The sequence below is a fragment of the Paenibacillus jamilae genome (assembly GCF_050482105.1).
Lineage (GTDB): Bacteria > Bacillota > Bacilli > Paenibacillales > Paenibacillaceae > Paenibacillus > Paenibacillus jamilae_B.
Map to the genome: position 1 here is coordinate 1 of NZ_JBCNHI010000013.1, position 115,343 is coordinate 115,343.

At 44.6% G+C, this 115,343-nt stretch carries 102 protein-coding genes and 1 pseudogene (1 of these 103 running past the window's edge); 83 read left to right on the forward strand and 20 right to left on the reverse strand.

What is annotated here, in order from left to right:
- The 3 genes from ABEW32_RS10235 to ABEW32_RS10245 all read right to left on the reverse strand — a co-directional run.
- Positions 1 to 1,829 (reverse strand): contractile injection system protein, VgrG/Pvc8 family (locus ABEW32_RS10235; protein ID WP_430187224.1); only part of this gene is annotated, 1,829 nt, incomplete at its 3' end.
- Positions 1,830 to 2,545: 716 nt separating this feature from the next.
- Positions 2,546 to 3,397, reverse strand: coding sequence for a copper amine oxidase N-terminal domain-containing protein (locus ABEW32_RS10240; protein ID WP_430187227.1), 852 nt, complete (start codon positions 3,395 to 3,397; stop codon positions 2,546 to 2,548).
- 134 nt (positions 3,398 to 3,531) lie between these two features.
- Positions 3,532 to 4,674 (reverse strand): hypothetical protein, encoded by a 1,143-nt coding sequence (locus ABEW32_RS10245; RefSeq protein WP_430187230.1) that lies wholly within the window; start codon positions 4,672 to 4,674, stop codon positions 3,532 to 3,534.
- An 857-nt stretch (positions 4,675 to 5,531) separates the two neighbouring features.
- On the opposite strand from ABEW32_RS10245, the gene ABEW32_RS10250 reads away from it, so the two are divergent.
- From ABEW32_RS10250 to ABEW32_RS10315, 14 genes are all read left to right on the forward strand, one after another.
- Positions 5,532 to 6,275 (forward strand): ankyrin repeat domain-containing protein, encoded by a 744-nt coding sequence (locus ABEW32_RS10250; protein ID WP_430187233.1) that lies wholly within the window; start codon positions 5,532 to 5,534, stop codon positions 6,273 to 6,275.
- A 2-nt stretch (positions 6,276 to 6,277) separates the two neighbouring features.
- Positions 6,278 to 6,571, forward strand: coding sequence for an ankyrin repeat domain-containing protein (locus ABEW32_RS10255; RefSeq protein ID WP_430187236.1), 294 nt, complete (start codon positions 6,278 to 6,280; stop codon positions 6,569 to 6,571).
- Between the two features lie 523 nt (positions 6,572 to 7,094).
- Positions 7,095 to 7,781 (forward strand): restriction endonuclease, encoded by a 687-nt coding sequence (locus ABEW32_RS10260; RefSeq protein ID WP_430187239.1) that lies wholly within the window; start codon positions 7,095 to 7,097, stop codon positions 7,779 to 7,781.
- Positions 7,782 to 8,095: 314 nt separating this feature from the next.
- Entirely contained in the window at positions 8,096 to 8,764 is a 669-nt protein-coding gene (locus ABEW32_RS10265) for a hypothetical protein (RefSeq protein ID WP_167438674.1), read from the forward strand.
- Between the two features lie 2 nt (positions 8,765 to 8,766).
- Positions 8,767 to 9,735, forward strand: a complete 969-nt coding sequence (locus ABEW32_RS10270; RefSeq protein WP_430187242.1) for a PD-(D/E)XK nuclease domain-containing protein — start codon at positions 8,767 to 8,769, stop codon at positions 9,733 to 9,735.
- A 19-nt stretch (positions 9,736 to 9,754) separates the two neighbouring features.
- Positions 9,755 to 10,882: a hypothetical protein gene (locus tag ABEW32_RS10275; RefSeq protein WP_430187245.1), complete on the forward strand. Its 1,128-nt coding sequence runs from the start codon at positions 9,755 to 9,757 to the stop codon at positions 10,880 to 10,882.
- A 716-nt stretch (positions 10,883 to 11,598) separates the two neighbouring features.
- Positions 11,599 to 11,823: a hypothetical protein gene (locus tag ABEW32_RS10280; RefSeq protein ID WP_430187247.1), complete on the forward strand. Its 225-nt coding sequence runs from the start codon at positions 11,599 to 11,601 to the stop codon at positions 11,821 to 11,823.
- A 225-nt stretch (positions 11,824 to 12,048) separates the two neighbouring features.
- Positions 12,049 to 12,309, forward strand: a complete 261-nt coding sequence (locus ABEW32_RS10285) for a hypothetical protein (protein ID WP_430187249.1) — start codon at positions 12,049 to 12,051, stop codon at positions 12,307 to 12,309.
- Between the two features lie 448 nt (positions 12,310 to 12,757).
- Positions 12,758 to 14,152 (forward strand): TldD/PmbA family protein, encoded by a 1,395-nt coding sequence (locus ABEW32_RS10290; protein ID WP_430187252.1) that lies wholly within the window; start codon positions 12,758 to 12,760, stop codon positions 14,150 to 14,152.
- 3 nt (positions 14,153 to 14,155) lie between these two features.
- Positions 14,156 to 15,499, forward strand: coding sequence for a TldD/PmbA family protein (locus tag ABEW32_RS10295; protein WP_430187255.1), 1,344 nt, complete (start codon positions 14,156 to 14,158; stop codon positions 15,497 to 15,499).
- A gap of 215 nt (positions 15,500 to 15,714) precedes the next feature.
- Positions 15,715 to 17,106 carry a threonine synthase gene (gene thrC, locus ABEW32_RS10300; protein WP_430187258.1) on the forward strand — a complete coding sequence of 464 codons (1,392 nt, stop codon included), beginning with the start codon at positions 15,715 to 15,717 and terminating at the stop codon, positions 17,104 to 17,106.
- Positions 17,107 to 17,521: 415 nt separating this feature from the next.
- Positions 17,522 to 18,898 carry an NADP-specific glutamate dehydrogenase gene (gene gdhA, locus ABEW32_RS10305; RefSeq protein WP_430187260.1) on the forward strand — a complete coding sequence of 459 codons (1,377 nt, stop codon included), beginning with the start codon at positions 17,522 to 17,524 and terminating at the stop codon, positions 18,896 to 18,898.
- Between the two features lie 283 nt (positions 18,899 to 19,181).
- Positions 19,182 to 19,574: a MarR family winged helix-turn-helix transcriptional regulator gene (locus ABEW32_RS10310; protein ID WP_430187613.1), complete on the forward strand. Its 393-nt coding sequence runs from the start codon at positions 19,182 to 19,184 to the stop codon at positions 19,572 to 19,574.
- Positions 19,575 to 19,624: 50 nt separating this feature from the next.
- Positions 19,625 to 20,278 (forward strand): nitroreductase family protein, encoded by a 654-nt coding sequence (locus tag ABEW32_RS10315; protein WP_016821829.1) that lies wholly within the window; start codon positions 19,625 to 19,627, stop codon positions 20,276 to 20,278.
- 129 nt (positions 20,279 to 20,407) lie between these two features.
- Here ABEW32_RS10315 and ABEW32_RS10320 read toward each other — a convergent pair whose 3' ends face one another.
- Together ABEW32_RS10320 and ABEW32_RS10325 are read right to left on the reverse strand one after the other, a co-directional pair.
- Positions 20,408 to 21,577, reverse strand: coding sequence for a VanZ family protein (locus ABEW32_RS10320; protein WP_430187263.1), 1,170 nt, complete (start codon positions 21,575 to 21,577; stop codon positions 20,408 to 20,410).
- 7 nt (positions 21,578 to 21,584) lie between these two features.
- Positions 21,585 to 22,928, reverse strand: a complete 1,344-nt coding sequence (locus ABEW32_RS10325) for an amino acid permease (RefSeq protein ID WP_430187266.1) — start codon at positions 22,926 to 22,928, stop codon at positions 21,585 to 21,587.
- Positions 22,929 to 23,261: 333 nt separating this feature from the next.
- Here ABEW32_RS10325 and ABEW32_RS10330 point away from each other — a divergent pair, with 333 nt between their 5' ends.
- On the forward strand, positions 23,262 to 25,256 hold the full coding sequence (locus ABEW32_RS10330) for an ABC transporter substrate-binding protein (protein WP_430187269.1): 1,995 nt from the start codon (positions 23,262 to 23,264) through the stop codon (positions 25,254 to 25,256).
- A gap of 170 nt (positions 25,257 to 25,426) precedes the next feature.
- On the opposite strand, the gene ABEW32_RS10335 is transcribed toward ABEW32_RS10330, so the two are convergent.
- Positions 25,427 to 26,479: a 2,3-butanediol dehydrogenase gene (locus tag ABEW32_RS10335; RefSeq protein ID WP_430187272.1), complete on the reverse strand. Its 1,053-nt coding sequence runs from the start codon at positions 26,477 to 26,479 to the stop codon at positions 25,427 to 25,429.
- A gap of 341 nt (positions 26,480 to 26,820) precedes the next feature.
- On the opposite strand from ABEW32_RS10335, the gene ABEW32_RS10340 reads away from it, so the two are divergent.
- A complete protein-coding gene (locus ABEW32_RS10340; protein ID WP_430187275.1) occupies positions 26,821 to 27,858 on the forward strand; it encodes a LacI family DNA-binding transcriptional regulator in 1,038 nt (345 codons plus the stop codon).
- Between the two features lie 85 nt (positions 27,859 to 27,943).
- The gene (locus ABEW32_RS10345) at positions 27,944 to 28,579 is read left to right on the forward strand and encodes a hypothetical protein (protein ID WP_430187277.1); all 636 of its coding nucleotides are present in this window, start codon (positions 27,944 to 27,946) and stop codon (positions 28,577 to 28,579) included.
- A 97-nt stretch (positions 28,580 to 28,676) separates the two neighbouring features.
- Here ABEW32_RS10345 and ABEW32_RS10350 read toward each other — a convergent pair whose 3' ends face one another.
- On the reverse strand, positions 28,677 to 29,609 hold the full coding sequence (locus tag ABEW32_RS10350) for an AraC family transcriptional regulator (protein ID WP_430187279.1): 933 nt from the start codon (positions 29,607 to 29,609) through the stop codon (positions 28,677 to 28,679).
- A 278-nt stretch (positions 29,610 to 29,887) separates the two neighbouring features.
- Here ABEW32_RS10350 and ABEW32_RS10355 point away from each other — a divergent pair, with 278 nt between their 5' ends.
- The 3 genes from ABEW32_RS10355 (at position 29,888) to ABEW32_RS10365 (ending at position 32,376) form a co-directional block, all read left to right on the forward strand.
- Positions 29,888 to 30,625 (forward strand): SDR family oxidoreductase, encoded by a 738-nt coding sequence (locus ABEW32_RS10355; RefSeq protein WP_430187282.1) that lies wholly within the window; start codon positions 29,888 to 29,890, stop codon positions 30,623 to 30,625.
- A 229-nt stretch (positions 30,626 to 30,854) separates the two neighbouring features.
- Positions 30,855 to 31,133 (forward strand): ArsR/SmtB family transcription factor, encoded by a 279-nt coding sequence (locus ABEW32_RS10360; protein WP_257126170.1) that lies wholly within the window; start codon positions 30,855 to 30,857, stop codon positions 31,131 to 31,133.
- Positions 31,134 to 31,203: 70 nt separating this feature from the next.
- Positions 31,204 to 32,376 carry an MFS transporter gene (locus ABEW32_RS10365; RefSeq protein ID WP_430187285.1) on the forward strand — a complete coding sequence of 391 codons (1,173 nt, stop codon included), beginning with the start codon at positions 31,204 to 31,206 and terminating at the stop codon, positions 32,374 to 32,376.
- A gap of 101 nt (positions 32,377 to 32,477) precedes the next feature.
- On the opposite strand, the gene ABEW32_RS10370 is transcribed toward ABEW32_RS10365, so the two are convergent.
- Entirely contained in the window at positions 32,478 to 33,287 is an 810-nt protein-coding gene (locus tag ABEW32_RS10370) for a GNAT family N-acetyltransferase (RefSeq protein WP_430187288.1), read from the reverse strand.
- Positions 33,288 to 33,377: 90 nt separating this feature from the next.
- A complete protein-coding gene (locus ABEW32_RS10375; RefSeq protein ID WP_013311365.1) occupies positions 33,378 to 33,557 on the reverse strand; it encodes a hypothetical protein in 180 nt (59 codons plus the stop codon).
- 183 nt (positions 33,558 to 33,740) lie between these two features.
- Between ABEW32_RS10375 and ABEW32_RS10380 the strand changes: the two genes are divergently transcribed.
- Entirely contained in the window at positions 33,741 to 34,112 is a 372-nt protein-coding gene (locus ABEW32_RS10380; protein WP_430187290.1) for a hypothetical protein, read from the forward strand.
- Between the two features lie 209 nt (positions 34,113 to 34,321).
- On the opposite strand, the gene ABEW32_RS10385 is transcribed toward ABEW32_RS10380, so the two are convergent.
- Positions 34,322 to 34,495: a hypothetical protein gene (locus tag ABEW32_RS10385; RefSeq protein WP_430187293.1), complete on the reverse strand. Its 174-nt coding sequence runs from the start codon at positions 34,493 to 34,495 to the stop codon at positions 34,322 to 34,324.
- Positions 34,496 to 35,461: 966 nt separating this feature from the next.
- Here ABEW32_RS10385 and ABEW32_RS10390 point away from each other — a divergent pair.
- The 3 genes and pseudogenes from ABEW32_RS10390 to ABEW32_RS10400 form a co-directional block, all read left to right on the forward strand.
- Positions 35,462 to 36,466: pseudogene (locus ABEW32_RS10390) on the forward strand (glycosyl hydrolase); the annotation flags it as partial.
- Between the two features lie 599 nt (positions 36,467 to 37,065).
- On the forward strand, positions 37,066 to 37,551 hold the full coding sequence (locus ABEW32_RS10395; protein WP_430187615.1) for a methylated-DNA--[protein]-cysteine S-methyltransferase: 486 nt from the start codon (positions 37,066 to 37,068) through the stop codon (positions 37,549 to 37,551).
- Between the two features lie 14 nt (positions 37,552 to 37,565).
- Positions 37,566 to 37,853: a hypothetical protein gene (locus ABEW32_RS10400; RefSeq protein WP_430187296.1), complete on the forward strand. Its 288-nt coding sequence runs from the start codon at positions 37,566 to 37,568 to the stop codon at positions 37,851 to 37,853.
- A 155-nt stretch (positions 37,854 to 38,008) separates the two neighbouring features.
- On the opposite strand, the gene ABEW32_RS10405 is transcribed toward ABEW32_RS10400, so the two are convergent.
- The 5 genes from ABEW32_RS10405 to ABEW32_RS10425 all read right to left on the reverse strand — a co-directional run bounded on the left by ABEW32_RS10405 (position 38,009) and on the right by ABEW32_RS10425 (position 42,372).
- A complete protein-coding gene (locus ABEW32_RS10405) occupies positions 38,009 to 38,566 on the reverse strand; it encodes a YdhK family protein (RefSeq protein ID WP_430187299.1) in 558 nt (185 codons plus the stop codon).
- Positions 38,567 to 38,916: 350 nt separating this feature from the next.
- Entirely contained in the window at positions 38,917 to 39,402 is a 486-nt protein-coding gene (locus ABEW32_RS10410) for a DUF5381 family protein (RefSeq protein ID WP_430187301.1), read from the reverse strand.
- Positions 39,395 to 40,231, reverse strand: a complete 837-nt coding sequence (locus ABEW32_RS10415) for a hypothetical protein (RefSeq protein ID WP_430187303.1) — start codon at positions 40,229 to 40,231, stop codon at positions 39,395 to 39,397. The genes ABEW32_RS10410 and ABEW32_RS10415 overlap by 8 nt, the downstream gene beginning before the upstream one ends.
- 33 nt (positions 40,232 to 40,264) lie before the next feature.
- Positions 40,265 to 41,350: a WXG100 family type VII secretion target gene (locus tag ABEW32_RS10420; protein WP_430187306.1), complete on the reverse strand. Its 1,086-nt coding sequence runs from the start codon at positions 41,348 to 41,350 to the stop codon at positions 40,265 to 40,267.
- Positions 41,351 to 41,625: 275 nt separating this feature from the next.
- Positions 41,626 to 42,372 carry an MORN repeat-containing protein gene (locus ABEW32_RS10425; RefSeq protein WP_430187617.1) on the reverse strand — a complete coding sequence of 249 codons (747 nt, stop codon included), beginning with the start codon at positions 42,370 to 42,372 and terminating at the stop codon, positions 41,626 to 41,628.
- 159 nt (positions 42,373 to 42,531) lie between these two features.
- Between ABEW32_RS10425 and ABEW32_RS10430 the strand changes: the two genes are divergently transcribed.
- Positions 42,532 to 43,458: a cell division protein ZipA C-terminal FtsZ-binding domain-containing protein gene (locus ABEW32_RS10430; protein WP_430187308.1), complete on the forward strand. Its 927-nt coding sequence runs from the start codon at positions 42,532 to 42,534 to the stop codon at positions 43,456 to 43,458.
- A gap of 11 nt (positions 43,459 to 43,469) precedes the next feature.
- Positions 43,470 to 44,180 carry a DUF1963 domain-containing protein gene (locus ABEW32_RS10435; RefSeq protein ID WP_430187311.1) on the forward strand — a complete coding sequence of 237 codons (711 nt, stop codon included), beginning with the start codon at positions 43,470 to 43,472 and terminating at the stop codon, positions 44,178 to 44,180.
- A 5-nt stretch (positions 44,181 to 44,185) separates the two neighbouring features.
- Here ABEW32_RS10435 and ABEW32_RS10440 read toward each other — a convergent pair whose 3' ends face one another.
- Both ABEW32_RS10440 and ABEW32_RS10445 read right to left on the reverse strand, forming a co-directional pair.
- Complete coding sequence (locus ABEW32_RS10440) at positions 44,186 to 44,419, reverse strand: hypothetical protein (RefSeq protein ID WP_430187314.1); 234 nt, start codon at positions 44,417 to 44,419, stop codon at positions 44,186 to 44,188.
- Positions 44,420 to 44,438: 19 nt separating this feature from the next.
- Positions 44,439 to 44,753, reverse strand: a complete 315-nt coding sequence (locus ABEW32_RS10445; RefSeq protein ID WP_430187317.1) for a hypothetical protein — start codon at positions 44,751 to 44,753, stop codon at positions 44,439 to 44,441.
- A gap of 68 nt (positions 44,754 to 44,821) precedes the next feature.
- Here ABEW32_RS10445 and ABEW32_RS10450 point away from each other — a divergent pair, with 68 nt between their 5' ends.
- The 30 genes from ABEW32_RS10450 (at position 44,822) to ABEW32_RS10595 (ending at position 75,110) form a co-directional block, all read left to right on the forward strand.
- Positions 44,822 to 45,298 (forward strand): DUF6097 family protein, encoded by a 477-nt coding sequence (locus ABEW32_RS10450; protein WP_430187319.1) that lies wholly within the window; start codon positions 44,822 to 44,824, stop codon positions 45,296 to 45,298.
- 46 nt (positions 45,299 to 45,344) lie between these two features.
- Positions 45,345 to 45,815 (forward strand): hypothetical protein, encoded by a 471-nt coding sequence (locus ABEW32_RS10455; protein ID WP_430187321.1) that lies wholly within the window; start codon positions 45,345 to 45,347, stop codon positions 45,813 to 45,815.
- A gap of 34 nt (positions 45,816 to 45,849) precedes the next feature.
- Positions 45,850 to 46,647, forward strand: a complete 798-nt coding sequence (locus ABEW32_RS10460; protein WP_430187324.1) for a hypothetical protein — start codon at positions 45,850 to 45,852, stop codon at positions 46,645 to 46,647.
- 124 nt (positions 46,648 to 46,771) lie between these two features.
- Entirely contained in the window at positions 46,772 to 47,560 is a 789-nt protein-coding gene (locus ABEW32_RS10465; RefSeq protein ID WP_430187326.1) for a YwiC-like family protein, read from the forward strand.
- A 15-nt stretch (positions 47,561 to 47,575) separates the two neighbouring features.
- Positions 47,576 to 48,682: a TIGR04053 family radical SAM/SPASM domain-containing protein gene (locus tag ABEW32_RS10470; RefSeq protein ID WP_430187328.1), complete on the forward strand. Its 1,107-nt coding sequence runs from the start codon at positions 47,576 to 47,578 to the stop codon at positions 48,680 to 48,682.
- The gene (gene hemY / locus ABEW32_RS10475; protein ID WP_430187330.1) at positions 48,675 to 50,096 is read left to right on the forward strand and encodes a protoporphyrinogen oxidase; all 1,422 of its coding nucleotides are present in this window, start codon (positions 48,675 to 48,677) and stop codon (positions 50,094 to 50,096) included. Before ABEW32_RS10470 ends, hemY begins: the two co-directional genes overlap by 8 nt.
- 112 nt (positions 50,097 to 50,208) lie before the next feature.
- Positions 50,209 to 50,916, forward strand: coding sequence for a DUF542 domain-containing protein (locus ABEW32_RS10480; RefSeq protein ID WP_430187332.1), 708 nt, complete (start codon positions 50,209 to 50,211; stop codon positions 50,914 to 50,916).
- 46 nt (positions 50,917 to 50,962) lie between these two features.
- A complete protein-coding gene (modA, locus tag ABEW32_RS10485; RefSeq protein ID WP_430187335.1) occupies positions 50,963 to 51,811 on the forward strand; it encodes a molybdate ABC transporter substrate-binding protein in 849 nt (282 codons plus the stop codon).
- On the forward strand, positions 51,808 to 52,485 hold the full coding sequence (modB, locus tag ABEW32_RS10490) for a molybdate ABC transporter permease subunit (RefSeq protein WP_430187338.1): 678 nt from the start codon (positions 51,808 to 51,810) through the stop codon (positions 52,483 to 52,485). The genes modA and modB overlap by 4 nt, the downstream gene beginning before the upstream one ends.
- A gap of 197 nt (positions 52,486 to 52,682) precedes the next feature.
- Positions 52,683 to 56,357: a nitrate reductase subunit alpha gene (locus tag ABEW32_RS10495; protein ID WP_430187340.1), complete on the forward strand. Its 3,675-nt coding sequence runs from the start codon at positions 52,683 to 52,685 to the stop codon at positions 56,355 to 56,357.
- Positions 56,347 to 57,936 (forward strand): nitrate reductase subunit beta, encoded by a 1,590-nt coding sequence (narH, locus tag ABEW32_RS10500; protein ID WP_430187343.1) that lies wholly within the window; start codon positions 56,347 to 56,349, stop codon positions 57,934 to 57,936. Before ABEW32_RS10495 ends, narH begins: the two co-directional genes overlap by 11 nt.
- The gene (gene narJ / locus ABEW32_RS10505) at positions 57,929 to 58,495 is read left to right on the forward strand and encodes a nitrate reductase molybdenum cofactor assembly chaperone (protein ID WP_430187619.1); all 567 of its coding nucleotides are present in this window, start codon (positions 57,929 to 57,931) and stop codon (positions 58,493 to 58,495) included. Before narH ends, narJ begins: the two co-directional genes overlap by 8 nt.
- The gene (gene narI / locus ABEW32_RS10510; protein WP_430187346.1) at positions 58,492 to 59,175 is read left to right on the forward strand and encodes a respiratory nitrate reductase subunit gamma; all 684 of its coding nucleotides are present in this window, start codon (positions 58,492 to 58,494) and stop codon (positions 59,173 to 59,175) included. Before narJ ends, narI begins: the two co-directional genes overlap by 4 nt.
- 44 nt (positions 59,176 to 59,219) lie before the next feature.
- Positions 59,220 to 59,672, forward strand: coding sequence for a GAF domain-containing protein (locus ABEW32_RS10515; RefSeq protein WP_430187349.1), 453 nt, complete (start codon positions 59,220 to 59,222; stop codon positions 59,670 to 59,672).
- Position 59,673: 1 nt separating this feature from the next.
- On the forward strand, positions 59,674 to 60,738 hold the full coding sequence (locus tag ABEW32_RS10520) for a sensor histidine kinase (protein WP_430187352.1): 1,065 nt from the start codon (positions 59,674 to 59,676) through the stop codon (positions 60,736 to 60,738).
- A 7-nt stretch (positions 60,739 to 60,745) separates the two neighbouring features.
- Complete coding sequence (locus ABEW32_RS10525) at positions 60,746 to 61,393, forward strand: response regulator transcription factor (protein ID WP_040103856.1); 648 nt, start codon at positions 60,746 to 60,748, stop codon at positions 61,391 to 61,393.
- A gap of 208 nt (positions 61,394 to 61,601) precedes the next feature.
- A complete protein-coding gene (locus ABEW32_RS10530) occupies positions 61,602 to 62,816 on the forward strand; it encodes a nitrate/nitrite transporter (protein WP_430187355.1) in 1,215 nt (404 codons plus the stop codon).
- 100 nt (positions 62,817 to 62,916) lie between these two features.
- Positions 62,917 to 63,936 (forward strand): ThiF family adenylyltransferase, encoded by a 1,020-nt coding sequence (locus ABEW32_RS10535; RefSeq protein WP_430187358.1) that lies wholly within the window; start codon positions 62,917 to 62,919, stop codon positions 63,934 to 63,936.
- 86 nt (positions 63,937 to 64,022) lie between these two features.
- Positions 64,023 to 64,466: a molybdenum cofactor biosynthesis protein MoaE gene (locus ABEW32_RS10540; protein WP_430187360.1), complete on the forward strand. Its 444-nt coding sequence runs from the start codon at positions 64,023 to 64,025 to the stop codon at positions 64,464 to 64,466.
- The gene (locus ABEW32_RS10545; RefSeq protein ID WP_430187362.1) at positions 64,459 to 64,692 is read left to right on the forward strand and encodes a MoaD/ThiS family protein; all 234 of its coding nucleotides are present in this window, start codon (positions 64,459 to 64,461) and stop codon (positions 64,690 to 64,692) included. Before ABEW32_RS10540 ends, ABEW32_RS10545 begins: the two co-directional genes overlap by 8 nt.
- Before the next feature lie 70 nt (positions 64,693 to 64,762).
- Positions 64,763 to 65,779 carry a GTP 3',8-cyclase MoaA gene (moaA, locus tag ABEW32_RS10550; RefSeq protein WP_430187622.1) on the forward strand — a complete coding sequence of 339 codons (1,017 nt, stop codon included), beginning with the start codon at positions 64,763 to 64,765 and terminating at the stop codon, positions 65,777 to 65,779.
- 376 nt (positions 65,780 to 66,155) lie between these two features.
- Positions 66,156 to 66,281, forward strand: a complete 126-nt coding sequence (locus ABEW32_RS10555) for a hypothetical protein (protein WP_430187365.1) — start codon at positions 66,156 to 66,158, stop codon at positions 66,279 to 66,281.
- Complete coding sequence (gene licT / locus ABEW32_RS10560; RefSeq protein WP_430187368.1) at positions 66,259 to 67,083, forward strand: BglG family transcription antiterminator LicT; 825 nt, start codon at positions 66,259 to 66,261, stop codon at positions 67,081 to 67,083. Before ABEW32_RS10555 ends, licT begins: the two co-directional genes overlap by 23 nt.
- Before the next feature lie 115 nt (positions 67,084 to 67,198).
- Positions 67,199 to 69,115 (forward strand): beta-glucoside-specific PTS transporter subunit IIABC, encoded by a 1,917-nt coding sequence (locus ABEW32_RS10565; RefSeq protein WP_430187625.1) that lies wholly within the window; start codon positions 67,199 to 67,201, stop codon positions 69,113 to 69,115.
- A gap of 28 nt (positions 69,116 to 69,143) precedes the next feature.
- The gene (locus tag ABEW32_RS10570) at positions 69,144 to 70,601 is read left to right on the forward strand and encodes a glycoside hydrolase family 1 protein (protein WP_430187371.1); all 1,458 of its coding nucleotides are present in this window, start codon (positions 69,144 to 69,146) and stop codon (positions 70,599 to 70,601) included.
- A 226-nt stretch (positions 70,602 to 70,827) separates the two neighbouring features.
- Entirely contained in the window at positions 70,828 to 71,664 is an 837-nt protein-coding gene (locus ABEW32_RS10575; RefSeq protein ID WP_430187373.1) for a methyl-accepting chemotaxis protein, read from the forward strand.
- 107 nt (positions 71,665 to 71,771) lie between these two features.
- Positions 71,772 to 72,122 carry a hypothetical protein gene (locus tag ABEW32_RS10580; RefSeq protein WP_430187376.1) on the forward strand — a complete coding sequence of 117 codons (351 nt, stop codon included), beginning with the start codon at positions 71,772 to 71,774 and terminating at the stop codon, positions 72,120 to 72,122.
- An 86-nt stretch (positions 72,123 to 72,208) separates the two neighbouring features.
- Positions 72,209 to 73,015, forward strand: coding sequence for an alpha/beta fold hydrolase (locus ABEW32_RS10585; RefSeq protein WP_430187379.1), 807 nt, complete (start codon positions 72,209 to 72,211; stop codon positions 73,013 to 73,015).
- Between the two features lie 24 nt (positions 73,016 to 73,039).
- Positions 73,040 to 74,023 carry a sensor domain-containing diguanylate cyclase gene (locus ABEW32_RS10590; protein ID WP_430187382.1) on the forward strand — a complete coding sequence of 328 codons (984 nt, stop codon included), beginning with the start codon at positions 73,040 to 73,042 and terminating at the stop codon, positions 74,021 to 74,023.
- Between the two features lie 124 nt (positions 74,024 to 74,147).
- Complete coding sequence (locus tag ABEW32_RS10595; RefSeq protein ID WP_430187385.1) at positions 74,148 to 75,110, forward strand: helix-turn-helix domain-containing protein; 963 nt, start codon at positions 74,148 to 74,150, stop codon at positions 75,108 to 75,110.
- Between the two features lie 90 nt (positions 75,111 to 75,200).
- Here ABEW32_RS10595 and ABEW32_RS10600 read toward each other — a convergent pair whose 3' ends face one another.
- On the reverse strand, positions 75,201 to 76,796 hold the full coding sequence (locus ABEW32_RS10600) for an S-layer homology domain-containing protein (protein ID WP_430187388.1): 1,596 nt from the start codon (positions 76,794 to 76,796) through the stop codon (positions 75,201 to 75,203).
- 295 nt (positions 76,797 to 77,091) lie between these two features.
- Positions 77,092 to 78,852: a methyl-accepting chemotaxis protein gene (locus tag ABEW32_RS10605; protein ID WP_430187391.1), complete on the reverse strand. Its 1,761-nt coding sequence runs from the start codon at positions 78,850 to 78,852 to the stop codon at positions 77,092 to 77,094.
- A 250-nt stretch (positions 78,853 to 79,102) separates the two neighbouring features.
- Here ABEW32_RS10605 and ABEW32_RS10610 point away from each other — a divergent pair, with 250 nt between their 5' ends.
- From ABEW32_RS10610 to ABEW32_RS10705, 20 genes are all read left to right on the forward strand, one after another.
- Positions 79,103 to 80,305 (forward strand): MFS transporter, encoded by a 1,203-nt coding sequence (locus ABEW32_RS10610; RefSeq protein WP_430187394.1) that lies wholly within the window; start codon positions 79,103 to 79,105, stop codon positions 80,303 to 80,305.
- A 114-nt stretch (positions 80,306 to 80,419) separates the two neighbouring features.
- Positions 80,420 to 81,274, forward strand: coding sequence for a CbrC family protein (locus tag ABEW32_RS10615; RefSeq protein ID WP_430187397.1), 855 nt, complete (start codon positions 80,420 to 80,422; stop codon positions 81,272 to 81,274).
- A 94-nt stretch (positions 81,275 to 81,368) separates the two neighbouring features.
- Complete coding sequence (locus ABEW32_RS10620; RefSeq protein WP_430187400.1) at positions 81,369 to 81,695, forward strand: hypothetical protein; 327 nt, start codon at positions 81,369 to 81,371, stop codon at positions 81,693 to 81,695.
- A gap of 22 nt (positions 81,696 to 81,717) precedes the next feature.
- Positions 81,718 to 82,119, forward strand: a complete 402-nt coding sequence (locus ABEW32_RS10625) for a hypothetical protein (RefSeq protein WP_430187403.1) — start codon at positions 81,718 to 81,720, stop codon at positions 82,117 to 82,119.
- 665 nt (positions 82,120 to 82,784) lie between these two features.
- On the forward strand, positions 82,785 to 83,795 hold the full coding sequence (locus ABEW32_RS10630; protein WP_430187406.1) for an ABC transporter permease: 1,011 nt from the start codon (positions 82,785 to 82,787) through the stop codon (positions 83,793 to 83,795).
- Between the two features lie 31 nt (positions 83,796 to 83,826).
- Positions 83,827 to 84,735, forward strand: coding sequence for an ABC transporter permease (locus tag ABEW32_RS10635; RefSeq protein WP_430187409.1), 909 nt, complete (start codon positions 83,827 to 83,829; stop codon positions 84,733 to 84,735).
- Positions 84,736 to 84,767: 32 nt separating this feature from the next.
- Positions 84,768 to 86,360, forward strand: coding sequence for an ABC transporter substrate-binding protein (locus ABEW32_RS10640; RefSeq protein WP_430187411.1), 1,593 nt, complete (start codon positions 84,768 to 84,770; stop codon positions 86,358 to 86,360).
- 73 nt (positions 86,361 to 86,433) lie between these two features.
- A complete protein-coding gene (locus tag ABEW32_RS10645; RefSeq protein ID WP_430187413.1) occupies positions 86,434 to 87,738 on the forward strand; it encodes a M20 family metallopeptidase in 1,305 nt (434 codons plus the stop codon).
- Positions 87,719 to 88,654, forward strand: a complete 936-nt coding sequence (locus ABEW32_RS10650) for a DUF1177 domain-containing protein (protein WP_430187415.1) — start codon at positions 87,719 to 87,721, stop codon at positions 88,652 to 88,654. Before ABEW32_RS10645 ends, ABEW32_RS10650 begins: the two co-directional genes overlap by 20 nt.
- A 59-nt stretch (positions 88,655 to 88,713) precedes the next feature.
- Positions 88,714 to 89,703: an ABC transporter ATP-binding protein gene (locus ABEW32_RS10655; protein ID WP_430187417.1), complete on the forward strand. Its 990-nt coding sequence runs from the start codon at positions 88,714 to 88,716 to the stop codon at positions 89,701 to 89,703.
- Positions 89,687 to 90,697: an ABC transporter ATP-binding protein gene (locus ABEW32_RS10660; RefSeq protein ID WP_430187420.1), complete on the forward strand. Its 1,011-nt coding sequence runs from the start codon at positions 89,687 to 89,689 to the stop codon at positions 90,695 to 90,697. The genes ABEW32_RS10655 and ABEW32_RS10660 overlap by 17 nt, the downstream gene beginning before the upstream one ends.
- A gap of 263 nt (positions 90,698 to 90,960) precedes the next feature.
- Entirely contained in the window at positions 90,961 to 93,723 is a 2,763-nt protein-coding gene (locus tag ABEW32_RS10665; protein ID WP_430187423.1) for a family 78 glycoside hydrolase catalytic domain, read from the forward strand.
- Positions 93,724 to 93,737: 14 nt separating this feature from the next.
- Entirely contained in the window at positions 93,738 to 94,931 is a 1,194-nt protein-coding gene (locus ABEW32_RS10670) for an MFS transporter (RefSeq protein ID WP_430187426.1), read from the forward strand.
- A 27-nt stretch (positions 94,932 to 94,958) separates the two neighbouring features.
- Positions 94,959 to 95,957, forward strand: a complete 999-nt coding sequence (locus tag ABEW32_RS10675) for an AraC family transcriptional regulator (protein ID WP_430187429.1) — start codon at positions 94,959 to 94,961, stop codon at positions 95,955 to 95,957.
- A gap of 91 nt (positions 95,958 to 96,048) precedes the next feature.
- On the forward strand, positions 96,049 to 97,056 hold the full coding sequence (locus ABEW32_RS10680; protein ID WP_430187432.1) for a phosphotransferase: 1,008 nt from the start codon (positions 96,049 to 96,051) through the stop codon (positions 97,054 to 97,056).
- Between the two features lie 84 nt (positions 97,057 to 97,140).
- The gene (locus tag ABEW32_RS10685) at positions 97,141 to 98,301 is read left to right on the forward strand and encodes an immunity 26/phosphotriesterase HocA family protein (protein WP_430187435.1); all 1,161 of its coding nucleotides are present in this window, start codon (positions 97,141 to 97,143) and stop codon (positions 98,299 to 98,301) included.
- 30 nt (positions 98,302 to 98,331) lie between these two features.
- Positions 98,332 to 98,850, forward strand: a complete 519-nt coding sequence (locus tag ABEW32_RS10690) for a hypothetical protein (RefSeq protein WP_430187438.1) — start codon at positions 98,332 to 98,334, stop codon at positions 98,848 to 98,850.
- Positions 98,851 to 98,885: 35 nt separating this feature from the next.
- Entirely contained in the window at positions 98,886 to 99,545 is a 660-nt protein-coding gene (locus ABEW32_RS10695; protein ID WP_430187441.1) for a DUF2625 domain-containing protein, read from the forward strand.
- A 28-nt stretch (positions 99,546 to 99,573) separates the two neighbouring features.
- Positions 99,574 to 100,008 carry a hypothetical protein gene (locus ABEW32_RS10700; protein ID WP_430187444.1) on the forward strand — a complete coding sequence of 145 codons (435 nt, stop codon included), beginning with the start codon at positions 99,574 to 99,576 and terminating at the stop codon, positions 100,006 to 100,008.
- A gap of 53 nt (positions 100,009 to 100,061) precedes the next feature.
- A complete protein-coding gene (locus ABEW32_RS10705; RefSeq protein ID WP_430187446.1) occupies positions 100,062 to 100,598 on the forward strand; it encodes an SMI1/KNR4 family protein in 537 nt (178 codons plus the stop codon).
- 153 nt (positions 100,599 to 100,751) lie between these two features.
- Here the strand turns inward: ABEW32_RS10705 and ABEW32_RS10710 are convergent, their stop codons facing one another.
- On the reverse strand, positions 100,752 to 103,499 hold the full coding sequence (locus ABEW32_RS10710) for an endo-beta-N-acetylglucosaminidase (RefSeq protein ID WP_430187449.1): 2,748 nt from the start codon (positions 103,497 to 103,499) through the stop codon (positions 100,752 to 100,754).
- A 189-nt stretch (positions 103,500 to 103,688) separates the two neighbouring features.
- On the opposite strand from ABEW32_RS10710, the gene ABEW32_RS10715 reads away from it, so the two are divergent.
- The 7 genes from ABEW32_RS10715 to ABEW32_RS10745 all read left to right on the forward strand — a co-directional run.
- Positions 103,689 to 105,533 carry a sensor histidine kinase gene (locus ABEW32_RS10715; protein ID WP_430187452.1) on the forward strand — a complete coding sequence of 615 codons (1,845 nt, stop codon included), beginning with the start codon at positions 103,689 to 103,691 and terminating at the stop codon, positions 105,531 to 105,533.
- A complete protein-coding gene (locus ABEW32_RS10720; RefSeq protein ID WP_430187455.1) occupies positions 105,526 to 107,049 on the forward strand; it encodes a response regulator in 1,524 nt (507 codons plus the stop codon). Before ABEW32_RS10715 ends, ABEW32_RS10720 begins: the two co-directional genes overlap by 8 nt.
- Positions 107,050 to 107,233: 184 nt before the next feature.
- A complete protein-coding gene (locus tag ABEW32_RS10725; RefSeq protein ID WP_430187457.1) occupies positions 107,234 to 108,712 on the forward strand; it encodes an ABC transporter substrate-binding protein in 1,479 nt (492 codons plus the stop codon).
- Positions 108,713 to 108,824: 112 nt separating this feature from the next.
- The gene (locus ABEW32_RS10730) at positions 108,825 to 109,754 is read left to right on the forward strand and encodes an ABC transporter permease (RefSeq protein WP_430187460.1); all 930 of its coding nucleotides are present in this window, start codon (positions 108,825 to 108,827) and stop codon (positions 109,752 to 109,754) included.
- Positions 109,755 to 109,777: 23 nt separating this feature from the next.
- Positions 109,778 to 110,698 (forward strand): carbohydrate ABC transporter permease, encoded by a 921-nt coding sequence (locus tag ABEW32_RS10735; protein WP_430187462.1) that lies wholly within the window; start codon positions 109,778 to 109,780, stop codon positions 110,696 to 110,698.
- 21 nt (positions 110,699 to 110,719) lie between these two features.
- Positions 110,720 to 113,023, forward strand: coding sequence for a glycoside hydrolase family 3 N-terminal domain-containing protein (locus ABEW32_RS10740; protein WP_430187465.1), 2,304 nt, complete (start codon positions 110,720 to 110,722; stop codon positions 113,021 to 113,023).
- On the forward strand, positions 113,023 to 115,343 hold the 5' portion of the coding sequence (locus ABEW32_RS10745) for an alpha-mannosidase (protein ID WP_430187468.1). 793 nt of this gene lie beyond the right edge of the window; the window shows 2,321 of its 3,114 coding nt (coding positions 1–2,321); it begins with the start codon at positions 113,023 to 113,025; the stop codon falls past the right edge of the window. The genes ABEW32_RS10740 and ABEW32_RS10745 overlap by 1 nt, the downstream gene beginning before the upstream one ends.

Sequence of the window (115,343 nt, forward strand, 5' to 3'; positions counted from 1 at the left end):
TGTTCATACTGAGTAATTAAACCTTGTAATGCTAGACCAGCCAAGTGTTTCAACGGATGAATGCCGTTCCCCTTACTGCCTCCAACGGTAGGGGTTCCTTTGCTCCGAACAGGGATCGCTGCGGTTGCTCTCAGAATCACACCTCCTGCAGGTCCACTTAGCGCTCCTGCAACAACGCCAGCCACTTTTCCCATCACTGGAATGGAACCTAATAGCTTGGACACCGTACCCATCAAGGCATTTGCCTGTTTAAGCTCTGCTGGGCTGGTGATTTTTGCTTTAGGGGTAGAGGCTTGGCTGCTAGATGAATCCCTAGCTGCTGATGCAGCTTGTGCGGCCTCATAGGCTTTGATGCTCATCAGTGGCGGCTCAGGCACAGGAGGGAGGTCAGCAACGAAAACAGGTGCTTTTACCGTTCCTTCCTGATAAATCACTGGAGCTTTGGTATCCGTCTCACCATCCAGTACCATGCTGCTGGCTCCACCTTTTAAGTATAGCGCCGTTCCAGCTTCGAGTGATAGTTCCTCGCCTGCACCGAGCTCCACATGACCACCCTGAATCTGTACATTCCCCGGACTGTCGATGGTAATGCCGTTACCTTCATGAAGTGTAATGGAAAATTCACCGGAGGTGGAAAGAGTCAGCTCATGCTCAGACATTTCTACGCCGCTACCTTGCACATGTTGCCATACCTTCACATTCGGCTGTCCATTGGTGTGGCGTTGTTGTCGCAGCGAATCCGTTACATAGGCATCCTGTTCGCGGTGTGTTGGCAGATACAATTCCACCAGTTCTCCTACTTCAGGCATATCGTACCAGCCGCTATGTTCTTCGGCAACATAACGGGTGGCTACCGGAAACCAGCACGCTTTGGCAGGATCTTGCTTCGGATCAATTTCCAGTTGAAGCTGTACAAAATCCTGGTGTACCTTCAGTACCGTTCCTGTCAGCGAAATTCCAGTAGCCTGATCGTTTTCATACCGGGCATAGCGAATATTCTGTTCGGCTTGAAGATCGTAACGGGTACGCAGCAATCCATCCGTTAATGTGGTCACTGCTCGAACCACGACCAACTCTTTACCTTGTCCAATGGGTAACGTAATGAGGTCGCCAAGCGCATAGTATTGCAGACTTTCAATCATATAGGTGACATACGAGCCAGCACGTTCTCCCGGCTTTTCCGCATCCAATTCATGAAACGTTTTCCGTACTCGATAAAATACATCCCGCTCGACCTTATATTGCTTGCCTTCAGGCATTCCGAAGAAAACCTTGGGTGAGGCTGCGGTTACCTCTGGCACAAGTACAGAACCAAAGCGAGAAGCGAGACGTTTTAAAAACGCCCAATCCGTCTCCTCATATTGTAAAACAAATGTCTCCAGTTTAGCATGGTTGCTTATCGTATCAATGGCATCTCCGTACTGATATTTTCGAACCAGCGCAGTGACCAGATCATCATAGGTACGGTGAATATCTTGATAGGAGCGTCTTTTACGCTTAATATCCATCTGGTATGAATGGGAAGCAGCCTCCAGTTCAAACGTATACACGCCTCGCACACAGTGTACGGACATATGTGTAACAATCCCATGGAACAGCCTTCTTAGCGATTGTCCCTGATCATTCAACTGACGAATCACAATCGGCTCTTGCTCCATATTTTGACCGATACAAGCTGCTCCCTGTTCTTCGGAGAGCATGCCACTGATATGTAAATAGGCATGATCATTAATGGTGCGTGTTATTTGAAGTTGTTCGATGTGTAGTGGCTGAAAGGGACCATAAAAGCGTAGGCTTTCATATCCGATCCCATCTGATAATACGCTCAAGTGAGTTCATAACTCCTTTCCAGATGTGATGGGTATTTCCAAGTAAAGCACGTCATCTTGAAATTGCTTCTGTTTAAAGAAGACGCAGATGAGTAGAACTGTCAGTCAAGATAGATATGTATTACAAGGTTTGTGAGCTATAAAAGTTTAGAGGTGATATTTAATAAACAACCCAGCATATGTATTTATCGGTTAAAAGAGAGATTTAGTTTACAGAATGACCCATTCATTGGGGGATTTACTATGTTTATTTTTAGAAGGGAGAGGTAAATATAGGAGGGGATTGAGCGTTTATTCTTTCCATCATCTCGACTTAATGGAAAGGGTGATGCAGCATATCTATACAATGGTGCTGATAGGGTCGCAGAGGTTGGTTTTGAAAGTGTTGTTTCATAGCAAACTCCAGCAGGGTGGTACCCTGGGTATTCCTACTAAGGTCAACAATATTGAAGTTACATTGGATGCTAATCCTTATATTAAACGAGCGACCATTATAACTTATGTTCCCATTAGATTTGTAAGGAAATAGCTTACAAATACTTTGAAAAATAAACAAATAGCGCCCAATAAAGTATGGGCGCTTTTGCTTAGATAAAGTCCTTTGTATAGATTTAAAATCGTTTATTTTAACGTATTAGCATGCCTTGTTTGGGGAGTTTTGTAAATTGATGTTCCTGTAGTTCTAAACATATCTAGGGTCTTCTAGATACCCTAATTTAATCTTTAGTATTCCCGACAGCTACAATATATTTAAGAGGGTTGGATTGAAAATTGTTTGAAGAACTTGTAGACGAAAGATCTATTTTGTTCCATGTACGCGTAAAAGTTGCTCCTGCTTGTACTGCAGGCCGATCTCTATCCTGTTTATCATATTGGTAGCTTATATCTGTAATGAAAGTGGGCCGAAGGTCTTCGCTACCTAATTTCAAATCCTTACCAGATATATTCCTAGCGGTTATAGATAATGCTGCCATTTTCGAACTGCTATCAGCTCCCGGTAAGGTTAGCTCATAAGATAGCGGGCGAATTTTATTGGTATCTATGTCCGTGCTTAAGGGGATTGTATTTGGATCGTAGCCGCCCTCTAAATAGGAAATTACTTTACTTTTTTTGAATTTATTATCTTTAATCGTTAACAATTGATCCTCCCAGCTGCCCTTAATGTTTAAGCCGTCAAGTAGTACCTTGGCAGGAATAAAAACTTGTTTTTGTTTAAGAACAGGTACAGTATCAATTTTCGTGTTTTTTCCATTATACGTTACATTGTTAGAGTTAATTGTAACTTCTATATTCTTGTGATCCCAAGAAATTGTGGCTGTTTTTTTAGGCACATCGTAATTTACTGTCGCTCCAAGCAACTCGCTTACTGCACGTAATGGAATCATAAAGCGCTGTTGTTTGTCGATGTATGGCGCGTCAGGTGATGTGTATAAGATGTAATATTGGTTGATTTTAAGAATCACTGGTGCCTTAATGACAGTCGCTTTCGCATCTACGTGCCCCATGCTTAACGAAAACAATAATAAGGCCGCCAAAGAAAATAAAACAATACTTTTACACAACTTCATATAATATTGCCCTCCATTCATTTATACTGCACTAGATATTTTACTCCAATAATTACAATTAGTTGCGAAAAAAAGGAAAAAAGAACGCATCAAAGGAAACTCTCCTTAATACGTTCTCTTTTAGAGATTAACTTTTAAATATCTATATTATCAGTTTCTTCACCTGCATTTATATAATTTACTCTTACAACATCAGTTGTAAATGAACATGTGCCACTGGCATTGGTATCGGCTGCAGACCAAGTATGGTAATTCATTGAGCTATTTCCAATTAGACTGTTATACCAGTGGGCATTATGAAGATAAGAACCACTGTGAAAATTTTGCGGCTTTTGGCCAATTGTAGTTAATCGTTTTAATATATTCCCACCTCCAGGAATGAAACCTGGTGCTTGGCGTCCTATGGTAATTGTTGTGTTCTGGTTGGTAGTATAATCAATTCCGCTAACGGTAAGAGCTATATTGTTAGATGAAGGTATAGAAAACTTCATATTTACATTTTGTTTGCTCTTAAACCGATGTGAGTAACCTATAGGGTCATTATCTACACTGATCAGCATTCCCCAATTATCATACAATGTACTATGAATGAGTCCAGCATCTACACCGCCACCATTAGCACCCTGTCCTCCGACATATACATAGCCTGCATCACCATTAAAGCTCGAAGATGCTTTATTGTTGTTATCTCGGATCTCTGATCCTCCAGGTAAGTAGACATAATGAGATTGCCATGAATAATTAGCATTAGAAGTTACCCTTCTATAGGGACCTGTACTCCCTGTGCATGGATGTTGTGTAGCCTGTGTACCAATTTCTCCTTGTGATTTTGAAGTGGCCGCACAAGAAGAATCTTTATAAACACTATTACTAACAGAAGTTTTGTTGTCATCCTGTTTAGATTGTTCGTTATGAAGAACAATTTGGGTTGGTAAATTATCAACTGGTAGAGCATATCCCTCTTTGCCATCAGGGGTTTCGATTATATTGTCAGAAGCTTTTTTGTATTTAAATACTTTTTCGAGTAACTCAGGTTTGTTCGCATACAGCTTTCCATTAGCATCTTCATAGACTACATTTTCACGTGCGTTTGGCTCCAAATCTACCATAAAGTTTAGGAGAACATTTCGATCCTTCCCTTGAACAGATGAATCGATAAAAATGTCCGCATGGGATGCGGTAGAATTAACCTCTGGTTGGGCAAATACACTAGAAAAAGAGCTCAAGATTAAAGCAGATGCCAATGAGCCTACCATCAAAACTTTATTCATTTTCATGACTTTCCTCCTATGGAACCTGAATGTGTTCAATAGCATGACGTGTAGAAAATTGATTAGGCTGATTAAGAGGAATCTAGAAGCTGTTTTCTATGTAACCATGTCCTTTGATCGAACTAAATCAGTTTTCTCTCTTCCCTAGTGGCCAATAGAGAAATCATGCACAAATGGGATTCGAATCCTATTAGATACATATTATAGCTATATTTATCTTTTGTGTAAGTGACTCAACTTTTGCAACTCAATTTCTGAAATAGATCCTTGACATAGCTAGATAAACCGGAAATTACCACTAAATCTCGGAAGAATAGAGCACTAGTTAAGATATGGGTGCGGTTGACGAGTTCAAGAGCGATCCTAAACCTGCCATTAATTGAGTGTGAGGGTGTCCAAGAGAGGGTTCCTTTATTGAAATTTCAGAGGTAAGAGGAAGAATATGCTTTCCATCGTCTCGACACACGTGGAGTGCGTGGTAGTAATATATCGAGATAAGAAGCATCGATGTACGAGGAATGGAAGGCAATTTGAATATGTTCCTGCATTCAAAAAAACGCTTTAGGGTTGAGTGCTGGAACATATTGTATTTATTCGAAAGGCACACGGAGTGGTGTGTGTTTCTGTGAAGTATTAATAAATTAAGTAACATATTTATCTTTGTGGATTACATAAAACGCAGACTCAACCTTCACAGGATGGAAGCACGGCATTAAATGGCTTCAATTTCAAGAAGGCTAAAACTCCAGATTCACACAATTTAATTGAATGGGCTCAAAATCAGTTTGATTTTTTTACTGGCGCAGGAATTTCATGCTAATATAACTGAAACAGAGAAGGTATAATCTTGGAGGCATGAATGTATGAAAAGTGTAGAAAATTTAGTTAACAGCATTGTCGATGAATCTGTGGTTAAAGGGAAAACATATATTTATTTAATATCAGGCACAGAGAATTCGTTTACCAGTGGGTATTATAGGATTGTTGAAAATGAAGTCTCATATGTTAGTGATGTAACTATTTTTCTTTTTAAAAAATATACAAATGAGATTGAGAGGATAATGATCGGAAAGGGAATCCTTTGTATCAAAGTGGAAGCTGGGAAATTAATAGAATATAGTATTGTCAACGATATGAATCCAGAACTTTTTGATAGTGATGTCTTTGAATTGATTATCTACCAGAGATATGATTTGGAACCGGAGGGAGAGGAAAGTAAAGTAATCTTACGGAAATCATTAAAGGCCGAAAAAATTAAAAAAAACCTAGTGTTTGCATGCTATATGAATGATATGGAAGGAATCAAGGAACTCGTTGCGAACGCAAGTAAATCCAATTTAGATAAGGTTCTGGAATATCACGGCACAGCTTTGCAGTTTTGCTGTAAACACAATAATTTAGAGGCATTTAGACTTTTAGCAGAAAAAGGAGCAAATGTAGGAAAACGTGCGTTGGCTGAAACATCGCTTGAAATTGCATTTAGATATTCAAGTGATATTGTGAATTATATACATATGGAATATGCGGATATCTATCAAAAAGAGGTAGAAAAGAAGGGATTCGGGATCGCTCTTCATTGTAAAGATGCAGTTCTGTTAAATGGTTAGAGATGGGCTGTGATCTGAATTGCGAAAAGAAACCGTTTCCCCCTTTACATAATTTTGCGGATTGTAATAACGTTTTGGGTATTCAATTCCTGTTGGATCATGGAGCTAATATTGAATGTAGGAACCATTATAAGCAATCGGCCTTGCATAGAGCTGTCAGCAAGGGAAATGCAGCAGCAGTTGAAATCCTATTAAGATATGGGGCCGACATTCAGGCTAAAGATGATAATGGAAAAACACCTTTGGAATTGGCTCGGGCACGTGAAGACAAAACAATATTTAATATGATGGAATGATGTAATTGTAAATATGATTTAAGGAATTTCTCTGATAGCCGATCTAGTATGAGTAAATGGTGGGATTTACCGGAGATATTAGGGGGATATAGAGAATTTCTTTGAGGTTGTAAGAAGATCAATTCAAAAAATAGTGTTGCACGAGAATAATAATCGAGTGGTTGAGAAAAATCCTTCATCATGGTCGGAATGGTTTGAGGGATATGCGATGATGTTGTGGGAAACTGTATGGTTTGAAAAAATAGAGAAGCATATTAGATAAATAAGGTTACAGAAGGCTCTGTCAAGCCTCATTAGTCGGGATTAAAATGGAATTTAGCAAAAATTATATATACTCTAAATTAGGTCCTTAGTATTAACTAAGGGCTTTTTTTGTTCCATATATCCCCATGTATATGCTATAGTGTAAAAAATAAAGAAGATTTATGCAGATTTTAGTAGGGATTTGGATTTTTTTATTTCCTTGGTCGTGGGTATATAGTCTTTTGGTATAAGTTGAGATATTCCAATGAGGTGAAAGTGAGTGGCAAGAACTTATTATGCAGAAGGCAGGCAAGTTGCTTATGTATTGAGAGGGTTATTTGTTATAGTCGGACTTACTATTTATTTTAAAATACCTGGTCTACACTGGGGGTATCTTTTTGGCATCTTACTTGGCTCTGTGATTCTTGGAGAAATATTTGGATCGATGTGGACTCGAAAGCAACGACAGAAAAAGAAAAGTAAGGCCACTGGTACGAAAAAAACTGGTAGGAGCAGAACTGCTAGCACGAACAATGGGGTAAGCAAGGCAAAAGGGAAAATAACGAGTAAAAAACTAACTGATGCACAGATTCTCCAAGCTAATGTAGATACACTATCAGGAACAGATTTTGAACGATTAATGGAGCTTTATTATACAGATCAAGGTTATTCAGTACAGCGAGTTGGTGGATCAGGTGATCATGAAGTCGATTTGATTCTCAAAGGTAAAGAGGGTTATAAAATCGCAGTTCAGTGCAAACGCTGGAAACGTGATGTCGGGAATGATATAGTACTCCGGCTCAAGGCTGGTAAGCAGGTACACGGTTGTTATGATGCTTGGATTGTGACGACGAGTAATTTTACAAGGGCTGCTAAAGAGGCGGCGGAGAGGTTGAACATTAAGTTGATTAATGGGGTTGCGCTTGCTGATAGGCTAAAAAGGTGGAAAAAGAATCGTGTAATATAGGAGGGCGAACCTTTGTTATCCGAAAATATCAATAAACAAGATATTGATGGTGTTTTTTGGGAGAATGTTATTTCTGATGTTGAGAGAAAAGAATGCCCTTTTAGTATCCTTTATTTTATAAAAAAGCGCTGAAGCTAAAGAAGTGGAAAATAAATAGGAATATCAGATATATGTACTAATTATTTTTAATCTTTATTGGGAATATAATCCTTGTTATAATAATAACGAACATTTGTTCTCTTTCTGTTTGTTCATTTTGGAAGACGGCAGGTTGATGAAATAAAATGCTTGTATTATTAAAAGGAGTGTAGTCTATGTTTACTGCTTTGTATAGGAGATTTAATAACTTTCGGGTAAATGCCTTATATGATCTGCTTGAAACCTCTCCATTAGAATACTCAAGTGAATGGATTACTGATCTACTAGTTACTGATGAAAATATAACAATGGATTATTATCGTACAATACGTTCCATAGAACTATTCTACGATAATAGCTCAGAAGAAGAAACTCCTGAGGTATTAAGTAAAGCATATAAAGCTAGTTGTATGTTTTCGAAAAGTGGAAATTATGCTGTGATATATGGAAGTAAAGCTGCATGTAGTAATTTAGAGAGGTACTTAGAAAAAGAAGCACATATAAGTTTTTACTCGTACAGAGTAGAGTTGAAGGGGATTTTAAATAAAATCTCAAGTAAACAGTATCAAATAAAAAAAATAGAATATTATAATGTGGAATTTTTTAACGTAGTTCTTAGTGCACTCACTTTGGAATTCAAAACAAATTTGGATGCACAACAAACACTTAAAAAGATACCAACCTCTCCCTCTAAAACTAGTATAGAGATTTATTACAATGGAGGATGGTACACACTCAATTTTGATCTGATCAATAATTCGGTAAAGTTAATCTATGATTCATTAAAAAGTACTAATATAGATAATGTAAGGGAATTAATTTTCAGTTTTTTTGAGGGGGAATAATTTTGTCAGAAGAACAGCAATATCAAGGTGATAGATGGACTACACAATCTAAAAATATCCTACAGAATTTGGGATGGACTCAAGTTGGTGATTCGAACTTTGACATTGATTGTGTGAATAAACCTGCACATAAAACAAAGACACGAGATAGAGTCAATCCTCATGGAATTGATTCAGTCTTTTCATTTTACGATCCATATAGTAAAAAAGATGTTGGACTAATAGTAGAATCTAAACACAGAAAATGGGATGGCATAAATAAAGCTGAAATTGAGGACTTTGTAAAGCAATTACAAATGACCATTGAATGTGCAGGTACTAATGAAACTTTGCAACAACTGGGTTGCCCAATTGTAAGAGTAGGGCTTCTAATGATATGGTGCAATGAACCTGAACGCTTCGAAGAGGATAAATACAGAGAATACTTAAAACAATTGAAGCTTACTTCTAAAAGGAACAACCCAGTCACCATCTATGTAGCTTCAAATAATGAAATTTTAAGATGGTGCTCGTTGATTCAAAAAGTTATTTATATAAGAAAAGATTCCAACGTTTCGGAGTTTAAGTTTTTTTATCCTAGCGATACATATAGCGGGGGAAAAAGCTCACCTTCAAGAAGAGATCATGTTAATATAGTTCATTTGTTTTCAAGTTATATTTTTGCTAAAAGTAAGGAAAAGCAAATATTTAGAGGAAACACATTAACCAGTGAAATTAGTCACGTCTTCTTCTTTGCTGAGCCTACCTTAGAAGAATTAAATTTTATGTACTCTTGTATACAACCTTTTCAACTTGAGGACGCTCAAGAACTAAGGATTTATTTGTATAATGATGATACAACTTTTAGAGTACAAATCGAACAATTTATTAGATCCAAAAGAAAAGATTTAATTGCACAAGGATCGGATTTAGAAATCACTATTGACTACATGATAAGGCTTGCTAATGTTCCTGAGGAATACAATAAATAGTTAAGTGAGGAAAAATATAATGCAGCTAAAAAAATACCCCAATAGATTACATGTGAGAAAGGTAATTGAGCAATTTATGAATAGTAAGGACTCAAGAAGCTTTTTTCAAGAGCAAGGAATACTTGTACAAGCAGTAAAAAGAAAAGATGTAGCTAAGCTTGGAGCAGATCATTATTTTTCAAGGAAGAGATTTCTAGAACTTAAAGAAAAAATTGATACGGAACATAATTACAAAAAAACCGGAAGAATAGAATTGCCAAAAGAGCAAGCAGACGATCTTAAAAGTGCACTATTGGAAATTAACGGTGTTCGTCTAGATAATGATGAAGAAAATACAATGGTGACTGTATCAGAAGCTAAAAATGGAGATTGGAAATTTATTATAAATTATACAGAATATAAACCGAGTATGATTGATTTGTTAGATAGAACTGACAGAAGAGTAGAAGTAACTGTGAACCAACAAAAAGATACTTGTAGTTTGGATTTTGATACTTTAGCTAGCAATGATTATAGCAAAGTTACACAAGTAATTAACTATATCCATCAAAAGAATAATGACATAAAGTTTGATTTTTCTGAAATAAGTTTGAGAATGTTGTCTTGTGAGAAAAGGATTCAGTTATTTAATGAATTTTTTCAACATGACCACTCACCATGGAAATTTGAAGAAATAATAAAACTGAAAGTTAAACGTGATGATGATGGGGCTAACTCGGAGGAAAGTTCAATATCAGCAAATCAGCTTAGAGGTATAAACTCAGCAATTATAGATGGGAAGAATCTTATTGAAAATAGTTTTGTAAAGGGTACGTTAGACAACGGATTCTACTTTTCCATGGCGACTATGAGATTTGAAAATATTGAAAATTCCCAATTTATAGATGTTGCTATTGAATTTAAAAGCAGACCTGAAAAATGCGAAACTAAGCTGGTTAATTCAGGATTCTTTATTGAGGAATTTGGTGGTGAGATATTAGAAGAGAATCTTATATTTGAATCAAAAATTCAAGATGCTATTTTGTTTGAGTTTAAAAATGTGCTTTACCAAATTTACCGGAAATTATTAAGGGGACGCAGGGTTTCTTTTTCTGTTGGCAAAGTAGAAGTTAAATTTATTGAGGAGAATACAGAGCCTGTAAATTAAATTGTGAAAACTCTTGAACTAAGTAAAATGGAAGTAATACAAAGGTTTTGGGGAGCACATTGGACTTTGGATAAAAGGCAATTGCAAGCATTTATTACAGAGGACAAGTTGGGTCTTTTTGTCATGCCGTTCATGTTATTATAGCGGCACGGAAGTATATTGATGATTGGTGGTTTCAGAAAACATTATGGAATGTTCTTACTCCTATTGCCTTTGAAAGTTTCACCTCATTATGTTGAGATTCGAGCGTGTAATCTATTATAACAAATACGAATATTTGTTTCTGTTTATCGCAGAGATGCATGCGCTATCCATGTTCACAACCATATTATCCAAACCACCAAATAGGAGGCTAAAATTTGTCCACTAATCCAACACGAAATCAATACATCAATCTGTTCCACTTTAAGGAGATCGCTCATGTAGGCGACTAACTTTGTGCGTCGCAATCTAGCACTCGTACCATCACTATGTTGGACAGCATATATCTTGATCAACTCAAGCGAGTCATAGCTGAACGTTGATCCTTCCACCGATGTTACCGAAGTCATCTTTATGCTCAGTGCTGATCAAATTGACGAAGATGATCCATTCTAACTTGCCGTGCTTGAACGTATGTTACGAGATGGCATCTACTACAATGAAAGAAAATATGCCCGTTCGATCAAGTCACCTGCGATGGGACGTACACAGCGAACAGAATTTATCCAAGAAAATTGCCACCACTCACCAATATCCATAAGTGGGAAGCTGCACTTGATGTGGGTCGTTCCGCAGCACAATCAGTTCCATATAGTCCACGTATTGACGTCATTCCAGATTATGAAAAGGATACGATCATCGAAGATATATGGAAAGTGGAAAAGTGTGCTGAAGATTTGCAACAGCAGAAGTTGATATTCAATGAGAAGACGCAGCAACGTGAATATTTCAAAGCGTAGAAAGTATTGAAACCATCAAAGGAACATCTACATAAATTAGAACGTATACCGAATAAATCGATCCTGTGGAATGGCGGTACAAAGTCTGTTCCTGATCAAAATTAATCTAGAAACAAAATCTTCGTGTGAAGCTAGAATAGCATTTAATTCTTCCAATATTACGTATACACGTACCACATCCGTTATCATCCTTTGTTACACTTTGAATAAAAAGGAGATGATAACTTGGATACCCAGCCTAAGATACTAAAGAGCGTGGAACATACAAACTCATCTGAAAATACGGCTAAAGAATACGAGGGCTTGGTACAGCAAGAAGACGAGCACATAGAAAGACTTAAAACATGCACAAAGCTCATTTGGGATGCGCTGGCTATTATTTCTCAAAAGGCAAGTGTACTGCACATGGAAACCGTCAAAGAAGCAGCAGACCATCTTCATATCATGGAACTAGTTTACGAAGAGAACTGTTTAAGGTTCGTTTGAAAAAAAGTATTTTGGCGAACAAGATGAAGCAAACCCAAGCATAGCAGCGGAGGGGACGGAATCGTTCTGAAGAAGCGGAGCGTTCGCCTTTGAACCCGGATTTTACCGTTAGAAATATAATCACAAAAATCTGGGGGCAACAGCGATCGGAAGAATGACCCGTCCACGTAGCGTCCTTAGTTGCACGTACTGGCTCAATTCACCCAGTAATCAAGCAACTCAAGCTAACCCGACATGACCCTTCACGGTCTAATCGGGTTTTTACATTTCAATCCCTCCATCCCTGCACATAAATCTGCACACTCCCCAAACACATCGCCACCCAGATAGTTACACCCACTCCCAACATCATGTATAGTAAAGTTATGGGAAATAAACATGAACCCGCATATGATCTTGATCGCTTAAACGTACAATATGAAACATGGCAAAAACGAGGAGGAACGTGATGATACATCCAACACAGATTGAGGATATGCTGCAAGCCGCGCTGGAGACGGGCGGAGATTTTGCAGAGGTGTTCGTCGAGGACCGCACGAATGGACAACTGGGCATGACCGGGGGCGTCGTGGATACGGCGCTGTCAGGCCGGGATTTTGGGATTGGCATTCGGATTATGAAGGAGCATTTCTCGGTGTATGCCTACACCAGTGATATGAGCGAACAAAGCCTGATCCGACTAGCCAAATCGGCTGCTAAGGCTATTCGTGGCGGTGGAGCGCCAGGTACACACACCATTACACTTCATCCCCATGCGATCCCTAACCAACATCCGATTGCGATCATACCTGACGGTTCGCAGAAACGTGCCAAGATTGACATGATGAGACGGGCGCATGAGGCGGCAAGTCAATATGATCCTTCCATCACGCAAACCTCTATTGGGATTAGCAACTCGGTCCAGAACGTCTTGATTGCCAATAGCAACGGGCTGCTGGTGGAGGATACCCGCACGTATACACGCATGAGAATAAGCGCCATTGCGACGGATGGGGAGCATAGACAATCCGGGTTCCGTGGGCCGGGAGCGTATGCAGGGACTGAATTCCTGGAGAACCTGAATATCGAAGAAAATGCGAGACACGCCGCGCGGATTGCGTCCACGATGGTCAAAGCGGGATATGCGCCTAGTGGCAGACTGCCTGTCGTAATTGAGAACGGCTTTGGCGGTGTTCTTTTCCACGAGGCGTGTGGACACGGGCTGGAATCTACGGCGGTGGCGCATGGAACTTCCGTGTTTGCGAATAAGATCGGGCAGCAGGTGGCTTCACCGCTGGTCACAGCTATAGATGATGGAACGATTCCGAATGCGTGGGGCTCGCTCAATATCGATGATGAAGGAGCGCCAACACAGCGCAACGTTCTGATCGAGAATGGTATTTTAAAAGGATATCTGATCGACCGCATGGGCTCGCGCCAGATGGGTGTACCTGCGACAGGGTCAGGACGTAGACAGTCCTATAAATTCGCTCCTGCATCCCGTATGAACAATACGTTCATTGCGAATGGTGAGTCTACTCGTGAAGAGATCATTGCCAATACGGAGTACGGGATCTATGCCAAATCGCTGGGCGGTGGTTCGGTGAATACTTCGACGAGTGAGTTTAATTTTGCAGTGGAAGAGGCGTACATGATTCGCAACGGTAAAATTGCCGAGCCGGTCAAAGGCGCGACATTGATCGGCAAAGGGATTGAAACCCTGCAAAATATTGATATGGTGGGCAACAATCTGGATCATGGTCAGGGGATGTGCGGCTCGGTCAGTGGAAGTCTTCCGGTGAACTGCGGACAACCGACGATTCGAGTATCCGAAATGACCGTCGGCGGACGGAAGGGGGAATAGGCGATGAATATTCAGCAATTTCAGGAAGCGTTGTTCGCGAAAGGCCGGAAAATGGGCTATGCGGATATGGAAATCTACTATGTCAATGGACGTTCTACCTCGGTAAAGGTACTGAAGGGAGAGATTGACCAATATACCATCGTTGAGAATGGCGGACTTTCCTTCCGTGGTGTTATTAACGGGAAAATGGGCTATGCCTCTACGGAGAAGCTGGAACCGGATGTGATCGACTTTTTATTGGAAGAAGCACGCAGTAACGCGGATATATTGGAGAGCGAGGAGCAGGATGAGCTGTTTGCAGGCTCTGAGAGCTATCCTAAGCAGCCTGCTTATGCCTCAACGCTTGCCGACACAGCTCCTGAGATTCTGATCGAAGCGGCGCTGGAAATGGAACGTACAGCGCTTGCCGCAGACCCACGAATTGTGATGGCTCGACATTGCTCGGCCAGCGTTCGTGAGAATGAGGTCCTGATTGTGAATACCAAAGGACTGCATTGCCATCGTCGCAAAAGTCTGGCGACCGCTTATGTGTATGTGATTGCAGCAGACCATGGCGAGACCGTTACCGGGGGCTGGCATGATTATTCGCTGCGGAGCGTGGAAGAGATCGATATTGCGGATGTGGCGCATAAAGCTGTGAAAGAGGCTGTTTCCAAGCTGGGTGCGCACACGATCCAATCGGATAACTATCCAGTCATTTTCCGTCATGATGCAGCCGCGCAATTGCTGGCTGCCTATACGTCGGTATTTTCTGCGGAGTCGGTGGATAAAGGCTTTTCACGCTTGGCTGGGAAACTGGGGCAAAAGGTGGCAAGCGAGCGTATTACGCTGATTGACGATCCGCTAATGGAGAACGTTCCGGCAGGCAGTACGTTTGATGCGGAAGGCAGTGCGACACGCCGCAATGAGATTATCAAGGATGGAGAACTGCGGACGTATTTCCATAACCGCAAGACGGCCCGCAAGGCCGGGGTACAGAGTACCTCTCATGCTTCCAAAGGCAGCTATAACGGTAAAATTGGGGTGTCGTATCATAATCTGTACGTGTCTCCAGGCACGTGTACGTTGGAGGACATGATTCGCAAGACGGATCGTGGGCTGATGATCGTTGAACTGCAAGGGCTGCATGCAGGTACAAATACGGCATCCGGTAATTTTTCGCTGGCTTGTCTGGGCTACTGGATTGAGCAAGGGCAAGTGGTTAGAGCTGTCAATCAGATTACCGTATCAGGCAACTTCTTTGATGTACTACAGCAGGTAGAGGAAGTTGGCAACGATTTGCGTTTTACAGGAAGCTGCACATCTCCTTCGCTCAAGCTGGCTGCACTTTCGATTTCAGGCTCCTAATGGCTGGAGCAGCCTTCTTTTTTCAGACTTACGACCTGTTCCTGACGTTCTGATTGTCTAGCAATGACAGATGCCTGATGCATCGGGGTATGGTAAAGTAGGAGAAAGTCTTTAAAATATGAAAAAAAGGCTTGGTTACAGCACCGCGACAGGGTATTATAGACAATAATATATTCGAAAAAAGGTTCGAATTGAATTTTTATTGGGGGATGTATATGAGATATATAAGCACTAGAGGTCGAGTAGAAGCCAAGGGATTTATTGATACCGTGCTCATGGGGTTAGCTGACGATGGAGGTCTAATGGTGCCAGAGCAGATTCCGACCGTGTCGGCAGCTACGCTGGAGCAGTGGGCTACATTGAGCTACAGAGAGCTGCTGCTGGAAGTTTTTGCGCTGTATATCAATGATGAGATTCCTCGTGAGGATTTGGAGCAGCTGGTGGAGCGCAGCTATGCGAGCTTCCGTCATCCGGAAGTTACGCCAGTGAAGAAGATCAACGATTCCCTGTCTATTTTGGAGCTGTTCCATGGGCCTACGTTTGCGTTCAAGGATGTGGCGCTGCAATTTATGGGTGAATTTTATTCCTACGTGTCCAAAAAGCAGAATGAGATTATTCATATTTTGGGTGCAACCTCGGGCGATACGGGAGCAGCAGCGATTCAAGGCGTGCGTGGCAAGGAAGGTATCAAAATCTGTATTTTGCATCCGCACCAAAAGGTAAGCAAGGTACAAGAGCTGCAAATGACGACAGTAGACGATGAGAACGTGCTGAATCTCTCTGTAAAAGGGAACTTTGACGATTGTCAAAAAGTAATTAAGGACCTGTTTGCAGATCTGGACTTCAAAGCCAAACATCATCTGCGGGCGATTAATTCGATTAACTTTGTGCGTATTTTGGCGCAGACAGTATATTACTTCTATGCTTATTTCCGGGCGCAGGAGTCTGCGGGTACGAAGAAGATCAATGTCAGCGTGCCATCCGGCAACTTTGGCAATATCTTTTCCGGCTTTCTTGCGAAGAAAATGGGTCTGCCCATCCACAAGCTGATCATTGCCACGAACGAAAATAATATTTTGGAGCGCTTCGTGAAGACAGGCGAATACCAGCCGGGCGACTTCAAGAGCACATATAGTCCTTCCATGGACATTCAGGTGGCAAGCAATTTCGAAAGATATCTGTACTACTTCCTCGGAGAGGACGCAGCCAAGGTATCTGAATACATGAATAACCTCAAAACTGAGGGACGGATTGTGATCGGTGCAGAGGATTTGCAGCGCGTCCAGCAGGATTTTGAGGCGCTTGGTGCTTCGAATGAGCAGTGTCTGGAGCTGATTAAAAAATACAAAGCTGAATACGATTATTTGCTCGATCCGCATACGGCTTGCGGTATTGCCGCGTATGAGGCGTATAATGGCGCAGACGAAGTCTGTGTGACCTTTGCGACAGCACATCCGGCCAAATTCGATGAGGCGATCCGTCTGGTGGACATTAAGCAGGAATTCCCGACTCAAATTGAACAATTGTTCTCCAAGCCGCAACACCAGCAGGTGGTAGAGCATGACGAGGCCGAAATTGTGCGTCAGCTGGAAGCCTTTTATAGGTAACAGAATATTTCTGTAATGGTGAGTGGTTACACCCTTACAGAATCGGAGAAGAGGCTGCATTCTGTGTGCTAGCCTCTTTTTCCATATCTTTTACAGAGATGCTGCATGTTTTAGTTTCAATTTGTTCACATTATAATGCCATATAGAGTAAGGTATTAGATCTTTAAAAAACATGAAAAAAGCCCGTAGATCAAGGGATTTGGCTTTAGTAATATAACAGGCAATGGTAGGTTCATAGAGTTATTTAATGAAGGATACAAAAATCTTTTATAGGCGAATTTGATGTATTATTATAAAAAATCATGTATAGTTAACTAAATTTTATGAATACATAAAGTTCCACTCTCGAAGGTGCAGAATAAAGCTATTCCGTCATTTAACAGAGGGGCTAATTATAAAAGGGGTGTATTAAATAATGACCATGATCCGTCCAGAGCAGAGTCAACAAGCAGCAGCCGAATATGTGCAGTCCGTTTTTGAGAAGGTTATCGCGCGCAATCCTCATGAGAATGAATTCCATCAGGCCGTCAAAGAAATTTTGGATTCGCTAATTCCGGTATTGGCTAAGCATCCTAAGTATATGCAGCAGGGGCTTTTGGAACGGCTGGTGGAGCCAGAACGTGTCATTACCTTCCGTGTACCTTGGGTAGACGATGCAGGCAATGTACAGGTCAACCGTGGCTTCCGCGTACAGTTTAACAGTGCGATTGGTCCTTATAAAGGTGGACTTCGCTTCCATCCATCTGTGTACCTGGGTATCGTCAAATTTTTGGGATTTGAGCAAATTTTCAAAAATGCGTTGACGGGTCTTCCTATCGGTGGCGGTAAAGGCGGTTCGGATTTTGATCCCAAAGGTAAATCAGATAACGAAGTGATGCGTTTTACACAAAGCTTTATGACGGAGCTGTATAAATATATCGGCCCAGATGCCGACGTTCCGGCAGGGGATATTGGTGTAGGTGGCCGTGAGATCGGATACATGTTCGGGCAATACAAGCGGATTCGCGGAGGACATGAAGGCGGCGTCCTGACAGGTAAAGGGATTCATTACGGAGGCAGTCTCACACGTACGGAAGCAACTGGCTACGGTTGTGTGTATTTTGTAAACGAGATGCTGCAAGCTCAAGGTTTGTCCTTTGAAGGACAACGTGTTGTTGTGTCGGGCTCTGGCAACGTATCCATTTATGCGATTGAAAAAGCACAGCAGCTCGGTGCTACAGTCGTGGCATGTAGTGACTCGAATGGCTATGTCTATGATCCAGACGGTATCGATCTAGAGCTGGTGAAGCAGCTTAAAGAAGTGAATCGTCTGCGGATTAGCGAGTATACGAAAGAGCGTCCAGGCGCAATCTATACAGAAGGCTGCTCGGGAATCTGGTCAATCCCATGCGACATCGCACTGCCATGTGCGACACAGAATGAAATTGACGAGCAGGCAGCACAGTTGCTGGTAAGTAATGGCGTAAAAGCAATCGGTGAAGGTGCCAATATGCCGTCTTCGCTACAGGCGATTGAAGTATTTTTGGAGAACGGAGTTCTGTTTGGACCAGCCAAAGCTGCCAATGCAGGCGGAGTAGCAGTCTCGGCGCTCGAAATGTCACAGAACAGCATGCGCCTGTCATGGACCTTTGAGGAAGTGGATGTCAAGCTGCATGATATTATGAAAAATATCTATGCTAACAGCGTGAAGGCGGCTGAGGAATACGGGGTGCCAGGCAATCTGGTGGTCGGAGCGAACATCGCCGGATTTGTGCGTGTGGCTGATGCTATGCTGTCTCACGGAATTATCTAACTCAACGTCACAATTCCTTATCTCCATTGTACAATGATTGAATAACCTAACTAATAAAAGCAAACTTGAAGCTGAGCGGCTCCGTGTGAGTCGCTCAGCTTTTATTTGGCATGAGGCACTTTATTTTTCTCAGGGACTTGATTTATTGCTAAAGAGGATGTATATTACTTGATAGATCAATAATTGATGGATCAAAGGTTGGATCACGAGGCCCAGCGATATGCTAAAGGGAGGAGAGATTGATATCACCCAGACACCATCCGAGGCTGAATATATTTTTGATATGCTGCTGCTGCTGAACAAGCAGATTAGTTCTAAGTTTGAGCGGTGTGCAGGGATTAGCGCCTCCAGATTACAGTTACTGTGCAAGCTGTATCAGGTGGAGGAGATTAGCCAAACGCTGCTGCAAAAAGAGGTTGGGATCGACGGTGCGGCCGTAACGCGCCATTTGAAACAACTGGAGGCGACAGGGATGGTCACACGGCGCACGAAGCCAGAGGACAACAGGGTTACTTTGGTAAGCCTAACCGAGTATGGACGTGCACGTATTGTCATCTTTAAGCAGGAACGCTCACAGTTTGTAGCTCAGCTGCTACAGAGCTTCGACGAGACTCAGCGGCATCAGCTAGCCGATATGCTGCAAGTGATGAATAGTCATATATCCAGTATGGACTGACAACATTGTCATATTACAATTACCCACAGAGGTACAAAGGAGAAATTGGAATGAGTAATACGAATACATCTAATATTGTAAAAACAAATGATTTTAAAGAAATCGCATTGGGACGCCGTTCGGTAAAAGTATACGATCCGTCCGTGAAGATCAGCCGCGAGGAAATGACAGAGATTTTGACAGAAGCTACACGCGCACCATCTTCCATTAATCTGCAACCTTGGCGTTTCCTTGTGATTGACAGCCCAGAAGGTAAAGCAACTCTGGCACCATTGGCTCGTTTCAACCAACGTCAAGTGGAGACATCTTCTGCTGTAATCGCTGTGTTTGGGGATCTGAACAACTTTGATAATTTCGAACAAATCTTTGGAGAAGCTGTAGAACTGGGCTATATGCCACAAGACATTAAAGAAATGCAACAGGAAAAAGTAACGGCCCATTTTGCTGCCCTTGATCCCGTTGTGAACAGAGAAACAGTTCTGATCGACGGTGGCTTGGTATCTATGCAGCTTATGCTGGTGGCACGCGCTCATGGATACGACACCAACGCTATTGGCGGTTATGAAAAGGATCAAATTGCCGAGGCCTTTGGTATGGATAAAGATCGTTATGTCCCTGTTATGCTCATTTCGATGGGTAAAGGCATCAACGAGGGTCATCCGTCCACACGTTTGCCGATTGATCAAATTGCACAGTGGAAATAAGTTAAGTTAACATCTATACGCAACATAAAAATATGCGCAACATAAAAAACAGGCGGGCAAAGGACATCCTTTGCTCCGCCTGTTTTTATTTGCTCGATGTAACGCTGATTCGGGAATTGATGATGTCCTTTAGTCTTCGGGTAATCCTCGCCCTATATTCGCTCCTGGCGTCTGTCCAGAGTCAGCAGTGTCATTCTGAGCAGGATGATCGCGCTTGGGCCATATAATCTGATGCGAAGTATGGCTAAGCTCCTCATAAAATAACGGTGCTTTCTTGAACAGGCGTATGACCAGATGGAAAAAGAACCATCCGTTGATCACCAACAGCACAAGGCTAATTAGAACAATTACCCAAGGAGACACATGAGATCCCAGCACAGATCCACCTAATACGTAATTCAGTCCAAAATACAACCAGTACAAGAGACTGTAGCGCTTGATAAGCTCCCACAGGGAAACTCGTTTTCCTCTCCCTGTAAGATGTATACGCACCAGCCATTTCCCTGGAGTTCGTCCATTCGTCAGGTAAGGAACCACCATAAAGTAAATCCCACTGGAAACCCAGAAAGCAGCGGGTACATGCAGGGACTCCATCATGCCGAGTAACCCTACCCAAAGGATAGAATCCATTAACAAGGCTACTCCTCGTCTCGTATAGGACACCCGTTTGGTCGTAATGTCCAGCTGCTTATCCAGATGCTCCAAGCGGGGAAGGAAGCGTGAAAACCATTCACCTAACAGAAAGCCCAGCATACCGCCCAAAGTATTAGCCATCAGATCGTCCACATCGAACACACGATACGCATGATCAAAAAATCCATACAGGCCTGTGAGTTGCGTCACCTCAAAGAAGAGGGACAGGGTAAAAGACAGAATCAGACACCATCCCCATCGTGCACGGAAATAATAACGTAAGAACATACCGAAAGGCATGGTCATCATCACGTTAAAAACCACTTGCAGAAAAGCACGCTCCTTCAGCAAATGCACATAACTGGAGGGTTGAGCGGGTGAGACGGAAGTTTCTCTTATGATGTCTTGCACGAACTGCAAGGGCATCAACTGCAACGCTCCCCCGGCCAAGACTGCATTATGACGTGATGCCGGAAGCGGGAGTATGACCAAAAAGAAGGCGTTCATCAAGTATAACAGCATCAAGTAAAGCAACCACGCTCTAGCCTTGTGAATATATCCATGTCTGCGATATTGCACGATAAGGAACGGAAGTGTAAACAATAACGCAGCAACTGGGAAGGCTAGAAAAGCATATGAAACTGGAAACAGATACGATTGAATCATGAGCTGTTTAAGCCTGCTTTCTCCGGAACTTCACCAAAGACCAGATGACCAAAAATGCCATGAAAGCTACACACACACTGATGCTGATCCGATTTTGCAGGTCAATCAAGAACAGGAAGGCAATGATCCACAGGCATCCCACCGTAATCGCCGTCACATAAGGGAATCCCCATATCTTGAAGGTAGGCTCTACTGGATAAGATTTGCGCAATTTCAATTGGGACAGGCAGATGCAGCTCCAGACGAGCAGCACGACAAAGCCAGGTACAGCCATCAAAATCCGGAACAGCCCGTCCTGAGCGACGTATGCGACCATGGAACCGATAATCAGGATGACCGCGCACAGTTTGAGACTGTTCACCGGAACTCCATTTGAAGACAGACGCGCGAGTGACTTGGGACCTTCCCCATTAACAGCCAGTGAATGGAGCATACGTGTTGCCCCGTAGATCCCCGAATTGGCAGCAGACAGCACAGCAGTGATCAGAATAAAGTTCATGACATGAGCTGAGCCTTGAAGCCCTACAGAAGACAATACCTGTACAAACGGGCTGGTATTCGCGTCCAGTTGGTTCCAGGGAATCAAGCCACAAATGATGAGAATTGGCAGCGTATAGAACAAAACAACGCGAAAAATAAAGCTTTTAACCACTTTAGGCAGTACCTTTTCTGGATTTTCAGTCTCCGTCAACGTCAATCCGATCAGCTCAGACCCTCCATAAGAAAAGGTAACGACCAGCAGCGCCGAAAAGATAGCCAGCCAGCCATTGGGGAGAAACCCGCCGTGCTGTACATAGTTGCTCAGATAAGGTGGGGTTTCAGTGGGGATAATCCCAAACAGTATACAGCCCCCCAAGGCGATAAAGACAATAATCATGGCAATTTTAATGCCTGCCAGCCAAAATTCCAGCTCCCCGAAGCCGCCGACACTCAGCATGTTGACGACAATAATGAAAGCCGCACTTGCTAAACTGAGTACCCACAGAGGGACATCTGGCAACCAGTATTGCAGGAAGCTTCCCGCAGCAATGACCTCAATGACACAGACAGCCAGCCACATGAAGCAATACAACCAGCCGATAATAAAGGAAAGTCGTTCTCCAAAAGCCTTGCGAATAAAATCCTTCATATTCATGTTGGGGTAGACGGTAGCCATCTCGGCAATTGCGCCCATAACGACCAAGAGCAGCAGTCCTGCGAAGACATAGGACAAAATAACTCCAGGTCCTGCCAAGCTAATCGTTTCGGTACTTCCTTTAAAAATACCCGTCCCGATGACTCCACCCATAGCCATAAAGGTAATATGCCGTGGTCGAAGCTTTTTGTGTAAAGTTGCTTCATTTGATTTCAATATGAAATCCTCCTTCATTAAAGTATACAGCGTCAGCATAGCCCAAACAGGGTTAGTTCAATTAGACTTATACTACATTAAAATATCCAATTAGGAAATGAAAGAAATAGGATCTGGTAGGGAGGTTGTGTATAGATAGGGGGCAAATTGGTGAACAAAGGCAGATTGATATTGTTGACAATTGTTGTATTATCGATATCATCCTGCCTTTATGTTATATTCACCTTGTTTCGCGCCGGAATATTTGTTTCATGGTAGCTAAAGTAAGGGATGATATATAATGAGGTTGGTTTGAAAAAAAGTATGGTATTTATGAAGCGGAGGCTTTGATACGTGAAGCAGGATCGGCAAAAGCAGACAGGTTCTCATTCCGGGATGAGCAAGGGGTATGAAGCTGATGAGCTGAACAAGCTACTGTCCGTATGGCTCCATTCGTCGATCCGTGTCATGGATGTCCGGCACATTCGACTGGAAGCGGAAGAGCTGGTTCAATTGTATCGTCTTCCAGCGCATGCTTTTGTGTTCATGCTACAGGGGAGCGTGCACTTGGCTGGTGATTGGAAGGATGCGTCCCATTCAGGCTACGTGCTGCATGGCAGCAAGGGCTTTGAACTGAATATAAAGCCTTCATCATGCGGGATCGAATATATTCTTGTACTATATAAAGCAACTTCTTTATCAGGACGCACAGTTTATCATCAACCTTCGGCAGCTTATGGTTTCATACCGCCCTATCCGGCTATACTATATCAAAAGCTGCAGCTACTGGCGAACACATGGCAAGATCAAGAGGCGTTATCCAAAGTTCAGGCGCAGGGTCGTTTCTATGATTTTGCATATGAGTGTATGCGCCAATTGCAGGAACCGCAGACTCGGACTTCTACGCGAGATGTGGTGGCACAGGCGATTCGGTTTATGCAGGCTCATTATGCGGAGTCCATCACGCTGGAACGTCTGGCCGGATTATTGGAATGTAGTCCGCGACACCTGACCCGGTTATTTAAAAAACAAACAGATTGTAGCCCGATTACATACTTGATTCAATTACGGATGGACAAGGCGAAGGAGCTTTTACGGAAGACAAATGCCACTTTGCAGGATATTGCTGTGAGTGTGGGGTATTCAGATGTCTATTTCTTTAGCCGGGCATTCAAAAAATATACTGGCGTATCCCCGGTTCATTATCGGGACAGCTTATATTCATCTGCTTTTGTTAGTGATATGCGTCTGGATAATCCATCAAGTCTGCCTGAATGTTCCATTGATTCGATAAGTGACGCCCTGCATACTGTTATTGAGGATAATAATCATTATCAAAATCATGATGAAGGGATTTTACGAATGAATAGAAACGCAAAGCATTCCATGGCATTTATTGTATTGCTTAGTTTTACCCTGCTGCTGAGCGCGTGCTCAGGCGCATCCAGTCCTGCGGCAACCGATGGCGCTGCACAAGGGAACAATAATACATCAGCAGAACCAGCATCACAGGAAAGGGTGCTGAAGGATGCACTTGGGCATGAGGTGAAGGTTCCGGCTCAGCCTCAGCGTGTGCTCGCTTCTTATCTGGAGGATCATCTGGTGGCATTGGGTGTTAAACCGGTAGCCCAATGGTCGGTGGGAAAAAATTCAGTTCAGGCTTACCTGCAAAAAGAACTGAAGGATGTTCCTGCCATCGCTTCAGATCTTCCATTCGAGGCGGTTCTGAACTTCAAGCCTGATCTAATCATTATGGACAGTGCGAGCATGGTCGAAGGCGACAAATATGATCAATACTCCAAAATTGCTCCAACCTACGTTGTGGGCAGTAATATGAATAATGATTGGCGCCAAGAGCTGCTGACCGTGGGTGAGGTGCTGAATAAGAGCAGTGAAGCGAAGCAGGCATTAAGCAACTACGACAAAAAAGCAGCAGAGGCGAAAGCCAAACTCAGTCAGACGGTAGGACAAAAAACCGCTGCGGCATTGTGGGTAACGGATAAAAACGTATATGTGGTGAACCAGAATTTATCCAGCGGTGATGTATTGTACAAGGATTTGGGATTCAAGATTCCACAGGTTGTACAGGAAATTTCCAAAACGGCCAAGGCGAACTGGAGCAACTTATCGCTGGAAAAACTGGCTGAGCTGGATGCTGATTATATCTTTATCGTGAACAGCAAAAATGTGAGCAAGGATGAGATTATTAAAGATCCAGTCTGGGCAGGGATTCCGGCAGTCAAAGAAGGCCACGTATACGATTTTGGCAAGGATTCCAGCTGGCTGTATACAGGTACAATTGCAAACAGTCAAATGATTGATGATGTTCTGAAAAATGTAATGAAATAATGTAACTCAATCATCTAGATTATAATAAAACAGCGCTATTCTTACTTCACGGCAGAGACCATAGTAGGAGAGCGCTGTTTTGTCTTTTCATTTTACATGGACGCTTGCCGTGCAACGTGGTTTTATAATAAAAGATGCCTGCACAGGGCAGACATCTGTTTTTTTCGATATTAGGCTTTCGGAGATACCAGGATTTTAACCTGATTTTTTTCTTTCAGGAGACCTTCAAAACCTTGCTCGATTACTTCTTCGAGCTTAATACGTTTGGTCACAAGCTTGTCAGCAGGGAAATATCCTTTTTCCATCAAGCTGATGACAGCCGGGAATACATCACGGTAGCCGATAATACCAGTCAGATTGCGTTCCTTCATAACGATATTGTTCGGCTTAATTGGAGCTTCTTTTTCAAAAATGCTGACGATCATGATTTGTCCGCTGATTTTAGTGGATTCAATAGCTTGAGTCAGCACAGGAGGTACTCCAGTGACTTCATAGGCTACATCTACGCCACCGTTGGTCCGTTTGTGCAGCTCTTCCACAACATCATAAGTTTTAGGATCAAGCACGATAGCACCCAGCTCTTCAGCTTTAGCTTTACGCTCCTCGGAAAGCTCTACTGCATAAATCTCAGATGCGCCCGAAGCTTTCAACGCTTCAATAACCAGCAATCCGATAGGACCAGCGCCAAACACGACAGCTTTGTCGCCGACTTTCAGTTGGCTTTGACGTACAGCATACAAAGCAACGGCCGAAGGCTCTACCAAAGCGCCTTGCTCGAAGGATACGCTTTCTGGAATTTTGTGAACCATGTGCTCGTCAGCTGCGACATATTCAGAAAATCCACCGCCGCCGCCTGCCAAACCGAGGAAGCCCATTTTATCGCAAAGGTTATATTTGCCTTGTCTACATGCATCACATTCTCCACATGCAAAAACCGGTTCTACGACTACACGGTCGCCAACCTGAATCTTGGTTACGCCTTCACCGATTTCAACGACTTGTCCAGAAAATTCATGTCCCATCACAATCGGAGCTTTTTCGCCAGTCAGTGGATGCTCAGCGTTTTCAGGAATGAAGATCGGTCCTGCTACATATTCGTGAAGATCACTTCCGCAAATGCCACACCATTCCACTTTGATCTTTACTTTTCCTGGAAGAGCAGCGGGTTGCTCAATGTTTTCCAAACGTAAATCTTTTACTCCATGCCATCTCAATGCTTGCATGTCTTGTCATCTCCTTGATGAATATATGATCATTGCCGCTATAAAAGTAAATGAATAAGGAAACGTTTCCGAAAAATAATATGTCACAATTTTTACACATTGTCAAACCAATTTCATACAAAAAGCACTTGATTTTTTTGTGAATATAATCACTTGTGACTATGGCGCTATATTTGACTCGTTGCTTAGTACAAAAGAATTTTAACTACTTTTGCAGGTGAAGCAGAGGCTAGAAGAAAACGAATTCAATTTTTAGAGGTGCATTCTGTGGTATAATATCTATATTAGAGAGTTTATGTATATAGAGAGAAAACGATTCCGAGCGTGAAAGGATTTTGGGTGTGTCAGAGCAAAAGAAAGTAACTATAGAGGATGTAGCCAAGCGGGCAGGGGTCGGTATTGCGACTGTCTCCAGGGCTATTAATGATAGCGAGGGCATCAGCCCCAAAACAAAGGCATTTATTTTGCAAGTAATTGAAGAAATGGGCTTTACGCCCAATACCTCAGCTCAGAGTCTAAAGGTACGGCAGACACGTCAAATTGCGTTGGCTGTACCGGATATTCGGAACGCCATCATTCCAGAGATTGCTTGGTCCGTAGAACAGGCTGCCAAGCAGCATGGTTATCGTGTCGTGCAAATTAATACGGCTGGAAATGCCAGAATGGAGCTTGAAACAGTACGTGAGGTTAAGAAGCTGCATGTAGACGGGCTTATCATTATGCCACTGGCGTATCCCAAAATGTTGGTTGATCTGATTAACAAGGCTAGCGTTCCGGTATCCATTATTAACTATGGCAAGAAGCTGGGTGAAGACGTTAAAGCGGATATCGTCAGTTTGGCCCGGCAAGAGGGAAGACTTGTGATGGAGCATTTGCTTAAAATCGGGAGAACGAGAATTGCTTATGCAGGTGCAGCGAAGGATAAAATCGAAGAGAGATACTTTGCTTATGAGCAGTCTCTCCAGCATGTGGACCCTTCACTGGTGTATTTTGGCGATGACTTTTCCTTTGAGACCGGGCTACGGGCAGCCGATTATTTTTACAGCTTGAAAAATATGCCGGATGCGATTTATGCAGTTAATGATATGGTGGCCATAGGAATCGTAAACCGCTTTAAGGATTTGGGTGTAAAAGTACCGCAAGAGGTTGCAGTGGTTGGTATTGACAACAATTTATGGGCTACGGTAACGACCCCACAGATCAGCTCAGTTTCTATCATGGGGGAAGAGGTGGCACGCTTGGCTGCGGAGCTGCTGCTTAAGCGAATTCAGGAACAGACCGTGGGCGATTATGAGCGTATACAGTTTGAGCCTCGTTTGATTGTCAGGGAATCCAGCGTCTCCGTGATCCGTAAGCCTACGGTTGGGCATGACGAGTAAAGTAAGTCTAGCTCTGAACCCTATTCCGTTATAACCATGGATGAATGGCTGCAGGCGTAATAGATATGGATAGGAGAGTGGATTCATGTCAAAAGGTAGCGTGTTCGTTTCTGGAGCTTGTACTACATTATTGCTGGCTGTAATCATAGGGTGTACTCCCCATGCTGATCCTGCGTCGTCGTCTGGAGCAAGCAATAAGGAGCCCCTGCAAAGTGCGGTCAGTAAGCAGCATGCCCAGCAAAGCAAAGAGGAGCTTGTGTTGTCCTTCTATAAGGATTCATCCCTCAATGATGAAGCAAAAGTACATCACATGACGGACCATTTGGCAGGTATTGACTGGGGGAAGATGAACGAAATTAGTGAACATCAAAGCATGGAAATTATCGAATATCTGTACAAGCAGCGTGCTTTGATTCCATCTGAAAGTTTTCCGAATGTGATCAAGGGCACTGATGGCTTGGACGGAGCGCTAACTGAAGAATACGATAATCTTATGGAAGATTTGTTTACAAGGGACAAAGCTGCGATGATCCGAGCATTGGCAAATATGGACAAAACCAACCGTGTACATGGTATAGGGGGTATCGGGTATGCTCTCAGCTATAGAGACCCTCATGAAGTCAAGAAAGAGATTCAACAATGGCAGGCAGGACAACAGCTTACTGCGGCAGAGAAGGATGTTATTCGTGCTCTGCTCGCCAAGCTGGATAATCCGTACTAAAGCTGAATGAGTGATGAGCTTCGCCTCGAAGTATATAAAATGAAAAGCTGCTTCTCTATCTGAGGCAGCTTTTTTGTGCTGTTTGTACATCCTGCGATTATGATTGGAGGTAATCCTGATCTACACGCAAGCGCTTGATATCACGAATTGGAGGGAGGCCGAACAAACGAGCGTATTCACGACTGAATTGAGAGGGACTCTCGTAGCCTACCTGAAAACCGACATCTGCCGCATCTGCTGATTCAGATAACAACAGGCGACGGGCTTCTTGCAGACGTAATTGTTTTTGATATTGCATTGGGCTCATAGCCGTAACCTCTTTAAAATGACGATGTAGCGACGAAGGACTCATCTTAGCCAGTTGGGACAATTCCTCAATTCGCAACGGCTTATCATAATCTTGTTTAATCCGCAATATGACTTCTGCGATCCGGTTGGAATGGCTGCCGGTCATGACCAGTTGTTTTAAGGACTCTCCCTGCTTCCCCTGTAAAATCCTATACAATATCTCACGAATGACTAATGGAGCCAGCACCGGAATATCCTGCGGACTTTCCAAAAGACGTACGAGCCTTACTACGGCATCCAGCAGTTGAAAGTTGGTCTGGCTTACATACAAGCCTCGTCTGGAATCAGGTATTGGGCTAGTAGGAAAAGAAGCTTCACTGATCAGATCCAAAACTTGATGCAGATCAAAATTGAGCCGGAGGCACAAATACGGAGCTTCTGCTGAGGCTTGTATGACCTGTCCGGAAATTGGCAAATCCACCGAAACCACAAGGTAGTCGGATGTGCCGTAATAGTAACTTTCCTCTGCAAGTATCACGACTTTTTTCCCCTGAGCCACAATGCATAAGGCGGGTTCATGGACCTGATAAATCGGAACGGTGGTATTCGAACTTCGGACGAAGTAAAGTGAAGGGATATCTGTAGCGTGAACTCCGTCGTGACTTGTGAATTGTTCTATGAGCCTTGCCAGTTCGGCTTGTTTTTCTGTAGTAGAATTCTCAATTTCGGTAGCTTTCACCATGTCTCTCCCTTCTTCAAAACGTGCTAATCATCATTTTTTTAATAGCTAATGACACTCTAAGACGGGGTTTGTTTTTGGATGTGGATTTGAATTCATATTAAGTATCTTTGGAGGATTAGGCAATAATTTGCTCTGATTTTTCTACCAGTCTGATGGACATTCCTCTCATAATAAGATGCAGGTACAACACCTCATGAGTAATGGAGAAAAAATTAGAAGTGCAAAGAAATGAAGAGTCATCTGTTTCAGTGATATTTTGAACTAGAGGAGGAACAAGCATGTTGAATATTAAAGGAAAAGTCGTAGCAATTACAGGAGCAAGCAGTGGAATCGGTGAAGCTACTGCTCGTTTACTGGCTCAACATGGGGTTCATGTTGTATTAGGAGCCAGACGTACAGAACGACTGGAGGTTCTTACCTCCGAAATTCGTTCAAAAGGGGGATCGGCTGATTATATGCAACTGGATGTGACCCAAAAGGAGCAGATGGAAGCGTTCATTAAGTACGCTGAAAAACGATTTGGGCGTGTGGATGTCATTGTGAACAATGCAGGAGTGATGCCTCTTTCAAAATTGGAAGCCCTGAAGGTAGAAGAATGGGATCGCATGATTGATGTTAATATACGAGGCGTTCTGCATGGGATTGCGGCCGGGCTTCCCATTATGAAAAAGCAAGGTTTTGGTCAGTTTATCAATATTGCTTCTATTGGCGCGTATAGTGTAACGCCGACCGCTGCGGTATACTGCGCAACAAAGTATGCGGTTCGGGCGATTTCTGAGGGTTTGCGCATGGAGGTTGGAGGAGATATTCGTGTAACACTGGTATCACCGGGAGTAACCGAATCCGAGCTTGCCGACAGTATCTCAGATGAAGAGGCACGGCAGGAAATGATAGAATACCGACGGATTTCGATTTTACCGGATGCGATCGCTCGTTCCATTCTATATGCCATGGAGCAGCCAGCGGATGTAGATGTGAATGAAATCATTGTCAGACCCACGGCAAGTCCGAACTAACCCCATGTAATGAAATCTGTAGTTTATCTTTGCATTAGATTGTTTGGTCCTCTATCCTTTATGGATAGGGGATTATTTTTATTATAAGATGAGCAAGACCATTATTTACACTATAGAGTTCAAAAAGATGCGACTTTAACATAATCGGGTTTACTTTTGCAAATGTTTGTGTTAATTTTATTTCGACAAACATCGAAATTAGGACTGGAACCGAAGGGAGACAAACAGGGTGAAGGATACAACAGAGATGCAGCAAGCTGTAAAAATATATAAAGCCCTTGGAGAACCGACTCGTCTCAAAATAGCACTTTTGTTAAAAGAGGAAAGTGACCAATGCTGTTCTAGACTTGGTGAAAAGCTGAACAGTGTTGCTATTTCGACGCTATCGCATCATTTGAAGCAAATGGCAGAGTCTGGGCTACTCACATTCCGTAAAGAAGGGACGTTTATTTATTACAGCCTGGATGTGGAAGCAGCACAGAAATATGCTCCATTTTTGATCACATAATTTTTTTAGTTTTAATTTCGATATTTGCAAAAATATAAAAACAAGAAAAGGAAAGAGGCGTTACTAGGAAATGCAGAGTCCATGGAAAGTATTTATTTTGGCCATTGTCAGTTTTTTGGTAGGCACATCTCAATATATCATCGCTGGCATTTTGGATCAGATTTCGGCGACGATGGGAATTACAGTGGCGGCCGCAGGTCAGTTAATTACTGTTTATTCTCTGGCCTATGCGATTGGCACGCCGATTCTAATGGCAGTAACGGCTAAATGGGACAGACGCAAACTGCTCTTGAGTTCTCTTGGATTATTTGCAGTTGCCAATGTCCTATCCTTTGCACTGCCGGGTTTTGGAATGTTTATTGCTGCACGTATTCTTATGGCCCTCGGGGCGGGGATGGTCGTAGTTACAGCGCTGAGCATTGCAGCAAAAATTGCCCCAGCCGGCAAGCAGGCCAGTTCTATTGCTACAGTCACTATGGGGTTTACAGCTTCGCTGATTATCGGAGTGCCGCTTGGAAGAATGATATCTTCTGCTTATGGCTGGAAAACCGTATTTCTCGGTATTGCGTTAGCAGGGATTGTTGCCTTGATCGTTATTGCTATGACAATCCCTCGCTTGAAGGGAGATCAGCCGATCCCCTTACTACAGCAGTTTGCTCTTCTGAAAAAGCCTGAAGTTGCTTTGGGATTGGCGATTACCTTCTTTTGGGGAGGGGGTTATTCCCTCGCGTATACTTACATTTCACCATACTTACTGAATGTATCAGGTGTAGGGGACAATATGCTAAGCTCAGTATTACTTGCCTTCGGAATCGCCAGCCTGATCGGGTCGAAAGTCGGTGGATACAGCGCAGATAAAAAGGGTATTTCCTTTACATTATTCGTGGGCATGGTGCTGCATGTCTTTTCCTTGCTGTTACTTCCTGTCGCCGCTCATTCTCTAGGTGCAGTATTTGTCTTCCTGATGCTGTGGTCGTTCGCAGCCTGGACAACCGGACCTACTCAACAATATAATTTGGTCACGCTCGTACCGGAATCTTCCGGTGTGATGCTGAGCCTCAACCAGTCTACCATGCAGCTTGCTATGGCAGCCGGAGCCGGAGTTGGCGGTGTGGTTGTTGGTCAGGTTTCGCTGGCCTCCATCACTTGGTTTGGAGCAACTGGTGTCGCTATCGCCATGGTAGCTGTATATTTACTTTCACGAAGATCTTCGGTTCACACGGAATTGGGTGTGACAGAATAAAGAATTATAGATAATTGAAGAATGAGCCCAGCGGTAGATGGCATCGCTGGGCTTGTTTGTTTTGAGTGAGCACTCATATGCTCCCCTGACAGCAGGAGGATCTATCCAAACGCAATATCAGTAATTTTGCCGCCTTCTTTAAAACCGATATTTTTATAAACTTGATTGGAAACTGAATTTTTTATATCTGCGTAAAGCATGGGAGTTAGCTGCTCATTTTTCAAAATGGAACATAACCCCGATACTATTGCGCTGGCAAACCCGTTTTTTCGCCAGGTAGGGGGAGTATAAACAGCATTAATTCGGCCATGCCTCGGAGAACGATGAGCAATGTTAGCCATGGACACGGGCATACTATTTACAATCCAAAGATATAAATTCCCTGTCTCAATCGCTGCCTTCGCAGCTGATATTTGACTAGTCGGATCAACTGAACTGTCTAAAGCATCTTTTGAAAAACCAGCTAGAAACTGGGCAACTAACTGTGTGTCCTCTGAAATGGCTTGTCGCATGACTCCCTCAACGCCTGAAGATTTTTTGTACTCCAGGCAGAAATAAGACTCCATGACCATATGGGTATGTACCTGAGCAGTATACCGATCAGCATAAGCATTTGCGAACTTCTCGACGGTTTCGATATCACCACTTACACCTGATAGGTTAGTTCCTTTTAAATAATGTAAGAGCTCTTCGATATAGGCCAATTTATGGCTACCGATGATTTGCTGTGAAATCCATAGCCAAGCCTTATGCCCGGGTGATTGAGCGAAAATCATATTTCCATCAGACGTTTTAAGGCATGTTGATTCTTCGGACTCACATATTCGATGAAGCAAATTATATCGAACCTCATCAATCAAAAATGGATTGTGATTTAATAGATCGTCATATGGGGCTAGCTGCTCAATCATGGCTCTGCCTCCCTAAAAATGAGGTTTGATCTAACGTATTTGTATATGCTATGAAAATTAAACTGCTACAAAGAGCTGCTGTTATATCTACTAAGATTTAAACTTCCGCGCTATAAGCTTCTTATTTTTTTGTCGCCAAATCCATCTTTCGATAAAGTTTTTCTCTTTTCTTTCCTGAAGCGTTTCCTTCATACCCTTAATAAGAAATTCGGATCTGCGCTTGTCATTTCTGCTAATTTCGCGTAGTTCCTCAATAAATTTATCGTCCATGTCTGCATCTCCGTTATTTCAGGATTTTCCAAATTACTAAGCTAAATTATACAGAACGTATGTTCCTTTTTCAAGTCTGCGTCTACTCTGTTCAACATATAGCCATTTTTAGATGAATGCTGTAAGGCCCGCGCCAATTGAATAGGGAAGCATATGCTAGAGTTGAAAGGAGGAATTAACAACATGACTAATAAAGCATACGTATCTCAAACGTATCCACGCCTTACAGTCTACAATGAAGAAAATTTTCGGGGTTCTAGTAGAATATTCAGAGGAAACCTAGGTATTCGTAACACCGATAATATTCTCGACGGTATCGAAAGTCTGCGTTTCTTTTCCACCAGCAGCAATGCTACACTTGTACTCTTTACCGGCACGCGGTTTAGAGGTAACTTTCGTGTGTATAGAGGCAACCACAGCATCGCCGACCTGGATGATCTGATTCGCGGGAATGATGTGGAATCTATTATTTCTACCAATCAACGTTTGACATTGCAGCAAATCCGTAATATCCGCAGTACTGGCAAACTGCCTGCCGGCTATCGAATCGTCTAACAAAATCCATTCGACACAATAAACATTTTACAAGACTGCTTCAGGGGCTTGCAACTTTCGAGCTTTTGGAGCAGTCTTTCTTTTTGTACACACGGCCTACATATAGAACGATGAGAAGAAATGTACGGAAGAGTGAATGGAATGTTATTTTTATGAAAATAAAATAAGGAGGGCATATGGTATGCTCTCCTTATTACGTATATGATGATTTACTTCATTTCCCAATTCGTTACTTTAATTATGGCTGCATCTGCATTCTTAAGATCTGTTTCGCCAGAAGCTAAAAGAGAACTCCATTGTTTCACCCGATTCTTACCATTAGGAGGTTGGTTATAATCATTAGTATCGACAACCAATGTACGTTTAGCATAGAAGTTGGTCATGAACGTCTTTTCATTCGTACTATTGCCAGAACGGGAGAGGACTCCTTCAAGACTACCGTAATCACCCGTAGCGCCTTGGGCAGATAGTTTTTCTGTCCATTGAATATAAAATAGCGTAGTAAGGATTTTTCTTACATATGACAGCTTAAATCCTCAAGTCGTTCATCAAGCGTATTTTCGATCCATACTTTGACCCATCGATAATCGTAGATTCCTCTTACCTCTTTACAGCATTCACTATCTTCATTTTGATCTGTTCATCCTCGAGCTGCGTGGAAGAAGTAAACTGATTCGTTTTAACATGTGTGTGAGTATGAATCCTCTATATAGTACAAGGATAACAATAATTTAAATCAAAATTCATAAGGGTGAATTAAAGATTCATAAAAATGAATCGACAATATTCTCTTTATCACATACTTAGCCTCTACCACTCTTTGCAGGAATTGATAGCTCATTGTTATATGAAATAATTTTCACTCAAATAGAACTATTTCAATTTTTTTCCTTGATGACGATATAATTGAGGATTCGCCAAAAAGCCTTTTCATATAGGAAGTTGGGATCAACTCGCTAAACCAAAAAATAATGTACGTTGCGATTGATGGGTTTAGTCAACCAGCCGGATCCTTAGGAGAGAAGGTAGTGTACTAGAAAAATGGATTATGTTATGCACAAAAAAAGGGGGCTAAAACAGAATATAAATACTTGAGATCGTAGGATTAGGTTCTTTGAGATAACTTCCTGTTTCTCACATAACATACTTTATCTTGCGATAACAGACAGCAGCATATAAACATTAGGAGGATAACTAGTATGAATTCATTAAAAAAAACGAAGAGTTTGATCAGCGCCCTGACCGGGGCAGCGTTATTATTCTCGCTACCAATGGTGGCAGGCGCAGAGAGCAATATCAACTATTTTGCCCATGCATCCGAAGAACCGGTTACCGTGTCTGAAGCTGTGTATGAAGCAGGATCAGGGGTTCTGAACGTGGGGGCGGCCCAATTTCAAAAATTGACAGTCACTAAGGAGCATCAGGTTAGGAAGACACTCGTTAATCCTAACGCTTCTCCTGAAGCCAAATCGTTGATGAGCTATTTTGTTGATCAATACGGCAAGAGTATACTATCCGGTCAGCAGAACAGTTCTAACATTAGTTGGATGCAGGACGCGATTGGTAAAAAGCCAGCCATTGTCGGATTCGACCTGATGGATTATTCACCGTCTCGAGTCGAGCACGGCGCTTCCTCCGCCGAGATCGAGAATGCGATCGATTGGCACAGCCAAGGCGGTATTGTCACTGTCGTATGGCATTGGAACGCGCCGAAGGGTTTAATTGACCAGCCCGGTAAAGAGTGGTATAAGGGATTCTTCGGGGATTCCACCACTTTCGATGTTGACTACGCGTTGAATCACCCGGAATCCGAGGATTATAAACTTATTTTGCGGGATATCGATGCCATTGCGGTACAGCTTCAAAAGCTAAAAGATGCGAAAATCCCCGTGCTCTTTCGGCCGTTGCATGAAGCGGAAGGGGGATGGTTCTGGTGGGGGGCGAAAGGTCCGGAGCCGTCAAAGAAACTTTACCACCTGGTGTATGATCGCTTAACGAACGTGCATGGTCTGAACAATTTGATTTGGATCTGGAATTCTAGCGCACCGGAGTGGTATCCCGGAAACGATGTTGTAGACATCGTGAGTACGGATCATTATCCGTCTGCGGGCGACTATAGACCAGTCACTGACAAATATGACGCCCTCGTCTCGCTTGTGAACGACCAGAAGCTGGTCGCATTAACCGAGAACGGTGCGATCCCGGATCCAGATTTGCTCTCCAGTGACGGAACAAACTGGAGCTGGTTCACTACCTGGACAGGAGAGTTCCTGACCGATGGCGTAAACAACAGCCGGGAGCATTTGAACAAAGTGTTCAACCATCCAAATGTAATCACGCTCGATGAGCTACCGGATGTAGATCATTACGACCAAAACAATTAACGGTGTTAAAACCAATTTTTCTGATACGTTGCTTGAATAAAATGTATACTTAAACGAATTGATAGCAAGGGTGTTTCTGGGGTAATTCCAAAACACCCTTTTTTTCATGAGCTGCTTAAACTCTAAAGGCTTGTTTGACCTAGCCTGGGCATCTAGCAAGGAGGCTGGCTTCCGATTTGGTGAGAAGAGAGGCAGAGCAGGGAAATAGGCCCATGCAACCTGGTTTAATGGCGGGAAGAGCGTCCACCTAAGAGTCAATACGCACCGTTCTTCGTTCCTGTCGTTCATTTTACGCTGCCAACGGCATAAGGAACTTCAAGAACCCTTGATTTGACAAGGTTTTCCGATAGTGTGGGTTTTGCTTATCCTGTTGTAACGAAGATAATAAGCGCGACGATTTATATAAAATGTAATATATTAATCATAGACCAGTAGACATAATCATAAGCTTGGCGTATATTTCCCCAATATGAACTCTGGGCGTGAAATCAACATATATATTCATCTCCTAGTGAGTATAGGAAGTTGCACAAGAATAGGAATTAGAAATGGAAGGTGATTATCCTTTGATAAGCAAGCTATCTGTATTGAATTATGTATCACCGATTGGAGAGATAGAGATCCAGGGCACCAATGAGGCTGTCTATTCTATTATGTTCTCTAATCGGAATGAGCCTTCAACAAGGGTTATAGAAGAGGTTCCGTTCCAAGTATTAAAGGAATGCGCTAGCCAGCTTGACGAGTATTTTAAAGGCGAGCGCTTTGAGTTTTCGTTTCCTTATGCTTATGAAGGTACAGACTTTCAGCAAAAAGTATGGAATGCGCTGGTGACCGTGGGTTACGGTAAAACGACAGCTTATAAAGATATTGCTCTTGCTATTGGAAATGAAAAAGCGATCCGAGCCGTTGGCAGTGCGAATGGCAAAAATAAGCTGAGCATTGTGATTCCATGTCACCGAATTATTGGGTCCAACCAGAAACTAACTGGCTATGCAGGGGGCCTGTGGAGAAAAGAATGGTTGCTTCAGCATGAGAAGCGTTGTCTGGGATCATAAGGAGGGTATCATGGGTGAGAGAGATATATTTGAAAGAGTTTAAGCCGGAAAGCTGGGCCCACATGGTCCAGCTCTATCAGGAGCGATATGATCAGGTAGATCTGGCGATCAGGGCAAAGGTGGCCCAAAGTCATATTCCAAAGGAGATTCAGATTGTGCTGCTGCCTGACATGGGCGAATATCTGCTGGCTTGGATGGATCTAAAGGTTCCCGCACTTGGTCACGAAACCCCGTCAGATTATTTAAAAAGCGAAGAAGGGATCAAAGCACTGAAGGCAGCCATTCTGCGTATGCCGCGTTAAACCAACTGACTCAAGGAAATACATATGAACATTGAAGATTGAACGTTAGCTAGAAGTAAAGCCAACAAGGTTTGTCCAAATCCCATAAAGCCGTACAAAGGGAGCCGTTGCCCGGCTCCCTTTGGCGATCACAAGCATCCTGTGATATAAAAGCTCTAATTGGCTGAAAGCTCACTCTCCGTCACCCATTTATGATTTTTGACAGGCTCTCCTCCTGTAGTCGGCGTATAATCTACCATGTATACGGTCGTTGGCTCAGCGGAATCTATGGTAGCCTTAGCTCCATCCATCCCCTTCATGTGATCTGCCGTCAGGATAACTTCCGTTCCCGGTGCATAGGGTTCGCTGCCTGCATCCTTAATCTCTTCATGAATAACCCATTTATGATTAGTCACTTTTTCTCCTCCAGTCGTTGGAGTATATGAGACCGTGTAAGCAGTAGTCGTATAAGCACCCACGATCGTGGCCTTAGCGCCGTTCATGCCTGGCATATGGTCAGCTCGAATAATCGCTTGGCTGCCAACTTTGAAGGCTGGATGTTCAGCTTCTTGTAGTCCGGCAGGAAGCTCACTGGAAGTGGAGTGATTCATTTCCGATGTGTCATGCTGTTGACTGCTGTTTGTCGTATGCTCCTGATTCGGCGTGTTACTGTTCCCGCACCCGCTCAAAATAATCATGACTGCACCAGCAAGCAAAGCCCATTGTTTTCTCATATTCAATAGCTCCTTTAGGATTTTATTTTCATATTCAATTATACCCCCTAGGGGTATAATTGAAACGGGATTATATCACATACCTGGTAACCATACCCGTTAACCTGTTCTGCTGACGCCGGAGGGACCTACATCGAATACCATTACAAACTTTTTATTAGATGAGACATATGTTGCGGTTACTCCTGGAGAAGGCTTTTTGAGTATAGCCGTTATGGAACCATGGAAGAAGAAATCACAGGTTTGAGAGCGCAAATCGAAGGGATAAGATGACCCGGATTACGAATGGGATTTTTTAAAACGGGTCATCTTCAGGGCAAGGAAGTTGTTTGCTGCAAGCATGGCAATGTTCAGGAACGTTTAATTTTCGGCTTGCCATACTGATTAATGAGAGTTCGAAGTTGTTTCCCGGCTTGATTCAGTTCCATATCATTCAACACATAATCGGTGCTGACTTCCCAGGTGCTGCGGTCATTAAGGTGAAAAATAAAGGCAGGGAAGCGAGGACGCAGCCATCTGCGGATGGAGGCCCCCACGAATTCGACTTTAGTGATTGCAGACCATGGGATCGTTCGAATACCATCGGAAATACTGTGTTCGTCAAAGATGAACAGGAAGGGTTCCTTACGAAACGTTCTGCTTAAACAAACTACCAAATAACTACCGAAAAAAGGAAGTCCAACCATGGCGGACGTAATAAAGAAAAAGATTTGCAGAGCCGAGATATCTTCGTCGATAAAAATGAGCAATAGCAATAACAGACAAATCAGCACAAACATCAAGCTACCCAGAGCTTTCCAAAATGCCAAGGATCTGCGATATACAATTTTATCCACGGAATACCGCCTCGTCGGGTACAAACGCCTGAATAAACTGAGTTATTCGTTCTCTCCAGTCAGATTCGGTCACACTTTCAATGCGCAGACATGGAGTGGCCTGCATATCCAGTTTTGTATTTCTTACGATCCACACATCATTTGTTCCTTTAAGAACAAATAGCAGATTTGTAACGGAAGGCCCCTCTTCATCCGCGTCCGTGTAGACCATCTGGCTCAAGTTATCTAGACTGCAGTGATTTCGATTAAAATCCTCTCGCCAGTCTTGTATCATTTGTTGATCCGACGCTTGAAGCTTCCACGTTGCCAATTGCTGCATTGTGAAGTTGGATGAGGTCAGCTCATTCCACTGATCTTCTGTCAGATCAACGTATCGGTTATGGGCATTGAAGCTGGGAGCCGACAGACCAAACAATTGATCAATGTCGTGATGCCAGTCTTCTGGGGAAGACCAGCGAAAGAAATGGAGTTCATTGTGACTGGAAAAATGATATAGAAAACGTTCGTTTCCATGGTGTATCGTTAATGTATTTTGCTTGTCCTGCTGCTCCTTGTATCCACGCAGCATTTGGCGGCTTTGTGCCAGATGAGTCAGCAGTTCAACAATGAACGCATCAAATTCAAGCTGCTGTTGCCCGTCATCCTGCTGTTCCAACAAGCCTTTGGATACCAGGCTATGTGTTGCGGCATGAAAAAGCAGTTCCCAGCGATCCTCCGTTAGTTCCCCGTAATAAGATTGGAGCAGACCCGAAGCCATATCCTCTGCACCTAGTGCGGTCAAGGCAAAGCCTAGTTCCTCAAGCGTTAAAATTACCGTTTGTTTATCCATAGTCAGGCTCCTTCACTATCTGTTAAGTGTGTGTTATTTAAATAGTTTGCTGGCCCAGCGTATCCCTTTTTCAGCGAATTTGGCGACTTTTCCACCTGCCCAGCTTCCTACTGTACCGCCGACGTATGCACCGACGGCTGCACCAACCGGACCGCCAATAGCACCACCTACGGACCCCAAAACGACAGCACCGCCATAAGTTGCGGCAGTTTTGATCGCTACGTTAGAAGCAGATACAGCCACATCCGTTCCGGTAAGCTTTCCACTTTTCCATTTTCCAGCCAGATTAATGCCCTCGCCCACAATATTCATGGTGGCATTAATAGGATATAGCTTTTTGGCGATCATGCCGGGAATTTGGCGGGTGGCTATGCCGTAACGACCTTTTTCCACCCCGGCGATGACGTTGCGCGTCCACTGAGGAAAGCTGTTGGCTTTGTTGAATCCCAGACCCAGCTTACCCATTTGAAGCTTTCCAGCTAAACGGTCAAAGCCCTTTAAGCCCTTCATGACAATACCTGGTTTAGCGAATTGGCGGTTTATGCTTTTGCCTAAATTACGCATAAAAGCATTGTTACCCTTGCCCTTTACCCATGCCGCATTATGTATAACCGCTCGAGTGGGATTTTTTAGACTTTTCTTGAATTCTACTGTTTTGGTGAGCACAAGTGTAGAAGCCAGACCGCTATAGATCGCAGTCCCGGCAAAGCCCAGTTGCCCCCGCCATTTATTGGCCTCAGACAGGCTGTTAATGGCTATATCTGCTGGATCGTTTCCTTTTTTCCCGGAAGCTGCTCCTTCATTGCTCTTCATCTGTTCGCTCTGATTTCCTTGACTAATCCCCGCGTCTGCTTGGGTATCTGTTTCCTTGAATTTTACTGCAATGGAACGCAGCTCTGTGCTGACAGAACCGACCGTTTGAGTGAAAGCATCCATTTGTCCACGTGCCTTATGAAAATCCTGATAAAACCGTTGCTGTGTCGTTCCTGCCCAGCTATTCTCTAGCATCTGAATATGCTGTGACAGTTGTCCGCAAATTTGTGCCCCCAGCTCACGTGCCTGCGCGAACTGCCTGGAAACCGCTTCTAGTTTCTCAGGAGGAACCATAATTTTAGCCATGATGTCCACCTCGGATGATTAAAATAATTACCTAATATTTTAGTGACTCCAGCGGAGGTTAGCAAAAAAAGGAGGGGATTTCAGCAAAAAATAAGTCATTTGTATGAGTTCGTGAGGGGGTATAAGGGAAAATAGTAGGAGTTGTTATGATTCGAAATTCTTACATGTTACTCATAAAGAAGATGAAAAAAAGCCTCTCTGTTCAAATGGAGCTTTCCATAAGAATGAGAGGCCATCATGCATAGAAGCTACTATATAATGTGCGACACTCTAGCTTATTTTAAAGGAACCTGCTTGGACAGCTTTTCAAACTGCTGCAAGTGAGGGGTGATCTTGGCGGTAATCCCTTTGAGATATTTGATGGCCGCTTGTCTTTGACGTTCTTTGGTTGCGACCTCTTCAGGGAACATGGAGTATTCCTTTTGGATGGAGCCATTTTTATAATTTACGGAGAAGAGCTCACCTTGCTGCCACCTTTGGACCAGATCCTGATTACTGTGCAAAATATTTAGCACTTCATTTCCGTTTTTATAAGTAAAGCTGTAGTCTGGATCGGCTACAGCATGGATCACTTGGTAGCCGTTCTGTAATCCATTGTTCTGAAAAGTACCGACTTGGATTTCATTCGAACGTATCGTTCCGTCCGTTTGCGTCACTTTATCAGTCTGCGTACCCTTGCCACTTATGGTGTCATTGCTCCACGTTCCGCTATATACGACTTTATGATGTTGTCCATCTGCATCCGTGTATTGATTTATATATTTTCCAGTTCCTGATCGCTTGCCATTCACAAAATCACCCGAATACTGCTTATATTCGCTCCATTTGATCGTACCGCGCCCGTGTGGCTGACCATTCTCAACCTCTCCATAGTAAGTAGCCTGCCCGGATAACTGAAGCAATTCCTTGGTTGCAGCTGCATTCGCTGCAGGTATATTTACCAACAGCGCTCCAGAAATCAGCGATGCAGACACCATAATAGGCAGGGACAAAGCCTTTCCTTTTTGCCAAAGTTTTTGCATCATGAGTTCTCCCCTTTCGAAGCTTTGAGTTTCTACGAATCATGTTCAACGACCCAGCACCGTTTTTATACTATTTTGTGCTTGGTGATTTATAGTTTAATATAGATTGAGAATTATAGGAAACTGTTAAGTGAAAACAGGTAATAAGGAGGGGAATTCTTGAATTTACCAGAACATGGGAGTGAGGATGTATCTAGCATTCTTGCCGTAGAGTTGGTACAGAAGCCTGTGAAGACCATAAAAGGAATCCATCAAGTGGAGCCAGATGCTAATATCTATTGGCTGATTGATGTGGAATTCAGTGGTTTTACGTTGTCAGATGAAGATATTTTGCAATTGCTTAAGGGGTATATTGTGTATGGGCATGTCCATGATTTGCAGATATGGACTAGTGTGGGACGCAGACCGGCAGGCAAATGCCATTATGATAAAATCTGTATTTGTATGGATATATTCGATAATGTAGAGATGCAGATTCGATTGGAGGAAGCCAAGGTTACTGACTTTATGAACACACTGCCAGCGCGATTTCAGGAGAAGGGTACCGTTCGTGTGCTTCCTCGGGAGGACGCTGCTCATGCACGTGCAAAAGCGGAAAAACTTCAAGCATTTGTAGATCAGGAAGGTGAGAGGGAACACACGGTCATGCTTAGGCTGGTAGCAGATCAAGGTCAATCTTACCGCGGAGTGGACATCTGGGATGTCATGCTCAGCCTTGGATTGGAGTGGGGAGATATGGATATTTTCCATGCACACCATCACGGTCCGGGAGGCTCTGATGAACTATTCAGCGTACATACGGGAACCGAGCCTGGATTTTTTTGGCTGAGTACACTTGCAGAGGACCACTTTGCAGATTTGATATTCAGTATGGATGTGGTAAGAACCATGCAGCCGCAAACTGTGTTCGAGGCGATGTGGAACAGTGCCGAATATGCACGCGCCAGACTCGGCGGAACATTAGTCAACGAACAAGAGTTGCGAGCTGTTCCAGAAGATTATCTGCTTCAGATTCAAGAGATGGAAGACAGACTAGATAAGTTTGGTTTTAAAGCAGGTGAGGAAGTTGTGATGTTTCTATTCTAGGTTAGAAAGGAGTGGTTTCGTTGTCTAGCAGCTCCATTGAGAAGCTAAGAATGATCCTAAAACGGAAAGCTACTATATTTCATACAGGGGGCCGCAGACCGTCGGATTCCCTTGATCAGAGCTGGATTGGTAGAGTTACAGTAGCTTTACCGACAGAGGAACAGCCGATTGATGAGCAGGGGAATGTTATGGCTCCGATCATGCAACTGTATTTGCCTGCTTTGCCATTTGTGCCTCAAGCTATGCGTAATATCAAGCTGATGACGGTCTTCCTGTCCCCCGATGTGCTGGATCATGAGGACATGGAAGGATATATGTGCATTCGTGAGTATACGTCGGTAGAGGATTTGGTGGAAAAAGATTTTGGTCCGGCATTTATGCAAATCAAAGCGTTTCCGTTATTCCCCGAGCTCATCGAGAATGACTATCCCGTTTGGGACGGTGAAGACATCCCTGAGGAGTATGGCAATGCCCTCAACCATATGGACGAAGAGGAACCCGACTATTTTGAGGACATCGTAGAGGAAATATATGCGGTTCACAAAATGGGTGGCTATCCCAGCTTTATTCAACCAGGCATCGACTTTGGCGAAGGCTATGAATTTGTGTTTCAGATTGCGTCAGACACCAAAGCTGGATTGAACATTGTCGATGGGGGCAGCTTTTATTTTGCCAAGTATCAGGATGATGGAGATTGGCGGGGTTACTTTGATTTTTACTAAAAAGCTCATGTAGAGAAGAGCCTGACAGCGATCGTTTTGTAGAGCATGGTTCGAATATGTTTGAGCCTATCGAAGTTTTCCTGAAAAGTAACTCCGGCATGTTGGTGCAAGCCTTCTTGGAAATCCTTTTTATAACGGAGCATAGCTTCCGGGTAAAGGCCTATGATATGGATTTGATTCCATGTCGGAAAGGCGTCATGATGGTGCCACACTTCCAATGTTTCAAGGGCAATCATCATGTAGCACCACTTTTTATGCTCAAGAATGTTTCGCATATGGGGCTTGCACATCTACATATTCAACAGCAAAAAAGGGCTTGAATGCACGCCGCTGTACATGTTGCGGTGGTGTTGGGGAGTTCGATTGGGGCGTGCTGATCATCAATTCGCTGCGTACCTCTATTTCTTTTGGAAAGCGGGTCAGCTGTTGCTTTAACTTCACATATTGCTCGGCGGTCGATTTGCTTTCAACTTGTAGAAGCAGCAGGAAGTTACATGAATCGAATTCTCCATGTTTTTCTGCTGTCAATCGCAATCTGTATACTTCATAGCCTTGGATCGTATGCTCAATCATACATTGTCATGTTCAGTATGAAACGATATACTCGTAATTTAGAAACTATTGAAATGAGGAAAAAAGATATGAATGTTTTAGGTCAGTTAGGATCTGCTATCCAGAGCAGCCTATTTATTCAATCCGAACTGAAGAAAGCTCATGCATTGATTCAAAAGCACGACCTGCCTGTAGAGCAGGTGGAAGATGATTTTCACAAGCAAATTATCTTGCTGGAGCAATATGCTGGCACTCGCATTTTTCAGCAAGGGCTTGCCAGATACAAAGTAATCAATGCAACGCTTATGACCCTATCTGTGCTCGTATTGCTGGCAGCATGTATTGTTGCAGCGGTGGAATATTTGCAGCCGGAGCGACATCTGCTGGATGTGCTGATAAATGCCATGTTCGAATATTGGGTTCCATCTATTACGATACTTAGTGTTGTATTTGTGGGTGTGATCGTGCTTGGTATCGTTAGAAATGTTTGTGCTAGTCGATTACATACACGCGTGCTGGATCGGGCCTGGCAGGCCATTTTCCATCATGTGGACAAACGAGGATAAAGAGTTGCTGTAGAAGATTGGCATATCAGCTTAAGGAGTGGCAGCAATGAATGACTGGGAATCGGGAATCATTCAGGTTAATGATGAACACGCGATTTATTCTTCTTTAACGGAAGATCAGTTGTCAGAGACTGCTTTCTATTCAAACTATTTTCATTCTATAAGAAAGCTAGGGAATGGGTATGTTTGGTATCATTTTGATCAGGTTCCTTTGCTGCATCGGCACTTTTTTGTGTCTGTATGCTTTAAGGATTCAAACTTAATTGTGGTGGAGATCTCGCTTCAGGGCAATCAATTTCCAACCTCATGGGATAATTGGTCTGAAGAAGGGGAGAGGAAGCGGCTAAGGGAGCATAATCGTTTGTTAGAACAACATTTGTCCATGAAGCCAAGCTATCGCCAAACCAAGCCATACCCCTATATGGAATATGAACTGAACTGGGGGAAAATCTCTTCTTATTTTGACCCCCGGTCGGGAAATACGGCCATTGCTTTTAAGTATAAAGATGAATGTTGAAGGTGAAAGTGTCAGATGAGTAAGGAGAAGTGTGATGGATAAAAAAGCAAAGAAAATACTCATGAATACATTCTGGTCCTCCAGCGGCTGGAAGCAGGAACGGGGGCCCTTCTCGGGTGAAGATTTTGAATATGCCAAAAGTAAGGGCTTGATGTTCGATCCGATCACCATTACACATGATGAGATTATAAAAAGGTTATACGAGCTGCACCAGCAAAAGGCTACAAAAGAGCGAGTGGCAGCGGCGTTTTTGCACAGTCTTTCTACGAAAAAGGTTCATTTGCGCAGCGCCTTGTCGAGCTGGGCATTAACCGCAAGACTGCCACTGCATAACTATGGGGAACGACCTGTTGTCCTGCCCAATTACAGCAGCTGTGGGGATTGTAATTTTCATAAATTAATGTCCGATAAGGAATACGTCAATGCGGATTTGAATGTACTGAATTTTGAACGAATCAAATGGGGAGGTATTCGGCTGAATCACCTTCTTTACTGCTGGATGGACCTTGAATTGTTTAGTCAAGAAGAGCAGTATCAGGTTTCTGATCAGGATCTGGCTATCCTTCACAGCATGCTGGAAGCTGTTCAGGACTGTGAGGCTCAGAACGGTGCGCGGCAATTGGAAAAGCGCTGGAAGGAGGTGTTCCCATCCAGCAAAAATGAACGCGACGTGGTTATGGAAGTATGGGGGTATGCGGGCTTGCTGGCACCACAGGACACACCTCGCAGACGTCGCGGCGGCAATGATGATTTTTATTCCGTAGCAAGTTGGCAAGGAGATGACGGATACTCCCAGGAAGCGCTGGACTATTATTTCGGTACGTTTTTATAAAAAAAAGTGAAGGTTTATCTTCAGGTTAGGCTATTCCCCCAAACAAAAAAGGGAACTCCCTGATTGGTTCAATTGGACAGAATACTTAGAATTAAAGTAGGGTGAAAAATTGAATTTTGGGGGAATGGATGATGAATCGATTAACCGAAGTTATAAAGATATTAAACATTGTGAAAAAAGGAACAAGACTTTGAAAGGGATCAGTAGATATATCCCCAATCAGCATGGAGCCTGGGCGATGCTCATCCTTCCATTTTTGTTTGGCTTAGCTGCTTCTCCAAAACAATTCATTCATATACCTCTATTCGTATGCTGGTTTTTTATCTATTTATTTAGTTTTCCTGTTCTCCAATGGATCAAAACGGGAAACAGTAAAAGATACCGTAAACCTGTTGTTATATACGGAGCAATACTCCTCCCTCTTTTAGCTTCTCTAGTATGGGTTAAACCTGCGTTGATCTGGTACGGAGTTCTGCTCCTGTTCTTTTTTATGGCTAATATGTATTACGCCAAAATGAAGAATGAACGTGCTTTGTTAAATGACATTGCTGCGATTTTGCTTTTCTGCTCTTTTATATATCCTGTTGTTCATATTGGCGAAGGCGGAGATTGGACACTAACCACAGAGCTATTTTTGTTGTTGGTGTGTTATTTCATAGGAACGGCTCTTTATGTTAAAACGATCATTCGTGAAAGAAAAAATCCACGTTACTATTATGCGTCTATTATCTATCATCTGATCATTGTGCTGTTGGCCGTCTGGATCAAGGTGTTTTTGATTATTCCATTTTTAATTTTGTTATTGCGAGCTATATGGCTTCCTAAATTCGAGTTAAAGGCAAAGCATGTAGGCATGGCTGAAATTGGATTTTCATTGATGCTCTATGTATCTGTGCTGTTTTTATATTTTTAAAAAGGAGAGACATCAATGAAATCTTTGCAAACGCCACGAGATTATCGCGTAGACCCGTTTATCGTCATTTGGGAGGTAACGAGAGCTTGCGCATTAAAATGCCTTCATTGTAGAGCGGAAGCTCAATATAAGCCTGACCCTCGTCAGCTGACATTTGAAGAGGGCAAAAAGCTGCTCGATCAAATCGCTGAAATGAATCATCCGCTGGTGGTTTTCACAGGTGGAGATCCGTTAGCGCGTCCCGATTTGTTTGAGCTGGCTCAATATGCCATTGAGAAGAAAAAGCTATCGGTTTCCATGACACCCAGTGCGACCCCGAAAGTGACCCGAGCAGCGGTCGAAAAAGCAAAGCAGGTTGGCTTGTCACGATGGGCTTTTAGCCTTGATGGTTCATGTGCGGACATTCACGATCATTTTCGCGGGACTGTGGGTTCTTACAATACGACTATGCGGGGAATTGGCTATTTGAAGGAACTGAACATTCCTATCCAAGTGAACACGACCGTCTCTCGCTACAATCTTCATGACCTGGAGCACATTGCAGAGAAGGTAAAAGAAATGCAGGCGGTGTTATGGAGCTTGTTTTTTCTCGTTCCAACCGGGCGTGGTATGGAAAAAGATATGATTACTCCTGATGAACATGAGGCTGTAATGAAGTGGTTGTATCAGATACAGCAACAGATGCCCTACGGTGTAAAGGCTACCGAAGCACCTCACTATCGAAGGGTTGTCCTACAGGAAAAGCACAAAGCAGGACAGCATAGTGCAACGTTCGAACACAAAAGGGCAGATGTTCTGGGACGCGCTCCTAAAGGTGTAAATGATGGAGATGGATTTGTTTTTATCAGTCATATCGGTGAGGTGTACCCGAGTGGCTTCCTGCCGCTAACATGCGGAAATGTACGAAAGGATAGCTTGGCCCATATTTATCGTAACTCTCCAATTATGAACCATCTTCGAGATAAATCTCTGCTTAAAGGCAAATGTGGAGTTTGCGAATTCAATACAATCTGTGGAGGCTCCAGAGCAAGGGCTTTTGCAATCACAGGAGATTATCTGGAGAGTGACCCATATTGTGCATATATGCCCGGAGTGGGAAAGGAAACGTGTGCTCATGAATAAAAATGCTAAAAGAGTTGTGATCCTCGGTGGAGGAATAAGCGGTTTAAGTGCTGCTTATTACGTGAAAAAGCTGGCCGAGGACAGGCAGCTTGAAGTGGAGATTACACTGGTGGAGAAAAGCGACCGTCTGGGAGGAAAGTTGCAAACGGTTCGCCAAAACCATTTTATGATTGAAAAAGGACCGGATGCTTTTCTGGCCAGAAAGACGGCTATATTGGATCTGACTATGGAATTGGGGCTGGAAGCCGATTTGGTGTCAACAAACCCAAAGGCCAAGTCGGCCTCCATTTTGCATAAAGGCAAGCTGCATACCATGCCGATGGGTTTTATTTTAGGTATTCCAACGAAGTTAACTCCCTTCATTCGGACAGGATTGATTTCTCCACTGGGAAAAGCGCGCGCAGCCCTGGATTTAATCATTCCAGCCAAGCAAGGCGATACGGATGAATCGCTGGGGGATTTTATCAAGCGGCGTCTAGGTAAAGAGGTGTTGGAGCAGATTACTGAGCCTTTGCTATCTGGTATTTACGCTGGCGATACGTATTCTCTTAGCCTCAAGTCAACCTTCCCTCAATTTAAGCAAATGGAGCAAAAGCATCGAAGTCTGATTATAGGTATGGCTAAAGGGGCAGGGAGAAGATCGGGTGCACCTAACAAATACCCGGAAATCGCCAAGAAGAGCATGTTTCTTTCCTATCAACATGGATTATCGACCATCGTGGAGCGGTTAAAGGAAAAGCTCGACACTGTCCAATTTGTGATGGGGCAACGTGTGGCTGAGGTAAGAAAAGAGAACGGTTATCAGGTAGTCCTGGATCAAGGACAAATCATAGATGCAGATGCCGTGATCTGCGCTGTTCCAGCCTTTGAGGCTGCTACATTATTTTCCGATATCGCAAGTGTGAGCTGGCTCCATAAGATCAAGTACGTTTCGGTAGCGAATATTTCCCTGGCGTATAAAAATTCAGAACTTCGTCTTGCTTATGAGGGTACAGGATTTCTAGTTCCCCGTAAGGAAGGAAAAATGATTACAGCCTGTACTTGGTCATCGACAAAGTGGAGCCATACCGCACCTGAGGGCTATACACTCTTGCGGACTTATATTGGACATGCAGGTGCACAGGAATGGGTTCAGATGACAGATGAGGAACTGGTAGAAGCAGCCCGCAAAGACCTAAAGGATCTAATGGGGATCGAAGCTCAACCTGAAATGACCGAGGTTAGCCGATGTAATCAATCGATGCCGCAATATCCAGTTGGACACAAAGAGCATATGGCGAAGGTGAGGCATGATTTGTCACAGTATTTTCCACATGTGTTTCTATGCGGTGCTGGTTATGGAGGGGTTGGCATCCCAGACTGTATCGCCCAAGGTAAGGAAGCCGCTGAAGAGCTGGTGTCAGGTTTTTTATAAACAGGCAGGTACTTTCCATAAGTGAAAGAGGGAACACCCTGATTGGCTCAGTCTTTTGAGAGGCATAAAATGAGAATTAAGAATAAAAATGAAGTAGATGGGGGAATGAAAAATGAGTCAGTTAACGGAAGAAACATGGGTAGCGGACATTGTGAGAGAAGTACCCAAAACAAGTGACTTGTTCCGCAAACTACGGATTGACTTCTGCTGTGGCGGGAAAATACCGCTCCGTGAAGCAGCAGAGAGTCGAGGTCTTCACGCTGATGAATTGCTGGCGCGGGTGCATGAAGTGGAGGAAAATCAGGCACAGCACAAGCAAATGCAACCTTCCTCACTGGAACCTAAGGAACTGATCGCCTATATCCAGGACGAGTATCATACAAAGTTATGTGAAGAACTAGCGGCGCTCACCCCGTATATTACCAAACTAACGCGGGTTCATGGCGAACGTTATTCACACCTGAAGCGAGTGAATGAACTTTATACCTTGCTTAAACAGAAGTTATCGTTACATATTCAATTCAAGGAAAACCTTCTGTTTCCGCTGATTCAAGCATTTCTTCAAGACTCGGCATTTGAACGTGTGGATGCACTTCATTTTCATTTATCCGAGTTGCAAGATGAGCATCAAGCGGTTGTAGATTTATTGCAGGAGCTGCGCTTGATTACCAATGGCTTTGAGCCGCTACAGGAAGCTTGTGGCACGCACCGACTAGTGTTGAAGCGATTGGAGGACCTGGAAGCGGACATTTATAATCATATACTGCTTGAGAATTGTACGTTAGTTGAACGTACCAGACAGGCACAACTCCATTCATGATGTGACCTATTACTTCATATAGACAGAACGTAAGGAGCCAAATAAAATGAAAAAAATTATTAAACATAGTCAGGCACTCTTCTTTGTTTTATCTATTGTGTTATTACTTGCAGGATGCGGTACGGGGCAACCAGCTTCAAGTACTAGCAGTACGACTCAGAACGAGGCATCCAGCCAGGATACATCGAAAAAGGCTGAAACTGTTGATCTGACCATTTCCGCAGCCGCAAGCTTAACAGATGCACTCCAAGAAATCCAGACGTTGTACGAATCATCCCATCAAGGCATTAAATTGAATTTTAACTTTGGTGGTTCGGGTGCACTGGAAAAGCAGATTGAGCAAGGCGCACCATCGGACTTGTTTTTGTCTGCTTCAAAGAAAAACATGAAGTCCCTCGTAGATCAGCAGTTAATTGAGAGCAATCAACAAAAAACATGGCTGACGAATGAGTTAGTAGCGGTGATCCCTGCAGACGGGACTGCGAGCATCACGAGTGTAAAGGATTTAACGAAAAGCGAAGTGAAAAAGGTAGCAATCGGTATTCCTGAAAGTGTTCCTGCAGGCAAATACGCACAGGAAGCACTGACGAACGTTAAGCTTTGGGATGTGCTACAGGACAAGCTCGTTCAGGCAAAGGATGTTAGACAAGTGCTACAATACGTAGAAACGGGTAACGCTGATGTCGGGTTTGTGTATAAGACAGATGCGTTAACTTCGCAAAAGGCGAAAATTGCCTTTGAGGTGGACCCAAAAACTTATTCAACTGCTGAGTACCCTATCGGGATCATCAAAGCTTCCAAGCACATCCAAGAAGCTGAAAGCTTCTATGAATACCTTCAATCGCAAGAATCTTTGAATATTATGGCTAAGTATGGATTTACCATACCGAAGTGAGCATGCAGGCTATAGACTGGAACGAATATTGGCCTCCGATCCGATTATCGCTACAGGTTGCGCTGTTATCCAGCGTTCTGGTGATCCTAATAGGCTTGTTTGTGGCATGGTTCATGTCGCGGCTCGGACTATTTAAAGGGAAGACAATCGTTGAAACCGTGCTTATGCTGCCTCTGGTGCTTCCACCGACTGTAGTTGGATTTCTACTGTTAATCTTACTCGGACGAAAAAGCTGGCTTGGGCGTTTGGTAGAGCAATGGTTTGGCGAGCCTATTGTCTTCTCATGGTGGGCTGGGGTTGTGGCAGCGGTGGTTGTGGCTTTTCCTCTAGTCTATCGGACACTGAGAATGGGATTCGCTTCCGTGGATCGGGACTTGGAAAACGCGGGGCGCTCAATGGGTGCAAGTGAATGGCAGGTCTTCCGCTATATCACCTTTCCGTTGATTTACCCTTCTTTTAAAGCAGCCTTTATACTCGGTTTTGCCCGTGGGCTGGGCGAATTCGGTGCTACGCTGATGATTGCCGGAAATATTCCAGGCAAAACACAAACGATTCCGACAGCCATTTATATTGCAGTGGATGCTGGTCATCTTCCCATGGCCTGGGCCTGGACATGCTCGATCATACTCATCTCTTTTATAATGCTCCTGTTAACAGGCCAAAAGAACCATTAATCTTTTATACAAGCTTCCCTCTGCCAGAGGGAGGCTTTTTTGTATCCTTCCATAGAACGAGGGATTTTCTATAGCGCTATAGGACATTCCCTAATGGGAACGGAGATGAATGAATTCCATAATGAGAGTAAGCGAATGAATCTTTCCCATGGGCTTGCGATGGATTGATTCATTCTGAAAAGGAGCGTTGATCACCGATGAAAAAGAAATACAGTCTCAACTTCTTCAAACCAATCGAGAGCTATTCCGGAAATTGGTCAATCCTTGAAGAAAAAAATAGAGAATGGGAAAACGTGTACCGCCAGCGTTGGTCTCACGACAAAGTGATTCGCACGACGCATGGTGTTAACTGTACTGGCTCCTGTAGCTGGAAGGTTTTTGTTAAGAACGGCATCATCACTTGGGAAAATCAGCAAATTGATTATCCTTCCTGCGGTCCAGACATGCCGGAATTTGAGCCGCGTGGATGCCCGCGTGGAGCTTCATTTTCCTGGTATGAATACAGCCCGTTACGTGTGAAATACCCATATATGCGCGGTAAGCTATTGCGACTCTGGCAAGCTGCCCTCAAGGAGTATAGCAATCCGGTAGACGCATGGGCCAGCATTGTCGAAGATCCGGAGAAAGCCAAGCTCTACAAATCGGCTCGTGGCAAAGGCGGGCATGTTCGTGTGGCTTGGGATGATGTTCTGCATCTGATTTCGGCGCAATTAATTTACACGATTCGCAAGTACGGCCCTGACCGGATTGCAGGCTTTACCCCTATTCCAGCCATGTCAATGATAAGCTACGCCTCGGGAGCACGATTCATTTCTCTGCTTGGCGGGGAGATGTTGAGCTTTTACGATTGGTATGCCGATCTTCCGCCTGCTTCTCCTCAAATTTGGGGTGAGCAAACGGACGTACCTGAATCCTCGGATTGGTACAACGCAGGCTACCTGATCATGTGGGGCTCGAATGTGCCGCTTACCCGGACACCGGATGCCCACTTTATGACGGAAGTACGCTATAAAGGGACCAAGGTGGTATCCGTGGCTCCGGATTTGGCGGAAAATGTGAAGTTCGCTGACAATTGGCTTGCACCCAATCCGGGTACAGACGCCGCTGTGGCACAGGCGATGACGCACGTCATTCTGGATGAGTTCTACCAGGAACGCCAGGAACCCATGTTCATTAACTATGCCAAGCAATATACAGATATGCCATTCATGATTCTGCTTGATCCTCACGAAGGAGCCTGGAAAGGCGGACGTTTTCTGCGTGCCAGCGATCTGGGGGATGCTTCACAGCATGCAGACTGGAAACCGGTCATATTCGATGAAGTAGCAGGCGAAATGATGGTCCCGAACGGTACAATGGGACAGCGCTGGGAGCAGGATAAGAAATGGAATCTGATCCTGGAGCGGGAAGACGGAACCAAGGTTGAGCCTGCGCTTACGGTGGTAGGTCATGACGAGCAATGGGAAGAAATCGTATTCCCTTATTTTGATAACGCAGGTAATGGAACGTTTAAACGTGTCATTCCGGCGAAAAAAGTACGTCTGGCTGACGGCTCAGAGCGTTTCGTAGCTACCGTCTATGATTTGATGATGAGCCAGTATGGTGTCGCTCGCAATAACAGTCCTCATAATGCAAAGGATTATTACGATGCAGCTTCTCATTATACGCCTGCCTGGCAGGAAAAGATCACGGGCGTCAAGGCATCGGTTGTCGTGCAAATAGCTCGCGAATTTGCTCAGAACGCAATCGACACCCAAGGGCGTTCCATGATCATTATGGGAGCGGGCATCAATCACTGGTTCAACAGTGACACTATTTATCGCTCCATCTTGAACCTGGTCGTGCTAACAGCTTCCCAAGGTGTTAACGGCGGAGGCTGGGCGCATTATGTAGGTCAAGAGAAGTGCCGTCCTATTGAAGGCTGGTCAACGATTGCCTTTGCTAAAGACTGGCAGGGGCCGGCTAGATTGCAAAATGCCACTTCATTCTTCTATTTTGCAACCGAACAGTGGCGCTATGAAGAAAGCGGCACCGACACATTGAAATCACCAACTGCGGGAGATGTCAGTTACCAGCATCCGGCGGACTACAATGTGCTCGCTGCACGGTTGGGATGGATGCCTTCTTATCCGCAGTTTAATAAAAACAGCCTATTATTCGCTGAAGAAGCAGCGCAATTAGGCAAGAAGTCAAATGAGGAAATCATTAGCCACTCTGTGGAAGAGATTAAATCGCGTAAGACTCGTTTCGCGATTGAAGATCCAGGGGCAGCAGAGAATTTCCCGCGTTCACTCTTTATTTGGCGGTCCAACCTCATTTCCAGCTCGGCCAAGGGACAGGAATATTTCATGAAGCATTTGCTCGGAGCTTCCGACGCGCTGCTCGCCCAGCCGAATGAAGATCAGAAGCCAGAGGAAATCGTTTGGCGGGAAGATGTAGAAGGAAAGCTTGATTTGATGGTCGCACTTGATTTCCGGATGACCACAACGCCATTGTACGCGGATGTCGTACTTCCGGCGGCAACCTGGTATGAGAAAACGGATTTGTCCTCGACAGACATGCATCCGTTCGTGCATCCATTTAATCCGGCGGTAAATCCGCTTTGGGAATCCCGCTCAGACTGGGATATTTACCGTCAGCTATCCGAAACCTTCTCGAACATGGCCAAAGTACATCTGCCAGGAATATATAAAGACCTTGTAACTGCACCGCTAGCACATGATTCAATAGGTGAAATTTCGCAGCCGATGGGTCTTGTCAAGGATTGGACGAAGGGCGAGGTCGCTGCTGTACCGGGCAAAACTATGCCTAATTTCAGTATCGTAGAACGCGATTACACGAAAATTTATGATAAGTATGTCTCGCTCGGTCCTAATTTGGCTACAGGAAAAACGGGCGCGCACGGTGTTAGCTTCTCGGTAGCGGAGGAATATGAGGAATTGAAGAAGCTGAACGGGGTCTATTACGATGAGTCCATTAAAGATGGATTGCCGAAGATCCAGACAGCTCGCCAAGTGGCCGATACGATTCTCCATCTGTCGTCCGCAACCAATGGTCGCGTCTCCCAAAAAGCCTATGAAGAGGCGGAAAAGGATCACGGGGTGAAGCTGATGGACATCTCAGCCGACCGTGCTGCCGAGAAAATCACGTTCCAAAGCATTACAGCGCAGCCGCGTGAAGTTATACCGACACCGGTATTCAGTGGCTCTAACAAACAGGGACGCCGCTACTCGCCATTTACCACGAATATTGAGCGTCTCGTTCCGTTCCGGACTTTGACAGGCAGACAGCATTTCTATATCGATCATCAAATCTTCCAGCAGTTTGGAGAGTCGCTGCCTATCTATAAACCGACTTTACCACCGATGGTATTTGGTACGCGTGATCGGGAAATCAAAGGCGGTCAGGATTCGCTGGTGCTTCGTTATCTGACTCCACATGGGAAATGGAATATTCACTCCACCTATCAGGATAACCAGCATATGCTTACGCTGTTCCGCGGAGGCCCAACGGTATGGATTAATAACGAAGACGCAGCAGCCCACGATCTGGCTGACAATGATTGGATAGAGGTGTATAACCGTAACGGTGTCGTCACCGCCCGGGCAGTCGTCAGCCACCGGATGCCAAGAGGAACGATGTTTATGTACCATGCACAAGATAAGCATATTCAAGTGCCAGGCTCCGAAATCACGGATACACGCGGGGGCAGTCATAATGCGCCAACAAGAATTCATCTCAAACCGACCCAGATGGTTGGCGGATACGCTCAGCTTAGCTACGGGTTTAACTATTACGGTCCAATCGGCAACCAGCGCGATGTGTACGTAGCGGTACGTAAAATGAAGGAGGTTAACTGGCTTGAAGATTAAAGCTCAAATTGCCATGGTCATGAACCTGGATAAATGTATTGGCTGCCATACGTGCAGCGTGACGTGCAAAACAACTTGGACCAACCGCAAAGGTGCAGAATATATGTGGTTCAACAACGTGGAAACCAAGCCTGGCATCGGTTATCCAAAACGCTGGGAAGACCAGGAGCAGTATAAGGGCGGCTGGCAGCTTCGCAAAGGGAAGCTTGAACTGAAGTCAGGGAACAAGCTGTCCAAGATAGCGCTAGGTAAAATTTTCTACAATCCCGATATGCCTGAAATGAAGGATTATTATGAGCCCTGGACCTACAATTACGAACATTTGACCAACGCTAAAGAACAAAAGCACTCTCCGGTAGCCCGTGCACAATCTGCTGTAACAGGCGAAAAAATGGATCTGAATTGGGGACCGAACTGGGAAGACGATTTGGCAGGTACCCATGTGACAGGACCTCTTGATCCCAACATTCAGAAAATCGAAGAAGAGATTAAATTCAATTTCGAGAAGTCGTTCATGCTGTATCTTCCTCGGCTTTGCGAGCATTGTCTGAATCCGAGTTGTGTCGCATCCTGCCCTTCGGGCGCCATGTACAAACGGGATGAGGATGGCATCGTGCTCGTGGATCAAGAAGCATGTCGCGGCTGGCGATATTGCATGACGGGTTGTCCATATAAGAAAGTGTACTTCAACTGGCAGACGAACAAAGCAGAAAAATGCACCTTCTGCTTCCCTCGCGTGGAAGCCGGGCTGCCAACCGTCTGCTCCGAGACATGTACTGGACGAATTCGTTATCTTGGCGTTCTATTGTATGACGCGGATAAGGTGCAGGAGGCTGCTTCTAAAGAGGATGAGAAGGAACTGTACAAAGCACAGTGTGATTTGTTCTTGGACCCAAGTGATCCAGCGGTGATTGCGCAGGCCAAAAAAGATGGCATCTCGCAGGACTGGATTGAGGCAGCGCAAAACTCACCCGTCTACAAGCTTGCGATTGAGTATAAGCTGGCATTCCCGCTTCATCCAGAATACCGCACGTTGCCGATGGTCTGGTATGTACCGCCACTTAGTCCGATCATGAATTACTTTGAAGGGAAAGACTCCATCGAGAATCCGGATATGATCTTCCCAGCTATCGAAGAAATGCGCACGCCTATTCAGTATCTCGCCAATATGTTGACGGCGGGCGACACCCAGACGGTGAAAGAATCGCTACAGCGGATGGCTATGATGCGCTCTTATATGCGTGCCCAGTCCACAGGACAATCTTTCGATGAAAGTCGGCTGGAACGCACTGGCATGACCGCACGTCAGGCCGAGCAGATGTACCGGCTTCTGGCCATTGCCAAATATGAGGACCGTTTCGTCATTCCGACTTCGCATAAAGAGGGTTACGCCAATCCGTATCGCGCCCAAGGAACTGCAGGTTACGGTGATACCTTAGGAAATATGGATGGTTGTGGAGTTGGAGGAGCTGGCTGTAGTGGTTGTAGCCTGGCAAGCTCCACAGGTATGGAAGAGCCTTCGAAAACAGGCAAGCAAATGTATGAAGAAAACTTCTACGGGGGTATTTGGCGTGATTAATGTAGCGAAACTGTATGAATTCAAGTCTTCATTCGGGTTTTTCGCCCAACAACTCATGTACCCGGAAAAGCTGGATTTTCATCCGGCTTTTCTGGAAGCATCCTTTGATCAGGATCATCCTGCGTATACGCATGCTCATATGTACTGGTCTCTGATGCAGGAGTCTAGTATGGAAGAGATCCAGGAAATGTATACAGAAACTTTTGATTTTCAAAAAAATTGCGCACTATATATGACTTACTTCAAGTTCGAAGATGCAAAAGAAAGAGGACAAATGCTGGTCAAGTTGAAGGTTCTCTATGAAATGTATGGTCTTGAAATGCCGGATGGAGAGCTGCCCGATTATCTGCCGCTCATGTGCGAGTTTCTGTATGCTGCCGAATGGGTGCAGGATGCAAAGACGACAGAAAACTTCCGCATGCCGATCGCGATTCTGGAAGACGGCACCTATCATTTGCTTAAAGCGTTGGAAAAAATAAAAAGCCCGTATTTTCATCTGATCAAGGGACTGCGTGAAACGCTTAAAGCTTGCGTAGAACAGGAGGCAGCCACGCTATGATGTTGGAGCAGTTTTTATGGGTCATTTTCCCTTATATGTGCGTGGTCATTTTTATCGTAGGCCATATCTTCCGCTATAGAACGGACCAGTTCAATTGGACAGCAAAATCGAGTGAATTTATTGAAAAGAAACAATTGATGATTGGAAGCCTCTTATTCCATCTGGGGATCATTCCTGTTATATTTGGTCATGTGTCTGGTTTGGGCATACCCAAAACCTGGATGCATGCGCTGGGGGTTAACGATCATCTGTATCACATTGGAGCGGTCTATATTGGTGGCATATTTGGAGCTATGACGTTCCTTGGGATGCTGATACTTACCTCTCGACGTTTCACAATTCGTAATGTACGCCGTTTAAGTACAGCTTCTGATTTGATTGTAAACGTATTGCTATTAGCCCTCGTATGTATGGGAATGTTTGCAACCCTCGTAACGAATGCGGTACAGCCTGAATTTGATTATCGGGAGACGATTTCGATCTGGTTCCGCGGTCTGTTTATGTTCCGCGTCGACCCGACATTAATGAAAGATGTACCCATCTCCTTCAAGCTGCATGTACTTATGGGCTTTGCGATTTTTGCATTCTGGCCGTTTACCCGGCTTGTGCATGTGTGGAGCGTTCCGTTGAATTATGTGCGCAGAAGTTATATCCTGTACAGAAGACATAAAACGAACTAGGAAAGCGGGCCCTGCCTTCTTTCCTGTTTTCTTAGGAGAGAGTGATGATTAATAAGATGGATTATCAAGGGGAGCTTGAGCGAATACGCGAACATTTCGGTTATGATTTTATGGCACTTGCTTTGGTTGAACCAGCCGAATATCAATACGTCATTAAATGGAAAAATGCCGCTGGCAACTTAAATGATCGATTTAAGCGGATCGTGCTGCAATCTGGAAAGGGCATAGCAGGAATCGTATTTAAAACCGGGAAATCGGTCTTTATTCCATCTGTTCATCAATATGTTGGGGCAGACAATCTATTTAACTATCCGATCGTTCAATCCGAGAAGCTCAAAAGTCTCGGGGCTGTACCTCTATGGAATGATGCTCGCGTCGCGGGCGTACTGCTAGGCGGATTTCGAGAAGAACAACGGATGACCGAAGCCATGATGTGTGATTTGGAAGCCTTGGCACATAGGGGAATTGGAGAGTTGAACGGGAAGGAAGTGATGTGAATTGACATTGTCTATAGGGACAGACTCCTTGAGTGCGCTAATGGTGAAGATGTTTGAGAACAGCACAGAAGCCATCTTCTTTTTTGATAGGCTAGGGAAAACCCTAGGCATGAACCCGGCGGCGGAGGAGATTGTAGGCGATGACGTTCTCATTCAACTCTATGAAGGACAGGACAGAGCTTTATGCGGAACATGCAGAGGCTATACAAGCGACACAGAGCCCCGTACCTGCCTGGACTGTTATTTCAATGTGCCTGAATCCGACAAATTTGCTTCTTTTCAAGTCTATTTGGAAACGAAAAGCAAGGGGATGGTTCCCTACGCTGCTTCTTTTCAAACAATTGATGCTAAAAATGGAATTCGGGTGCTGATGCTGAGAGATTTGACTCCGCAATTTCAGACGCAGGAAAAATTATATCAAAATAAAATGATGAAGCATGTCATTGAAGCACAGGAAAATGAGCGTAAACGGCTTTCCAGAGAGCTACACGACAGTGTCGCCCAGGAATTGATGAGCGCGGTTGTTGAACTACGGGTGTTAAAATACATGACGAATGATGAGCAGCTTATTAAAAATATGAAGCAGACAGAAGCCTCCATGACACGCTTGCTGGATGATATCCGTAATCTGTCTGTGGAGCTCCGTCCGGCCACCCTGGATGATTTTGGACTTGAAGCGGCATTCCGTTCCCACTTTAAGCGGGTCGAGCAGAGCTTTGGTCTAGTGGTTGAGTTCGTGTCTGATCTTCCCAAAAAGCGGTATGGAAGCGAAAAAGAAACAGTCATTTACCGCGTCTGTCAGGAGGCTGTGCTCAATGCGTTGAAGTATGCCCAGGTCGACACCGTTAAAGTTACTTTGTCCGAGCATGAACATGCGCTTCGTTTGACTGTAGAGGATAATGGGATCGGCTTTGATAAGGGGGGCAAGCCTATTGGAACAGGCCTTGGCTTGTATGGTATGCAGGAGCGAGCAGAGCTGGTAGGCGGAAGTTTTGGCGTCCTTTCGAATGTTGGTCAAGGAACCAAAGTCTTTTTACAAATTCCGATTGGACAGGAGGAGGAATAGAAACTTGATCAAAATTGTATTAGCAGATGATCATGCCATTGTACGAAGCGGATTTTCCATGATTCTGAACTTCCAATCGGATATGGAGGTTGTCGGAACGGCTGCAGACGGTATTGAAGCGTATACTATGGTAGCTAAGCATAAGCCGGATATTCTCATTATGGACCTTAGCATGCCGCCAGGCGAAAGTGGATTGATCGCCACAGGCAAAATTAAAGAGGATCACCCCGATACTAAAATTCTGATTTTGACCATGCATGACGACGAAGAATATCTATTTCATATTTTGAAGAATGGTGCTTCAGGGTACGTTTTGAAAAATGCACCAGATGAGGAACTATTGCTTGCCATACGCACCATTCATGGGGGCGGGACGTATATCCATCCTAAAATGGCCACTTCTCTCGTGCGGGAGTTCATCAAGAAAGACACAACATCACAAACCGAAGATCCGTATGAGATCCTGTCCAAGCGCGAGTTGGAGATTCTCCCTTTGGTCGCAAAGGGTTACGGTAATAAGGAAGTTGCCGAAAAGCTGTTCATCTCTGTCAAGACCGTGGAGGCGAACAAAGCCAAAATCATGGAAAAGTTGAATTTAAAAAGTCGGCCTGAGCTGGTCCAATATGCTTTAAAGAAAAAAATGCTGGATTTTTAGCTGATGAAGAAGATCGTCTTTAGTCCAACCATATATCTGGAATGAATCAAGCAGCTTCTTACGAGAAGCGGCTTTTTTATTTTCAGGGACTCCCCCGACCAGGAAAGGGGAGTCCCCTATATTCGAAAGGAACGGCTAGCGACTACAATGGGAACAGAAAAATTCAAATCAATCTTCGACAGAAAAAAGCTGAAAAAAGGTGAGTTAAATGATTAGAAAAATGCAGTTGCCACTACAGACAATGAACTTAATTCTTGGATTCATGGTATGGGTTATCATCTCTTCTCTCATGCCGTTCATTACGGAGGATATCGTGATTCCACCCGGAAAATTGGCCATGGTTACGGCGATTCCGGTCGTGCTTGGATCGATTCTGCGCATTCCGCTTGGTTATTATGCCAATATTTTCGGGGCAAGAATCGTTTTTCTCGTTAGCTTTGTGTTGCTTTTGTTTCCGGTCTACTATATCAGTGAAGCTTCTACGATGACCGATTTAATTATCGGTGGCTTGTTCCTTGGAATCGGGGGAGCGGTGTTCTCGGTTGGAGTAACTTCACTGCCCAAGTATTATCCGAAAGAAAGACATGGCTTTGTCAACGGAATGTATGGTGTGGGCAACCTCGGGACAGCGGTAACGACCTTCTCCGCTCCGATTGTAGCGACCCAGGTAGGTTGGGCACTTACAGTCAAGCTGTACCTTGTTCTATTGCTTGTTTTTATCGTTTTGAATTTCTTTTTGGGGGACCGTCATGAAGCTAAAGTCAAGACCCCCATTATGGAGCAAATCAAAGGGGTTTACAAAAATGAAAAGCTTTGGTTTTTCTCGCTCTTTTATTTTATTACGTTTGGCTCATTTGTAGCGTTCACGGTGTATCTACCGAATTTCCTCGTATCGAACTTTGAACTCGACAAAGTGGATGCAGGGATGCGTACGGCAGGCTTTATCGCGATTGCCACGTTCTTCCGACCTATCGGTGGCTGGCTGGCGGATCGTTTTCAGCCCTTGTTCCTGTTGGTTGGTACGTTTGCTGTATATACGGTTGCTGCGATTCTTTTGGCTTTTTCGCCAGACATCACCCTGTATACCGTAGGGTGCCTGGCTATCGCTGTGAGTGCAGGAATCGGGAACGGCGTTATTTTCAAGCTAGTTCCGTTTTATTTTAATAAACAGGCAGGCATAGTGAACGGAATTGTATCCATGATGGGCGGGCTTGGTGGCTTTTTCCCTCCGATCTTGTTATCGACGATTCATGCGGCTACTGGCCAATATTCCATTGGGTTCATGTTACTCTCCCAAGTGGCACTGGCTAGCCTGATCCTCGTGATATGGCTGTACTATCAAGCACGCTTCCCTGTAGCTGCCGAAGCATTCGATTCGGTGGGGCAGGACCGCTTTAAGAAACAAAAGGGAATTAAGCAGTAAGAGAAAAGGGATTATCAAGGCACCTTTAGCGTTCCTAGCGAGAGCAGCAGGGAAAAACTCGAAATGGACGATCGCTCTTCAACGTTAGGGGGACAATGCGATGAAGGAACGTTATTCAAGGCAAATCTTATTTACACCTATTGGCAGTGAAGGACAACGTAATCTGTCCGCAGCTGTCGTCACCATTATCGGCTGCGGGGCGCTGGGTTCCGCCATTGCTGAAACATTAGTAAGAGCGGGCGTTGGAGAGATTCACCTGGTTGACCGTGATTATGTGGAGATGTCGAATCTGCAACGCCAGCAGTTATTCACGGAGCAGGATGCTATACAAATGCTCCCCAAGGTAATGGCTGCTGAAAAAAGGCTAAAGGCCATACGAGAGGACATACGCTTGTATACCTATCTCGATAACCTGGATGCCGAGCTGGCTCAAGAGCTTGCTGGGAGAAGTACATTGTTGATGGATGCTACGGACAATTTTGAAACTCGTCTGCTTATAAACGATGCTGCGCTAAAGGCTGGAATTCCATGGATTTACGGAGCCTGTGTTGGAAGCACAGGCGTTGTTTTTCCATTCGTGCCGGGCAAATCTGCTTGTTTACGCTGCCTTCTGCCAACGCTGCCGGCAATCAATCAGACCTGCGATACGGCTGGAATCATTTCACCCGCAGTCCAGGTAACGGCTGCCCTCCAGAGCGCAGAAGCCATGAAGTGGCTGAGCGGCAAACGTGACAAGATGCGCAGCAAGGTTCATTTGTTTGAACTATGGGAGAATACGCAAATGGACATTGGGGTTTCCCGCATCCGTAATCAGGATTGTCCAACCTGTGGAGAACATCCTGTATTTCCTGCACTGACCGCATCCCGTCGCTCGGCGTATGCTTCGCTGTGCGGACGGGATGTAGTGCAGGTTCTTCCAGACCCTGATCGTCCGATTACGTTGGACGATGCAGAGAAAATGGGCAGGCTTATGGCGGAACGTGTAAAAAGGACCCCTTATTTCGTTGAATTTTATGCCTTTAAGCATCGAATGATTTTATTTAAAAACGGACGGCTGCTCATTCACGGTATTGGAAGTATTGCTAGAGGCCAAAAGCTATACCATCAGTTGTTCGGTTGAACAAGAGACATAGATTCAGGAAATATAAATAATGAATAGAGTTTTCATAGCAGAGTAGCTTGCCGGGTGGCTGGAAGGTGGAAAAGATGAGTGTATTTGAAATCGTGACGGAGCCCATTCTCCCACAGGCCTATGCGGATTATGTCTTAAGACCGGAAGCAGGAGCAGTGACTGTATTTACGGGGCATGTAAGAGAGTGGACCCAAGGTGTACGGACGTTATACCTTGCTTATGAGGCCTACGTGCCTATGGCCGAGAAAAAGCTTGCAGAGATTGGCCACGAAATTGAACAGAAATGGGAAGGGACAAGAGTAGCAATCGCGCATCGGATTGGTGAGCTTCAGATTGGAGATATTGCCGTTGTCATCGCTGTTTCTTCACCTCACCGCTCGGATGCGTATCAGGCGAATGAATATGCAATCGAACGAATCAAGGAAATCGTCCCAATCTGGAAACGAGAGATTTGGGAGGACGGAACACAATGGATCGGACAACAAAAGAAAAAACCGGGGGAAATCAGTCATGATTAAGCTGTACTATTTTGCGGGACTCCGTGAGATGACGGGAAAATCCGAAGAAATGGCAGACTTGGCAGGCCAAACTGTAGCAGGATTGTGCAGTTGGATCACAGACAAATATCCGGATATGCCGATCGAGTCTATACGAGTTGCAGTAAATGAGGAATATGCGTTGCTAACAGATGTATTGCAGGATGGAGATATCGCAGCTTTTATTCCGCCTGTCAGCGGTGGCTAGTGAAAGTGCTCATCATGTGCCCATTTCTGCAACGTCAAATACAGCTAATGAAAAAAAAGAAGGTGGTCACATGAGCTCACATCCGCTGAAAGACCCATTGCGGCGTCCGATTCGTGATTTACGCATATCTGTCACGGATCGTTGCAATTTTCGCTGCTCCTACTGCATGCCAAAAGAAATTTTCGGTGACGATTTTGCCTTTCTTCCCAAAAGCGAATGCCTATCGTTTGAAGAGATTCATCGGCTTACGGAGCTCTTTGTAGGCCTTGGGGTTAAAAAAATCCGGCTCACAGGCGGTGAGCCATTAATGCGGCCGAACCTGCCTGACCTTGTCTCCAGAATTTTGTCTATCAACGGAGTGGAGGATATGGGGTTGACCACAAATGGCTTGCTATTAGGGCAACAGGCACAGCGGCTCTATGATGCGGGGCTACGACGGCTTAATGTTAGTGTAGATGCTCTGAACCCGGAACTATTCGGGCGGATGAATGGGCGGGGCATTAAGCCTGCTTTTATTTTGAAACAGATTGATGATGCAAGAAAAATAGGTTTTGAGATCAAGGTCAATATGGTAGTTCAAAAAGGTGTTAATGATGCTGAAATTTTGCCGATGGCCGCCTATTTTAAGGAGCAGGGAATAACCCTTCGTTTTATTGAGTTTATGGATGTAGGTAACGATACTAGATGGAGCTTCAAAAAGGTAGTAACAAAAGAAGAAATTGTTAAGCAACTTAAAAATACGTACGAGTTGGAGCCGGTAGATCAAAATTACTTTGGAGAAGTGGCCAAACGTTACCGTTATAAAGACAGCGACGCACAGGTTGGCTTTATTACTTCGGTTTCTGATTCGTTTTGCTCGTCCTGCACGCGTGCCCGTCTATCTTCTGATGGCAAGTTTTATACGTGTTTGTTTGCTTCAGACGGATTTGATTTGCGTCAGATGCTTCGTAGCGGAGCGAATAATCAGGAGCTACTGGATGCAATTACTTCAGTATGGGAACAACGCATAGACCGATATTCCGATGAACGTACTGAACAGACTGCAAACAACCGAAAAAAGATTAACATGTCCTACATTGGCGGCTGACATTTTTATCATGGCAATGTGCCGTATTTAGGTGCTGCCCTCAAAAAGAAAGCGCAAACATTTTTGTTGGCAAAACTTAAATTCGATGTTATTATGATCTTGGGATTGTTACTGAAAAGGCAAAACCCGGGGCATGGAATTAGATTTCCATGTGTTGGGTTTTGCCTTTTCTTTTTGAATACAGATTTGCAATAACACAGAAAGGTGAGTGATGATGAGCCTTACAAGTGCTGAACAACAAAGATAATAACGTCGACCAAACCCAGAATGATGTCATAGGACCTTGGTTAAAGGGAAAATGTAGGGCTTATCTCTCTTTATGAATACGCTTACAAGGCGATGGGGTTGTAAATCTGTACTATATGGTTTGGTTTACATGGAAAGTTTGATCGGCTATTACCGTCATGTGACCTATCTGAAATATCGCCCAGCATCTAAATCCTTTTTTAAATTATTGCGGGATCAGGGGGGCAGCCAGAATGATCATAACAAAGATATTTAATAATAACGCCATAATAGCCAAAGATTCAAAAAGGCATGAATTTGTTGTTATGGGCCGTGGAATTGCATTCAAAAAGAATGCAGGGGAACAAGTAGAAGAGCACTTAATTGAAAAGGTTTTTGTCCTTAAACAAAAAGAGGCTTCAGAGAAGTTTAAATTATTGTTAGAGGATGTCCCTACAGAATATGTTTCGTTATGCTATGACATCATTGAATATGGAAAAAGCATATTGGAAGCCCAACTGAGTGACTATGTATATGTTTCGCTTACAGATCACATGAACAATGCATTTAAAATGTTTGATGAGGGGTTTAAAAATGTGAACCCGCTCATCTGGGAAATAAAAAAATTTTATCCTAAAGAATATGGAGTTGGCTTAAAAGCATTGGAGTTTATTGAGGAAGAAACAGGTAAACGATTGCCTGAAGATGAGGCGGGGAATATAGCTCTTCATCTAATCAATGCTCAAGTCAACAACTCCTACCATAAAGTAGCTGATGTCGCTCAACAAACTCGAAAAATACAGGATATTCTAAATATTATTAAGTACTCTTATAATATTACCCTGGATGAGCACTCGACCAGCTATGAACGATTTATTACTCATTTAAGGTTTTTCTTTCAGCGATTAATTCAAAAAGAAAAGTTAGCACTGGAAGATGATTTTCTATTAAGGCAAGTGAAAGCAAAGTACAAAAAAGCTTACTACTGTATGCTGAAGATCGAGAAATACTTGGACACGGTATTGTCAGATGAAGAAAAACTGTATATAACGATTCATATTCAGCGTGTAACTCAATGACCAACTGAATAATTCCTTGGATTGTTACTGGTAATGCAGGCGAAACCAACCTAGATCGAATTTGATCTATTTTGGTTTTGCCTTTTTTATAAATACAAATAAAGGGGCAGTTACAATGAAGTATGAGACATTAGCAAAAGACATCATCAGAAATGTCGGCGGCAGAGAAAATGTAAACAGTCTAACTCATTGTATTACACGCTTGCGCTTCAAACTAAAAGATGAAAATAAGGCCAATACTGATGCTCTGAAAAATATGGATGGTGTCGTCACGGTGGTAAAAAGCGGCGGGCAATATCAAGTGGTGATCGGAAATCATGTGCCTGAGGTTTATGCAGATGTTGCCGCGATAGGTGGTTTCCAGGCAGGTGATTCAGAAGAAGCATCAGGGGAAAAAGTGAGTTTGTTTAATAGATTTATTGATACCATTTCAGGTGTATTTACACCCACGCTTGGCGTCTTGAGTGCCACGGGTATGATTAAGGGCTTCACGGCCTTGTTTGTAGCTTTAGGTTGGCTGACCGTAACATCGGGCACTTATCAAATTCTCAATGCTTTAGGAGATTGCTTGTTCTACTTCTTCCCAGTTTTTCTGGGGTATACGTCGGCTAAAAAGTTCAATGCCAACATTTTCATAGGTATGGCGATCGGGGCGTCACTTGTTTATCCAACCTTTAGCACAATAACAGCCTCGGGTAAACCGCTATACACGCTATTTAGCGGCACTATATTTGAGTCACCGGTATATATCACCTTCTTAGGTATTCCGGTCATTCTGATGAGCTATGCATCAACTGTACTTCCGATTATCGTATCCACCTATGTCGGCTCAAAAATAGAAAATTTCTTTAAAAAGGTCATCCCTAGCGTAGTAAGAACTTTCTTGGTTCCGTTTTTCACCTTATTAGTTATTGTTCCTTTAGCGCTGATTGTGATTGGACCGCTTTCGACTTGGGCAGGTCAACTGCTGGGCGCAGCCACTCTCTTTGTGTATAACTTAAGCCCGATTATTGAAGGTATTATCATGGGTGCTTTCTGGCAGGTATTTGTTATTTTCGGATTACACTGGGGTCTTGTTCCTATCGCTATGAACAACCTGGCGGTGCTCAAATTCGATCCGATCCTTGCTGCTACGCTGGGGGCCTCCTTTGCACAGACAGGTGTCGTACTGGCGATTTTGTTCAAAACCAAAAATGTAAAGCTGAGATCCCTCTCCATTCCAGCTGTCATCTCCGGGATTTTTGGTGTAACAGAACCCGCGATTTACGGGATTACATTACCACGTAAGAAACCATTTATTTTAAGCTGTATAGCGTCTGCAGTAGGTGGCGGTATTATAGGCATGATGGGAACGAAAGGGTATATCATTGGCGGCTTAGGCATTTTCGCGATTCCGAGCTATATCAGTCCGTCAGGAATAGACAGCGGATTTTATGGGGCTGTTATCGGTATCTTGGTCAGTTTCGTATTAGGCTTCTTGCTTATGTTCTTTGGCGGATTTAAAGATGATGAGGTGAAAGAAACAAAAAAAGAAGCCAGTACAGCAATTGCAGCAAAAGGAGGAGAAGTATTAGTAAGGCAGGAGACGGTGATCAGTCCGTTAATGGGTGACATAAAACCGTTATCTGAGGTAACAGATGAAGCCTTTTCGACAGGTGCTCTGGGTAAAGGGATTGCCATCGAGCCTTCCGAAGGCAAGGTCGTTTCACCTGTAGATGGTGTACTAACCTCCTTATTTTCGTCGGGCCATGCGATCGGGATTACCAGTGATCAGGGCGTGGAAATTCTCATCCATGTAGGTAAGGATACAGTCAAATTAAAAGGTAAACATTTTTATCCCAAAGTAAAACAAGGGGAAGCCGTCCAAAAGGGACAATTACTCATGGAGTTTGATCTGGAGGCTATCAAAGAGGCTGGTTATGTTCTGACTACTCCTGTAATTGTTGCCAACACGGCTAGTTACTTGGATGTTATTGAAACGGAGAAGAAGACGATTGGTTATAAAGAGGATTTATTGACGGTCATGGTCTAAGCTACCTATATTTTAGGAGGAATGAACAATGAACAATAATATAATCAAGGAGTTTCCACAAGGATTTTTATGGGGAGGGGCCACGGCTGCTAACCAATTTGAAGGTGGGTATAACGTGAATGGTAAGGGACTAAGCACTGCTGATGTAATAACAGCTGGAACGCATACCATTTCCCGAAGAATTACGCCTGTATTGGAAGAAGGCATGAACTATCCAAGTCACGAGGCTATTGATTTCTATCATCATTATAAAGAGGACATCCGATTATTTGCTGAAATGGGGTTTAAGGTTTTTAGAATGTCGATTGCTTGGTCCAGAATATTTCCTAATGGAGATGATATCGAGCCGAATGAGCAAGGCTTGCAGTTCTATGATCGTGTGTTCGCAGAATTAAAAAAGTACAACATTGAGCCGTTGGTTACGATCTCACATTATGAAGCACCGTTTCATTTAACCCAAAAATATAACGGCTGGTCCGATCGCAGAGTCATCGATTTTTATGTAAGATATTGTGAAGTTCTTTTTAACCGATACAAGGATGTCGTAAAATACTGGCTCACCTTTAATGAGATTAATATCTTAACCTTGTCTTTCGGAGCGTTTATGGCTGGGGCGATGATGCCAGAGGGAAATGGAGAGCTTGCCCATGCTACAGTGAAGGATGAGCAGGTGCTGTATCAAGCATTGCACCATCAATTTGTAGCCAGTGCAAAGGCAGTAAAGCTGGGGCATGAGATTAATAAGGATTTTAAAATTGGCTGTATGATTGCTTACATGTGTTCATATCCACTTACCTGTAACCCTGATGATGTTTTGCTGGCTCAACAAAAGGATAACTTGAGTAATTTCCTATGCTCAGATGTTCAAGTAAGAGGTGCTTATCCCGGATATGCCAAACGATATTTTAAAGAACATAACATCCAAATTACGATGCAGGACAATGATGAGGATGTCTTAAAAGAAGGTGGCGTAGATTTCTATACCTTCAGTTATTATTCATCTACTTGTGTCAGTGCAGACCCCAATCAGGAGAAGGTGGGTGGGAATTTATCCATGGGATTAAAGAATCCTTATTTAAAAGCAAGTGCCTGGGACTGGCAAATCGATCCGCAGGGATTGAGATGGTCGCTCAATAACATTTATAACCGATATGAAATTCCGTTAATGGTTGTGGAGAATGGTCTGGGCGCTGTGGATACCGTAGAAGCAGACGGCTCCATTCAGGATGATTATCGAATTGATTATCTGAAGCGACACATTGAGCAAATGAAAGAAGCCATTGCTGATGGAGTAGATTTAATCGGTTATACTCCTTGGGGATGTATTGATCTGGTTAGTGCAGGAACCGGTGAAATGAAAAAACGCTATGGATTCATATATGTGGATAAGGATAATGAAGGGAAAGGGACACTTTCCAGATCCAGAAAGAAGAGCTTCTATTGGTATAAGAACGTGATCGAAACCAATGGAGAACAGTTGGATTAAGCCTTAGTGTGTGTCTTCAAAAAGTTATACAGTCAGCGCGTACCTATCCCATAGGTATGCGCTGTTTGGATTTAAAACGACTTCCCTTCAGGAAACTACGGTGGTTGTATACAATTTAGGGGATCAACATAGTCAATCGTATGTTAAATTCACTAAACACATGGGGTGAAAATGTCGAAATAAAGGGTAGGGTGGATAACAAAATATAAGGAAGTGGATACATATTATGAATCAAGTAGAAGCTGTTTTGTCTGCCATGCCGTTTATTAGAGAAGCTGCACGACATGATGTTTTAATATCTGTAATGGATAAAGAAAAATTTCTATTCTTTCAGTCGGGGAAAAGTTTAGTCTATGACTTCAAGGCAGGCGACCCTCTTCCTGATGTACACAAGAACTTCAAAATGCTAGTAGGCGGAGAAAAGACCCGAGTTCGCTATGATGCCGAAGTTTTCGGGTTTGCTGCTGATTCTTACTTTCATCCGATAAAGAATGAACAAAATGAGATTGAGGCAGTAATGTGCATCACCTATAGTATGGATAATCAGGATCAACTGAAGAAGCTGATGAGCCAAGCAGAGGATGTTACAAGCAAGCTAGTGGAAGGGATTCAGCATGTAGCAGCCCATTCGGAGGAGCTTAGTGCGACGGCCGAGGAAATTTTAAGCAATACGAAAAAGGCGGTTGAGGACTCTGGTAATGTGACTGAGGTGGCTGGCTACATCAAGGAAATTTCAGAGCAGACAAACTTGCTTGGTCTAAATGCAGCCATTGAAGCTGCTCGGGTGGGTGAGGCAGGAGCAGGATTTGGGGTTGTTGCCGCAGAAATCCGCAAGATGTCTACGGGGACCAAGGAAGCCACTGGTCGAATCGAGCAATCCTTGCAAGCTGTCAGACAATCGGTTTATAGTATGGAACAAGAGATTACGCAGATTACTGTATCTTCCCAGGAGCAGGCCAAGCTTGTGTCGGAGTTTATGAATATTATTGATCAATTAAATGATACCAACCAAGGCTTGAGAGATTTAATAGAGAAAATCACGAATGATGTGGATGTAAAATAAAGATTGGAAGAAGTCTCGGTCTGTGAATTGTGCATTCCGCCATGGAAATGTAGATCACTGGCCGGGACTTTTTTTAGTTTATTAAATCATTTGGAGTGGATAAAGGTATGAATTTGAATGGGTTGAATGAACAGAGTTACACAGAACTAGAGGATTATTGGGTGCGTGTATTTCTAAATTTAGTACAAGATCAGGATAAAGAGAACTGGGTGATTCCTTATTACAACACATCCTTTTCTAATGGTCAGAAAATCATGGATATGAACCCCATTTTCTCAGCTAAATCAAAAATAAGTCATAAATCCATCAGAATCATTTATGAAACGGATCATGAAGAGGATGACGTTCACTATTGGTTAGATACGAATGGGAAAAACGAATTAGTTATTATTTGTTCCTTCTCACAGCAACAGGTGCACAAGGTAAAGGGGATCATTGAACGTTGGATTTATGAATGAGATCCTTTATCCATAATCAAATCTTTTCCGATATAATAGGGAAGAGAAGCCATAGAACAGATACTACCTCAGAGAGGTGATTTACAATGACCGTTGATATTCTCCGACGTAATAATATAAAAGTGTTGGGTACAGGCAGCCAGACGATTGTATTTGCTCACGGCTTTGGATGCGATCAGGATATGTGGCGTTATATCGTCCCTAGCTTTATCGACAACTACCAAATCGTCTTATTTGATTATGTTGGTTCCGGAGATTCTCAAATAAAATACTATGATCCCCAAAAATACAGTGACTTGCAAGGATATGCCCAAGATGTGCTGGATATTATGGAAGCGTTAGAACTAAGAAATACCATATTCGTCGGACACTCTGTTAGCAGCATGATCGGAATGCTCGCATCCATTCGTAGCCCCCAATATTTTGAACGCATTGTCATGCTCGGTCCTTCTCCTCGGTATGTGAATGACCTGCCCTCTTATTATGGAGGCTTCGATAAGAGTGATATTGATGAATTGCTGGATATGATGCAAATGAATTTTATTGGCTGGGCTAGTTACATGGCGCCCATTGCTATGCAGAATCCCGAGCGAGGGGACTTAACCGAAGAATTGGAAAAAGCATTTTGCTCCAGAGATCCTCATATTGCACGGCAATTCGCAGAGGTTACATTTTTTTCAGACTGCCGTGTCGATCTTCAGCATGCTTCGGTTCCTACGCTTATTCTCCAGTGCTCAGATGATAGTATTGCTCCGATTGAGGTAGGGGACTATTTACATGCTCATCTCAGAAATAGCAGGCTTCAACAGATGAGAGCAAAGGGACACTATCCTCATTTAAGCCAACCAGGAGAAACGAGCAATTTAATCAAAGAATATTTAGCCAGTGTGTAATATCGAAAGAAAGGCAGTCATGCAATGGATATTCAATTAGATAAGGCTCCCTGTGGATACTTTTCAATTTCAGATGCTGGGATCATTCAATCGGTGAATCAAACTTTATTGGATATGCTTCATTACGATCGTAATGAATTGCTTGGAGGAACGATTGAATCCACAATGTCTGTTACGAACAAGCTATTTTTTCATACTTATTTTTATCCCTATATCCAGTTGTACGGGCGTGTCGATGAGATGTACTTTTCGTTTCGGACAAGTGATCGACAGGATGTGCCTGTACTTCTAAATGGGGTTCGCCAGGTGCGCAATGGAGAAGCTGTTATTGATTGTGTAGTGCTGATGATGCGTAAGCGAATTGAACATGAGAAAGATATACTACAGACCAAAACCAAGCTTCAGGAATTATATCAGGCGACGAATGAAGCAAACCAGAAGCTTGAACGGTTGCACGAAGAATATGAAATCAAACAGCAGGAATTAGTGAGGATCAATCTCCAGCTAGAAACGATGGCATCAACCGACCCGTTAACCGGGCTTAGAAATCGAAGATATTTTCAAGATCAGTTACTAGCTGGTCTATCCTCTTTTCAAGAGACTGGAGTCCCTTTCTCGCTGCTGATCATTGATATTGATCGTTTCAAAAGCATTAACGACACTTATGGTCATCCAGTGGGTGACCTGGTACTCACTAATCTGGCTGAATTACTACGATCCATGTCACGAGAAATGGACATTGTCGCTCGTTATGGTGGCGAGGAGTTTGTCATTATTCTTCCAGGCAACGATCAAGAGGAGGCCATTCGTACAGCAGAAAGATATCGCTCCACGACGGCTTCAAGGGATTGGGGAGAATACAGCATTACTGTGAGTATTGGTGTGGCAACGGTGACGCAAGCGGATACGGAACAATCGATAGTTCATCAAGCAGATTTGGCTTTGTATGCTTCCAAGAGTGGCGGGAGAAACAGGGTCACCCATTCAGCGAGTCTTGTAAAGGGATAGGCAGAGGGATCCATTGCTTCCTTGATTCGGGATTCGTCTGGTCAAACGGTTCAAATTCAGCTAATATTAATGATAATGGTTCTCATTTGAATCATCAGAATGAAAACATTTGAGGTGTACGCTTGTGAATTCAAATTCATTATCATTAATATATCAGCATTATTTAGAAAAAACTCCGTTTAGAAAACAAGACGAGCATACGTATATGATATTACCGGAAGCAGGCAATGGACATATCTACCGAGTTACAACTTACAGCGGAATCGAGATCGTGTATTCGCATATTCAATATCACGAGCCGTATCCGACGAGCTTTGCTTCCAAAGGACAAATGATTGAGCTTCAGTTTGCACTTTCGGGTCAACGTCATGTAAATATAGCTGGGTTGGACTATACCCTCCCGATGGGAGAGGGGGCTCTTATTTTTTTACAGGATTTTAAAGCACATTTCCATCCTCCGGTTAACGAGCAATACCAATCGTTTGCCATTGGCATTCCGGTTTCCATGTTTAATTATGCAGCTTCGCAGTTGGAGGCTCGTCGGCAAGTTGCTATTGAATTTAGTCAAATTCTGAAGGGGGCTGCATTCCATCATCTTCGTTTTGAACTGGATCACAGAAGTATAGTGATGATTGAACATTTGATCAAAGACTTGAAAAGTGTGCATAGATCGCCTTTATTAATGGAAGCATCGGCACTAGAGATTTTGAATAGGTTTATGATTCAATTATTTGATTTAACCCCCATGCCCGAAGGCTTATCTAAAGAGGATGTCAGAAAGTTGCATATGGCTCGGCAAATCCTTGAATCCAGCATGATTGATCCTCCTTCACTGATTGCATTATCCCAAAAAGTTGGATTAAACGATTTTAAATTAAAAAAAGGGTTTAAGGCGTGTTTTGGAACGACTGTATTTGAATATTTGCGCCAAATTCGTCTCGATTATGCGATGAAGCTGCTTCGAAGTCAGAAAAGCAATGTGACAGAAGCTGCGATGGCTGTAGGGTACAGCAATGTGAGTGCATTTTCCGAGCAGTTTTTCCGGGAATACGGAGTGAAGCCATCGTCCTTGAAGAAAGTATTTTAAATTTCTTTTGTGACTATTCTATAAAATATCAAGTAAATAAAAAGGCTGAGAACCCTATATATATAGGATTCCAGCCTTTTTATTTGATGCTTATTTTACGAAAGTTTCTGTACCCTCAGAATTGATGGTTGAAGTATGGGTACGGGAGGCTTCTTCAATATTTTTGAAAGCCCAGTAATCTGCTGGTACATCCTTCCAAGTAGCCTGAGTCGCTCCTTCAAGAGGGCCGCGTTTTAAAATCGTGTTCAAAATTGTAACGGTTTCTACGCGTGTTATATACCGATTGGGTTGGAAGCTGTTATCGTCATAACCTGTAATCCATCCTGCATTAGCTAGGGCTACAATAGAATCTTTTGCCCAATGCTTTTCGATATCGGTATAAGGAGATGCAGCGGTTTGCGTTCCTTTAAGCTGCTTCCAGGATGCGAGTATTGCTGCCATTTCTGCACGGGTAATGGGTTGCTCTGGTCGAAATGTTCCATCTGCATATCCATTCATGAGATGCTGTGCCGTGAGTACTATAATCGAATCTTTTGCCCAGTACGTGTTAGGTACATCTTTGTAAGTCGTTGTATTTTCTTTTGTCTCCAGCTTCATAATTCTAGCCATCATCGCGGCGGTTTCAGCTCGTGTAATCGACTGATCCGGTCGGAATGTACCATCCTGATAACCCGTTATATATTTTTCATGCACCACCTCAGATTGCTCTACTGGCGTGATTTCCGGAGTGGGTAAATCTGTCGTTAAAACTGATGGTGATGAAGGTGTGGTTGTTTCGTTGGAAGAAATAGTCTCACTGCTATCTGTATGATCCTTCTTATCTTTTTTACTGCTACTGCTGCTGTCGTTAGTAGCATCGGTTCCGCCCGTATTTCCAGAAGCCCCAGTGTTTGTATCTCCATTTACCACCTGTATATACGCTTCAGATGTACTCGGAGCAAATCGAGCATCCCCACTGTATATAGCAGTGATCGCGTGGCTTCCTACACTTAAGTCACTTGTAGTGTAGTATCCATTGGCATAGCCGTTCGAAATGCCCACTGGCTCCATCGTTAGCGTATCTAACTTATTCGTACCATCCATAAGGATGACGGTTCCGGTTAAATCGCCCGATGTTTGTGGGTTAGAAGTTGTCCTCACGCTAAACCTTACCTCTTGACCTTGATTAGACGGGTTTAGCGAACTCATTACTGTAGTTACTGTAGGTCTCAGTGAAGGTGTAGGTGCAGGTGCAGATGCAGATGCATTTACGACCTGAATGTATGGCTCAGATGTACTGGGGGCAAATCGAGCGTCCCCACTATATATAGCGGTCATCAGGTGACTTCCTACACTTAAATTGCTTGTAGTATAGGTTGCAGTGGCATAACCGTTCGCAATGCCATTGGGCCTCATCGCCAGCGTATCTAATATATTCGAACCATCCATAAGGATAACGGTGCCGGTTAAATCTTTTGTAATTTGTGGGGTTGAGATGGTTTTGATGCTAAACGTTACGGATTGACCTTGTGTAGAAGGATTTGTCCAACTCGTTACCGTGGTTTCAGTAGCATACACAGCATCCGTTACACTAGGTACTGGTGAAGGTTTTGCATACACAGCACTCTCGGAAAAACTCCATGTCCATGTCCCAAATAAGACGATAACAGCAAGATAGGTTAAACAAAAAGACTTGATTTTACTCATAAGTTTCCTCCATAAATTTCCGGTGTCACGATGAGCTTGTTAAGATCCTTCATGATGACTAGCCTACTAATATGATTTTCTTACACTACCGAATTACTATACTAAATGCCTCTGAACCAATTCTGAACCAAATCGACTAAAACAGTGTCCAATACAAATAGTTAGAAGAGGGTCACCATTTGCAAGCCTTTTCAACAATTCCTCAAAGCAAATGCAAAAAGGGCCAACCAGAAAGTACTGGTTGACCCTAGAATACGCAGATGGTTGAGCGTGATGTTCTGAAAGACTTATTCCACTAATATTTAAATTTGACTGTTAGATCCTGTAACTTCTGTGACATATCCGACAAGGTCGTTGCAAGGCTGGTGATCTGCTGCATCGAAGCTAGCTGCTCTTCTGCAGACGCCGCAATATTCTGCGAGTTGTCCGATGCTTGGAGCGCCAGATTGGATACGTTCTCTCCGCTTGCCGAAATTTCCTGAACACTTGCAGTTATTTGCTGCGTGATGCTCGTGAGCTCTTCCGTTTGCTGTGCGATATGATTGGTGGACGCCACAATTTTGTTAAACTGCTGCTCCGTCTCATTGGCAATTTTAATACCGGAATCGACATCCTGTTTTACGCGCTCCATGGTCTGAAGCGAATGCTCCATATCTTTGCGCATATTCTGAATCAACTCGGAAATCTGCCCAGAAGATTGGTTCGATTGTTCGGCGAGCTTTCTCACCTCTGAAGCAACTACGGAGAATCCGCGACCTTCTTCGCCTGCACGGGCAGCCTCAATCGAAGCATTTAAGGCAAGCAGATTGGTCTGCTGTGCGATATCCGTAATGGCATGCAGCATCGTGTCGATCTGTTGAGTGCGTTCATCCAACATCCTCATAACCGCATCTGTTTCATTGACGGACTGATTAATCAGGTCCATTTGCTTCACCGTATGTTGTACAGCAGTACCGCCAACGCTCGCCATTTCCATCGCGTCTGCAGATGATTCAGCAATGGTCAAGGAGCTGTCTGTGATCCGCTGCATACCTATTGAAATTTCCTCAAGCGAGCTGGTTGTCTTCTGGAGCATCAACTGCTGCTCCTTTGCACCTGCCGCCGATTCCTGAATTGCGACGGTGATATGCTCGGTTGCTTGCCCCGTGTGTTCTGCTCCAAGGGTCAATTCTTTTGAGGAAGCAGCGACCTGCTTGGTGGACAGGTTTACCTCACCGATCAGAAATCGAATATTTTTAATCATATGATTGAAGTCCTGTGCAAGCTCGCCGATCTCATCTTTTGAATGAATTTTGACTTCTTCGACCGTTAAATCACCGTCCGCAACTGCGTTAAGCCGCTTTGCAATCATGATGATAGGCTTCGTAAAACGTCCCGAAACAAAGCCTACGATAACTGCTCCCAGAATAACCGCAACAGCCGTAATAATCAGGACAATATAAAGGACTTTGGTCGCTCCGCTGTTAAATTCGTTAAAATATGCTCCAGAACCGATGATCCATCCCCAATAAGGATCCTTTTCAACATACGAGATTTTCGTCTCTACTTGATCTGTACCAGGTAAAGCCCATTTATAAGTGACGAATCCCCCGCCGTTTGTGCCGGCTTCTACAAACTCTTTTCCCACATGCACACCGTCTTCCGACACGGCATTTATTAAATTCTGGCCTTCATTTGATGGGTTCATCACTGAAACGGCATCTTGGTTGACTGCCCACGGATAACCTGTTTTACCTACAGTATATTTAATCTTTATCGGTCTTTTGTTATTAGCATCTTTTACACCGAGCAGCTCGATGCGTAGTTTTTCCTGTGCTTCCTCCAATGTTAAATTACCGGCTTCGACTTGCCCATTGAGGAAACTAATCATACCAATTACCATTTGCACACTATTCTTAAGTGCCACTTTGCCTGATTCATTCATTTCATTCTTGGAAACAACATAAGAACTGCTTCCAATCACGAAAGTAGGTACAATTAAAATAATCAAGCACATTATGGTTAACTTCGCCCTTAACGATCTCACCTTCATGATTGATCCTATCTTTGTTTTCACTGCGATTTCCCCCTTAGAGATCGATATACAGACTCAACCCACAACTGCGTTTTGCTACTAAGGTAAAAAGACTGTACATCATATATCGTAAAAACTCGTCAGGAAATTAAGCTCTTTCAGCATGGCTGCTGTTTTACAGGCTAAATTAAATCCGTTTAACCGCAAATTTATCCGTCTATAGGCAGTAGCTTTCTGGTATGCTCCGTATACTTCTGCATAGAGAGAATCTATAACAGAGGAGTGTGCGAGGATGAATAGAATAAAAGGCAGCATCTTTTTCAGTGTATTTGTGGCTATGCTAGGGCTCATGCTCATTGCTCCAATTATGCCGCCCCTTATTCGTGAATTAGGATTAAGAGAAAGTCATTCTGGTTTAATTATATCGCTGGGTTCTATTACGATGGCCTTAATGGCTCCAGTATGGGGTAATCTGAGTGATGCAAAGGGACGCAAGCCTGTAATTCTGTTTGGTTTCATAGGGATGTGTGTAAGCTGTCTGTTATTTACACTTACTCTTTTTGCAGGATTAAAGGGTTGGCTTAGTGGGGGGCTGCTGTTAGTCTTGCTGATTGTTACGCGCGGCTTAATAGGTGGTTTTATCCCGGCAGTGTTGTCATCGTCCCAAGCTTATATGGGGGATGTAACGGAAGGAGAAGAACGCGGGAGTGGGATGGCTATTATTAGTGCGGCGAATGGGCTTGGTCTGGTATTTGGTCCCGCGATTGCAGGTGCCTTTACTCTAATAGGCCTGTTATGGCCCTTATATTTTGGAATTGTCATTGCCGCTATAGCATTCTTGGTGTCTCTGCTGGCGATTCCGGCTGCCAAGCCCGTTATTCAGCAGAAACCTGCCCGAATTAACCCTCTCCAGCCAGGTCTAAGAATGTATTTGTTTGTAGGCTTGGTTACGATGATTAGTATTGTGACTATTCAGGTTATAGGTGGTTTTTATTTTCAAGATCAGTTAGGTCTTACATCCGAAGAAACAGCAAGAGTCGTTTCCTTTGGACTTATGTTTTCCGGAGCAGCGATGCTGATTGTGCAGATCATTCAGATGAAATGGCTGAAATGGCAGCCTAAGTCGATGATTTTGCTAGGTGCTCTATTCCTGATTGCTGGGATGGCATTATTTCTGATTTCAACCAGCCTGGTCGTTTACTATGCAGCGTTTTTTATGTTTGGTATAGGTACGGGCTTGCTGATGCCCGGATTTATGGCTGGTGCTTCGCTTGCGGTCAGTCAAGAACAGCAAGGGGGAGCTGCGGGGCTGGTAGCAGCGGTACAGGGAATTTCCGCGATCATTGCCCCTATTTTGACGACCACCCTGTATCGAGTGGACAAATATTTTCCCTTTATGCTTATAGCAATCTTGGTAGCTGTGATGGCTGTTATGATGCTGGGAGTTAGAAAAAGAAACGGGAACAGTGAGCCTGTGCCTCACAAGGTAAGATAAATAAAAGAGTGGTTAGATGAATCGATAGGCTTCCGGCGTATACTTACCGGAAGCCTATATCTATTATAATAAGTTATAAGAATTTCAGGAAAATCAGAAGGAAGTGAAGAACTCATGGAAATCCAGCGAAAATGGGTGGCATTAAACAAAAAATACAGCCTGTATGCACCCAGTCCCGAGGCTGTCCAAGCCATGTACCAATTGAAGGAAGAGCTTGAGGGCTTAGACAGTGAGCAGGCTGCCAGAATTTTGACAGAGTTGTATCTTCACCTGCATCAATACGAGAAGGCGCTAGAAATTTTTATGTCCGTTATGAACCGGAAAAATAAAGCGGATTTGAAGAAACAGTGGAGTATTCAAGGGATGATTGATAGCCCGATTCGACCGTCGGTGATTAAGCCTCTAATCAAAGCAGCCAAGCGCAAAAAGTCTTCTGATTTGCCAGTGTTTACCTATCATCAAGACCCTGTACGCACACAGGTCTTTAGATCGGGCTTTTTAAAAACGTGTTCCTGTTGTGGACGACAGATCGATATCTGGTATGCGGGTCCCTTTTATACAGCATTATCTTATGAGGCGATCTGTCCTTGGTGTATTGCGAATGGTAGCGCTGCGAGCAAGCTACAGGGAACATTTCATGACCCTGCTTGCTGTGCACAACTGGAGGAACCAAAGCTGGATGAGCTACTGCATCGGACTCCCGGCTATGAGGCATGGCAGGCGGCCACGTGGCTGGATCACTGCGATGACTACTGTGTTTTTATCGATTTTGTTGGCTGGAAGGAGCTTGTCAGTAGAGGAATAGAAAATGACGTCAATCTGATGTTTATGCCTATTTTGGCTTTGTATCATGAAGAAGAGGCTAAGAGTCGAATACGGGAAAGTATGGAACGTGACGGATCGTTCCGGGGGTATTTATTTCAGTGCAGACATTGCAAGGAGTACCTCTTATATGCGGACTACGACTGAACGTAAGTGAATTTCCTGGGGTGAATGAGAAGATGAAACCCAATTTAGGGGTGGTTCTAATTAAGGAGGAGTTCATAAAATTGGAGGAATGCAGATGGGTTGGGAGTATGGAATTAAGGTCGCAGATGTTAAGGATATTAAAGCGCTAATGGAACGCTTAGCTGAAGCATTGCCTAGGATTGACGGATATCGGATACAAAGGGATAAGGATGGCTTTGTCCTGCTTCAAGATAATTCTGATTGGCCTGAAGCGCTCCAGATTTCAGTGGAAGAGGCAAGAAATATTGAAGGGTTAGAAGATGATGAACTTTATATCTATTGTCTATTTCATATCGGCGGCAGAGATGCGATGAGGTTGAGGGAAGGAATGTGCAGGGCGCTGGAAGAAGAGAAATGCGCTGCGGATTGGTTCGAGTTGTAACCGGAGAAAGGAGGAGAAGAGATTGAATAAGAAGGGAAAAACAGAGATTCAGACACTGATCTATCGCTATAGCGGTCCACGAGCCAATATTGGGTATACTTTTGAACCGCTGCGTTATGGGGATACTGATGAACCGAAGCTGGAGGAAATGATCTTCATCTACGCAGATGACTTTGATATCGTGCTGTCTGCGCTAAAGTCCAAATATCCACTTGTCGATCCTGATACAGGAGAAACGTATGAGGCCTTTGACCCCTGCTGGGATAATCCGATACAGGAGTCGGTATGGCATGAAATATTAACAGAATTGGATGCTTGGCCTGCCAAGGAGCCGGAATTGCGCATATTCATCGATTCCTTTACAGCTTGGGTCAGAGTGCATCTGAAGCAAGCAGATGGTATTATCGTGACCGGAAATCTGTAGAGGAAGACATTTGCTGGCAGATACAGCAAGCTGATATTGATTGGTCCCCATGTTGTTAGCGGCAGGTTGAAGAATCTCTTTTATCGTTTGCCATAACGAACCGGCCTGCCGGCTATTTGCTCCAAAATGCAAGATGATATGGATACAGGCCGTAATAATATTGCGGCCAAGTCCGTACAGGAACCATTCTTCTTCCTTAGTAATAAGCGGAATAATGGTGACCATTGTTTTCCACGCTTCATCCAATCGTCCTATTTCAATGAGCTTTTCTGCCATCGGCTGCATCTTTGCTGAACAAATGGTTTTCCAACATGAACTCTGGGTCAAACCCGGCATATGTATCGACTGTTCGTTTCCAATACGGTAGTTCTCCTTTCTTGATCGGCTTAATACTACAATCCATATGTATAAAAAACAAGCGGTTTCCTTTTAAGAGGGGATCGCTTATTTACATCATGATGATTATGATTTTGCTAACCAGATCAATATATTACATTTGTATTACATATTGTGTAACTTTAGTGCACGAACGACAAAATTCGTCATTATTTTTAGCGATTCAGGACGTGGAAGTTACTTCTTTTCCTTAGTACAATAAATCAAAATAACAACTGGTGAGAAGAAAGGTAACAAATAAGCAGGGATTATGGATAGGGGGACAGGCTGTGGTCGTATACACACTACGTAGATTGATACAAATGATTCCGGCACTGCTTGGTATTGTCGTCATTACGTTCATGATCTCAAGAGTGCTTCCGGGTGATCCTGCCGTGATGCTTGCGGGGGAACAGGCTACACCCGAGACGATTGAAAATATCCGCACCAGTATGGGACTGGATCAACCGAAGTACATTCAATTCTTTCATTATGTAGTTGGATTGTTCCATGGTGACCTCGGTCAGGCGTATCACACCGGACAGTCAGTGGCAAGCGACTTTGCGACCCGGTTCCCGGCAACCATTGAGTTGGCGCTGGCAAGCTTGGTGATTGCCATTCTGGTGGCAATTCCGATTGGTATCCTGGCGGCGACCCGCAAAGAATCCATTGTTGACCACATTTCGCGTGTATTTTCCTTGATCGGTGCATGTATGCCCATTTTCTGGATTGGACTGTTATTCATTTATATTTTTTATGCAAAATGGGGCATAGCTCCTGCACCAATGGGGCGAATAAGCGGTGATATCAATCCGCCCACACATATAACGGGATTTTATGTACTTGATAGTTTGATGACGGGAGATTTTGTAGCTTTAAAAAGCAGCTTATCCCACTTGCTCCTGCCTGCAATCTGCCTCAGCACAGGCACTATGGCGATTGTGGCCCGGATGATGCGTTCCAGCATGTTGGAGGTCATTGGTCAGGATTTTGTCCGCACAGCCAGAGCCAAAGGTCTGCGCGAAGGCATTGTCATTTATAAGCACGCGCTCATTAATGCTTTTATTCCAACACTTACTGTACTTGGTTTACAGGTTGGGTACCTGATTGGTGGAGCGGTCATTACCGAAACCATATTTACCTGGCCAGGAGTGGGCAGTTATGTGACGGACTCTATTTTGGCGGCTGACTATGCACCGATCCAAGCATTTACCCTCGTAAGTGCACTGATTTATAGCTTTATCAATCTCGGGGTCGATCTGGTTTATGGATTGATTGACCCGCGTATCCGGTATGAGTGATAACAACAAAAAAGTAGGGGGAGGTACTCGGATGAGCACTGCAAGTGATTTGGTGGCAAAAGCGGCTGTACCTCAGCCCAATACAGCCGCTATATCGAAACGCAAGACCTTTTGGCGATTACTTTTCGGCAATAAACTCGCATTAATCGGCTTTATCTTTATCGTTGGGTGGACGCTCATTGCCATCCTTTCGTCATGGATCGTTCCATACGATCCTTACGTAACTGACCCGGCGAACAAGTTATTGCCGCCCAGTGCAGAGCATTGGTTTGGAACCGATAATTACGGACGCGACATACTTAGCCGAGTTATTTATGGGGCGCGAATCAGTATTTGGACAGGGATGATCGCGGTGTCGATCTCATTTATCATCGGCGTACCGCTCGGAGCCATCGCAGGTTTCTATGGCGGTCGATTGGGCAGCATTATTATGCGCTGTATGGATATACTGTTGGCTTTCCCGTCGCTGGTGCTCGCTATGGCCATTGCGGCAGCTATGGGACCGGGATTGATGAGTGCCCTCATCGCCGTGGGCATTGTGGGTATACCTGAATTCGCCAGACTGATTCATGGACAAACCATCTCTCTTCGGGAGAAGGAATTTGTGGAGGCCAGCCGGGCAATCGGGGTAACGAATGGAACGATTCTGTTTCGCCACATTTTGCCGAATGCACTTGCTCCATTGCTAGTAAATGCAACGCTTGGAATGGGCTTTGCCATTCTGACCTCAGCTAGTCTCAGCTTCCTGGGGCTCGGTGTCAAACCTCCAATTGCTGAATGGGGAGCCATGATTTCAGAAGGGCGAGCGTATATCATTTCCGGTGAGTGGTGGATTGTGACCTTCCCGGGTCTTGGAATTGCCACAGCTATTTTGGGCTTCAATTTGCTTGGAGACGGTTTACGGGACGTTCTTGACCCTAGACTGCGTTCCAGCAAATAAAAATAAATAGATCAAAGGGGAGAACGTAAGCCATGTTGAAAAAAGGTCTTTCTCTAATTGTTGTCTTGTCTATACTGCTTTGGACGGCAGGTTGCGCCAGCAATGCCAACAACCCGTCCGCTTCATCTGGAGAGAAAGGCGCAAATGCCTCATCCCCACCAAAGGCGATTACAGTTGCTTATTCGGAGGGAGGATCTACTATGGACCCTGCCGAAGCGAGTGATCTTACATCGGACACCCTTGTGCTTGCGCTCTATGATCAGCTTGTGACCTATGGCAAGAAGTCTACGGATCGTGGCGAAGTAGCAGATACGGAAGCAATTAAGCCCATGCTGGCTGAAAAATGGGAAGTTTCTGCTGATAACATGACTTATACATTGCACTTGCGTAAAGACGTTAAATTCCAAAGCGGCAATCCGCTGACTGCCAATTCCGTATTGTATTCCTTTGAGCGGCTTAAAAATTCCGATTCCGGTAGCTTCCTGTATGGTATGAGCTCCATTAAAACCGCTACAGCACCGGATGAACACACCGTTGTCGTTACACTAACCCAACCCAATCATATGTTCCTGCAAATTCTGTCCTTGTACAACTTCTCCATCGTGGATGACGTGCTTGTCAAAGAAAATGGCGATGGCGACTATCTGAAAACACATGCGGCAGGTTCAGGTCCATTCAAGCTTGAAAAATGGGACCCTGCGACAGAAGCTGTCTTTAATGCCAATGCCAGCTACTGGCAAGGAGCGCCAAATGTGAGCAAAGTTACGATGAAGTTTACGAAGGAAGCTTCCAACCGTGTGCTCCTGCTGGATAAAGGTGATGTCGATATGGCGATTGAGATTCCAGCAAAGGATGTTTCGAAGCTGGAAAGCAACACCGATCTGAAAGTTCAATCCAACGCGAGTAACCGGATTTTGTATTTTGCCATGAACAACAAGATCAAACCATTTAATGATCCAAAAGTGCGTCAAGCCATTGCTTATGCCATTCCTTATGAGCAATTAATCGACGATGTTATGTACGGTCAAGCGAAACAGATGAAGAGTTCCGTAGCGAGCAACACGCCTGGCTACACGGATGCGGGTTACAGCTATAAGCACGATCTGGATAAAGCAAAACAACTGCTTACAGAAGCAGGTTACCCTAATGGGTTTAGTTTTGATCTGACATTGGGCTCTGGATTTCAGGATTGGGCAGATGATGCCGTCTTGATTCAAGCTGAACTGGCCAAAATCGGCGTGAAAATGAACGTTGTCAATGTTGCTCGGGCACAGTTCCTTGAGCAACAACGAGAAGGCAACCTGACAGCTTACATTTCCAAATGGACTTCCTTCGTTAACGACCCTGGTTATCATCTGGGATTCTTGATGTACAGCGGTGGTTCCTCGAACTATATTCATTATGCTAATGCCGAAGTGGATAAGTTGTGGGAACAAGCAGGTAAAGAACAAGATGACAACAAACGAAAAGAACTGTATGGCAAAGCGCAAGAGCTTATCAATCAAGATTCTCCATGGGCGTACCTGTATGAATACAACCGGGTTGTCGGCATGAGCAAAGATATCACGGGATATGTGTATTATCCAGATGAAGTCATTCGATTCTATTCATTGAAAAAAGAGTAGGCTGTTCATCTGATCTGGGTGGATGGTGAAGGGCTTCGAGGGTTAAACGAAAATCGTGAGGGGCTGAATTGAAATGACAGATTGGAAAACGTTAGTTCTTGATGAAATAGATAAACGGCAGGATGAACTGCTTGAGCTATGCTCGCGGTTAATTCAATTTCCTTCGGAAAATCCTCCAGGGGATTCACGCGAAATAAGTCAGTTCATTATAGACTATCTCAAAGAAGCTGGTATCGAAACAACTGTGCATGAAGCCGGACCGAATATGTGGAACCTCATTTCCAATTATGGTGCTAAGACAACGGATGGAAAAAGACTGATTTTCTGTGGACATACAGACGTTGTACCGGCAGGGGATCTTACCCGCTGGGATTATGACCCGTTCTGTGGTGAAATTCGTGACGGCTATCTGCTTGGACGCGGCGCTTCGGATATGAAAGCCGGACTGGGCGGATTAATATTTACCGTTGCACTGTTTTCCAAGCTTGGCGTACCGCTCGAAGGGGCGCTGTCGCTGCTAGTAGTTCCAGACGAAGAAACCGGGGGACATCTGGGTGTGCCTTGGGTGCTGGAAAGAAAGCTGATTGAAGGCACGGCTGCTGTAATCGCAGAGCCTTCAGGTCCGCAGAACCCGACCATTGGGCAGAAAGGAAGCTGCTGGTTTGAATTTACCGTTGAAGGTACTCCAGGGCACGGCAGTCTACAGCCGATTGCAGGCGAAAGTGCTATTTTGAAGGCGGCAAGAGGGATTGAAGCACTTCAGCAACTATGGGACATCAAGCCGAACATTCCAGAAGAAGTTCAAGAAATCATTGAAATCTCCAAGCGTTATGCAAGTGAACGGGAAAATCCAAGCTATGGGCAAGCATTTGATCATGTAACAGTGAACATTGGTACGATCCAAGGCGGTACCAAAGTTAATGTGGTTGCCGACCGCTGCACAGTACAAGTGGATTCCCGTGTTCCCTTTGGCGTAGATTACCGGGACGTACTGGCGAAAGCAAAGGAATTGCTCGCAAGCGTAGGCATTGATTCTGAACCGAAGCAGTTCGGATTTTATGGCAATGCCAACTGGACCCCGCCGACCGAGCCGATTGTACACGACCTCGTGGAATCGATTGCTGAGGTTAGCGGTAAAGAAGCTTATGGCGTGTTGCAATGGGCAACCAGCGATGCACGTGCGTTCCGCAAATATAACATTCCGGTATTACAATACGGACCTGCCGAGCTACGGACCATTCATAACTTTAATGAAAAGGCTCCAGTGTGGCAGATCATTCAATCTGCAAAAGTATACGCCTTGACGGCGCTTAAATATTTGAAAACCACACCAAAAGAAGCAAAAGGGGAACTGCTGCATGATGAAACAAGTATTTGAAGTCTATGATCTTTTGGACAGCCCGTCCGCTAGCGGGGCAGAAGTGAAAGCTTACTTGGAGCAGTTAGGTCAAGCGGAGATCACGGTATCAACTGTACCAGGGGATAAGGGCTCTACGGATTTTATTAAAATTGTCATTCCCGGTAAACAGGGGCGTATTCAGGGAGGGAATTCGCCAACACTTGGCGTAGTTGGCCGTCTTGGCGGGCTCGGAGCCAGACCAGAAATGATCGGATTCGTATCCGACGGTGATGGAGCGGCAGCTGCTATTGCGGCGGCGGCCAAGCTTTTGGCTATGCAGTCCAAAGGAGATGTACTTGATGGAGATGTGATCATTTGTACACATATTTGTCCGGATGCGCCCACTCAGCCCCATGATCCGGTTCCATTCATGGATTCACCTGTAGATATTTTGACGATGAACCAATATGAGGTGACTTCGGAAATGGAAGCGATCCTGTCCATTGATACGACCAAAGGCAATCGCGTCATTAATCATAAAGGCATCGCTATTTCCCCGACAGTACGTGAAGGCTACGTGCTACGCATTAGTGAAGATCTCGTCGATATTGTTCAGACTGTAACGGGCGAGCCGTGTGTCACTTTTGCTGTAACGACGCAGGATATCACGCCTTATGGCAATGATCTGTATCACATTAACAGCATTTTGCAGCCAGCCGTGGCAACTTCCGCTCCGGTGGTTGGCGTTGCCATCACGGCCGCTGCACCTGTCCCAGGCAGTGCAACAGGTGCCAGCCATGAAAGCGATATTGCGCTGGCGGCCAAGTTGGCTGTAGAAACAGCCAAAGCTTATGGACGTGGGCAGTGCTCATTTTATTCCGAAAAGGAGTTTCAACATATTACTAAATTGTACGGTACGATGAAGCATCTGCAAACGTTGGGCAAGTCGGAATAAGGCGATCGCCCCTAAGCTGAAGAATATGAGGACTCAATGATGGATAAGGAGGAAGAGGCATGGCACAACTGCTTGAAGTAACCAATCTCCGGACAGAGTTCAAGACTGCGGCCGGGACCATTCGCGCAGTGGACGGCGTCGATCTGTCGGTTGGCAAAGGGGAAACACTCGGAATCGTTGGCGAATCCGGGTGTGGCAAGAGCATTACCTCTCTTTCCATTATGCAGCTCCTCCCCAAAGGACTTGGGAACATAGCCACTGGTGAAGTACGGTTTAACGGTGAGAACATGCTGGATTTTTCAGAACGGAAAATGCGTTCGATTCGTGGTAATGAGATGGCTATGATTTTTCAGGAGCCAATGACTTCGCTAAATCCCGTGTTCAAAATCGGCAAGCAGATTGCGGAGTCTGCCAGATACCATCACGGTGTAAGTAAACAGAAGGCAAAAGACATGGCCGTAGAGATGCTGGAGAAGGTTGGTATTCCGCGTCCTGAGAAGGTAGCCGTTTCTTACCCACATGAGCTCTCGGGCGGCATGCGCCAGCGTGTGATGATCGCAATGGCGATGATTTGCAATCCGAAGCTGCTGATTGCAGATGAGCCGACGACTGCACTTGATGTAACCATCCAGGCACAGATCCTCGACTTGATGCGTGAACTGCAGAAGTCCGAAGGAACTTCCATTCTAATGATCACCCATGACCTTGGTGTCGTTGCTGAAATGTGTGATCGAGTCGTAATTATGTATGCTGGACAAGTAGTAGAGGAGACGGATGTTAAAACGCTTTTCAAAGATCCCAAGCATCCGTATACACAAAGTCTGTTAGCCTCATTGCCACAATTGAACAGTGATCAGGAGCGCCTGGCTTCCATTCCGGGTCAGGTTCCCAATCCGCTCGATATGCCCAAAGGCTGCCGTTTTGCACCACGCTGTCAGTTTGCCAAGGAAATTTGCCGAGCAGAGGCCCCAGAGCTTGTGGAAGTGGAGCTTGGACACAAAAGCCGCTGCTTGTTACAGCAGGAGGGATATCATGAGTACACTGCTTGAAATCCGTAATTTAAAAAAACACTATCCGATCAAAAGAGGACTCTTCGCCAAACAAGTGGGAGCAGTCAAAGCGGTGGATGGTATCAACTTGACTGTACAGCAGGGTGAAACTCTGGCAATCGTAGGGGAATCCGGCTGCGGCAAATCCACCACCGGGCGAGCCATTCTCCGATTAATTGAGCCAACCGATGGAGAGATTTTGTTTAATGGCACGGATATTCGGAAGCTGGATACAGAGCAGCTGCGCAAATTCAGAACAGATATGCAGATGGTATTTCAAGACCCGTTTGCTTCGCTTGATCCCAGGTGGACGGTACAGCAGGTGCTGGAAGAACCGCTCATCACGCATGAGAAATTGAGCAAAGAACAGCTCAAGGCACGTGTGGACGAGTTGCTTGAAGTGGTCGGCTTATCTCCTTATCATGCTTATCGTTACCCGCATGAGTTCTCGGGCGGCCAACGGCAGCGGATCGGCATCGCACGCGCACTTGCGCTTCATCCCAAATTTATCGTGTGTGATGAGCCAGTCTCGGCCCTCGATGTGTCGATTCAGGCGCAAGTCCTCAACCTGATGAAGGACCTGCAAAAACAATATGACCTGACGTATATGTTCATTTCGCATGATCTGTCGGTCGTCAAATTTATCAGCGACCGCGTGGGTGTAATGTACCTGGGCAAGCTGGTCGAACTCGCACCAACCCAAGAGGTGTTCAGGGAGCCGCTGCATCCATATACAAAGGCGTTAATGTCTGCGGTACCTGTAGCTGATCCGGAAGCGGAACGGGAACGGATCGTACTCAAAGGCGATGTACCCAGCCCAGAAAATCCGCCAAGCGGCTGTGCGTTCCATAACCGCTGCCCGGCAGCTATGGATATGTGCAGCAAGCTGCAGCCGATCTTGGCCGAAGCTGCACCAGGTCGGCAGGTAGCCTGTCACTTATATTCAGCTTCTGCTGCGGAACAAGCGATAGCAGGACAGACAAAGGCCAACTGAAAAAGGCACCAATAGATCTCTTAGTCGGCATCAAGCCTGAATCCGTTTCGAACGGATTCAGGCTTTTTTAATACGTATAGTTGCGCTGTACACACGTACATATTTTTCTAAGAGACCCATTTTAAGATGAAGTATAAGGGATGGATATTCAACACCTGTAAATCAAGCATACAATATGCAGGGATACAACATTGCGCTCAATCAATGAAAGCGTTTTAATTTGAGTATAAAAGCACACAAGAGGTCTAAGGGAGGACATACCAATGCTAAAAGTAAAGGCGCTTAGATGTGAACATTTAAACAATCCGCTTGGACTGGGTTGCCTAAAGCCGCGACTAAGCTGGCAAATTGAATCTGACAACATATACGTTTTCCAAAAACGCTTCCAATTGCAAGTATCCATAAACCCTACTTTTGAACCGCTGATCTGGAATCATTTTTCCTATTCGGAGCAATCCATTTTGTTTCCCTATGAAGGTCTTCCACTGCAATCCGGACAACGATATTATTACCGGGTAAAAGTATGGGCTCAGGGAGCGGATGACACCGAACCGGAGGAATCGGACTGGAGTGAGTTTGGCTTTTGGGAAATGGGGCTGCTTTCTGAGCAGGACTGGAAGGCACAATGGATTACAGTGCAGGAGCGAAGCCTCCATGAAAAGTTTCAGACGAGAGCCCCTTTTGCTGCTTCCAAGTGTTTTTCAGTTGAGGGAAAAGTGAAAAAAGCAGTCATTTATGCCACAAGCCTTGGTCTATATGAGCTGGAGCTAAATGGACAAAGAGTAGGCGATGCCTACTTTACCCCGGGATGGACAGATTATAACGATCGTGTCCAGGTGCAAGCCTATGATGTGACTTCTACCATTCGAGAACAACATAATCGCATCACAGCCACGGTAGGAGAAGGCTGGTACAGCGGCTATCTAGGCTGGCAAAAGCGCAAGGATACCTATGGGAACACGAATGCTTTGCTATTTCAAATGAAGATTAGCTATGAAGATGGCCGTTCAGAACTCATTTGCTCAGATTCTTCCTGGGAGGAAACGAGCTGTGCCATTTTGATGTCGGACATTTATAACGGCGAAATCTATGATGCCCGACTGGAGCAGCAGGCAGGCGAGCATCGCTCCTTGAATGAACGGAAAAAGATGCAGGTCGTCCCGTTTCCGTTAAGTCATCTGGTTGCTCAGGAGAACGAGCCTGTCCGTGTAATGAACCGATTAAAGCCTGTTGAACTGATTCAAACGCCTAAAGGCGAGCTGGTCCTTAACTTGGGCCAAAATATGGTAGGCTGGCTGGAATTTAAGGTTCAAGCTCCTGAAGGTACGGTTCTAAATCTGGTTCATGGCGAAGTGCTGGATCAGCAAGGGAACTTTTACCGAGATAACATTCGGGATGCAGCGCAGCAGATTACGTACATTTGCAGCGGCAAGGGAACAGAGACATTTAGGCCGCATTTCACTTTTCAAGGCTTCCAATATGTGAAGCTTGAGGGCTTTCCGGCTGGCGTAGCGATTGATGATTTTACAGGCGTTGTTTTGCATTCAGATATGGAGACAATTGGCTTATTTGAGACATCCGACCCAAAGCTGAACCAACTCCAGCACAATATTGTGTGGGGGCAAAAGGGGAACTTCCTGGATGTGCCAACCGATTGCCCGCAGCGTGATGAGCGATTAGGCTGGACCGGCGATGCACAGATTTTTGCCAGAACGGCCAGCTTCAATATGAATAGTGCTTCCTTCTTCCGAAAGTGGCTGAAAGATTTGGCTTACAACCAGTTGGAGAATGGGGCTGTGCCTTTTGTCGTGCCGGACGTCCTCAAAGGAACCTTTGCAGATAATATGGACAAAACGACGGCAGCATGGGGGGACGCGGCGGTTATATGTCCGTGGACGATTTATCAATGTTATGGGGATAAGCAGATATTGGCTCAGCAGTATGACAGTATGAAAGCATGGGTCGATTATATCCGTGCCCAGGGGACTGAGGAGCATCTGTGGGACAGTGGTTTGCAGCTGGGAGACTGGTTGGCGCTGGATAGCGAGGAAGGAAGCTATTTTGGGGCGACCGATGGAACGCTGGTAGCGACTGCATACTTTGCGTATTCGACTCATATTTTGGCGCAAACGGCTAAACTGCTGAATCGCTATACGGATTACAACACCTATCAAAGACTGCATGAAGGGATTAAAGCCGCTTTTGCGAACCGTTATTTTGATGACGCTGACAAACTGACTTCGAATACCCAAACTGCACAGGTTGTGGCTTTGCACTTCGGATTGGTACCAGAAAGGTATAAAAAGCAAGTGATTCAGGAGCTCGTACGGCTGATAGAAAAAAATGATATGCATCTGGATACCGGCTTTGTAGGCACACCCTATCTATGCCTGGTTTTATCCGACAATGGCTATACAGATGTAGCTTATAAAATTTTATTCCAGAAAGATTATCCTTCTTGGCTCTATCAAGTTGAACGTGGGGCCACGACCATGTGGGAGCATTGGGACAGCATCAAAGTGGACGGCTCTTTCTGGAGCACTGATATGAACTCGTTCAATCACTATTCGTACGGTTCAGTTGGAGACTTTATGTACCAAAATATTGCCGGAATCGACGTGCTTGAAGCGGGCTATAAAAAATCTCGTTTAGCACCCAAACCGCCTGTTAATCTTACTTTGGCCCATGGCAAGCTGGAGACACCATATGGTGCGCTTGCTGTCCATTGGAAAATCGTGAATGAAGAAATGCAGATGACGGTTCACGTACCGCATAATACGACGGCTGAGATTACGCTTCCAGGCGTTATGGAGCCGGATACACTACAACAGACCATTACCACACAATACCCGTCCATTCAGTATCCGCCTGGTAATGTGCCACAAGAGCTGGCCGGAAAATTAGGTTCTACCGGAGAACAGGAGATTTTTCAAAAGAGTGGAGAGCATGGATTGACGTTTACCGCCGGGTCTGGACAGTACACGTTCCAATACAAATACAACCAGAGACTAAATAACATAGACTAGAGGTGAGAAGCTTGATGAATGTTAAAAACAAAATATGGTTTAAAACGGCGTTGCTGTCTATTTCCTTAGTCCTGACATCAGCGAGTGCCATCTCAGCGGTCATCCCGATGATGCTGAACCAATTACCGGGAGTCTCCAGTTCGCTGATTGAAAGTGTAGTTACGATCCCGTCCTTCTCAATGATGCTGTTTGTGCTGCTCAGTGGTCCGATCTCTTCCCGCTTGGGTAAAAAAAATACAGTCCTGCTAGGACTTTTGCTCGTGGTCATAGGAGGAATACTTCCTATGCTCACTACGAACATTACATGGATTCTCGCGTTGCGTTTGGTGTTAGGTGCAGGCCTGGGGATGTTCAATTCGCTGGCTGTCAGTTTAATTAGCGATTTTTTTGAAGGGGACGAACGGGCTCAATTGGTAGGCTTTCAAAGCGCTGTACAAGGGCTCGGAAGCAGCCTGGCTACCTTTGTGGCAGGACAGCTTGCCCTAATCGACTGGCCATTTGCCTTTTTATGCTATGCGATCACGATTCCGATTGCACTGTTATTCTTTTTTATCATTCCTGAACCAGAGCGCGAGGAGCCTGCAGTGAGCTCGACAGGAACGGGTCACAGAGGTGGGGGAATATCTCTACCTGTACTTGGATTAGGAGCTGCACTTTTCCTGTTTATGACTTTTATTATGATTGTGTATACCAAAACAGGCATTATGATTGCTGAGAAGAGTATGCCTAATGCAGGATTTTTAGGGACCGCTTTAACGCTGTTCTCCTTGTCAACTATGATTGCAGGCTTCTTGTTTGGTAGAATATATAAATGGTTCAGAAATTACGCTCCTGTTATCTCCAGTCTATTAACAGCAACAGGTTTTGTCCTGCTCTGGTTTGCTCAGAATGTGACGATGGTTACGGTTGCCATGCTGATTATTGGCTTTAGCTTTGCGCTGTTTATTCCCTATATTTTTACCATACTAACTAAAATTGTACCTAAGGGCAGTGAGACGATATCTATTTCTTTTGCAATGGTAGGCTCCAATTTGGGAGCGTTTGCTTCGCCTTATGTCATCAAGTTAGTTGGGGTGTTGTCTGGGAATGAAACTGCCTCATTTTCCTTTCTCGTTTCAGCGATTGTATTTATGATTGCTGCGCTCCTCTGTCTGGGAATCGCTATTAGAGGAAAGGAAAGCAAAACACAGACGGCAATTCACAGTTAATGGAGTCTGAAGGAGGAGTCTGTGTTTATGAACCTGCATGAGTTGGATCAGTTGCTGAGAAGTAAAACTGAAATTGAGCTTCTGCAACAACAAAGCAATCAGGTGATTAATGATCTCTCCAAAGAATCGGAGAATGAGCGATTTTTTGATATGAATCTGAATATGTATCGAATGCCCGCTTTATTCTTTTTCGGAGAACATGATATTTATATTAGCAAGCATAACAGGTTTGCTCCGATGCTAGAGCACATGCATGAATTTATTGAATTAAACTATGTTTATTCAGGTAAATGCAACCAAATTATAGCAGGCAAAGAGATTCAGCTTTGTGAAGGTCAAGTGTGTGTTTTGGATAAGGATGTGCCGCACAGCATCTCTCCTTTGGGAGAAAACGATATACTGATTAATATCCTGCTGCAAAGAGAAACGATCTCGTCCCTCTTTCTACAGCGGCTATCCAAGAAAAAAAGTTTGATCGGCGAATTTCTCGCCAATTCAGTCCTTCAGCATCAGCACCATAATCACTTTATTATTTTTGAGTCACAGCATAATGAGAACCTTCAGTATATATTGCGTAGAATCTTAATCGAATATTTTTCCAGGCAAGAGGACTCTATGGAGTTGGTCAAGGCTTATTTGCCAATTGTATTTGGAGAATTGGTCCGTGTATTGGAGAGCGAGCATAATATTCATGTAAACCAGCAGGAAAATCATATTACCTCTATTCTGAATTACATGGAAGAGCATTATCAGCATTTAAGCCTACAGCAATTATCTAACCATTTTAATTACAATAGCACGTATTTAAGTAACAAGTTAAAAAAAGTAACGGGTCTTACTTACACTGAGCTGATTGCTAACATTAAGCTTAATGCCGCCTATTCTTTGGTTGTGAATACCAACCTGCCGTTCGAAATGATCTTTAAGCAGGTCGGATATAACAGCATGAGTTTTTTCTATAAAAAATTTAAAACCGCGTATGGTGCCACCCCGCAGAATATCCGAAACAAACAAATGAGGAACTAAAGAATACACAAGGACGTCCAATTTGAATTGGGCGTCTATATGTTATAATAACGGCAAATTCATAAGCTAGTAATGTAAAGGGGGGATATCCTTGGAAACGATACTAAGACGGAACTGGCCGGAGTGGAACGGAACATTGCAGAGACGAACCGGGGGCTGGAACAATACGACGTATTTTGTTAAGAGTGGTGGGCGAAGCGGGGTGCTGCGTGTCTACGATACACACAGGGATCGGGACAAAATTGAATTTGAGCATGCGGTTTTGCAGGCGCTGAGCGAGCATTCTCTATCCTTCAGGGTTCCAATGCCAATTCGAACGATTACAGGAGAGACACTTGCACAGGTTGAGAAGGATAGTGGCAAATATGTGTGTCTATTCGAATACATAGAAGGTATATCACCCTTGGAGCAGGATGCAGGCTATGCCTATTCTTTTGGCGAGGCTGCTGGTGAATTATCTGCTGTGCTTGCAACACTTAAACTTGATATGACCCCAGTCTATCGTCCATATTATGCTTTGCAGCAATCTTATCCATTATGTAACTGGGAAACGGTGCAGGGTTTCTGTTTCAACCCACCGGAGCCTCTAAAGGATTTGCATGAAGAGTTACGCCTGATAGGAAAAGTAAATGAAGAGATTACAGATTCACTTCAAGCATTGGAAGAGTTGCCGCATCAGCTTGTACATGGAGATTTGAACGCTTCTAATTTATTGGTAAAAAGCTCTAATCCTAGTCAGGTCGCTGCACTACTTGATTTTGAATTTTGCACGCTAGACGTTCGGGTGATGGAACCGGCGGTCATCTTGTCAGGATTTTTGGGGCAACCGGAAGAGACAACAGCTGTTCGTGATTTTTGCCGAGGCTTCAGCCGCCAGGTTCGTTTGAGCCGCCCCGAGATTGATGCTTTGCCTGTGTTAATGCTGCTTAGAAAGGTAGACGTATTTCTTCATTTTGTGAGTCGCTTTCTGGTAGGAACAGATCAGTCACACGTGCTGCAAGAACAGATCCAACAGATTGCGGCTGACTTGCTCCAACTGTCTACCAGTAGTAGCTGGATTCAGGAGGAGTTGGCCCAAGCTGGAACAATGTATGAATAAACGAGCTACATGCCGTGTTATGTTATAATTTCTGGAATAACAGAAATGAAGTCTATTGAATTAAACTCGGAGCAGGAGGAGCAGATGAATAGTTGGTTAACGAACGCGTTACGACCGTACTTTGGGCTGGAGACGCTAGAAGAACATTGGGACGTAGTAGAAATTAAAGAAGGATATTTTATTTGTATGGATGGAGATGTTATTCGCAAGCGAATTTCTTCCAAAGAGGATGCTTATGGAGAAACTGATGTAGAGATTTTTACTCGTGATCGGGCAGTTGTTCTGCCTAAAACGGCTCGTGGCAAAGAGAAAAAACTGAATTATACAAGTGTTTCGAGCATCTCAGCAGAAGGTGTGTCCTTTTCAACAGGCATTCGAAGAGATCGTCCTATTAGTTATGTTACTGCTGTGAATAGCAAAACTGGCGTGAGATTGCCCATCACTGGATGTGAGCATTTACATAGTAAAGAAGAAATCATCGATTGGCTTCAACGTTACCCATCACTTGTGCCTAACGACTATGATCGTAAGCTGGATCGATTAAAGCATATGAAAAACCAGCGCTATAAAACCATCCCGGGAGACATCTTTCGTGTGGAAATAGACCTTTTTACAGATGGGTATGTACTGGTCGTCGGTGATTTGCGTCAAATGCAAAAGGATCAGTTGTTTGCAAAAGAGAGCATATGGAACAGTGTCATGACGATGCCTTTATTCGTACGTCCGTATTTGTGCACAAGTCGTGACCGTTCAATAACTTTGGAATCCATCACAGCCGCCCCGTTATCGGATACAACCTGGATTGTCATGGATGATTCCTTTATGCGAGGATCCTACGAGTGGATAGGGCATAAAGCATTGGTAGAAGAGGATATTGTGTTTCCGATGGGTTACGGCATTAGCACGGATAGCAGTAAAGAAAGAATATATAGGCTGTCCTGGGGAACGGGCACGATTTCCAAGCCGGAAGGGGAGACAGTGTTCAAGTCTTCGCGGAAATTTTTAAATAACGGTGTGTATTCAGGTATCATTCCGGACTGTTTTGGTCCTTGGGAAGAGCGCGAGTGGCACCAAACGCTGGATAATCCGTTCTATCGGGAGGAGCATCGAAAAGTACTGGCCGAATTCGGATTCCCGGAAGACATTTCGTACGATGAGTTCAACCGCCAAACGGGAGGCCTGACGCGTTCGGAATATCTCGCATATTTGACAAGAATCTATAGCGGAAAAAGAAAGATGAAATGATAAGGTTATACATCCTTTTAGGAGGGGCCAATGAAATATCTTAAAGATTGTCCGGAACCAGGCATGGGAACCTGGTATTTTGAAGTAGACTCAGACGGCGTAGCCTATCGGCAAATTGTGATCCAAGATGACGGTACTTTTATTGCTTCTAATCGTAAGCACGAGCAATATCATTTCTTGTTAGCAGAGAAAGCGATTGATGATACAGAGCCCTATTATACGAAAATTACAAAAAAAGAGTTTGAAGGAATCTGGTCCAGCAATCTTCACACCTCCAACAAGGAATGGCATCAAGTCAAAACCGCACTGCCGGTTGGGACTAAGGTAACTGGATATATTGAAGCCTTTTTTCCACACGGAACACTTATTCATATTTTCCAGCACAATGCAGTCGGATTGGCAGACACCCATTCATATGCGGAAAAGACCCCAGCTGAGTGGATGTATCCGAGGCATGAGATCACGGCGATTGTCCAAAGCTACGACGAGCTGAATCAGTGGGTGATTTTAGAGCAAATGCAGGTTTTCGAAAATCAGTTCACAGGTTGAAAGATAGATATCGGAATACAAGGGGGAGAATGGATATGCATACGTTAACGGTTGATGAGCTGGTGGATCAGGACAACCATGCATGGGAAGAGGTCAGAAACATTCTGCAAGAAGGGAATAATCCATATCGCATTGTACCGGCAGAATCGGAATCTGCTAGGGGAGATTCGCTCTACCGTTTGCAAGTGAGTACAAAATCGTACTTGGGAACGGTTGCCTATGAAACAGGAGGGATCATATTTGACCACGGATGGATCACCTTACTGGGTGCAGGTGGGCCTGAAATTTACGGTAGTTTGGCTTCGTGGAACGGGCTGCAAGAGCCAGCGAGCGTTCCTGCACTTGGGGGAATGCTGATTGTGGCCTATGATGCAGCAGGTGGCTTCTTTGGATTGGATACAGGGAAGTTTGGACGTAGCGGTCATATCTACTATTTTGCACCGGATGCATTGGAGTGGGAATCCACTGAGCTGGCCTATTCCGGTTTCTTGAGCTGGTTGGCTGAGGGAGATTTGGGCTTGTTCTACCAGACATTCCGTTGGAATGGTTGGCAGTCGGATATGGAGCAACTTCAGCCAGGAGAGGTATTTGCTTATTATCCGCCGCTATGGACTCAGGAAGGTGGCGGAGAGACCAGCGACAAATCACCTATAGCCATAACAGAAGCGTGGCAGGCGGTGACGGATCGGGAATAGCCGCGAGTGGGGAGGGGGACATAAGATCATGAATCATTCCATTCAATCCAAACTGATGCAGCTGAATGAAATACTTTCTCAAAATAACATTGACCATTACTACATTTATGATTATACAAGTCGCCCCAAGCTGGTACTAGCAGGGAGCTTTGACTTTAGCTATTATCACAACATAGAGATCACTTTTTACGAGGTCTCATTTCTTTCCTGTCCGGGCGGTGTATTTCCAATTGAATGCTTTAGACTGGCTAATGACAAGGAATTGGAAATGTTAAAAACCGTCTCTTACGGATTTCATGAGGGGCCTGTGATTTGTATGGAGGATAAAACGTTCGGCACTCGATTTTTTATTGCTGCTGAAAGCTTGGATTACGAGCTCAAGACCGTTTTTTACTATAAACGTGAGAACCTTCAACCTCATGAAAGTGTGGCTGAATGGGTTGAAAAAGATGGAGAAGGTTGAAAAAGGTAGCAACAACAACTTTTAGAGACGTCAAGGCAGGGAGGTTGGTTATTATGTGGAGTATTCATTTTGAGCAACAGTTTGTAAAATGCCCGGAAGCAACTGGTGAACAAATCGGGGATTTTTTGAGCACATGGAACATCAAGCTATCGGAGCAGGAGATTCACGAAATCCAACAAAGACAAGTGAACCCTTTCCCGAAATCGTCTCCATTTTATGATCAATATAAACCGCTAGATCCTGTGGGCTGGCATCTGCCCCAAGAACAATTTCCTGATAGTTACATAGAATTACTGAAATACTCTAATGGCGGGGAATTTCAAAATGGAGAACGTTATTTTCAATTTTTCAATACCGAGGATTTGAGAGAAATGAACCTCGCCTACGAGATGCCAGAGTATATGCCGGGTGCCGTGTCGTTTGCGATGGATGGTAGTGGAAATCACTATATGTTTGATATGAGAGAGGAAAAAAGAAACAACGAATATCCCATTCTTTTTGCTCATTCTGGTAGCTTGGGATATGACGAATGTGAACAGGTTGCCCATTCATTTATAGAGCTGTGTACGGAAAAATGGGCTTTATATTGATAGGTGCATGATTCTGCCCAATATATAGCAATAGCGAGAAGTCTATTGAATTTGAGACTTCTCGCTATTATGTCGTATGCTCACGTCCTTATAGCTGAATTTGAGCTAGTTGTTCAAGCAACGAATCGACGGCCTCGGAATTCTTGCACCAAGCTATCTTATATATGTGGTGGCCTGATTGCCAGCGTAATCTTCAAGCACAATCTTTAGCGAGCTGGTACGAGACGTAGGGGTAAAAGTGAGTTCACTTAATTTTGTTCTTCCCCGGACAATGTAAGGAAACTTTTTTGATACATAAGTTACACCAAATAGTTTGGGCACATCGTTTTCGTATACATATAAATAATGCCAGTCCTTCAAGGTGGGGAGAGCAAGCGTATAGGTTGATCCGGTGACCGTCACATTTCCTTTTGCATAAGGCTCTATCATCGTGTCTGCGAGCTTCCCGGTATAGGCTACAGGTTCATGATTGCCAATGGCGATACGTAGGGTGTAGCGATCACCGTTTGTGGGCAGATCGGTAAACGTAGCTGTTTCAGCGCCATTGTCCGCCGTAATGGTTTTCTGGAATACGGTGTCCGTATAGTCGGTGATTAAGGTCAATTTAACTGTTCCGTCCGCTTTAGAGGGATTTTTCCACGTTACTGTGGCATCCCCGTTTTCTTTCGTCTCCACCTTAATGTGACTGACGGCAGCATTCAGATCGTAGCTTAATCGAGCCGGTTCGCTTTCCGTTCCATCAGCCCCAACTGCGGTAAGCATTAACTCACCAGTTTTATGGTTCAGGGATTTGATATAGTAGGTTGAGTCATAAATTCCGCCGATATAGGAGCCGTTCTCATACAGATTGTATTGTTTAACTTTGGAATAATCCTCAAGGTCCCAGGCTACGAGCATTTCGTTCGTATCGGTCACTGCCTTGGTGATTTTAAATCCTGTCGGCGCGGCTGGTTTCCGGGCAGAACCGTCTGTTATCTTGATTTGGCCGATATTTATCTGATAGTTTTTGATTGTTTTATTCGCATTATCAAAAGATAAACCGAAAGCTGCAATCGTTTTTCCTTGATAGGGGCTCAAGTCCAAATTGCGGCTAACCCAGCCCGTGGTTTGTTTACCAGAGTTAGGGATACTGACTTTTACGACTTGGCCGGGGTTATCCTTGAACATAAGTCCGATGCTCAGTACTGAGCTGTCATCAGAGGACGGCTTATTGTATGTGATGGATAAGTTTGAATTTTGATTAATCGACAGATCCGTTTTATACAGTCGTAAAAAGTTATCTGAATTCAGCTCTCCGTTCACGACGAGGGAACTGCCGCCCTGATAAGCACCGATAGGCTGATAGGTAAACCGAGTGCCTTTGGTATAATTCGGACCATAGTCATAGTCAACCGAGAGCGGTTTACCTTTGGTATCGATCCACCATTGCCAGGTCACTGGAATATCCTGAATATTAATGTTGGACCATTCCTTCGGATTGGAGATGGTTCCATTCGCAACATACTGCAAGCCATGTCCGGTATTGAAGCTGGTATTGAAATGGGGGCCACGGATGACAGAACGTTCAGCGATATATGCTGCGATACCGTCCCAGTTTGCGCCTGAAGCTTTTACATCAGACAAATCTACACTTGAGTTTCTTTGTGCACGGACGGGATTCTGATTCGGACCGGACCACCAGACACGGTCGCGGATAAAGGTCATCCATTGATAGGCATTGTCAGCTCTGCGATTGGTGTCCTGCCCGCCAAGCTCTTCATCCAGCGCATTATGTGTGAAATCGGCTCCCAACGTTGCGATACTGTTCATCGGCTGCCCGTTATCACCAATGTTCAGACGAAGGTCGTATTTTTGCTTCCATCTGCCGAAGTCACCGTTCCCGCCCTCAATCCCGGCAAAAACGGTTTTAAGAGGGTCCAGACCCAATTGCTTCGCATGGTCACGGGAGCTTTTCAGCTTCGCTTTGTCCCACCAATAATTCAGAAAAATAGAATCGGACACCTGTCCGTATTGCTTGTCTTTGACAAACGGGCTGTTCACGGCATTAAACTCATTTTGATAAGCAATTTTACCGGTTTCATTTACGGTGGAGTCGTACCATTGCACATACATGCTTTGATCTCGCAAGTATTTCATGAACTGCTTGTACCGGGGGATATCCTCTGTAGCTACCCCTTTTGAAGCTTCCTCCTGGTTGATGAAGTAGCCGTCATAGCCATAATATTTCGCCATTTCGATCAATTTTTTGGCTACCGGAAATTCTCCCTGAGCATCCTGTACAAGCATTTGCTTATACGTTTGCGGTCCACGGTCATTATCCGAGAAGAAAATACAGGCGATGGAGAGAACGCCGTTTTTGTGTGCAGCATTCGTATAACCCGGATTTGGGATGTTCAGAATGCCAAACTCAAACCACTTTTCCGTCCAATCCTTTTGGGGATCGTATAGCTCTTCGGGGACATGGGCGGTAGGCATGCCATGCCAGTAGCCGTAATAGTCGGTATACTGCCAATAGTTAAACAAGTATTGACTGAATTTATTGGTATAGGGATAACTATCAAAGAAAGCGTTACCATAATCGCCGCTGAGTGTAAACATTTGCGTGTCAGGGCTTAAAGCAGGCTGAGCCTGTGTAGCTGCAAAGGGCCTATTTCGTTGTTGTAGTGGGACACGGGCGCGAAGCATATCTCCATAGACATCCTGGGTAGGAGTCCAGTCCAAAATATGAGAGCTGGCGTATCCGTGCTGATAAGGCTGATTCGGCCCTTTTGCGCTTTCTCCTTTATAGGGGAGGGTATCGCCTGCATAAACGGATGGTGAAAGGATTTGGCTTAACAGGACAGAAGTCAAAACCAGAGCAGTCCATTTTAAAGCAAACGGGTGAACCTTATTACGTTTCATAGCTCATCCTCCTAACGAGTATTTATCCCCCTAAAGATAATCAATAAAACGGTTTTTACATAGAGGATAAATTAAAGATATAGCGTTTAAATTAAAGAAAATCGCGTTTTTCATGAATGCGCTTACTTATCTCCTGCGAAGGACATGGTATACTTTATTTACGCATCACGATTCTGGAGGGCTTATACCATGAAAAGGGGTACTAGATACACTGCTTATTTTAAAAACAACATGTTCCTGAGGTTACTAGTGTTGTTCTCCTGTATTGCGATTTTGTCCATCATTACAATTGCATATGTCACGTATGTATCCATTTCGCAATCCATTGTTCGGCGGGAACTGGACACCCAGAAAGCAGCTATGGAAAGTGTTGACCGCTATATCCATCTCCGGCATGAATCCGTCCAGAACATGGTGCGAGATATGTACCGGAATGAGGTTCTCTCAATGAATGTTTCCTTTTTTATGGACCACGCGTATTCCGATTATGTACAGCACCGCATGGACGAAATGTACATGGAGAGTCATGATTACTCAACAGATGTACTCACCTATTTTAAAAATTGGCTGGATGAAAATAGCGATATCAGCAATTTGATATTGTACAGTGCCGACCAGCAATATCTTTCTACCTTCAATGAGAGCAAGCAATTCAAGCAATTCCCGGTACATGCGGCGCGTTCCTTTATACCGGATGTGATGGCTGCCGAAAATAAAAGCGTCTCTGCTCCGAATTACTGGATTCGGAAGGCGGTCGATCAGTGGAGCCCCTCGTTATATTCATTACAAGTCCCCATTAACAATAAGCAAACACTTAAAAATACCGGTCAGCTACTGGTGTTTCTAAATTCCAAAAGCATCTCCAATGCACTTGCCAGCTACGGGAACAACCTGAAGGGCGAAATTATCGTTCTGTCCACCCAGGGAACGGTTCTGTTCGATTCAAGAAATAACTATTATGGGAAAACGTACCCTTATGTCGAAGTGACCCGATCATTATATGATGATGTGGACTCCGATGCCGGGATCATTCAGACGAAGCAAAATATGTATATTAATAAGCTGATTTCTCCGGATGAAGGTTATGTCGTGATTGGCGCTGTCCCTAATGAGGAAATGGCAGAAGCATACCGGGGTATCCGTAATACGATTTTGACAATCAGTGTGGTTTGTATTCTATTTGCTGTGCTGTTCCCTGCCTTTTTCGTCATTAACTTTGCCAAACGAACGAATCGGATTATTAAATTCACCCGTCAGGTGAAAAATGGTGATCTCACGGCCCGCATCCATGATCCCCAAGAGGATGAGCTGGGACAAATCTCTCGAAGCTTCAACGATATGCTAAACGAACTTAATCTATATATTGAACGGGTATATAAGGCAGAGATCAAGCAAAAACAAACAGAGCTTGTGGCCTTACAGGCACGTATTCACCCACATTTTTTGTATAACACGCTTGAAGTGATACGTATGAGGGCGATTTCTCAGGGGGCCAAGGATGTAGGAGAAATGATCTACAGTTTATCCGTGTTGTTCAAAAGCCTGGTTCAGCAAAAAAAAATATACACGCTTAAAGATGAATTGGAGGCTTGCAGATTATATCTTGAGCTGTTCAGAATACGCTACAAGGAAAGGTTCAATTACACGATTACGGTCGACCCCGAGTTGTATCCTCGCTCTGTCATGAAGCTGATGCTTCAACCCATCATTGAAAATTATATTGTTCATGGTATCCAAAGCGAACGGAATGATAATGTGCTGACCATTGATGTACGGGAAACGGGGGAGGACCTGCTAGTTGAGATCCGTGACAATGGGAAGGGCATTGAAGGGGAGCGTTTGAAAAAGATTCTGGAGGAACTGGAACGCCAGGAGGAAAACGGACAAATGTTTGGACTACGCAGTGTGCACACCCGACTTCGTTTTTTACACGGAGCCGAATACGGGCTTGAGCTAGAGAGCCGCAGTGGAGAGGGAACGACGATTCGGGTACGATGCCCCAACAGAGAAGGGATGGATGCCATATATGTATAAAGTATTTATTGTAGACGATGAGCCTTTTATCATTGAAGGATTATACGATATTGTGGATTGGACCTCTTTTGGGCTAGAAATTGTCGGACATGCGGAAAATGGCTCTTTGGCGCTGGAAGCGCTGGCGTCCAGGCCCGTGGACGTACTTATTACGGACATTTCTATGCCAACGATGGATGGTCTTAGGCTGATTGATGAGGCGAGAAAGCTGCATGCTGACTTGAAGACGATTATTTTGAGCGGATTTAATGAATTTGATTACTTGAAGGAAGGCATGAAGCTGGGCATTGAAAATTACCTTTTGAAGCCGATTAATGTGGAGGAACTGGAATCCACTTTGTGCAATACAACGGAGAAGCTGGACAGGTCGCGGTTGGATCAACAATATGAGACGCTCGGGGTGCAGGTTCTTAAGGAAAATATGTTGTACCGTTGGCTGACAGGACAGATTGCACCTACAGAATTTCAGGAACGCGCTGAATTGATAGGTTTTTCGTTAAATATCCCCTTTATGGGGGTAGCCGTGTTGCGGACAGAAGGGAATCTGGCGGGAATGCATCAACAGTTAAGGCAGTACATTCAACACCAGCCCGATCTAACATTGTTTCGCGATGTTGATGAGGTCAGTGTAATCATTGCCGCACTACCAAATTATGATGAGAGCAGACAGGACTTGATAACGCTGCTGGAGGATTTTTCTGTTCAGTGGTCAACAGAAGGGGATGAAACGGTTTATATCGGGATAGGTAGTGTCGGTTCGCTTGCTGCAGCTCCACGCAGCTATAACGAAGCTAAAAAATCTTTGGAATATTTTATGATATATGATGACCGCCGAATCATTGACTATACGATGCTGGAGGAGGACAAGGACAACGCTGGCCAGACTTGTTCCATCGACTGGAAGGATTATGCGAAGCTGATTATAGCAAGAGACCTCGATGTGCTGACCGCACGGATTCAGAGTGATTTTGAGCAGTTTCAGCATCTTGAAAGGGTTACCCCGAATGAATTGCGGAATATGGCACTGGAACTGGTGATCCGGTTTAAGATGGAACTGGAGAGCATCAAGCATTCCAATGAGTCGGAGCGGTTTCAGCAGGGGTTGCACCAGATAAAATACTGTACAACATGGGCAGAGCTGGTGAGCGCGCTTCAGGATGTGGCGACAGAGACGGTGAATTCACTACTGCAAGATATGAAAAATCCTATTGTGAGCCAGGTGCTGTCCTATATCCATGTTCATTATGCCAAGGAGCTATCATTAAAAATATTAGGATACCAGTACAACCTTCATCCCGTTTATCTCGGTCAGTTGTTTCATAAGGAAACGGGCGAAACCTTTGCTGAATATATCAATCAATATCGAATCAAAAAAGCCAAGGAACAGCTTAAAAACACCAATCTCAAGGTTAACGAAATTGCGCGGAACGTGGGATATTGGGAGACGGGATATTTTTATAAGCAGTTCAGAAAATATGTGGGCATTTCCCCGACAGATTATAAAGGATTGGGATAAATACCAGGTGTGCATGGATTTCTTTAATTTGTACCTTGGTTTATTAAGTTTATCTTCTTTATGAAAGTGCTTACATTAGTTAAGGTTAACGTAGTTGCTTCATCAATGAGGATTTCACAAAATCCTGAAACAGAAATGAATGAAACGACAGGGTCAGATTCCATTTCATAAGGGAGGATCATTCATGGGTAAAAGCAAAAGAAGCTGCTCGCTTGTTCTAGTGATGTGTATGGTGTTGATGCTCATTCTCAGTGCATGTGGAGGAAGCAGCGGTGGCGGGGAGACAACGAATGGAGGAGCGGAAAAGCCGGTAGAGCTGATCTGGTATACCATTGGTACACCTCAAAAAGATGTAGATCGGGTGATGGAAGAGGTTAGCAAGTACACCCAAAAGAAAATCAATGCCACGGTCAAAATGAAAATGGTCGATTGGGGCGATTACCCGCAAAAAATGCAGGTGAATGTGGCTTCGGGAGAGCCAATGGATATAGTATTTACGGCCTCTGGTGGCTTTGATTATGTACAAAATGCCAGAAAGGGCGCATTCATGGAGCTGGACGACTTGCTTGACAAGTACGGTCAGGATCTGCAAAAGACGATTAATCCTGCGTTTCTGGAGGGCTCCAAGGTGGATGGTCATCATTATGGCATTCCTGCCAACAAGGAGCTTCCACAGCAAGAGGTATGGCGATTCAATAAAAAATTGCTGACCCAATATAAGCTGGATCTTTCCAATGTCCGCTCGCTGGATAGCCTGGAGCCACTGCTCAAAACGATTAAAGAAAACGAGCCCGGCGTAACGGCATTCGGCATGGACAAAAACTATGTTCCCTATGTTCCATATGACTATATCATTCAAAACCTGCCGATGGCTGTCAAACTGGATACTACGGACTATAAAATCGTAAACATCTTGGAAACGTCTGAAATGAAGCAGGCGCTGACGACGATGCATAAGTATTACAAGGCCGGATATGTATCACCGGAAGCTGCAACTACAGGCTCGACTAATGATTTAACTACGTCTGGAAACTGGTTTCTGGATCGTGCGCAAACTCAACCCCTGGCCGATAATCTATGGTCTGCCAGCTACGGCTATCCAGTGATATCGACACCTGCCAGTGATCCAATTGTGACCAATACGTCTGTACAGGGCTCCATTATGGCAATCTCGGCTAACTCGGCAAACCCTGAAAAGGCGATGCAGTTCCTAAACCTGCTGAATACAGATCCGGTATTACGTAACATGGTTGATTCCGGGATTGAAGGAGTGCATTACAAAAAAACAAATGGCCAATATATCGAAAATCTGGCTGATTCCAAAAACTATGACATGCCTTCATATTCACTCGGCAACAATATGCTGCTGTATCTGAATCCGAATGATCCCGCTGACAAATGGGAGCAATTCAAGAAGTTCAACTCGGAAGGAAAAAACTCTCCCATCCTGAGTTTCAACTTTGACAGCAGTAAAGTATCTACGGAGATGGCAGCGGTGCAGAACGTCAAAGAGCAATTTTGGGCTTCGCTAATGACAGGCACGCTGGACCCGGAAACGAATCTCCCGAAAGTAATTGAGAAATTCAAGCAGGCTGGGCTGGATAAGGTGATGGCGGAAGCGCAATCCCAGCTTGATGCCTGGAAGGCACAAAACAGCAAATAATCCTTTAGATTGCGAAATATAAGCGAGATCGGGCGGGTGTAAGTTACGCCCGGTCTTTTTCCAATAGCTATTTTAGCTGCTTTTCTTCATTACAGATTGGGAGGGGATACCTATGGCCGCATTTTTCAGAAATGTGATTCGAAACAAAGTTATGCTGTTCATGGTGCTGCCTGGCGCTATCTGGTTCTTTTTCTTTTCATATCTGCCGCTGGTTGGTACTGTGGCTGCCTTCAAGCAATATCGTTTTAACAGGGAAGGATTCTGGGCCAGTATTTATACAAGCAAGTGGGTGGGCTGGGATAACTTCAAGTTTCTGTTCAATAACAACGATGCCTATGTTATCACGCGAAATACCCTTTTGTATAACCTGGTCTTTATTATTCTCGGACTTGTGTTTTCGGTCGCTATGGCTGTTCTGCTCTCCGAGCTGATTAATAAACGGTTGGCGAAGCTGTACCAGACAGGCATGTTTCTCCCGTATTTTCTATCATGGGTCATTGTGGGCTACTTTGCCTTCAGCTTTCTAAGCATGGATCGGGGGATGCTGAATCAAATTCTCGCAGGGTTTGGCATCGAGCCCATTCAGTGGTATTCGGAGGCCGCTTATTGGCCGTATATCTTGATTCTAGTCAGTCTATGGAAGGCGATTGGCTATAACAGTGTCGTTTATCTGGCTTCGATTTTGGGGATCGACAAATCCTTGTATGAAGCAGCCATGATAGATGGGGCCAGCAAGTGGCAGCAAATTCGTAATGTGACGCTCCCTCTGCTCTCGCCGATCATTATTATTATGACGCTGCTTGCGGTTGGTCGGATTTTTTATGCGGATTTTGGTTTGTTCTATCAGGTTCCGAGAGATTCGGGCACCTTATATTCAGTAACGAATGTCATTGATACCTATGTATATCGCGGCCTGAAAACGACAGGCGAAATCGGGATGAGCACAGCGGCAGGTTTGTATCAGTCGGTGGTTGGCTTCGTTCTCGTCATCCTATCCAATTATGTTGTGCGAAAAATAGATAAAGATAGTGCTTTGTTCTAAAAAAGAGGAGAGGGGTGTGGACTATGGCTGCTGGAAAAGAAAGAAAAAAACGAGATTTCCATCATATTTCACGGGGCTGGAATGTTGCTCTGAATGGGATAGCAGGGATATTCGCGTTCCTGTGTGTATTTCCGTTTTTGTTTGTCGTCATTATTTCCCTGACCGATGAGAAAACGCTGGCGCGGGACGGGTATCGGTTGCTCCCGGCTCAATGGAGTCTGGAAGCCTACCGCTTCATATTTCGTACCAGTGATACGCTATTGCGCTCCTATGGGGTGACGATTGCCGTAACGGTCATCGGTACGGTGATCAGTCTTATTCTTATCTCGTTATATGCGTACGCCATTTCACGAAAGAGCTTCCATTATAGAAGATTTTTTTCGATTTTTGCGATTTTAACCATGCTCTTTAATGGCGGAATGATCCCGACCTATATGGTCGTTTCCCAATTGCTCGGGCTTAAGGATACGATTTGGGCTTTGATCCTGCCGCTTGCCATGAATGCCTTTTATATTATGATCCTGCGCACATTTTATAGCACCAGCGTGCCGGATGCCATTGTTGAATCAGCCAAAATAGATGGGGCAGGCGAGTTTTACACCTTTTTAAAAATCGTGCTTCCGCTCTCTCTGCCCGGACTTGCCACCATTGGCTTATTCAGCACGCTTGGTTACTGGAACGACTGGTTTAATGCCCTGTTGTATATTGAAAATCCCAATCTGGTGCCACTTCAGTCTATGCTGATGCGGATTGAATCCAGCATTCAGTTCATCCAGCAAAATTCGCAAAACAGCTCTATGATCCTGGCTGCGCTTCAATCCATTCCGCAGGATACCTCGCGGATGGCGATGGTGGTGCTGGCGACGCTGCCAATTATATTCGCTTATCCTTTTTTCCAGCGTTACTTTGTGCAGGGACTTACGGTTGGGGCTGTGAAGGAATAACAGGGAAGGAGAGACATGAACATGTTGATTTATAAAGACAAAAGTAAGCCGATCGAAGAACGGGTGAAGCACTTAATCGGTTTGATGACAATAGAGGAAAAGGTGGGGCAGCTTGTGCAGCCCTTTGGCTGGCAGGTGTATGAGCATACAGACGGGGAATTGTCTTTACATCATAAATTCAAGCAGCAGGTGCAAAATGGGGGAGTCGGTTCCTTATACGGGGTGCTTCGCGCTGATCCGTGGACCGGAGTGACCTTGGAGAATGGCTTATCTGCCAAGCAAGGGGCGGAGGCTGTGAATATGATCCAACGCTATGCGATAGAACATTCCCGGCTGGGCATCCCGATACTGATCGGTGAGGAATGTTCTCATGGGCATATGGCGATTGACGGCACTGTGTTTCCGGTTCCGCTGTCCATCGGTAGCACATGGAATGTCGATCTGTACCGCGATATGTGCCGTGCGGTTGCGAGTGAAACCCGCGCTCAGGGCGGGGCGGTCACGTACTCGCCCGTGCTTGATGTTGTGCGTGATCCGCGCTGGGGACGCACGGAGGAATGCTTTGGCGAAGACCCTTATCTCATCGGCGAATTTGCTGTTGCCGCAGTGGAGGGACTTCAGGGGGAGAGCTTACTCAGCGAACATAGCGTAGCTGCCACACTAAAGCATTTTGCAGGCTATGGCAGCTCGGAAGGCGGACGTAATGCCGGACCTGTGCATATGGGTTGGCGCGAGCTTTTGGAGGTCGATCTGTATCCATTCCAAAAAGCAGTGGAAGCGGGGGCCCAATCTGTTATGCCAGCTTATAACGAAATCGACGGGGTTCCGTGTACAGTGAATGCTGAGCTATTGGACGATATTCTTCGTCAGGCGTGGGGATTTGACGGTCTGATCATTACAGATTGTGGTGCGATTGAAATGTTAGCGAGCGGACATGATGTGGCCGAAAATGGATTGGATGCCGCTGTGCAGGCAATTTGCGCAGGGATTGATATGGAAATGTCCGGGGAAATGTTCGGCAGTCATCTGGTCGAGGCGGTTCATGCTGGCAAGCTGGAGACGGGCGTGCTGGATCGGGCGGTCCGCAGGGTGCTCACGTTAAAATTCAGGCTCGGTCTGTTTGACAAACCGTATGTGAATGCAGAACGAGCGGAGCAGGTAATTGGTCAGGCGGAGCATATTCGCTTAGCTCGTCAGCTTGCGACCGAAGGGATTGTGCTGCTTAAAAACGTCAATAGCACGCTCCCCCTGCCGAAAACCTCCAAGCGTATTGCAGTCATTGGCCCGAATGCAGATCAGATCTACAACCAACTGGGCGATTATACATCACCGCAGCAGAGATCCCGTGTGGTCACTGTGCTTGATGGCATCCGTAGCAAATTAAGCAAGCATCAGGACGGCGTTCTGTATGCACCTGGCTGCCGGATCAAGGGAGAGTCCCGGGAAGGCTTTGATAACGCACTGGCATGTGCGGCTGAGGCCGATACCGTGGTGATGGTGGTTGGAGGGTCCAGCGCCCGCGATTTCGGGGAAGGGACGATTGACCTGAAAACCGGCGCCTCGAAGGTAGCGGATCACGATTGGAACGACATGGAATGCGGCGAAGGCATCGACCGGATGACGTTGGGGCTTGCAGGCGTACAGCTTCAACTCATGCAGGAAGTCTACAGGCTGGGGAAGGAGCTTGTCGTCGTTTATATGAACGGGCGACCGATTGCTGAACCATGGGTGGAGGAACACGCACATGCCATTGTGGAAGCATGGTATCCCGGTCAGGAGGGGGGGCATGCAATCGCGGATATTTTATTTGGGGATGTGAACCCTTCGGGACGTTTGACTCTTTCCATCCCTAAGCACGTGGGGCAGTTGCCGGTATATTACAACGGCAAGCGTTCCCGGGGCAAGCGCTATCTGGAAGACGATGCCGAGCCGCGCTATCCGTTTGGCTACGGCCTTAGCTACACGACGTTTAGCTATGAAAGGCTTTCATTAAGCGCCAGTTCAATCCGAGTGGGCGAATCCGTTACGGTTACAGTCGATGTAACCAACACGGGCGACCGGGAAGGGGCTGAAGTAGCTCAGTTGTATATTTCGGACGTGGTGGGCTCGGTGACCCGTCCAATTAGGGAGCTCAAGGGCTTTTGCAAGCTTGTATTACAGCCAGGAGAAACACGGACGGTGGAGTTTGTGGTAGGCTCCGACCAGCTGCAATATATAGGGCGTGATCTACTGCCATTCGTTGAGGCTGGGCGATTTTCTATTCAAGTAGGCAGGCACTCCAAAGATACCCTGTGTGCCGAGCTGATCGTACGGGAGGATGAATAATGGAGCGTATCAAACGCCTGATTCGGGAATTGTCGGAATGCCAATGGCTGGAGAAGCTGGATTTGCGGAGCTGGAACATTACACGCTCCACTTACCAAACACCAGGTCAATATGAAGGAGCCGAGCCTTTATCGGAAGGACTGGACCTCAAGCGATTCCCCAGCAGTCAGGGGACGACTTACTTTCTTCGAACCCGGCTCGATGTACCGACAGCGTGGTTGAGAGAGCCTTTTGGATTGGTATTTGAGTCCGGGGGGGAAGGTTTGCTGCGAGTCAATGGTGCTTCCTATCACGGGCTTGATCGCAATCATACCTATGTCACGCTAAATCCAGAGCTCATCGGGTCTTCCCCTGAGCTGGAGATTGAGCTGTTTGATCCGGTACCTGAGCCCGTAGATCCGCTCAATCGGCAGGCTGTCATCCAACCTCCAATTTCTTCTGTTACAAGCTATCTTGTACGGCCCAATAAGCCCGTGCAAAGCCTCATGTATACCGTTACCGTTGTTAGCGAAGCCGCTGTACTGCTGCCGGAGGGCGACATCCGTAGCATACGCTTGTTGAAAGCCCTGTATGAGGTGATGGATTGCTTTGCGAATCTGGAGGAAGACGCCATTCGAGCAGGAGGAGCGATCTCAGCCATAGAAAAGGAGCTGATTCGTCAGGTTCAGGAGATCGGCGGAAATGCGCAAGCTTTGGAGCATATGGTAGGACAGTCGCACATCGATATTGCCTGGCTGTGGCCGATGCGTGAGACCGTACGGAAAACAAGCCGAACCTTCTCAACGGTGGATGCACTGATGAATGAATACCCGGCCTATCAATATGCACAGAGCCAGCCGCTGCTGTTCTCTTTTGTAAAGGAAAATGATCCAGAGCTGTATGAACGGGTCAAAGCAAGAGTCGCCGAAGGACGGTGGGAGCTGGTCGGGGGAATGTGGGTAGAGCCAGATTTGAACCTGCCCAGTGGCGAATCACTCATCCGCCAAATGCTGTATGGTCAGCGTTTTTACCAACAGGAATTTGGCAAAACCTCTCATATCGAATGGCTGCCGGATACGTTCGGCTATTGTGCGTCCCTGCCGCAGATTTTAAAGCATGGGAAGATAGACTATTTTATGACGACCAAGCTTGGCTGGAATGATACGAATGTGTTTCCTTATGATCTATTCCACTGGGTGGGCATCGATGGTACTTCGATGTTGTCCTACCTCAATCATGGCGTGAATGAACATACACGGCCTCAGGACATTCATGACCACTGGCAGTCCTATCGTGAAAAATCGGCTCATCCTGAGCACATGCTGCTCTATGGGCATGGAGACGGCGGCGGTGGAGTTACGCGTGAAATGCTGGAATATATAGAGCGTTCTCCGCTAATGGTGGGACTGCCTGCGAGTCGGTTCAGCACGGCTGGACAGTTTTTCGCAGGCATAGATCAGGCGCATCCAAAGCTTCCCAAATGGCATGGTGACTTGTACCTTGAGTTGCACCGGGGAACCTACACGACCCACGCTCGCAACAAACGTAACAATCGGAAAGCAGAGGGAGTCTACCGTGAGGCAGAGCTGTGGAGCACGCTGGCATTACCACAGCTGGAGCCGGAGCAGGTGCAGGACATCTGCTCGGCACTGCATGAGGGCTGGAAGCTGATTTTGTTGAACCAGTTCCACGATATTATCCCCGGCTCGGCGATTACCGAGGTTTACGGTACTTCGGATAAGGAGTATCAGCAAATTTTCGAATGGGGACATGTCGGGCTTCAACAGGGGATTACGACGCTGGCGGCTCAAGTGAACACAGAGGGATTGAGGGCAGGAACACCGTATCTGGTGTTTAACAGCCTGGGCTGGAGCCGTAGTGCTGTGATCCATATTGCTGTGGAATCGGCACAGGGATTGTATGCCTACCACTACGCTAATGATGAAGCCGAGCGGCTGGACACCGATGTGGAGGAAGGCGGCATTTCAGTGCGTATTCCGGATATTCCTGCACTGGGCTACAAAACGATTTGGTTGGAGCGAGAACAGGCTCAAACATGTGAGCAGCTGGAAACAGCTGTGATATCTGGATCGCTGGGGGATATGTGGGAGACGGCATTTTATAAGGTGCAATTTAACGAACGGGGCGAAATGATTCGCCTGCTAGATAAAGTGGCAAACCGTGAAATCTTGAAGCAAGGGGAACGGGCAAACCGTTTTTATTTTTTCCATGACCGTCCGACGCTGTGGGATGCATGGGATTTGGATGACCGTTATGAGGAACAGATAGCAGGAGAAGCTGAGTTACTGGAAAAGCAATTACTGCTCCAAGGGAAAACAAA

What these genes read in the sequence shown, in the direction of transcription:
- ABEW32_RS10575 (WP_430187373.1), top strand. Translation starts at nt 70,828, where the DNA reads ATGAATCAAGTAGAAGCTGTTTTGTCTGCCATGCCGTTTATTAGAGAA.
- ABEW32_RS10370 (WP_430187288.1), bottom strand. Translation starts at nt 33,287, where the DNA reads ATGATTGAGCAGCTAGCCCCATATGACGATCTATTAAATCACAATCCA.
- ABEW32_RS10675 (WP_430187429.1), top strand. Translation starts at nt 94,959, where the DNA reads ATGAACCTGCATGAGTTGGATCAGTTGCTGAGAAGTAAAACTGAAATT.
- ABEW32_RS10460 (WP_430187324.1), top strand. Translation starts at nt 45,850, where the DNA reads ATGGATAAAAAAGCAAAGAAAATACTCATGAATACATTCTGGTCCTCC.
- ABEW32_RS10385 (WP_430187293.1), bottom strand. Translation starts at nt 34,495, where the DNA reads ATGACCAACTTCTATGCTAAACGTACATTGGTTGTCGATACTAATGAT.
- ABEW32_RS10735 (WP_430187462.1), top strand. Translation starts at nt 109,778, where the DNA reads ATGGCTGCTGGAAAAGAAAGAAAAAAACGAGATTTCCATCATATTTCA.
- ABEW32_RS10315 (WP_016821829.1), top strand. Translation starts at nt 19,625, where the DNA reads ATGAGTAATACGAATACATCTAATATTGTAAAAACAAATGATTTTAAA.
- modA (WP_430187335.1), top strand. Translation starts at nt 50,963, where the DNA reads ATGAAAAAAATTATTAAACATAGTCAGGCACTCTTCTTTGTTTTATCT.
- ABEW32_RS10535 (WP_430187358.1), top strand. Translation starts at nt 62,917, where the DNA reads ATGAAGGAACGTTATTCAAGGCAAATCTTATTTACACCTATTGGCAGT.
- ABEW32_RS10470 (WP_430187328.1), top strand. Translation starts at nt 47,576, where the DNA reads ATGAAATCTTTGCAAACGCCACGAGATTATCGCGTAGACCCGTTTATC.
- ABEW32_RS10250 (WP_430187233.1), top strand. Translation starts at nt 5,532, where the DNA reads ATGAAAAGTGTAGAAAATTTAGTTAACAGCATTGTCGATGAATCTGTG.
- ABEW32_RS10700 (WP_430187444.1), top strand. Translation starts at nt 99,574, where the DNA reads ATGAATCATTCCATTCAATCCAAACTGATGCAGCTGAATGAAATACTT.
- ABEW32_RS10620 (WP_430187400.1), top strand. Translation starts at nt 81,369, where the DNA reads ATGGGTTGGGAGTATGGAATTAAGGTCGCAGATGTTAAGGATATTAAA.
- ABEW32_RS10710 (WP_430187449.1), bottom strand. Translation starts at nt 103,499, where the DNA reads ATGAAACGTAATAAGGTTCACCCGTTTGCTTTAAAATGGACTGCTCTG.
- ABEW32_RS10660 (WP_430187420.1), top strand. Translation starts at nt 89,687, where the DNA reads ATGAGTACACTGCTTGAAATCCGTAATTTAAAAAAACACTATCCGATC.
- ABEW32_RS10530 (WP_430187355.1), top strand. Translation starts at nt 61,602, where the DNA reads ATGATTAGAAAAATGCAGTTGCCACTACAGACAATGAACTTAATTCTT.
- ABEW32_RS10495 (WP_430187340.1), top strand. Translation starts at nt 52,683, where the DNA reads ATGAAAAAGAAATACAGTCTCAACTTCTTCAAACCAATCGAGAGCTAT.
- ABEW32_RS10445 (WP_430187317.1), bottom strand. Translation starts at nt 44,753, where the DNA reads ATGATTGAGCATACGATCCAAGGCTATGAAGTATACAGATTGCGATTG.
- ABEW32_RS10570 (WP_430187371.1), top strand. Translation starts at nt 69,144, where the DNA reads ATGAACAATAATATAATCAAGGAGTTTCCACAAGGATTTTTATGGGGA.
- ABEW32_RS10540 (WP_430187360.1), top strand. Translation starts at nt 64,023, where the DNA reads ATGAGTGTATTTGAAATCGTGACGGAGCCCATTCTCCCACAGGCCTAT.
- ABEW32_RS10345 (WP_430187277.1), top strand. Translation starts at nt 27,944, where the DNA reads ATGTCAAAAGGTAGCGTGTTCGTTTCTGGAGCTTGTACTACATTATTG.
- ABEW32_RS10600 (WP_430187388.1), bottom strand. Translation starts at nt 76,796, where the DNA reads ATGAGTAAAATCAAGTCTTTTTGTTTAACCTATCTTGCTGTTATCGTC.
- ABEW32_RS10580 (WP_430187376.1), top strand. Translation starts at nt 71,772, where the DNA reads ATGAATTTGAATGGGTTGAATGAACAGAGTTACACAGAACTAGAGGAT.
- ABEW32_RS10295 (WP_430187255.1), top strand. Translation starts at nt 14,156, where the DNA reads ATGAATATTCAGCAATTTCAGGAAGCGTTGTTCGCGAAAGGCCGGAAA.
- moaA (WP_430187622.1), top strand. Translation starts at nt 64,763, where the DNA reads ATGAGCTCACATCCGCTGAAAGACCCATTGCGGCGTCCGATTCGTGAT.
- ABEW32_RS10640 (WP_430187411.1), top strand. Translation starts at nt 84,768, where the DNA reads ATGTTGAAAAAAGGTCTTTCTCTAATTGTTGTCTTGTCTATACTGCTT.
- ABEW32_RS10515 (WP_430187349.1), top strand. Translation starts at nt 59,220, where the DNA reads ATGATTAATAAGATGGATTATCAAGGGGAGCTTGAGCGAATACGCGAA.
- ABEW32_RS10420 (WP_430187306.1), bottom strand. Translation starts at nt 41,350, where the DNA reads ATGGCTAAAATTATGGTTCCTCCTGAGAAACTAGAAGCGGTTTCCAGG.
- ABEW32_RS10265 (WP_167438674.1), top strand. Translation starts at nt 8,096, where the DNA reads ATGTTTACTGCTTTGTATAGGAGATTTAATAACTTTCGGGTAAATGCC.
- ABEW32_RS10275 (WP_430187245.1), top strand. Translation starts at nt 9,755, where the DNA reads ATGCAGCTAAAAAAATACCCCAATAGATTACATGTGAGAAAGGTAATT.
- ABEW32_RS10425 (WP_430187617.1), bottom strand. Translation starts at nt 42,372, where the DNA reads ATGCAAAAACTTTGGCAAAAAGGAAAGGCTTTGTCCCTGCCTATTATG.
- ABEW32_RS10545 (WP_430187362.1), top strand. Translation starts at nt 64,459, where the DNA reads ATGATTAAGCTGTACTATTTTGCGGGACTCCGTGAGATGACGGGAAAA.
- ABEW32_RS10655 (WP_430187417.1), top strand. Translation starts at nt 88,714, where the DNA reads ATGGCACAACTGCTTGAAGTAACCAATCTCCGGACAGAGTTCAAGACT.
- ABEW32_RS10255 (WP_430187236.1), top strand. Translation starts at nt 6,278, where the DNA reads ATGGGCTGTGATCTGAATTGCGAAAAGAAACCGTTTCCCCCTTTACAT.
- ABEW32_RS10645 (WP_430187413.1), top strand. Translation starts at nt 86,434, where the DNA reads ATGACAGATTGGAAAACGTTAGTTCTTGATGAAATAGATAAACGGCAG.
- hemY (WP_430187330.1), top strand. Translation starts at nt 48,675, where the DNA reads ATGAATAAAAATGCTAAAAGAGTTGTGATCCTCGGTGGAGGAATAAGC.
- ABEW32_RS10415 (WP_430187303.1), bottom strand. Translation starts at nt 40,231, where the DNA reads ATGGATAAACAAACGGTAATTTTAACGCTTGAGGAACTAGGCTTTGCC.
- ABEW32_RS10380 (WP_430187290.1), top strand. Translation starts at nt 33,741, where the DNA reads ATGACTAATAAAGCATACGTATCTCAAACGTATCCACGCCTTACAGTC.
- ABEW32_RS10245 (WP_430187230.1), bottom strand. Translation starts at nt 4,674, where the DNA reads ATGAAAATGAATAAAGTTTTGATGGTAGGCTCATTGGCATCTGCTTTA.
- ABEW32_RS10240 (WP_430187227.1), bottom strand. Translation starts at nt 3,397, where the DNA reads ATGAAGTTGTGTAAAAGTATTGTTTTATTTTCTTTGGCGGCCTTATTA.
- ABEW32_RS10375 (WP_013311365.1), bottom strand. Translation starts at nt 33,557, where the DNA reads ATGGACGATAAATTTATTGAGGAACTACGCGAAATTAGCAGAAATGAC.
- ABEW32_RS10685 (WP_430187435.1), top strand. Translation starts at nt 97,141, where the DNA reads ATGAATAGTTGGTTAACGAACGCGTTACGACCGTACTTTGGGCTGGAG.
- ABEW32_RS10695 (WP_430187441.1), top strand. Translation starts at nt 98,886, where the DNA reads ATGCATACGTTAACGGTTGATGAGCTGGTGGATCAGGACAACCATGCA.
- ABEW32_RS10590 (WP_430187382.1), top strand. Translation starts at nt 73,040, where the DNA reads ATGGATATTCAATTAGATAAGGCTCCCTGTGGATACTTTTCAATTTCA.
- ABEW32_RS10565 (WP_430187625.1), top strand. Translation starts at nt 67,199, where the DNA reads ATGAAGTATGAGACATTAGCAAAAGACATCATCAGAAATGTCGGCGGC.
- ABEW32_RS10465 (WP_430187326.1), top strand. Translation starts at nt 46,772, where the DNA reads ATGGATGATGAATCGATTAACCGAAGTTATAAAGATATTAAACATTGT.
- narI (WP_430187346.1), top strand. Translation starts at nt 58,492, where the DNA reads ATGATGTTGGAGCAGTTTTTATGGGTCATTTTCCCTTATATGTGCGTG.
- ABEW32_RS10450 (WP_430187319.1), top strand. Translation starts at nt 44,822, where the DNA reads ATGAATGTTTTAGGTCAGTTAGGATCTGCTATCCAGAGCAGCCTATTT.
- thrC (WP_430187258.1), top strand. Translation starts at nt 15,715, where the DNA reads ATGAGATATATAAGCACTAGAGGTCGAGTAGAAGCCAAGGGATTTATT.
- ABEW32_RS10440 (WP_430187314.1), bottom strand. Translation starts at nt 44,419, where the DNA reads ATGATGATTGCCCTTGAAACATTGGAAGTGTGGCACCATCATGACGCC.
- ABEW32_RS10405 (WP_430187299.1), bottom strand. Translation starts at nt 38,566, where the DNA reads ATGAGAAAACAATGGGCTTTGCTTGCTGGTGCAGTCATGATTATTTTG.
- ABEW32_RS10670 (WP_430187426.1), top strand. Translation starts at nt 93,738, where the DNA reads ATGAATGTTAAAAACAAAATATGGTTTAAAACGGCGTTGCTGTCTATT.
- ABEW32_RS10555 (WP_430187365.1), top strand. Translation starts at nt 66,156, where the DNA reads ATGGAAAGTTTGATCGGCTATTACCGTCATGTGACCTATCTGAAATAT.
- ABEW32_RS10350 (WP_430187279.1), bottom strand. Translation starts at nt 29,609, where the DNA reads ATGGTGAAAGCTACCGAAATTGAGAATTCTACTACAGAAAAACAAGCC.
- licT (WP_430187368.1), top strand. Translation starts at nt 66,259, where the DNA reads ATGATCATAACAAAGATATTTAATAATAACGCCATAATAGCCAAAGAT.
- ABEW32_RS10730 (WP_430187460.1), top strand. Translation starts at nt 108,825, where the DNA reads ATGGCCGCATTTTTCAGAAATGTGATTCGAAACAAAGTTATGCTGTTC.
- ABEW32_RS10335 (WP_430187272.1), bottom strand. Translation starts at nt 26,479, where the DNA reads ATGCAAGCATTGAGATGGCATGGAGTAAAAGATTTACGTTTGGAAAAC.
- ABEW32_RS10690 (WP_430187438.1), top strand. Translation starts at nt 98,332, where the DNA reads ATGAAATATCTTAAAGATTGTCCGGAACCAGGCATGGGAACCTGGTAT.
- ABEW32_RS10635 (WP_430187409.1), top strand. Translation starts at nt 83,827, where the DNA reads ATGAGCACTGCAAGTGATTTGGTGGCAAAAGCGGCTGTACCTCAGCCC.
- ABEW32_RS10290 (WP_430187252.1), top strand. Translation starts at nt 12,758, where the DNA reads ATGATACATCCAACACAGATTGAGGATATGCTGCAAGCCGCGCTGGAG.
- gdhA (WP_430187260.1), top strand. Translation starts at nt 17,522, where the DNA reads ATGACCATGATCCGTCCAGAGCAGAGTCAACAAGCAGCAGCCGAATAT.
- ABEW32_RS10615 (WP_430187397.1), top strand. Translation starts at nt 80,420, where the DNA reads ATGGAAATCCAGCGAAAATGGGTGGCATTAAACAAAAAATACAGCCTG.
- ABEW32_RS10310 (WP_430187613.1), top strand. Translation starts at nt 19,182, where the DNA reads ATGCTGCTGCTGCTGAACAAGCAGATTAGTTCTAAGTTTGAGCGGTGT.
- ABEW32_RS10665 (WP_430187423.1), top strand. Translation starts at nt 90,961, where the DNA reads ATGCTAAAAGTAAAGGCGCTTAGATGTGAACATTTAAACAATCCGCTT.
- ABEW32_RS10610 (WP_430187394.1), top strand. Translation starts at nt 79,103, where the DNA reads ATGAATAGAATAAAAGGCAGCATCTTTTTCAGTGTATTTGTGGCTATG.
- ABEW32_RS10650 (WP_430187415.1), top strand. Translation starts at nt 87,719, where the DNA reads ATGATGAAACAAGTATTTGAAGTCTATGATCTTTTGGACAGCCCGTCC.
- ABEW32_RS10455 (WP_430187321.1), top strand. Translation starts at nt 45,345, where the DNA reads ATGAATGACTGGGAATCGGGAATCATTCAGGTTAATGATGAACACGCG.
- ABEW32_RS10320 (WP_430187263.1), bottom strand. Translation starts at nt 21,577, where the DNA reads ATGATTCAATCGTATCTGTTTCCAGTTTCATATGCTTTTCTAGCCTTC.
- ABEW32_RS10720 (WP_430187455.1), top strand. Translation starts at nt 105,526, where the DNA reads ATGTATAAAGTATTTATTGTAGACGATGAGCCTTTTATCATTGAAGGA.
- ABEW32_RS10740 (WP_430187465.1), top strand. Translation starts at nt 110,720, where the DNA reads ATGTTGATTTATAAAGACAAAAGTAAGCCGATCGAAGAACGGGTGAAG.
- ABEW32_RS10585 (WP_430187379.1), top strand. Translation starts at nt 72,209, where the DNA reads ATGACCGTTGATATTCTCCGACGTAATAATATAAAAGTGTTGGGTACA.
- ABEW32_RS10725 (WP_430187457.1), top strand. Translation starts at nt 107,234, where the DNA reads ATGGGTAAAAGCAAAAGAAGCTGCTCGCTTGTTCTAGTGATGTGTATG.
- ABEW32_RS10365 (WP_430187285.1), top strand. Translation starts at nt 31,204, where the DNA reads ATGCAGAGTCCATGGAAAGTATTTATTTTGGCCATTGTCAGTTTTTTG.
- ABEW32_RS10715 (WP_430187452.1), top strand. Translation starts at nt 103,689, where the DNA reads ATGAAAAGGGGTACTAGATACACTGCTTATTTTAAAAACAACATGTTC.
- ABEW32_RS10705 (WP_430187446.1), top strand. Translation starts at nt 100,062, where the DNA reads ATGTGGAGTATTCATTTTGAGCAACAGTTTGTAAAATGCCCGGAAGCA.
- ABEW32_RS10355 (WP_430187282.1), top strand. Translation starts at nt 29,888, where the DNA reads ATGTTGAATATTAAAGGAAAAGTCGTAGCAATTACAGGAGCAAGCAGT.
- ABEW32_RS10480 (WP_430187332.1), top strand. Translation starts at nt 50,209, where the DNA reads ATGAGTCAGTTAACGGAAGAAACATGGGTAGCGGACATTGTGAGAGAA.